This is a genomic window from Streptomyces rapamycinicus NRRL 5491 (genome assembly GCF_024298965.1).
Classification (GTDB): domain Bacteria; phylum Actinomycetota; class Actinomycetes; order Streptomycetales; family Streptomycetaceae; genus Streptomyces; species Streptomyces rapamycinicus.
Window position 1 is genome coordinate 10,118,258 of sequence record NZ_CP085193.1, and the last position, 112,830, is coordinate 10,231,087.

Below are 112,830 nucleotides of genomic sequence, written 5' to 3' on the forward strand. Positions count from 1 at the left end.
CAGTACGTGGAGTTCACCTCCACCACGCCCTCCAACTCGATCGTCGTCCGCAACTCGATCCCGGACGCGGCGGGCGGCGGCGGCAGGGAAGCGACCATCAGCCTCTACGCGGACGGCACGTTCGTCCGCAAACTCACCCTGTCCTCCAAGCACAGCTGGCTCTACGGCACGACCGACGACCCGGAGGGCCTGACCAACCGGCCCGGCGGCGACGCCCGGCGGCTGTTCGACGAGTCCCACGCGCTGCTCACCGACACCTACCCGGTGGGTACGAAGTTCCGGCTCCAGCGGGACTCCGGCGACGACGCGGCCTTCTACGTCATCGACCTGATCGATCTGGAGCAGGTCGCGGCACCGGCGTCCAAGCCCGCCGAATGCGTCTCCATCACCGACTACGGGGCCGTGCCGGGCGACGGCATCGACGACGCGGACGCCATCCAGCGCGCCGTCACCGCGGACCAGGAGGGCGCGATCCCCTGTGTGTGGATCCCCGCGGGCCAGTGGCGCCAGGAGAAGAAGATCCTGACCGACGACCCGCAGAACCAGGGCCAGTACAACCAGATGGGTATCCGGGACGTCACCATCCGCGGCGCCGGCATGTGGCACTCCCAGCTCTACTCGCTGATCCCGCCGCAGGAAGCGGGCGGCATCAACCATCCCCACGAGGGCAACTTCGGCTTCGACATCGACGACAACACCAAGATCTCCGACATCGCCATCTTCGGCTCCGGCACCATCCGCGGCGGCGACGGCGGCGCCGAGGGCGGTGTCGGGCTCAATGGCCGCTTCGGCAAGAACACCAAGATCACCAACGTATGGATCGAGCACGCCAACGTCGGCGCCTGGGTCGGCCGCGACTACTCCAACATCCCCGCGCTGTGGGGGCCCGGTGACGGACTCGAGTTCAGCGGCGTACGGATCCGCGACACCTACGCCGACGGCGTCAACTTCACCAACGGCACCCGCAACTCGACCGTGTACGACTCCTCCTTCCGCAACACCGGCGACGACTCACTCGCCGTGTGGGCCAATAAATACGTGAAGGACACCTCGGCGGACATCGGCCACGACAACCACTTCCGCAACAACACCGTCCAACTGCCCTGGCGGGCCAACGGCATCGCGGTCTACGGCGGCTACGGCAACACGATCGAGAACAACCTGATCTCCGACACCATGAACTATCCGGGGATCATGCTGGCCACGGACCACGACCCCCTGCCCTTCTCGGGCAAGACGCTCATCGCCAACAACGGCCTGTACCGCGCGGGCGGCGCGTTCTGGGGCGAGGCGCAGGAGTTCGGCGCGATCACCCTGTTCGCCCAGGGGCAGGACATCACCGGGGTCACGATCCGCGACACCGACATCCACGACTCCACCTACGACGGCATCCAGTTCAAGACGGGTGGCGGCGCGATGCCCGGCGTCCAGATCGGACACGTCACCATCGACAAGTCCAACAACGGGTCCGGGATCCTCGCCATGGGCGGGGCGCGCGGCGACGCCACGCTGACGAACGTGAGGATCACCAACTCGGCTCAGGGCGACGTGCTGAAGGAGCCCGGCTCGCAGTTCGTGATCAACGGCTCCGCGAACCGGTCCTCCGAACGGCGCGATTGAGCGCGGCGCCCGGGACGTCCGACCGCTGCCCCGGAAGGCGCGATGCCTTCCGGGGCGGCGGACGGCTCTACACCGCGCCGTCGATGAACGCGGCGCGGACGCCGTCGACGTCGGAGCCGAGCAGGCCCAGCGTCCGCGCCGTGCGGCCGCCGGCCACGAAGTCCTGTCCGCACAGGGCCGTGCCCAGGGCGACGAACGAGTCGGTCAGGGGCAGCGGGAGTCCGATCTGCGCGGCCAGCGAACTCCAGGTGACCAGTCCGAAGGGGATGTCCTCGGTGAAGTACCGGTGCTTGACCGAGTCGGGCTCGGGGAATCCCTGACGGCCGTAGCCCTGCACGATGCGCTCGACGAAGCTGCCCTCGGTCACCTCGTAGGCCGTGTCGAGGAACTCCCAGAAGCTGGCCGCCTTCACTCCGAGGGCGTCCGCCAGGGCGAGGCGTTCGCGGTCCAGGGCGTCGATGACCTCGGCGACGCGCGGTGTCACCAGGCTGTGCAGCGGGTGGCAGTCGGCGTCTTCGACCGTCTTGAAGTTCAGCACCGCCGGCGGAACGTGGTAGATGGGGTTGCAGTTGTTGAGCCCGACGGTCAGTGTGTCCTCGCCCGGCACGTACCGGTCGCCGAAGTACGTCCGCAGGATGTCGAGGGCCCGGGGGGTGTCCGCACTGGGTACGGCGGCCAGCGGGACGGCGTGCTTGATCGCCCCGATGTAGACGTGCGCGGGGCGGCGCAGCCGGCAGGTGTAGAGGCTGGTCGGCGTCTCCGCGATGAGGCAGGGCCGCCGGCCGGCGAGCGTGAACATGCGGGCGAGCTCGACGCCGCTGCCGAGCACGCCCGGCTGGAACAGGACGAGCTGGTCCGGCTCGAGGACGGACGCGAGTTCCTGGGACAGATAGGCGTGCGCGAAGGCGGGCGCCGCGACGATGACCACCTCGGCGCCGCCGACGGCCTGCCCGAGGTCGGTCGTCAGCACCGAGGGGGTGCCGCGCCCCTCCACGTCTCCGGTCATGTCGATGCCGTCGTTGGCCTTGATCGGTTCAAGATCGCGGCCCCACCGGTCGAAGATCCGTACGTCGTGTCCGTTGCAGGACATGTGGCCGGCGATGGCCTGGCCGACGTTGCCCGCGCCGATGATGGCGATGCTGCCCATGGTGAGTGACTCTTCCGTGTCGAAGTGGTGGGGGAGTGGGCCCGGCGGTGCCGAGCGGTGCGCGTGCTGAAGTGGCGGTGGCGTCATCTGACGGGCACCCCTGGACCGAGCGGAATTCCCAGCGCGTACCAGAGGGCGAAGAAGGACGACCACGAGACGAGTACGGCGAGGGCCACGGGAACCGTGAAGGACAGCATGGTCCCGATGCCCGCGCCCTTGCGGAACTGCTGGAGGAATCCCAGGGCCAGGACGAAGTAGGCGTTCATGGGCGTGGTGTTGGTGACCGAGTCCCCGATCATGAAGGAGACCATCGCCGCCTGGGGCGAGAGCCCGATGAACATCGCCAGGGGGACCACGACGGGGGCGAGGATGGACCACATCGCCGAACCGCTGCTGATGATGATGTTCAGCCCGCTGATGGCCAGGATGATCACGAGCAGGATGATGAGGTGGGGCGCGTCCAGGGACTTCAGGAGCCGGGCGCCCTCGACGGTGATCACATTGCTGATGCCGGTCCAGGTGAAGTACGCGAGGAACTGCGAGACCACGAAGAACAGCACGATCACGGGGACGAAGGACTTCACCCCGTCGGCCATGGCGGTGGGGACGGCCGACAGCGAGGGGATCGTGCCCACCTGCCTGCCGTAGACGATGCCGAGGACCGCGAACAGCAGCGAGATGAACACGGCGATGTTCACCACGACCACGGACTGGACGATGCTGCCGCCCGCGCCGCGGAACGGGGACCCCGGCAGCAGGAGCGCGGCCACCGCCAGGACGTAGAGCAGGAGCACCGCGCCGGACAGCCGCATGGCACGCTTCTCGACGGCGCTCAACGTGAACGAGGAGGGGGCCCCGTCGGCCGGCCCGCCGTGCCGGGGTGCCTCGCCTTGGGCGGTGGTGTTGAAGAGCCTGTCGGCGGCCGCGTCGTCCTCGGGCGTCGGTACGAACTCGGGCCGCAGGGCCAGGACGCGGTCGACGGTGAGGGCGATGACGGCGGCGAGGAACACCGCGCGTGTGTCACTGATGATTCCAATGATCAATACGCTGCACGAAGAGATCGAGCGCTTCCTCAACCTCCGGGGTGAACTCGGCCGGCCCCCTTACACAAGCGTCAACCACGGACGGTTGGTCGAGGCGATCCGGACGGGCTCGGAGGACGAGATCAGGCAGGTCGCCCTCGAAGGCATCGAACGCTCGCGCCAGTACATGCTGGACACCCTGCTGTCCGGAGGGAACGAGACCCCGGCGCGGTAGCGGCAGGGCCGTTCCGTACGAGTGCTCGTGGACCTGGCGGCCCCGAGTGTGCTGTCCATGTGCGCCGGACATGGATCGGACACCGGTACCGGAACCGCCGCTTTCCGTAATGACGCGGAAATGCCCGCCACCGCCGATGGAACCGGAATGGTGAACAGCGTTCTGTGGGGGGTTTATGTCAAAGACCACCTTTCCGGGTCCCGTTGACGTCATTCGACGGCAGCCTTGCCTCACTCTTCGGAGTCGGCCGAGCGCCGGAATCGTCAACTCAAGGAGAAACGGTGTCGTCTTTCCAGATCGTTGCTCTGATGGTGGTGGCCTACATCATCCTCATCGCAGGGGTGAGCGTCATAGCCCGTAAGGCGGGCGCGACTTCGGAAGGGTTCGTCCGCGGTGGCCGGGTCTTTCCCGCGGCCGTGATCGGTCTGTTCATGGCTTCCGAAGTCGTGGGCACCACGGCCAGTATCGGGACGGCCCAGGGGGCCTTCACTTACGGAATCTCCGCTGCCTGGAACCTCGGCGCCCTGGGAATCGGGTTCGTCGTCTTCGCCGTGTTGTTCGCGAAGCGATTCAAGCAACTCGACGAGGTGACCATCTCCGGCGCCCTGGAACGGGGATACGGAGCGGGCGTGCGGAGAGCGGCTTCCGTGATCATGATCGTATCGCTCCTCCTGGTGGCCACCGCGGCCTATGTGAGCGGCGGAGCGATGATCTCGGCTCTGCTCAGGATCGATGCCAACTGGGCCGTCGTGATCGTTGGCGTTCTGTCGAGTGTCTACGTGGTGATCGGAGGCATGCGCTCCGTCATCTACACCAACCTGATCAACGTCTTCGTCAAAGTGGTGGGGATCGTCGTCGTCGCGGTATCCGCGTACTCCGCCGCGGGAGGCTACGAACGCATCAGCGTCTCTTTACCGTCGAAGATGCTCGACTGGGACGGAGTCGGCTGGAATCAGATAGGCGCCTGGCTCATCGCGGGCGGAGGCGCCATGTTCGCGACGCAGTACGTAGTGCAGGCGATGACCGTGGTCGACAACGAGGCCAAAGCGCGGAACGCGGGCTTCTACACCAGCCTCGTCCTGATCCCTTACGGCATCCTCGCGGCACTCATCGGTGTCTGCGCGGCCGTGGTGCACCCCGACATCGACAGCATCCAAGCACTTCCGTCCATGGTCGTCCGGCTCAGCCCGCTTCTTCAGGGCATCGCGGTAACCGGACTGATCGCGTCAGTGTTCGGCCTCATATCCGCCCTGACCATCGGCGCTTCCACTCTGCTGCTGAAGGACTTCTACCAGCCGTATTTCAACCCGTCGGACAACGAGCAGAAGGCCGTGCGATTCGCCCGGCTCGCCACCCTCGGCTGCGGGCTGATCCCGGTGGCGGCGGCCCTGGGCGCATCGGATGTGCTCGGCATGACGTTCCTCGCCAAGGCGCTCCGGGCCTCCCTGGCCGTGTTCGTCGTCCTGATGTTCCGCCGGCCGTCGTACGGCTCCCGGCAGGGTGCCCTGGCCGCCCTCTGCCTGTCCCTGCCCGCGGTCATCGGCTGGTACGCGGCGGGTGACCCCTTCGGCATCGACAACGCGTACATCGCCATCCTCACCCCCCTGCTGGTCATGACGATCGCCCAGCTCAGCGGGCGAGGCGCCAAGGCGAGCGCACCCATCGCCCGCACCCCCTCGGCGGCGGCCGCCGCATCGGCCGCGGACCCGTCCCGGGAGACGGCGCACACGGACACATGAGGACCCTGACGAAGAACCGACAAGGCGTTCTCGCACTCGCGGAGAACCCGGCGGTCAAGGTCGTGATCAAGATCTTGGTGCGGCCCTAGGCGCGAGCCACCGCCAAGTCGCGAACTATCGCATGCGATCGAGAACGCGTACTATCGCGTTCTGGTCGGTCGTGGCCGCCCAACTCCCTCCGCATGCCCCCGACTTCCGAGGAGCAGTCCCATGCCCACCCTGCTGGACCCGGTCCTGGACCTGCTGATGCTCCGCGGCACCGTCACCGAGGCCGAACCGATCGCCGCCCGTATGCGGCGGCTGCGCGTCGAGGGCGACGCCCTCGCCGGGCTCGACGTCCGCCCCGGACAGCAGGTGCGCGTCCTGGTCGGCTCCGGGCTGACCCGTCGTACGTACTCCGTGTGGCGCTACGACCCCTCCGGCGCCGTCGAGCTGTGCGTGCTGGACCACGCCGGAGCGGGGCCGGGGGCGCGCTGGGGTGGGAGCGTCGAGGTCGGCGCGCGGGTGCGGCTGGGCAAACCAGAGGGGTCGTTCACGCTCCGGTCCGAGGCCGCCCACCACGTCTTCGTCGGGGAGGAGACGGCGTCCGTCGCCTTCGGCGCGATGCTGGCCGCACTGCCGCCCGGGGCGCGCGTCTCCGGCTGCGTGGAGACGGAGACGGCCGCGGACCGGCTGCCGCTGACCCACTCGGATCGCCTCAACTGGCTGACCTGGGGCGGCACTTCACTCCCGGACGCGGTGCGGCGCCTCGCCGCCGAGCCGGGCGGGATCGCCTACGTCGCCGGGGAGGCCCGGACCGTGCAGCGGGTGCGGCAGGTGCTCGTCCGGGAGGCGGGCTGGGACCGGCGCGCGGTGCTCACCAAGCCGTTCTGGGCGCCGGGGAAGCGGGGGCTGGAGTAGGAGCCGACTCTGGACGGTTCGCCGTGGCCGCGCCTGTCGTCTCCTAGCTTGCTAGGATGCTAGCATCGCACTCGTGGGTGACAGAGAAGTCAAGCAGTTCAACGTGTACCTGCCGATCGAGCTGATCAAGCAGGTCAAGTACCACTCCATCGAGTCGGGCATGTCGTTGTCGGCGCTGGTCGCCGAAGCGTTGCGCGCCTACCTCGACGACGCCCATGAGCACGAACGGCAATCGACCGAGAAGGAGAGCTGACATGGCGACCGAAGGAATCGAGGCCGTGTTCCTGACGACCCACAACTGGGGTAAGTCGGCGAGGTTCTTCCAGGCGCTGGGGTACGAGCTGGAGTTCGCCACCGACCACAACTCCGGCCGGCTCCGCAACGGTGACGGGCCGTACGTCTTCATCTCCGAGGTCCCCGAGGACCGAGAGCCCCAGACGCGGATCGTGCTGAAGGTGGCGGACGCGGACGCGTTCCGTCCCGACCCCGCCGTCGAGGTGGTCACGCCGTTCGAGGACACCCATTACGGGACCAGGGAGATGACCGTCCGCGACCCCGACGGGCGCCTGTGGAACCTCCAGGCCCCCGGCCGGAACTGACCACGACGAAAGGGGAACCCCGTGGACGAGCGGACCGGGGCGCCGGACAGTACCGCGGTACGGACCGCCCTCTGGCGGGCGATGCATGTCCGGGTCGACCCACCGCCACATGTGCTCGAGGACGAGATCGGCCTGCGGCTGGCGGCCCCCGACGCCGACTGGCGCCGCCGCCCCGACATGGACCCGGACGCCACCAGAGGGTTCCGGGCGGCGATGGTGGCCCGCGCCCGTTTCATCGAGGACCTGATCGCCGAGCGGGCCGGCCACGGCGTCACCCAGTACGTCATCCTGGGAGCCGGCCTGGACACCTTCGCCCAGCGCAGGCCCGAGACCGCCTCCCGCGTACGGGTCTTCGAGGTCGACCAGCCCGGTCCGCAGGCATGGAAACGCCATCGCCTGGAAGAACTCGGCTATGGCGTCCCCGACTGGCTGCGCCTGGTGCCGGTCGACTTCGAGGCGAGCGAAGACTGGCTGAAGCAGCTGGCCGCGGCCGGTTTCGAGACCGGCAGACCCGCGGTCATCGTCTCCACCGGCGTCACCATGTACCTCACCGAAGACGCCACCGCGGCCACCCTGCGCCAGATCGCCGGGCTCGCACCCGGCTCGACGCTCGCCATGACCTTCCTGCTGCCGGCCGAACTCCTCGACGCCGCCGACCGCCCCGGCCTGCGCGCGAGCAAGGAAGGCGCGCAGGCGGCCGGAACGCCGTTCATCAGCTTCTACAAACCGCCCGAGATGCTGGCACTGGCCCGCGAAGCCGGTTTCAAGGACGTCCGGCATGTGTCGGGAGCCTCGCTCGCCGAGCGCTACTTCGCCGATCGCACCGACGGTCTCCGCCCATCGAGCGGAGAAGATCTGCTGCTGGCCACCACCTGACCTGCACGACCGGATAGCGTCCCTCCATGGCGATGCAACTCGTGCCCTTTGACGCCGTCCTGGTGGACCGCATGGTCGAACTCGCGCACCTGCCCTGGAGCCTGCGGGCGTTCGAGGACGCCTTCGCGCGCAACGGCTGGCGCGACGGCGAGGACCCCGAGGCGCCCGGCGTGGGGTGGGAAGAGCCCTGGTGGCTCGGCGGGGACGAGCTGGTGGACGACCGGTGGCTGCTGCTCGGGGAGGCCCCCGGATGCCGCCGCCGGACGGACGACCCCACCGTGGTCTGCGACCATCCCGACTGCCGCACGGGCGCTTATGTCGAGTACCCGTTCGCGTACTTCACCGATCCCGACGACCCGGCGGAGTGGGACAACGAGTTCGGCCCCTTCCACAGCCGGCCGGACGTGGACCCCGAGGCCACGGCCGACGATCTCGCGGCCCGGTACGAGCGGGTGGCCGGGATGCTCCGCGCACGCCTCGGCGACCCGCTGCCGGAGGGCGCGTACCGGCACCCCGAGGACGAGCGAACGGTGTACCGGTGCCTGGCCTGGGAGCGGGGTCACTCCTGGGTGTTGCTGATCGTCGCCGACGACCCGATCACCTACGGCGCCTACGACCGGGCGGGCATCCAGGTGCGCCCGAGGGCCTGACCGTGCGGTGCCGCGACCGGTTCCGGAGCGATCCGGGCCTCAGGGGGCGCGCAGTGCCCGGCGCCAGTGGTCGGTGACGGTGTGGCGCAGCCGTGCGGTGTCGACGGTGCCGGGGTCGAGGAGGTGCTGCAGTCCGATCCCGCGCAGCTGTCCGAGGAGCGCGATGGCGACGTCGTCGGGGTCGACGTCCGGGCGCACGTCGCCGTCGGCGATCCCGGCGGCGACGTCGATGCGCAGGTCGGAGCGGAATGCCTCGTCGCGCTCGCGGAAGATCGGGGCCAGTTCGGACGCGGTGGCCGCTTCGGCCCACAGCAGCAGGAAGGCCCGGTTCATCGTTCCGGCGTCCCCGGAGGCGCCGATGTAGCCGTCGAGGAGGCGCAGGAGCCGGTCCAGCCCGGGTGGGAGGTCCGCGAGCCCGGGGACGAAGCCGCTCTGCGTCGTACGGGCCAGTCGCTCGATCAGGGTCTGCTTGGACCCGAAGTGGTGGGTGACGATCCCACGGCTGTACCCCGCTTGTTCGCCGACCCGCGCCAGCGTCAGCGACCGCACACCGTGCTCGACGACGAGTTCGGCGGCGGCGTCGAGCAGCGCGGCTTCGGCCTGGGCGCGGCGCTCCTGCTGGGTGCGGCGAGTGGTGACCATGTGGATGACCCTAACCAGTAACTTGCGTGTTGACCGGCAAGTATACGAGGCGGGCGTACCGGAGCGATGATTTCGGGCGGCGGATCGGGTCCGCCCTGACATGACTCGAATCATCGCTGACATCTCGGTCTCCCTCGACGGCTTCGTCACCGGGCCCGGCCCCGGCCCGGACAGCGGCCTGGGCGCCGGCGGCGAGGCCCTGCACACCTGGGCGTTCTCCGACGACCCCGACGACCGCCGGGTCCTGCGCGAGGCGACCGTCCGCTCGGGCGCCGTCGTCCTCGGCCGCCGGCTCTTCGACGTGGTCGACGGGCCGGGCGGCTGGGACGACACGATCGGCTACGGCGCCGGCGAGGTGGGCAAGCCCGCATTCGTCGTGGTGACGAGCTCGCCACCGGAGTCGGTGCGGCTCACCGACCTCGACTGGACGTTCGTCACCACCGGTCTGCCCGACGCCGTCGCCGCCGCGCGCGAGCGCGCCGAGGCGGCGTCGTCGGACAGCGGCAAGGATCTCGACGTCATCCTCATGGGCGGCGGCGCCACGGTCGGCTCGGCGATCGGGGCCGGGCTGGTCGACGTGGTGTCGCTGCACCTCGCGCCCGTCGTACTGGGCGCCGGAACGCCACTGTTCACCGGCGGAGCGCAGCGCACACTGGTCCAGCGGAGCGTGACCCCGACAACGACCGCGACACACCTGACCTACGACGTCCTCTGACGATGTCCGGCGTCGTGCATTGACATGTTCAGGCGCTGTCCTTATGGTCCAGGCCATCCTGTCCGTATGTGGGAACTGTGTTCTCATCCATGAACAGAAGGGGTCATCGGATGGCACGAACCAGAACCGCGTTACTCAGTGTCCTCGCCCTGCTGGCCGGTCTGCTGAGCCTTCAGCTCGGCGGACCGGCCGCACGGGCCACGGCCGCGCCGGCCGCCTTCACCCACCCCGGGGTGCTGGTGAGCCGGGCCCAACTCGACTACGCCCGCTCGAAGGTGCAGGCCGGCCAGCAGCCCTGGAAGGCCGCATACGACGACATGCTGGGCAGCTCCTACGCCTCGCTGTCACGCACCCCCCAACCGCGCGCCGTCGTGGAGTGCGGCTCGTCGTCCAACCCCAACCACGGGTGCACCGAGGAGCGCCAGGACGCCATCGCGGCGTACACCGACGCGCTCGCCTGGTACTTCACCCGGGACAGCAGATACGCCAAGAAGTCGATCGAGATCATGGACGCCTGGTCCTCCACGATCACTGATCACACCAACAGCAACGCCCCGCTCCAGTCCGGCTGGTCCGGCGCCACCTGGCCGCGCGCGGCCGAGATCATCAAGTACACCTACGACGGCGGCTGGCCGGGCGCCGGACGCTTCGCCACCATGCTGCGGGACGTGTACCTCCCCGAGGTGATCAACGGCGCCGCCACCAAGAACGGCAACTGGGAACTGGTGATGACCGAGGCGGCCATCGGCATCGCGGTCTTCCTCGATGACCGCTCCGCCTACGACAAGGCGGTCAGCACCTACCTCGACCGCGTCCCGGCGTACGTATATCTGACCAGCGACGGCGACCTGCCCAAGCCGCCCGCGGACAGCAGCATCGACACCGAGGCCGAGATCGTCAAGTACTGGCAGGACCAGAGCACCTTCGCCGACGGCCTCGCCCAGGAGACCTGCCGCGACTTCGGGCACACCGGCTGGGGCATCGCCTCCATCGCCGACATCGCGGAGACCAGCCGCATCCAGGGCCAGGACCTCTACCCGAAGATCCAGGACCGGCTGCGCTACGCACTGGGCTTCCACACCGCCTACGAGAACGGCACCGCCGTGCCCTCCTGGCTGTGCGGCGGCTCCGTCAAGAAGGGCCTGGACCAGGTCACCGAGGTCGGCTTCAACGCCCTCCACAACCGCCTCGGCATCAGCATGTCCAACACCCAGAAGTACACCGAGGCCCACCGCCCGTCCGGCACGGACAACTACTTCAACGCCTGGACGACCCTCACCCACGCGGACAACCCGTCCTGACCGGGCGATGCCCCGGCCCCCCGCCGTCACAGGGGGGCCGGGGCGCGGCAGGTCACGCGCTCTCGGATCCGATCAGTGAGCGGGCCACCGCGAGCGCCGCCTTGTGGCGCTCCGCCTGTCGGCCGCCCAGTTCGCGTCCGCGTGCCGCGGCCATGATCACGGCGGACAGGGCCAGCCGCCCGCGCATCGTGCCCTCGGGCCCTTCGCCGGTGGCCAGCGCGCGGATCAGGTCGTCGAGCCGCAGTTGGAGTGTGCGCGCGGCGGGCAGTCCCCGCAGGGCGTGCTCGTTGAGCTGGGCGCACACCAGTGAGGCGCCGTGTTCGCCGCGGACCAGGGCGCCGAACCGCTCGACGGCTCGCATGCGGGTCGCGGCGGAAGGCGGATCGGCGCGCGCGGACTCGATGACGACGTCGAGCGCCGGGAGCAGTTCTTCGTAGGAGCTGGTGAGCAGTTCCTCCTTGTTCGCGAAGTGGTGCAGGACCGCCTGCCTGGTGACGCCCGCCTGCCTGGCGACCTGGGTCAACGAGGTCAGCTCATAGCCCTGTTCGGTGAACAGCTCCAGCGCGATGGCCCGTACGCGTCGACGCGTGTCGGTGCGCCTTCGATCGGCTTGCTCTTCCATGAAAACTGCCTTACTGGTAAGTCAGGTATTCTGGCCGCATGAACGGCACAGAGAGCAACGTACCTGCCGGTGGGAGCGGTGTGCCCGCGGCGATTCCCGACGAAGGGCTCGCGGGGCGGCGCGCGCTGGTCACCGGCGGCAGCCGCGGGCTGGGCGCGGCCATCGTGCGGCGACTCGCCGCCGCGGGCGCGACCGTGTTCGCGACGGCCAGAACGGCACCGCCCGAGGGATCACTGCCGGCGCGGTTCTTCACCGCGGACCTCGCGGACCCCGACGGAGCACGACAACTGGCGGAGCGGGTGCGCGACGCCGCCGGCGGAGTGGACATCCTCATCGACAACGCCGGCGCCGGCAGCGCCCCGGAGGACACGCTGACCCGGCAGCAGGAAACCTGGCGGTCGGACCTCGAGGTCAACTTGCTGTCCGCGGTCCGGCTGGACCAGGAACTGGTCCCGGGCATGGTGGAGCGTGGCTCGGGGGTCGTGGTGCATGTCTCGTCCATCGCGAGCCATCTGCCACAGCCGGGCCAGGCCGCCTACGCGGCGGCCAAGGCCGCCATGAACAGCTACAGCCGTTCGCTGGCGGCCGAGGTCGGCCCGGCCGGGGTGCGGGTGGTGTGCGTCCTGCCGGGCTTCATCGCCACCCCGGGGGCGATCGCGCACCATCAGAAGATCGCCGACAGGCAAGGGGTTTCACTGGAGGAGGCGCAGCGCGATCTCGCGGCGCGGCTGAACGTGCCGATGAACCGCCCCGGAACCCCGGAGGACGCCGCCGAGTTGGTCGCGTTCCTGGTGTCGGAGCGGGCGCGCTGGCTCACCGGATCCCAGTTCCGCGTCGACGGAGGCATCCTCGCTCAGGTGTGAGGCCCGGCCCCGTCACGCGGGCGGACGCGTGGGGCCGTCCCCGGCCAGCGCGTGCACGACGTTCGAGTGTTGGTCTTGACGAGGCTCGAGCGGAGGGTGCGACAACGGGCCTGGCGACCTGCTCCGGTCGTATCCACACCACGGGAGGCTCTCATGGTTCGTGCAGGCCGTCTGGTCACCGCTGCCGTCGCCGCCGCGGCGGCGCTCCTGCCGCTGGGGGTGTTGGCGGCTCCCGCCCATGCCGACGACGAGGCGTGCGTCGAGTACCTCGCGGGGCAGGGGCAGGACGATGACGCCATTCAGGAAGCGTGTGAGGCCGGTGCCGCGGGGAACGGCCCGGAGTGCCTGAGCACTCTGGTCGCACAGGGCATCGCGCCCTCGCGCGCGGCCCAGGCCTGTGCGCTCGCGGGCCGACCGTCCGACGACGCCGCGCCACGGTCGCTCGACCGCCTTCAGGGCTGAACCGCTGAGGCGTGTTCATGAAGGACCGGCATGGGTCCGACCCCGCCACTGATGGGGGGCGGACCCATGCCGGTCCACTGAGACTTGGTTTCAACGCTCCGGAGAGAACTCCGGGAGCACGCCCTTGGTGAGCAGGAAGCATCCGTACGGCCTGTCCTCGCCCGTGATGACCACCGCGAACGCGGAGCGGGCGCGGGCATAGAACGCGTGGCGCTCGACCGCCTCCACCGCGACCGGGCGGCCCGACGCCTCCTCCGCGGCGGCGATGAAGTCCGTCTGCACGGGCGGCTCGGCGGTGGCGTCGCCGACGACCCCCATCCTCGCGACGGGCTCGGGGATGAACGTGTCGAGCGGCAGCAGCCCGAGCACCGCCCGGCCCGCCGAGACGACGTCGGTACCGTCCAGCCGGATCACACGGTCGTTCACGGAGTGCGCGGGGAAGTTCCGGTCGACGATGGCGACGGTGTCTCCGTGTCCCATCTGTGCGAGCGCGTACAGCAGGTCCGTGGTCAGGAGCGGGTCGAGTCCCTTGAGCACGATGGATCACCTTTCCGTGATCGAGGATGAGCGGGTGCCGGAGCCGGAACCGTCCGGGGACGCACCGGGGTTCGGAGTCTGGAGCGCGTGGCGCAGCAGTGGCGGCGCGAGCAGCCCGCACGGCTCGGGCTCGGCGCGGAGCCCGGTCCCGGAGTAGTAGCGGTTGGCCGCCGACGGCGCGACCCGGACGCGGAGTTCGTTCCCGCCGGGCCGCAGCGTGTCGGCGGGGATCGTGACGCGGTACGGCGCCCAGGCGCGCTCCGCCACCCGCAGGCCGTTCACGGACACGGCCACGGCTCCGGCGACGTCCGGGAGCGTCAGCTCCAGGGGGACCGGCGTGTCGAGATCGATCTGCCGCACATAGTCGGCGGTGCCCGCGAACGCCGGAAGGCCCTGGCGCTCCCAGCCGCATGTCACCGCGATGTCGCGGCGGGCGCCCGCCTCCTCGTACGAGTCCTCGGCGACCTCGAGCCGCCAGCCGGATTCGAGCGCCGCCGGTGCCGACCACTCCGGTGCCGACCACTCCGGTGTGCCATGACCGGCCGCGGCCCCGGAATCCTCCGTGGCGTCCGCCCGGCCGGAAGCGGGCCCCGCGTCTCTGCGCACGCGCAGCAGGCGCAGCGCGTTCTGCTCCAGCCGCAGCGCGACCGGGTTCCCGGCCGCTCCGAGGGTGCGCACGGTGCCGTCGGCGGCCTCCCATTCCTCGATGTGCCAGGGCCCGTCGGGGAGCAGGAGTTCCACCGTCCCTTCGGCCTCGGTGAAGCACGCGAAGCGGAAGCCACCGGCCGTGTCCGGGCCGCCGCGCCAGCGCACCGGCGAGCCCGCGGGCACGCGCAGTGTCGGCTCAGTCCGTCCACGCCGTGCGGCGAGCCCGCGCAGGACCGCCTCCTCGGGGACCGCATGGAACATCTCCACGGCGGGGGCGAGGTCCGCCCAGTCCTCGGCGGCGGTCTGTGGGCCCTCCTGGTAGACGGTGGGCGTCGCGCCGCCGGCGAGCACCCGTACGCCCGATTCGGTCAGGCGGCGGAGTCGGCGCAGCGATCCGGCCGAGCGCAGCGTCGTCACGGCGGGGAGCACGAGTGCCCGGTACCGGCGGTCCCCGAACCACACCGCGCCTTCCGCCACGGTGGCGGCGTCGAGATCGCGTTCGTCCACGAGGTGGAAGCCCACCCGGGATTCGGTGAGCGCGCGGGCCCAGTCGCCCACCGCCGACGCCTGCTCGCCGAGCTGACCCGCGGTCCACACCGTACGCAACGGGTACAGGACCGCCACGTCGCTCTGAGGTGAGACCGGTTCGAGGAATTCGCTCAGCCGCGCGCTCTCGAGCGCGAACCGCGGGTGGTGTTCGGCGAACCACGGCTCGAAGTTGATGCCCGGGGGGAAGTCGAAGCGCGGATTCCGCAGCGAGTCGTGATCGTCTCCATGGCCGTGGGTCTGGTAGAAGCCGTGGAAGATCATCTGCCGCATGCCCTGCAGATGGTGGTTGATCGCCGTTGTGCGCAACTCTTGCAAGGTGAGCCCCCAGTGGCCGGACCACGGGGTCCCGCCCTCGGGCGGGGTGACGAAGTACTGCTCGACCATCGTCCCGCCGCGGCCGTGGTGGCGGGCGACCGAGTCGCCGAACACGGGGCTGAGCTGCACCAGGGCGTCCTGCGCGTCCACCGCGGTGAGGTCGCGGTAGCCGTCCACGCCGAAGTGGTCGAGCCCGAAGTTCACGCGCAGGTCCCAGTTCGCGAACGCGGTGTCGAGCGCCCAGCCGCCGACGTGCCCGAGGACTTCATGGCCGGACTGACGCAGACCGTGGGCGTGGCTCCAGGCGCGCAGCTTGCCGAGGAACGTCTCCATCGCGTAGCCGCTGAAGTGCTCGTAGAACTGGGCGCGGAGGCTCAGCCGCTCCGGGTCGTCCCCGTCGAGCACGGCGGCGAGCACTTGGGGCGTCCGCCCGCCCCAGCGCTCCCGGATCGAGACGGCCAGGCTCTCGTGGAACGGCATCGCCGAACGCAGGTCTCCCGTGCGCTCCGCCCAGTCGTAGTACACGGCGTGCGGCTGGTCGAAGAACATGTAGGCGACGGTGGAGCCGAAGAAGTCGCCCAGGGCGTCGGCGAAGGGCTGGTAACCGGCCTCGATGAAGCGATCGACCGCGACCGGGTCGACGGGGTTCACGAGCCGGGAGGTCGCGCAGCGGGCGGAGACGAACACGATCGCCTCCGCGCCGTCGGGCACGGGCTCGGCGAGGCGGACCCGGCACCCTTCGGCGGCGCCGTCCACGCGGTCGACGAGTTCGGGCCGCTCGGCGGCGGTGCCCTGCCCTCCTTCCACGGCTTCCACGTCCACGGTTTGCGCGGCTCCCACGGCTTCCACGACGACCGCGTACTCGACCCGCCAGTCGGCCCAGGCGACGACGCCGCCCTCGTAGTGCCAGTCCATCGCGGCCGGGCCGAGGTTCTCCGTCGCCGAGCGGATCCCGCTGAGCGAGCCCTCGCCCGCGCCCGCGGGGATCCGCACCCAGAACAGATGCCGTTCGCGCAGCTCGTCGTGTCCGGTCACGGCCCGGCCCGCCGCGTGACCGGTCTGCCAGTTGTAGTCGTCGTAGATGCCGACGATCATGCCGAGCCCGGCGGCCGTTTCGACGGCCGTACGGCACGCGGCGAGGTAGTCGTCGTCCAGGTAACCCTCGATCGGGTACGACAGCCGCGCCTGCACCTGGAAGCTCCGGATCCCGGCGTCGTGCATCTGCCGCACCTGGTCGCGGATGGTGTCCCCGTCGGGCAGCCGGTGCCAGAACCAGTAGGCGGCGGGTGCGTGCCAGGGGTCCGGGTTCCGGAATCGGTGCAGCGCGGTCTCATGCGCGGACGAGGCGGACGAGGCGGACGAGGCGGGCGGAGCGGGCAAGGCGGACAAGGGGGTCAGCTCCTCGATCGGCGGCGGGACCCGCGCGGGTCCCGCCGCCACGGGTCGGTCAGCGTTCGGTGAAGTCGGCCGCGTTCCTGCCCGCCGCGCTCTTGTCGGCCGCGTCGGGGGCCGGAACCTCGACCCCGCCGTTCCCGCGAGCGGCGTCTCCCGCGGTCACGAGCGAGTAGTCGGGCTCCGGATCCAGCCGGAGCGCGAACGTGAGGGTCGCGTAGAGCGCGGCGCCGAGCGCCAGGGCGATGACGATGCCGAGCCCGCTCGACCCGAACACGCCGGTACGGCCCTGCTCGGTGAGGAGGAATCCCGTGATCTTCGCGAAGTTCGGGTCGGAGCTGGTCACGAGGCCGAGGCCGACGACGGTTCCGGAGACGAGGCTCAGAATCGCCGTCCAGCGCCCGTCGCGGCCGCCGTAGCCGCGCGGGTTCGCCATGTCGGTGTTCCAGCCCATGCGGCGCTGCCGGATGAAGTCGATGAGCTGGATGCCGCCCATGGTGCCCATCATCACGGCGATGAGCGACAGGAACGACTGGAACGTCGCGAGGAACGAGGTGGAGATGAACAGCAGGTAGAAGGCGCCCGCCGCGATGATGACCGCGTTGATCGCGGTCGTCACGGAGCGGCGCAGCGGCACGCCGACGGCCATGAGCGCGAGGCCGGAGCTGTACATGCCGGTGATGGCGGCCGAAACGAGCGAGATGACGATCACGACGGAGAAGGGAACGAAGAACCACATCGGCAGGAGCGCGGTGAGCGCTCCGATCGGGTCGGACGCCGTGGCCGCACCGAGCTTGGAATCCCCGCCGACGAGAAGCGCGCCGACGGCGAGGAGGATGACGACCGGCAGGCTGAGCCCGGTGACCGTCCAGCTGATCACGCCGCGCGCCGGGGTGTCGCGCGGGAGGTAACGCGCGAAGTCGCCGCCGTAGTTGAGGAAGCCGAGGCCGACGAGGGTCATCGCCATGATGATGCCGCCGATGAACACCAGCGGTCCGCCCGCGGGGGTGTCCCCGAGGTGCGCCCACTCGATCTCGGGCACCATGAATCCGAGGAACGCGACCGTCATGATGCCGGTCACCCACGAGATCCAGACCTCGACCTTCATGATGAGCTCGTGGCCGAGGACGGAGACCGTCATCGTCAGGGCGAGCACGAGCACGAACCACAGCACGATCGTGGACGTGGCGCTCGACCCGTCCGTGTCGGCGAACACCGTCGGCCACAGCTTCGCGAACAGGTTCGCACCGGTGGTCGAGGCAAGGGTGATGATCGTCACCTTCCAGCCCATATTGGACAGGTAGGCGAAGAACGCGGGGATCCTGTTGCCCTTCATGCCGAACGCGAAACGGGTCTGGGCGAGGGTCGGCAGTCCGGTGCGGGGCCCGCCGACCGCGAGGATGCCGACGAGGGTGGCCGAGATGAGGTAGCCGACGGTCCCGGCGACGATCGTCTGCCAGACGTTCAGACCGAGGCCGAAGACGAAGATGCCGTAACTGATGCCGAGGATCGAGATGTTCCAGGCGAACCACACGGCGAACAGGCCGCGCGGCTTCCCGCGCCGTTCGGCATCGGGAACGGGATTGACGCCGTTCGATTCGACGGTCGTGCCTCTACGGCCTTGCTGAGCCTCACTGCTCATGGCAGGGCGCCTTTCGACGTATGGCGATGTGGGGAGGGGCGGATGGTTGCGCTCGGGGAAATCGTGGGTTCGCGTTCGGCGAGGCGCGTCGACCGCGTCCGGGGACGGCGCGGCTCCGCGTGCGACATGAGACCTGCGGTGTGCGGTGTGGCGGTGTCCGCCGTCGCGCCCGCGGTGGAGGCGTGTACGGCGGTGAGGCGGAGGGCTAAGCGGCGGGGTGTGCCGCTAAACCGCCGGTGTGGCGGTCGTGGGGTACTCTCGCCGGGAAAACCATTTCCGAACCCAAGCATGTCGGCCCCTGCCGCGTCAATGGGTCGCCGAGACCGTCCTGATAGCATCGGCCGGCAGGAATCAGGGGAGATCAGGATGGGCGCGCGCATAGGCTTGAAGGACGTGGCGCTGCGCGCGGGGGTGTCAGTGCCGACGGCGAGCCGCGTGCTCTCCGGCGTTCAGCGCAATGTCGATCCCGAGCTGGCGCTGCGGGTGCGGAACGCATGCGAGGAACTGGGCTACCGGGTGAACGCGGCGGCGCGGGCGCTGCGGATTCAGTCGACGGATTCCCTGGCCCTTGTCGTTCCGGCGATCGCGAACGCGTACTTCGCGGAGCTGGTGTCGGCGTATTCGCGCCGCTTGGACCTCGAGGGCAAGCGGCTGGTGACCATCGACACGGGCGAGAGCCCGGAGACCGAGCAGCGCCAGCTCGGCGCCATGGATCGGGTACTGGTGGACGCGGTGCTCGTGGTGCCCGCGGCGTTCGAGCGGAGCGGCGAGGCGATCACGGAGCTCGCGCGGTCCAACCGCGTCGTGCAGGTCGACCGCCGGGCACGAGGCGTCGAAGCGCCGTCGGTACGGCTCGACAACGCGGCGGGGGTCCGCCTGCTCGTGGAACACCTGCGGGCGCGGGGCCGCCGCAGCATCCTGATGGTCGACGCCCAGGAGGACTCCTCGTCGAGCATCGAGCGCACGGCCGCGTTCCGCGCGCTCGCCGGACCGGACGACCGGGTGCTGGAAATGCCGAACTTCACGGTGGCGAGCGGCACCGACGCGGCGAGGCTCCTGCTCGCGAACCCCGGCGACACAGACGCGATCATCTGCACCGCCGACACCGTCGCGCTCGGCCTGCTGACGGCGCTTCAGCACGCCGGTAAACGGGTGCCTGCCGAATACGCGATCACGAGCTTCGACGGTACGTACATCTCCGACACCGCCGCGCCGGGGCTCACCACCCTGGGCTCGACCGCCGAGCGCATGGTCGAGGCCTCCCTCGCCCTCCTCGACGGCGGCAGCGATGACGTCGTCCTGACACCCGAGCTCGTGGTCCGCGGTTCCAGCGGCTGACCGCGTTCCCGGGCGGGAGCATGAGCGCCCTCCGGGCCCCATGCCCCCGACTCACGGAATGGCGGCCGACGATCAGACGCGGTCGGCGGCGATGAGCAGGTACTGGAAGGAACCGTCCTTGTAGGAGTTGATGAACGCCTTCTCAATGCCTGTGACCAGTGAGGACGTGGCCCGCAACTCCCAGTAGGGCAGGGTCGCGGGAGTGAGGTCGATGACGGCCTGCGGTACGAGGCGGTTGTCTGCCATGGCGCGCAGGTATTCCCGGCGGGAGTGGATATTGCACTCGAAGTGCGCGTTGATCTGGGAGACGTACTTCGAGGGCTGGCCGTAACGCGGGTTCCAGCAGCCGGTGATGGTCACATAGCGCCCGCCGATCGCGAGGATGCGGGAGTGCTCGGCGAAGAGGTCTTCCAGGTCCACGTACATGGTTGACTCGTTGTTCCACGAGGCCGCGGCCCGCCCGGTCTCGAAGGGCGTACCGAGCATGTCGCAGACACGGGCGCGGACGTGGTCCTCGATGCCGAGTTCGCGGGCGCGCTGATTGGCGAAGTCGGCCTGCTTGGCCGACAGTGTGACGCCCTCGACCCGGCATCCGAAGCGCTGGTGGGCCATGACCATCGAGCCGCCGCGGCCGCAGCCGGCGTCAACGAGTGTGTCGTCACGTTCAATGGGGCCGAGGTGGTCCAGGAGGAGTTCGGCCTGTGCCGACTCCAGGCGGTGGAGCTCGGCGATCAACTTCTTCTCGTATGTGCTGTCGCCGGCGTCGCCGAGGGCGGTGCGGTCGACGTCTCCGATGCCGTAGTGGTGGTGGTAAAGGCCGTCGACATCGCCGAGACGCAGGTTCACCGGCCTGGCCTCGCGGTCCCAGTAGCGGGCGATGTCCCCCTGGTAGGGACTCGCCGGGGCCGGGATGAACATGGAAGCGCCGGCGGAGGTGGCGACGTCGGCGCTGAGGTCGGTGCTGGTCACAGATGGTTCCATTCTTCTTACCAGAAATCGGGCAGGCTGTAGCGGAAGGTGTTGGTCTGGTGCCAGTAGTGGTTGCCGTCAACCCACGCGGCCACGCCCCGGAGAAAGCGCCGCAGGGCCGGGACGGGGAAGGCGACGGCCACGGCCGCGGCTTCGGCCTCGAAGTCGTGCATGAGGTCGTTGTGGACCTCGACCGCCTTCAGATAGGCGTCGCGTTCGGAGCGGCCCTCGCGTTCGGCGATCACCACGGGCAGGTTCAGATGCCGCCCCGGACTGGCGAGTTCCTTGGTGTACGAGTACAGGTCGTTCACGATGGTGGTGGCGTTTCCGGCGAGCGCGATGACCCGCTGCATGGCGGGCTGGGCGTGCAGGTCGGCCGGTAGTTCATAGCCGCCGACGGTGTCGGTGATGGTGGGGCACGGACGGAAGTTGTTGAACTGGCGCATCGCCAGGTACTCCCACACCTCGGGGACGTGGTCCGTCTGAGCCCAGGCGGCCTCGGCGAGGTACCCCATGTGCAGCCGGGCCATGTCGTGCCGGAACCGGTCGGCCTGGGAGGGAGTGGACGCCCGGACGAAGTACTCCATGGCGGACCGGTAGGCGCGCCGGGGCGCGTCCGAGTGGAGCGACTCCGCCCATCGCGGCTGGTACTCCTGCGTGGTGTGCAGGGCGTCAAGGGCGGTGTGCGCCAGCAGCAGGCGTCCGCCGAGGCCGATGGGCGAGCCTCCGTGGTCCTCGCAGTAGCAGTCGTCCACCGCGTTCTCCGCCACCATCAGGCGCGTGGCGAGCATCAGGTGGTCGACGGTGGGAGCGTCCGGATGGCAGGCGACCATGTAACGCCCCACGGAGAAGCCGTCGAACTGCTCCTCCCACTCCTCGGGGTACAGGTCGACCTCGTCCAGTGCCCAGGCCTTGATCCTGCGGCCGACCTCCTCCACCCGCACGGGGTCGGGCTCCGGCACCGGGTGGTGGTACAGGCCCGGGATCGGGTCGCCTTCCGCTGGAACCGCCGACGGCGCCGGTGGCGTCGGCGGCTCCTCGCGCCGGACCAGGCGCAGGCCCGCCGTGCCGAGGCCGCTCGGACCACGCAGGATCCGTTCGACGTCGGCACTCGCCGATTGCGGAGAGGAAGGCTCGGGGGCGGGCATGCATGGCTCCTCGGTGGGCTGGGCTGGGGTGGGGTGGCTGGTGTGCGTGTCACCGGGAAAGAGGAAGGGGCAAACATTCAGGAATCCGTCCAGATCCGCAGGAACACTAGCGGCTGGTGCACCCAGTTGGCCCTGAGAAGCCATTGACGTTAACTCGATAAGATGATCTAGTCCCGCGCGATGTTTGCCCGGGTGGCCGACGGTCCCCGGCGCGGTTCGCCGCCGCGGGCGCGCTCACCGACTCGGCTCGTCCTCGGTCGAGGATTTTCTGAATCTGTAAATCAGATCGCCTTCCACGGAAACATCTGTTGGACAGAACTACGGCCATGTCCAAGGATCCCTCGTGCGGTGGCCCGGTCAACGCGACACCGGGATGGACCACCGCCTGAGTGGAGGCTGAACGTTGAGTGAAGAGACCGAAGTAGTCGTCGTCGGGGCGGGCCAGGCGGGCGTGGCGATGAGCGAGCACCTGGGGGCCCACGGTGTGCCGCACATCGTGCTGGAGCGGCACCGTATCGCCGAGCGGTGGCGGTCGGAGCGGTGGGATTCCCTGGTGGCGAACGGGCCCGCGTGGCACGACCGGTTTCCGGGGCTGGAGTTCTCCGACGTCGACCCCGGCGTCCACCCCGGCGCCTTCGCCTCGAAGGACCAGATCGCGGACTACTTCGTCACGTACGCCGAGAAGATCGGTGCCCCGATCCGGTGTGGTGTCGAGGTGACCTCGGTGCGCAAGCCCCCCGGTCGGCCCGGCTTCCGGGTCGAGACCTCGGAGGGCCCCATCGACGCGCGCTTCGTCGTGGCCGCGACCGGGCCGTTCCAGCGGCCCGTGATCCCGCCCGTCGTCCCGGACGGCGCCGTTCCCGTGCAGCTCCACTCCAGCGCGTACCGCAATCCGGAGCAGCTTCCCGAGGGCGCGGTCCTCGTGGTCGGGGCCGGGTCCTCGGGGGTGCAGATCGCCGACGAGCTGCGCCGGTCCGGCCGCAGGGTCCTCCTCTCCGTCGGCCCGCACGACCGTCCCGCCCGCGAGTACCGCGGACGTGACTTCTGCTGGTGGCTCGGTGTGCTCGGGCGCTGGGACGCGGAGACGCCTCCCCAGGGCGCCGAACACGTCACCATCGCGGTCAGCGGCGCCCGCGGCGGCCACACCGTGGACTTCCGCGCCCTGGCCGCCGACGGCATCGAGCTCGTCGGCCTGACCGCGTCCTACGACGGCGGCGTGCTGCGCTTCGCGCCGGATCTCGCCACGAACATCGCGCTCGGCGACGCCAAGTACCTCGAACTCCTCCGGGCGGCCGACGAGTACGTCGAGCGCAATGGGCTCGACCTCCCCGAGGAGCCGGCCGCCCACGTCCTCGGGCCGGACCCGGCAGGTGTGGCCGACCCCCGGCTGGAGCTCGACCTGGCCGGGGCCGGGGTCACCTCGATCGTCTGGGCGACGGGCTTCGCCACCGACTACAGCTGGCTCGAGGTCGACGCGTTCGACGAGCACGGCAGGCCGGACCAGCGGCGCGGCGTGTCGTCCGAGCCCGGCGTCTACTTCCTGGGCCTGCCCTGGCTGTCCCGCCGCGGATCGAGCTTCATCTGGGGCGTCTGGCACGACGCCCGATACGTCGCCGACCACATCACGACCCAGCGGGGCTACCTCGCGTACGGCACCGGCGACCGGCCCGGCGCCACGCCGGCCGCCTGGAAGAACTGAGGAGCAGATGATGACATCCACGAGCGAGGGCCGCCGGGCGAAGGCCGCCAAGGCCCCGATCGTCGCCGGCGGGCACACCCGGATCCGCCCGTTCAACACCCGCGACACCTATCCCGAGCAGAACCTCGACAACGACCTCTGTCAGGCCGTCGTCGCCGGTAACACCGTGTACGTACGGGGCCAGATCGGCCAGAACCTCGATACCAGCGAGTCCGTGGGCATCGGTGACGCCGAGGCGCAGGCCGAACAGGCCATGGCGAACATCAGGACGCTGCTCGAAGAGGCGGGCAGCCGGATGGAGCACCTGGTCAAGCTGACCATCTATCTGATCGACCCGCGCTACCGCGAGGCGGTGTACCGCACCGTGGGCCGCTGGACCAAGGGCGTCCACCCGATCTCCACCGGCCTGGTGGTGTCGGCCCTGGCCCGTCCGGAGTGGCTGTGCGAGATCGACGCCGTCGCCGTGCTCCCCGAGGAGGAGCAGGCATGACGTTCTCCCTGGTGGTCCGCGACGGCGAGCGGTTCGGCATCGTGGCCAGCTCGTCCAGTCCGGCGGTCGCCGCCCGGGTCGCCCATCTGCGGCCCGGGGTCGGCGCGGCGGCTTCGCAGAACGTCACCGACCCCACGCTCGGCACAAGCCTGTTGGAGGAACTGGCGGACCACGGCGACGCGGAACGCGCGCTGGCCGCGGTCACCGGCGCGGCGCGCAACGCGAAGTCCATCGCCTACCGTCAGCTGACCGTGGTGGGCCGCTCCGGGCCCGGGTCCGCCTACAGCGGTTCGCACACCCTGGGCACGTACGCCTCGGCCACCGCCGAGGGCGCGGTGGCGGCCGGCAACATGCTGTGCGGCGAGCACATCCCCGGCGTGCTCCTCGACGCGTACTCCGCCGCTCCGGGGGAGCTGGAGGAGCGACTGGTCAGCGCCCTGAAGGCGGCCGTCGCGGCCGGTGGCGAGGAGGGGCCGGTGCACTCCGCGGGCCTCGCGGTCGTCGCGGACGTGGACTGGCGGGTGACCGATCTGCGCGTGGACTGGGCCGACGACCCGGTCGACCGGCTCGCCGAACTCCTCGCCGTCTGGCTGCCGCAGCGGGACGACTACGTGCGCCGTGGACTCGATCCCGCCTCCGCCCCCTCCTACGGCGTACCGGGCGATCGGTGATGGAGACGATGGGGACGCCGGGGCCGCTCAAGGAGGCCGTCCGGCACGAGGTCGACCGGCACGCCGAGGAGCTGATCCGGCTGTCCGAGCGGCTGCACGCCGACCCGGAGACCGCCTGGGAGGAGCACCGGGCGGCGGCCGCCGTACCCGAGCCGCTGGACCGCGCCGGATTCGACGTCACCTCCTCCTACCTGGGCCTGGACACCGCCTTCCGCGCCCGGTTCGGCAGCGGGCCGGTCCGGATCGCGCTGTGCGCCGAGTACGACGCGCTGCCCGGCCTCGGCCACGCGTGCGGGCACAATCTCATCGCGGCGAGCTCGGTCGGCGCCGCACTGGGGCTGGCCGCCGTCGCCGACGACGCGGGCCTCACCGTCGAGGTCTACGGCACCCCGGCGGAGGAGGGCGGCGGCGGCAAGATCGAGATGCTCGACCGGGGCGCCTTCGCCGGGGTGGACCTGGCGATGATGGCGCATCCGGCGCCGGTCGACGTCGCCGAGGCCCGTCCGTTCGCGGTCAGCCACTCCAGGGTCTCCTACACCGGCAGATCCGCGCACGCCGCGGCCTACCCCGAGGCCGGGATCAACGCGGCCGACGCCTTCACCGTGGCCCAGGTCGCCATCGGGCTGCTCCGCCAGCAACTGCCGTCCTCCGCCCGGGTGCACGGTGTGGTGACCCACGCCGGGGACGCCCCGAACGCCATCCCGGAGCGGACCACCGGCCGCTGGTACGTCAGGGCGGAGACCCTCGCCGAACTGGCCCGGCTCGAACCACGGGTCATGCGGGCCTTCGAGGCGGGCGCCCTCGCCACCGGGTGCGAGCTGGAGACCGAGCCGGAGAGCAAGCCGTACGCGGAGTTCCGTAACGACGAGACCGCCCTCGGCCACTACCGCGCGAACGCCCTCGCCCTGGGGCGGGAGTTCGCACCGCCCGGGCAGGCCGCCCGGATGAACCGCGCCTCCACCGACATGGGCAACGTCTCGCAGATGGTGCCCGCCATCCACCCCTACATCGGCATCGGCTCGCTGCCCGCCACCAACCACCAGCACGAGTTCGCCGCGTTCTGCGTGGGCGGGACGGCCCAGCGGGCGCTGCTCGACGGGGCGACGGCGCTGGCCTGGACCGGTGTGGACCGGAGCCCGGCCCGATACGCGAGCCACTGACCGAGGCGGCACCCGCTCAACTCCGTCTTCTTCCACCCCATCCCCAAGGAGGCGCGCAATGCCCACCACTCACACCGACGTCACCACGACCGAGGTCGAGGTGGCCACCGACGCCGTCGCACTGCGCAGAAGCGTTGCCGCGGGAGCCGTCGGCGTGTTCGTGCACTGGTTCGACTGGGCCGCCTACGCGTATCTCGCCGGTACCGTCGCGACCGTGTTCTTCCCGGACGAGAACAGCACCACCGGACTGCTCGCCGTGTTCGGCGTGTTCGCCGTGTCCTTCGGCGTCCGGCCCATCGGTGCCATGGTGTTCGGGCCGCTCGGCGACCGGATCGGCCGCAAGCGCACGCTGTCGCTGGTCATCTTCATGATGTCCGGCGCGACCCTGACCATCGGTCTGCTGCCCGGCTACGCCGCGATCGGGGTCGGTGCCCCGGTGCTCCTGGTGATCCTGCGCCTGATCCAGGGATTCGCGGCGGGCGGCGAGTTCGGCAGCGCGGCGAGCTTCCTCGCCGAGAGCGCCCCCCGGCGCCGTCGCGGATTCGGGGTGAGCTGGCTGGAGGTCGGCTCCCTGCTGGGCTTCCTCGCCGGTTCGTGCGTCTATCTGCTGCTGTCGACCGGGCTCGACGAGGCCCAGCTGACCTCCTGGGGCTGGCGCGTCCCCTTCCTCATCTCCGCGCCGCTCGGCGTCATCGGCTTCATCATCCGCAACAAGATCGAGGACACCCCCGAGTACCGGACACTCGAGGCCAACGACACCGTGCCGCGCACCCCCGTACGGGAGCTGCTCCGCCACCACAAGCGGCAGTTGCTCCAGGCGGCGGGCCTGATGGCGGCCATGCACGTGCCCTTCTACGCGGTGCTGACGTACCTGGTCACCTACGAGACCGACCACCTGGGGCACTCGGCCGGCAGCGCCGCCCTGCTGTCCACGGCGATCTCGCTGCTGGGGCTGGTGCTGGTCCCGGTGTTCGGGCTGCTGTCCGACCGCGTGGGACGCAAACCGGTCTTCGTCGGCGCCACCACGGCCCTCCTGGTCGCCGCCACCCCCGCGTTCCTCCTCATGCGGACCGGGCTCGCCGGGACCTGGGTCGCCGGGCTGCTGCTCGGCGTGATCCTCGCCGCGATCCTCGGCACCTACGCGGTGTGGTCGGCGGAGATCTTCCCCACCCGCACCCGCCAGAGCGGCCTGTCCATCGCCTACAACCTCACCGCCGCCCTGTTCGCGGGCACGGTGCCGTACCTGATGACCGTGCTCATCTCCGCGACCGGCTCCACCCTGCTGCCCGGCCCCTACCTGATGGTGTTCGCCGCCGGCGGTCTCATCGCCGCCCTGTCCCTGAAGGAGACCACCGGATCCGCCCTGCTGCGCCCCGAGGACGTCGCCGACGCGCCCCCTGAGCGCCCATAGGCACCGCCGCACAGGGCCGGCACCCGCCGCCGCATTAGGGTCGGCACCGGCAAAGACACCGATCACCAGGCGCGAGGGTCACGCATGACGTCACCGGTGGGTTTCACCCTCCTGCAACTCCGCTACTTCCTCGAGGCCGCCGAGCGCGGCTCGATGACGGAGGCGTCGGGGGCGCTGCACATCGCGCAGTCCGCCGTGTCCGCGGCCATCCACAACCTGGAGCGCGATCTGCGGGTGCAGCTGTTCATCCGCCGCAGGGGCCGGGGACTGACCCTGACGCCCGCGGGGGAGCGGCTTCAGAGCCACGCGCGGGAGCTGCTGGCCCGTGCGCGTGAGGTCGAGCGGGAGGCCCGGGGAGACGGCGAGACGATCTCCGGGCCGGTGGCCGTCGGCTGCTTCGTGACGCTGGCCCCGTACTATCTGCCGCCCCTGTTCAGCGAATGCACCCGCCGCTACCCGGGCATCGAGATCGACGTGATGGAGGCGGAGACCGATCAGCTCGTCCAGGCCCTGGGCGCGGGGCGCATCGACTTCGCCCTCACCTACGGCCTGGGTCTGTCGGCCGAGCCGGACCTGCGCGGCGAGACGATCGCGCGGGCCCCGGCCTACGTCATCGTCCCGGCCGATCATCCGCTGGCCCGGCAGGGCGCCGTGGAGCTGGCCGAACTGTCCGCGGAACCCCTCGTCCTGCTCGACCTGCCGCACAGCCGCGACTACTTCCGCTCGCTGGTGGCCGCCACCGGCACCGCGCCCGATGTCCGCTACCGCACCCGGAGCTACGAAACGGTGCGCTCCCTGGTGGCCCGGGGGCTCGGATACTCCGTACTGAACCAGCGGCCGGCGACCAGCCAGACCTACGGCGGCGGCGAGATCGCGGAACTGGAACTGCGGGACGGAAGCCCCCCGCTCGAAGTCAAGATCGCCTCGGTGCGGGGCATGACCCAGACCGCCCGCGCCCAGGCCGTGATGGGACTGCTGCGGGAGGTCGCCGCCCGCACGATTCCGTGACGGACGGTGGGCGTCAGGCCGACATCCCGCGGCGTTCCCCGTGGGAGGCCGCCGGGCCGCCGTCGTCGGCGCGTGTCCGGGCCATGAGGAGGGCGATGTCGTCCTCCGGGGGAGCGTCCGTGGTCATCCTCGCGATGACGCGGGCGCACAGGTCCTCGAGGTTCGCCGAGGGGCGTTGCAGCGCGGTGAGCAGCCGGTCAAGACCGGCGTCGATGTCGCCGTGCCGGGTTTCCACCAGTCCGTCGGTGAAGAAGGCGAGCAGGCTCCCCTCGGAGAGCTCCAGGTCGACGGATTCGTAAGCTCCGGTGCCGATTCCGAGCGGCGGGCCCACCGGTGTGTCGGCGATCCCGGCGTGGCCGTCGGGGGCCACCAGCATCGGTGGCGGATGCCCGGCGCGGGCCAGGGTGCAGAGGCGGGTGGCCGGGTCGTAGACGGCGTAGAGGCAGGTGCCGCCGGTGACCGACGAGTACTCCGGGGACCAGGTGCCCGTCTCGGCGAGCCGGGCGGTGACCTTGTCCAGGTGGTCGAGCAGTTCCGCGGGGTGCTGGTCGAGGGCGGCGAGGGTGTGGACCGCGGTGCGCATCCTGCCCATGGCGGCCGCCGCGTTGATGCCATGGCCGATGACATCGCCGATGACCAGGGCGATCCGGTCGCCCGGCAGCTCGATGGCGTCCATCCAGTCCCCGCCCACCCCTTCGTGCCGGTCCGACGGCAGATAGCGGCCGGCCAGGTCCACCGCGGCGCCGCCCGAAAGCTCCTGCGGCAGGAGACTGCGCTGCAGGGCGAGGGCGGCGCACCGCTCCCGTGTGTAACGGCGGGCGTTGTCCAGGCTCAGCGCCGCCTGGACGCAGAGTTCCTCGGCCAGCAGCAGATCGTCCTGGGAGAAGGGCACGGCGTTGTCGGTCCGCGTGAACACGGCGATGCCGAGGATGGTGCCGCGGGCCCTGAGCGGGATCATCATCACCGAGTGCATACCGGTGTCATGGATGAGCTGTCTGCGCCGGGGGTCACGGTCGAGCCAGGTCCCCGGGCCGGTCTTCATGGCCGGTTCGAAGTAGGACTGGTCCGCGTACAGCGCGGTGAGGAACGGCGATCCGGGCGGTACGTACACCACATCCCCCACCAGGAAGGCGGCCTCCGGCATACCGCCGTGGATGGAGGACTGCCCCGCGCGGCGGAAGACGGGGATACCGGAGGGGGCCTCGGACATCCGCTTCAGCGGCTCCCCGCCCAGCGGGACGGCATCGGCCAGATCCACCGTGACGTAGTCGGCGAGGGCGGGGACGGCGGTGTCCGCGAGTTCCTGCGCGGTCGTCATCACATCGAGCGTGGTGCCGATCTGGTTGGCCGCCCTGCCGAGCAGCGCGAGCCGCTCGCGCTCCCCGCTCTTGGTGATCAACGAGACGGTGCACACCCCCAGCGGGCCACCGCCCTTGGGGGCGAGGGGAAAGACGGAGGAGGAGAAGACGACCTCCCGGCCGTGCTCCGGCGACACCCAGCGCAGCACATGGTCGCCGACCGGCTTCCGCGAGGTCAGCACCCGCCGTATCACCGGCTCGATGGTGGTCCGGTCGAAACCGCGCACGGAGCGCCGCGTGGACCGGGTGGGCGGGTCCACCTCGGAGCGGCCCACGATCTCCCGGCAGGCCCGGTTCGACCACAGCAGCCGGGTGCGCGTGTCCCACACGGCCACGGCCAGCGGCGACCGGTCCAGAAGCGCCGCTTCGGCGTCGGCGGTCCGCACTCCGTCCGGCGCCCCCGTGACGGCGACGAACCAGCAGCTCTCACCGTCTCCGCCGGTCAGCGCGATGGTCTCCACCGTGAGACGGAAACGCTCGCCGTCCCGGTGTCTGACCTTCACGACGGCGTTGGCGGCCCGCCGACCGCCATGCTTCCCCATGTCCCCCGGGGCCGAGGACCACCGCACCGCTTCGACCGGGATCTCCAGCAGGTCCCGAACCGGCAGCCCCACGACGTCCTCCGCGTGGTGCCCGAGCAGCCGTCGGCAGCCCTCTCCCCACGCCACGATGGTGCCGTCGGAGCCCAGGAGAGCGAGGGCCGGAGCGGGTGCCTCGGGCACGTCCGCGAAGCCGGCCGGCATCCGCTTCGCCTCGGAATCGGCCCCGGCTCTACGCGCCATCCCGATACCCTCCGTAGCCACTGATATCGGTCGATGCTCTGCCAAAAGGGTAACGCGCCCGGACCGCGGTCGGGGCTTCGCCGATCGGAGTGCCCGGCCACCGATGAGTTCGACGACCGAGCGGGGTCTACACGTGCGTATCGCACGCCCCACACATGATCAGGAAGGGACCCTGGCATGACCACCAACGCACTGCCGTCCGTCGTGGACGCCGACACCTGGCGGCGTGAGCTCGAAGCGCTGCGTGTCCGGGAGAAGGCCGCGACCCGGGAACTCGACGCGATCGCCGCGCAGCGCCGCCGCCTGCCGATGGTCGAGATGCCCGACTACACCCTCGAGGGCGAGGACGGGCCGGTCCGGCTGGTGGACCTCTTCGACGGCAGGAAGCAGCTGATCGTCTACAACCACATGTGGTTCCCCGGCGAGCGGTGGCAGTGCCCGGGCTGCACGGGGTTCACCTCGCAGTTCACCAGGCTGGAGTTCCTGGGCAACTACGATGCCCGGTTCGTCATCGTCACCCAGGGCCCGATCGACGAGGCACTCGCCTACAAGCGGCGGGTCGGGAACACGATGGCCTGGTACTCCACGGCGAACAGCCCGTTCGGTACCGACGTCGGCGCCCCGCCCGGCGACGGATTCGCCGTCAACGTGTTCCTGCGCGACGGCGACACCGTCTACCGCACCTGGCACACCAACGGCCGTGGCACCGAGCAGCTCAGCCACTCCTTCGCGCTGATCGACCTGTTGCCGTACGGGCGGCAGGAGGAGTGGCAGGACTCGCCCGACGGGTGGCCACAGCAGCCCACCTACAGCCGGTGGTCCGGCTCCGAGGACATCGCCGCGCTCTACGGCCGGGACACGTGAGGGTGGCTGAAGATCTCAGGTACCCGTGAGGTGACTCGTCCCGTCGTGCGCCGTCCTGTTGTCGAGCCTGGCTCGCAGGTGTTCGCGCAGTTCGGCGCTCTCCTCACCGGGAACGTCCTCGTACAGGGCCAGGGCCTCCGCCCAGCAGGTGCGCGCCCGCGCGGACTCGCCCATCCCGTCCATGGCGTGCCCGAGCACGAGCAGGACGTCGGCCCTTCGCCGGTCGCCGCCCACTCTGTGGAGGACCGCCAGCGCCTGCTCGGCCTCGGCGGCGGCCTGAGCGGGGCGGTGAGCGGTGAGGAGGATCTGGGCCCGGTGGAAGTGGACCATGCCTTCTCCAAGGGCCTGCCCACCGTCCTGGAAGATCTCCAGGGCCTGGTCCAGCTGTGCCAGCGCCTCGTCGGTGCGTTCGGTGCGGAGGAGCGCGAGTCCAAGTGCGTAGCGGCACTCCGCGAGGGCCAGAGTGGCGGGCTCCTCGCCAAGACGGTCAATGGCTTCCTCGGCGAGGGCGACGGCGCTGCGCACATTGCCGAGGCTCGTCTCGAGATGGGACAGCTGGCACAGGGCGTTGGCCACGCCGAACGGGTTGTCGTCCGCGCGGAACCTGGAGAGGGCCTCCCTCAGGTACCGGTCCGCTTCCGTGTGCCGTCCCTGCTGCAGGGCGATGACGCCGCGATCGTACGGTGCCCAGGCCCCGGTGACCGGATCGTCGATGGCCACGGCCAGCGCCAGTGCGCGCCGTGCCTCCGCGTCGGCCTGCTCCAGGTTCCCGGCAGTGAGGTGCACCGCCGAGAGCGCGGCACACGCCCGGCCCTCGGCCTGTCCGTCCCGGGCCCCGTGCGCCGCCCGCTTCGCCGCCTCCGCGGTTTCCTGGTACTGGCGGGGATTGCTCGACCCCACGATGTCCTTGACACTCCACAGCAGGTCGATCGAGCGGCGCAGGTGGGTTCCGTGCGTGAGCTGGCGGGCGCAGGACAGGATGCACTGTGCCTCGGAGCCGAGCCAGCGCCGGGCGTCGTCCAGATAGGAGAACTCGACACCGGAATACCGGGTGGGCTCCAGGTGCGCCACACTCCGGTCTCCGGGATGCTCCGCGGCGTACGCCTGGGTCGCGGTCGCGAGATAGAAGTCGAGCAGTCGGGAGAGCGCTGCCTCCCGTTCGCCCGGCGCCCGTTCGTCGAGCTCGGCGCGGTCCCGTGCGTACAACCGCGCGAGGTCGTGGTAGCGGTACCGTCCCGGTCCCGCCGATTCCAGGAGACTGGTGTCGACCAGTGACTCCAGGACGTCCTCGGTCTCCTCCGACGGCTGGTCGAGCATGGCCGCGGCCGCGGCGAGCGAGATGTCCTGGCCGTCGGCGAGACCGAGGAGACAGAAGGCGCGGGCCTGTTGGGGGCTCAGCTGGCCGTAACCCAGCTCGAAGGTGGCCTTCACCGCGAGGTCGCCGGCCTGCAGCTCGTCAAGGCGACGGCGCTCGTCGGCGAGCTTGGCGGCAAGCACCGAGACCGTCCAGATGCGCCGGGACACCAGCCGGGACGCAGCGATACGGATGGCCAGCGGCAGGAATCCGCAGGCGGCCACCACATCCAGGGCCGCCTCACGCTCGGTCGACACCCGCTCCTGCCCGACGATCTTGGTGAAGAACTGGAGTGCCTCCTCCGGAGCCATGACATCGAGGTCGACGAGATGGGCCCCGGCGAGGTTCGTCATCCGAGCACGGCTGGTGATGAGCGCGGCACATCCGGGGGCGCTGGGGATCAGCGGCCGTACCTGCCCCGCGTCGCGGGCGTTGTCCAGCAGCACCAGGACGCGGCGATCGTCGAGAGCGGAGCGGTAGAGCGCGGCCCGCTCGTCCAGCGTGTCCGGGATGGCCGAGTCCGGCGTGCCCAGGGCCCGGAGAAACGCGCCGAGGACAGCCTCGGGCTCAGCCGCCCGGGGACCGGAGCTCTGCAGGTCGACGTACAACTGGCCGTCGGGGAAGTGCGGCCTGGCCTCGCTCGCCGCATGGACGGCGAGGGTGGTCTTGCCGACGCCGTCGATGCCCGCGATGGCCGAGACCCTCACGATGCGCCCCTCGGGGCCGGCGAGCTGGTCGACCAGTTCCCGTACGAAGGACGCGCGACCGGTGAAGTCCGGGACGGTGGCGGGGAGTTGGGCCGGGCGGGCGATCGTCGCGGTGGCCGGGGCGGACTCCTCGACTGTTCGGGCCAGCTCCGCGTCGGCCCGCAGAATGCGCTGCTGGAGGCGGGAGAGCTCCGGCCTGGGGTCGAGGCCGAGCTCATCGGCGAGCAGCCGGCGGGTGTCGGCGTAGACGGCGAGGGCCTCGGCCTGGCGGCCGCTGCGGTAGAGGGCGAGCATGAGCAGTTCGCGGAGTCGTTCGCGCAGCGGGTGGGCCGCTGTGAGCGCCGTCAGCTCGGAGACGGCTTCGGCGTGGTGGCCGAGTTCGAGGTCCAGGCCGAGGCGGGTTTCCAGGAGTTGGAGCCGCCACTCCTCGAGCCGGAGACGCTGGTTCTCGGCGAATGGACCGGGGATGCCGGCCAACGTCTCGCCCTCCCACAGTGCCAGGGCCCTGCCGAGGAGTTCACGTGCCTGCCGTGCTTCACCCGCCGCCTTTTCCCGCTCCGCCCGCAGGGCGAGGTCCTCGGCCACGGAGAGGTCGAACGACGCCGGTACGACGCGCAGCGCGTAGCCCCCGGATTCGCTGGCGAGTACATCAGCGTTGGGGCCGAAGGCCTTGCGCAGCCGGGAGGCGTATGTGCGCAGCGCGGCAATGGCGGCGTCCGGCGGCTCCTCGCCCCAGAGAGCCTCGACGAGCTCGGGCGCGGTGGCGGTGTGTCCGCCGTGCAGCAGCAGGGCGGCGAGCAGGGCGCGTTGCTGGGGTGAGCCGGTGGACAACGGCTCGCTGCCGCGCCAGGCACGGACCGGGCCGAGCACGCGGAAACGCAACGTCGCCGTGGACTCGGCCCAGTCGCCCGGCTCGCCGCGGGGCCGCTGCTCGGCCGTTGACCCGGCGGAGGGCATGCGACGAGGGGGAACACGCGGCTCCTGCGGCCGGGACGAGGGCGGCCGGGACGCCGGCGGCCGGGACGAGGGCGGCCGGGTCGAGCCCTGCCGGTGAGCGGCGGCGTGCTGGGCGGCGGCGAGCATGGACTCGGCCGCGGTGGCACGGCGCTCGTCCCCGGTGGCGCGGGCCGCTTCGGCCTCGGCGGTGGCGAGGCTCGACAGCGCGCTGATCGCCTGCGGATGGTGGGCTCCCATGGTGGCGGAGGCCCGCTGCGCGGCGACGGCCAGCACGTCCACGGCCCGCTCCATGCGCTCCGGGGAGCCCGCCGCGCTCGCCGACTCGAACTCGGCGGAGGCGAGCGTCACCAGCGCCGAGAGGGACTGGGGGTGCTCGCCGCCGAGCACCTTCACGAGGTGCCGGACGCTCCCTTCGAGCCCTTCGAGCAGCAGGTCCGCCTCGGCGTGGTGGTTCTTCCGCCGCGCTGCTGACGTCAGCACGGAGGCCACCAGCAGCCGGACCTCCGCCAGATCCTCCGCGGCTTCGCCGCGGGCGGCCAGAGCGGCCTCGGCCCGGCGGGCGGCCGTCACGGCGCCCTCGACATCGCCGAGTCGGAACTTGATGGCAGCCAGATTCGCGTACGTCCTCGCCATGGCCGGAACGTCGCCCTGCCGCGCCCCGAACTCGACCGTCCCGGCCAGCACGTTCGCGGCGGCCGACAGGTGGCCCCGGTCCGCGAGCACCACTGCCAGCTGGTTGCGGACGGAGACATCCAGGGCGAGCCCCTCGGGGTCCCATACGAGGCGGGACACCACATGCTCCAAGAGGGCCCGGGACGCCCCGTACAGCCCGAGGGCGTCGAACAACGTGGTGAGGCGGGCGAGATCCTTGCCGAGGGTGGCGTGGTCCAGCGGCCGTGGGTCCTTCCGGAGGACCTCGGCCGCGTCGGCCAGCCGCGCCCGCGCGGTGGCGTCACCGCGCAGTGCTCGCTCGGCCCGCGAGATCATCTCTCGCCAGAGGTCCGTCACGCGCCGCCTCCGCCGAGCTCGCTCTCGATGAGCGCTTTGACGGTCATGAACCTGAGCTCGGCGATCTGGGCCGGGTCCATGACATCGCGTTCGTCCCATTGGTCGAGTCGGCTCAGGACCGCCTCCGCGGTGGCGAACCTCCCTGTCGTCGCGGGGCGCCTGTCGTCGGTGGCGGGTACCCCGGACTGGCGGGGCGGCCGGACCACATCGATCAGATGGGCGACGTCGAAGTGGTCGAAGCGCCGCATCGCCTCACCGATGGTGGCGGCGAAGAGCACATTGGCCGCGCGGGTGCCGTCGGCCCTGTCCTGCGCCTGTTCGATGAGGACGCCCATGACGACGGGCTGTTGAGCCCTGCCGTCCAAAAAGCCCTCGACGGGCCCACCCGAGTAGCCCGAGTAGTCTCCGAGGAGTTGGTCCGCCGTCAGCTGCAGGGCCTCGATCGTCCCGCCCCCGACGCAGAGGTGATCGGACGATCCAGCACTGACGTGGCCACTGAGATGTACGTCATGGGAGGCCGGCCGGTAGGGGCCGCGCCAGCGGTCACCGTCATGGGCAACGTGCGCCGCGGGGATCGGAAGCGTCACCCGGTACTCGGCGGCGATCTCCACGAGGGCCAGGTCCGCTTCCTTGTCCTGCCGGCTCACCCGTCCGCCGATCCGCTCCCCGTCCGCCAGGACGATCGCCACGTGTTGGTCGACGGGAAGACCGCGCAGACAGTGCAGGGCGGTGAGGACGAAGCGGCGGGTGAGAAGGAAGCCGCCGCCCAGGCGCTCGTCGGCCCGATACAGCTCGACCCAGTAGCCCGCGCTCGTCATCACGCCCCCGGAGTCCGCGCTCGTCATCACGCCTCCGGGGTCCGCTCCACGGTGAGGGTGACTTCGAACGAAGCCTCCGCCGACGCCTTTGTCAGGATGACACCGGCTTCCGCCGCGAGGGTGAGCCCGAAGGTGACGTCCAGACTGGTGATCCGCCAACCGTCCTGCTGCGGGACCTGGGCGAGCGACTGCTGTGCGATGGCCGAGGCCTGGACAATCGCTTCCTCGATCTCGGGGGCACGCTCGCCGAGGGACGCTGTGGTCCTGGTCCTGCCGGCGATCTGCCGGTTCCCCGCGTCGTCGAGCGCAACCGTCTCGACCCTTATGTCAGCCATGACCGCACTCCCCGTTATCAAGGCGCCTTCAGTCGCGACATCCCATCAGAGTGAAACCCTAGCGGTCCTGGCCCAGCGGTTCCCCGTCACGCCGGGGTGACGTCGTGGCCGGATTGATGAGGGCCGGCCTCGCCGTTGAGCCGTCGCAGCAGGCTGAGCAGGGTTGCCCGGTCCGCGGACGGGAGGGGGGAGAAACACTCCTCCAGGACCTTTTCGCCGACCTGGTGACCGGCGGCCAGGGTCTGTTCGCCGGTGGGCGTGAGGCGGTGTTCGATGCGGCGTCCGCGGCCCGGCCTGCGCTCCACCAGCCCCTGGGCGGCCAGGCGGCCCACGAGCGCGCCGAACGCCTGCTCACTCTGGAACGTCACCGCGGCCAGCTCGCGTGCCGAGGCTCCGGGCCGGCCGCTGATGGCGCGCAGCGCGTCCCACTGCGCCAGCGTCGTACCGACCTCGCCCAGCGCACTGTCCAGCGCTCGGTGCTGCCGGTACTGCGCCTGCTTGACCGCGCGCCCCAAAACCTGCAGATCAGCATCCATGCCGTAAGTCTACCCGCAATGAAACTAGCTTAATTAAAGAAGCTTAGTTAGAGTCCGGTGCATGACGACGGACATCAACTCCCTCGCCCATGCGGCCGCGTGCGACGACCTGGCCCTCACCCTCTCCGAATCGGGTACCGGCCGCCCGGTGCTGGTCCTGCACGGAGGCGGCGGGCCCGCCACGGTCGCCGGTATCGCCGCACATCTCTCGCGCACCGCGCACACGCTCGCGCCCGTGCATCCCGGCTGGGACGGGACGCCCCGCCCCGACTGGCTGACCGGCGTGGACGATCTGGCCCTGACCTATCTGCACCTCCTGCACGACCGCGGCCTGCGCGGCGCCCTGGTCATCGGCTCCTCGCTCGGCGGCTGGATCGCGGCCGAGATGGCGGTGCGGGACACCGCGGGTGTCATCAGCGGCCTCGTCCTGATCGATGCGGTGGGCGTGCGCATCCCCGGCGAGCCGATCACGGACTTCTTCGGCCTGGACGCCCGCGGCGTGGCGGAGCATTCCTGGCACGACCCGGACCGCTACTACGTGGACCCCGCGGACATACCGGCCGACCAACGCGCCATCCGGCAGGCCGACATGGCCACCGTGCGCGTTCTCGCGGGCGAGCCGTACATGCACGACGCGAAACTGCTGCGCCGCCTGCGCCGGGTGGATACACCCGCACTCCTGCTGTGGGGGGAGAGCGACCGCGTGGTCACACCGGCCTACGGCGCCGCCTACGCCACGGCCTTCGGCAACGGCCACTTCGAAGTCATCCCCGGAGCCGGCCATCTGCCCCAGATCGAACAGCCCGAGGCCACGCTCGCTCTGATCGACGCCCACGCCCACCGCACGGCCGGCTCCATCGCCACCTGAAGTCCGGGCGGGCGAGCGCCGGTGGAGGAGTTCTAGTCGAGCGTGGCCAGCGCGGCGCGGAGTTCGCCGAGGGTGCGGCGGGTGAGTTCGGTGAGTGTCCGCTTGCTCGCCGGATCGGCCCACTGGTCGAAGGCGTCGTAGAAGGCGCGGATGCCGAGTTCGGCGGCGAGGCTCGCGGTCGGTTCCGGTACGCCGCGCTTGTGGAGCGCGTCCGTCACGGCCTCGGCCAGTTTGGCGCGCTTCAGCGCGGAGCGCTCCTGCAGTTCGGTGTGACCGGCGATGACCGGGCGGAGCCTGGCGCCGACGTCCCGGCGGTCGTCCGTGAAGGTGGCCGTGAGGGCGTCGAGGGCCGCGCGGACCGCTTCGAGCGGTGTGGCCGGGCCGGGCGCCGCGTCGATCGCGGCGGCGAGGAGCCGGGTGTGCGTGTCCTGACCGGCGAAGAGCACTTCCCGCTTGTCGCGGAAGTGCCGGAAGAAGGTGGTCTTGGTCAGACCGGCCCGATCGGCGATCTCGTTGACGGTGGTGGCGTCGTAGCCCTGCTCGGTGAACAGCTCCAGCGCGGCGCGCACCAGCCGTTCCTGCGCGTTCGGTTCCCATCGGGCCATGTGCACAGCATAAGTGATGTGACTTGGTACCGTCACTTCGGCTATGGTGACGTTACCAAGTCACATCACTTCGCTCCGCCCGGGCGGAGCATTCCTCCAGGAGCTACCCATGCGTGTTTTCGTCACCGGTGCCAGTGGCCACATCGCATCGGCCGTGGTGCCCGAACTGATCGAGGCCGGACACGAGGTCGTCGGTCTGGCGCGGTCCGACGCCTCGGCCGCCGCTGTCAAAGCCCTGGGCGCCGAGGTGCGCCGCGGCGACCTCGACGACCTGGACGGTCTGCGCGAGGCCGCGGCCGACGCGGACGCCGTCGTCCACCTCGCGTTCAATCACGACGCCATCCCCGCCGGGAAGTTCGCCGACGCGGTGGCGGTCGACGTGGCCGTGGTGCGGGCCTTCGGCGACGCGCTGACCGGCACCGGCAAGGCCCTCATCGGCGTCGGCTTGACGCACACCGGCGACGCGCGGCGCGACGCGGCGATAGACGCCAACCCCCGCTCCGCCGTCGGCCGCGCGATCCACGACTTCACCGAACGCGGTGTGCGGACCGTGCTCGTCGCGATCCCGCCGGTGACGCACAGCACGCGGGACAGGTCCGGCTTCATTCCGACACTGATCAAGATCGCCCGCGACACGGGCGTGTCCGGCTACGTCGGCGACGGCACCAACCGCTGGCCCGCCGGTCACACCCTGGACGTCGGCCGCCTCTACCGGCTGGCGCTGGAGAAGGCCCCGGCCGGCTCACAGCTGTACGCCGCGGCCGAAGAAGGCATCACGGTGCGCGAGATCGCCGAGACCATCGGCCGTCACCTGAACGTCCCGGCCGTGAGCATCCCGGCCGAACAGGCCGCGGACCACTTCACGGGCTTCCCGTTCATCACGATGGACATCACCATGCCCAACGCGGACACCAGGCGGTCGCTGGGCTGGGAGCCGGTCCACCCCGGCCTGATCGCCGACCTCGACGACGGCCACTACTTCACCAACGACTGACGCCGACGGACGTGGCCGACGGGCGTGACCGGGGCGGGAGCGGGGGCGGGGGCCGGGGGCGGCCGGGCGCGGCGCCGTGTGTCGGCCGCCCGCTCAGCGCCGGTCCGGCGCCACTCCCGCCCGGTAGGCGAGGACGACGGCCTGAACGCGGTCGCGCAGGTCCAGCTTGGTCAGGATGCGGGACACATACGTCTTGACGGTCTCCCCGCTGAGCACCAGTTCCGCCGCGATCTCCGCGTTCGAGAGGCCCGCGCTGATCAGCCTCAGCACCTCGTACTCGCGCGGGGCGAGGACCTTCAGACGTTCGCGCTCGCGCGCGGCGTCCGCGTCCGGGCCGGGGCCCGGGATGGGGGCCGGGTCGTCCGCCGCGCGCACCCGGCCCGCGAACTCGCCGATGAGCGTGCGTGTCACGGCGGGCGCGAGCAGTGACTCGCCGCGTGCGACGGTCCGTACGCCGTTGACCAGTTCCGCGGGCGGTGCGTCCTTCAGCAGGAAGCCGCTGGCACCGGCGCGCAGCGCCTCGTACACCAGCGCGTCCACGTTGAACGTGGTGACCACGAGGATCCGGGTGCTGGGCGTCGTGCCGGGACCGGCCAGTTGCCGGGTGGCCTCGATGCCGTCCAGCAGCGGCATCCGGATGTCCATCACGGCGACATCGGGCCGCAGCGCCTTCGCCGCCTCGACCGCGGCCTGTCCGTTGTCCGCCTCTCCCACCACCTCGATGTCCGGCTGGGCCGAGAAGATCGTGACGTAACCGGCCCGCACGAGGGCCTGGTCCTCGCAGATCAGCACACGGATCGGAGTGCTGGAGTCCGCCGGGGGGAACGGCGGGAGGGGGAGTGGCGGAGGGGGTCCCGCGGTCATGCGTCGCCTCCGGTGGGTATACGGGCGCGGACCGAGAAGCCCCCGTCGGCGCGCGGGCCCGCGGTGAAGTCGCCGCCGAGCATTCTGACACGCTCGCGGAGCCCGCCCAGACCCCGGCCGCCGGATACATGGTGCGGCCTGGGCGGCGCGAGACGGCCGTCGCCGTGAGCGTCGCCGATGCCCTGGCGGGCGTGGTCGTCGGGACCGTCGTTGGCCACTTCGACGTCGACGTGTTCATGGCCGTAGCCGACCGTGACGCGGGTGGCCCGCCCCGACGCGTACTTCACGGCGTTGGTGAGGGATTCCTGGACGAGCCGGTACACGGTCAGGTCCGCGCCGATCGGCAGCGGCAGCCGCTTGCCCTCCTCGACCAGGTCGACGGGCTGGCCGCCCCTACGGGTCTGCTCGACCAGGTCGCGCAGATCGCCGCGGGCAGGCGCGCGACTGTCGGGTGCCGACCTGCCCGGTGCCGACCCGCCCGGCGCCGCGTCCGGCATCGGCGCGGCCCCGTGCGCCGCCGCGGACTCGCCCGTGGCCTCCAGCACGCCCAGCAGGTACCGCAGTTCGGCCAGCGCGCGCCGCCCGGTGCCGCTGATCGCGGCCAGCGACTCGGTCACCCGCTCCGGAGACGCCATCAGGAACGGCGCGGCGTCGGACTGCACCACCATCGCGGTCACATGGTGGGTCACCACATCGTGCAACTCCCGTGCCAGACGGCTTCGTTCGGCCGCCGTGGCGGCCACCGCCACGAGCCGTCGCCGCTCGGCCTCGGCCGCCCGACGGCCCCGTACGACGGCGCCGCCACCCCAGGGGGCGGCCAGTACGAGCCCGATGACGACATAGTCCTGCGGCGGCTGCGGCGCTCCGCGCGCGTGCAGGACGACGGACAGGGCGGCGTACGCCATCACGGCGGGCACAACCAGCAGCCGCCGCCCGCGCTCCGCGTGCGCGCCCACCGAGTACAGCGCGAGGTAGAGCCCCATGCTGGCGAACGTCTGCGGCAGCCCCAGCGATTGGTGCACCCCGAAGGACAGGCCCACCAGCGTGAGACAGAGCGCGGGGTGGTTGGCGCGCACCGCCAGCGGCAGCGTCTGCCCCAGCGCCAGCAGCACCGCGAGCACGGGCGCGTGCCGGGGCGGCAGGTCACTGAACCGGGCACCGACACTGGCCAGCGGCTCGGCGAAGGACAGCACGGTGAGCACGAACGCCAACTCCCGGTCCCGCGCGGCGCGCGGACGCCCCTGCCACCATGCGGTCCAGGTTCGCCACCATCCGGCGCACACCGCCGCCATGCGCGCGGCACGGCGCGTCCCGGCGGTTTCGTCCGGTCCGGGCGACAGCGTGCTGTCGGTGCTCTCACTTCTCACGGATTTCACTGTGGTCCCAGGGATCGGCCGTGGCCCGGTACGGGCGGGCACGGGAGGGCGGGGCAGACCTGCGCCCGCCGAACGTATCCGCGAACGCCGCCGCCGGCATCCCCCGCGAGTGGACTCCCGGATGCCCCGCGCGGGGGACCCCGCCCCGGGGAGTGTCCACGTGGCGGTGACGATCCGCGCCGGTCCCAGCTCGTAGCTTCCTCGCTGTGCCGAGCCGGAGCACATCCGCACCGGTCCACGAGGAGCCGGTCCACGAGGAGGACGCCATGTCGCAGTCGAACGAGCGGCCGGAGCCGCCATCGCCGTCGGAGCCGCCATCGCCGCCGGAGCAGACGTCGCTACCGGAGCCGACGCCGCAACCGGAAATACCGGCGCCGTCGGGGCCCGCGCCCGAACCGCGCACCCTCCACAAGCCGCGCTCGGCGCGCTGGGAGTCCGCGTGGGTGCGGCTGCCGGTGCTGTTCGTACTGCTCCTGGCAGTGAACGGGCTGACCACGCTGATCAACGGCGTGGCCGACGCGACCCCGGTGACCGGCCTGCTGTCGGGCGTGGCGACGGCGGGCCTCGCGCTCGGCGCGTACGTATGGCTGGTGCGGCGCCTGGAGAACCGCCGGAACCCGGCCGAACTGCGGCCCGCGAACGCCCGATCGGAACTGCGCACGGGCGCGCTGCTAGGACTCGGGATGTTCTCGCTGGTGATCGCGGTGATCGCGATGGGCGGCGGCTACCACCTGAAGGGCTGGGGCACGTTCGGCGGGGCGCTCACGACGCTGGGTCTGATGACCTGCGTGGCGGTGACGGAGGAACTGGCCTTCCGCGGCGCGCTGTTCCGCGTCCTGGAGGAGAAGACCGGCACATGGGGAGCGCTGGCGGCGTCGGGCCTGCTGTTCGGGGCGCTGCACATGGTGAACCCGGACGCCACGGTGTGGGGCGGGCTGGCCATCGCGGTCGAGGCGGGCCTGCTGTTCGGCTCGGTCTACGCGGCGACCCGTTCCCTGTGGCTGCCGATCGGGCTGCACCTGGGGTGGAACATGGCAGAGGGAGGTGTTTTCGGCACCACCGTCTCCGGCTCCGACGCGAGCCATGGCAGCCTGTTCACCGCCTCGGTGAGCGGTCCCGAGGCGCTGACCGGCGGTGCGTTCGGGCCGGAGGCCAGCCTGGTGGCCATCGTGATCTGCCTGATCCCCACGGTCCTGTTCCTCCGCGAAGCCAAGCGCCGGGGCCGCATCTACGCCCGTGCCCGGGCCGGCCGGTAGACCGTCCGGTAGCCGGACGGCCCGGGCACGGGCAGGTCAGTTGAAGAGCACCATGTAGGACGAGGTGAGGCCCGAGGCCAGCCAGAACGATCCGCCGGCGATACCGACGATGATCAGTACTGCCAGCGCGCTGTCTATCTTTTCCACCAGTGGGGACGGAGGCCGGGGCTCCAGGTCATGTGAACTCATCGGTCCAACATATGCCAAGAAGTGGGTGTGTGCGGCGGCCTGTCGAGGTTTCCGTGACCACCGGTCGTCCCGAGAGCCGTCCCGCGCGTCCGTCGAACGGGATCATTGGGGCGGAAGCTCGCCAAAGACCATACGGTGCCCGCGCGCCGTGTCCATGTACTCACGGACCCGGTGGATCAGCCCGTCCCGGAGCTCGAAGACGAAGCAGTAGTCATTGGCGTAGTGGTTGCCGTTCGCGAGCGTCGCCGTCATGGTCTCCTCCACGACGACTCGGTCGCCATCGGCGTGGAAACCGTGGAAGGTGACGGCGACGTCGCGTACGAAGAAGCGGGGGAAGTCCTCGGCGAGGAAGCGCACGATGGCCTTCTTGCCGACCATGTGACTGGGGCCGTCCAGCGCGACCGCGGTCGCGTTTCCCGGGGGCGCCGGCCACTCGGCGTCCTCGGTGAGGACCGCGGAGATCTGCTCGGCGTCGTGGCCGGCGAACGCCTTCCAGGCGTCCTGGACGACCCTCTGGCTCCGTTGCGACTGCGACATGTTCGCGAAGGTAGAAGGACGCGAGCGAAGAGGCTGGCGGGTTTCCGACGTCACCGCCGCGGCCCGCGGCGGCCGGTCATATCTGGCCCTCACGACGCTCGTCGTGGACACCCTGCTCCGCGGCGTGGGCACCCCGCACCGCAACCGCCTCTGACGCCGCGCGTAGAAGTAGCCGACCGACGTCCCGCTTCGTTCACCGCTCCGTCGGCGCGGCCAGTGCCGGGTTCTGCCCGGACCTGCTCAGCGCCTCGGCGACGAACCCGGAGGCCGTCAAGTGGGCCACGGTCCCGCTCAGGAAGCGCACGGTCTCCGGACGTCGTGTCCTCGTCGTCCCGACGGCCTGCCGGATGGTCATGAACGCGGGCTCGACCAGGCGCAGTTCGGGGCGTTCGGCGAGGTGTGCGGTCAGTGGCTGCCGGATTCCGGCCGCGGCCTCCAGCTTCTCGGTGTGGAAGACGTCCACCCCCTCCGGGCCCCGGGCCACGGTGGCGTGGCGCAGGGTGCGGGTGAGGAACAAGTCGTAGGCCGAGCCCTGCTTCACCCCGATGCGGATGCCCGGACGGTCCACGTCTTCCGGTGTGCGCAGTGGGGACTCGGCCGGGACGGCGTACACCCCCTCGATGTGCACGTACGGAGGGGTGAACGCGATCTCCGCCTCGCGGGCCGGTTCGATGGCGAGGAAGCACAGGTCGGCGTGGCCGGTGGCCATGGCCTCGTAGGACTTGCGGGCCGCGTCGAAGCAGAGGAACTCCACGGGCAGGCCGAGGCGCCGGGCCACCTCACGGGCGAGATCGACGGTGACACCGCCGGGCGCGTCCGGGGTGCCCCGGGCGAGGACGGGGTTGCCGAGGTTGATGGAGGCGCGGAGCACTCCGGTGGGGGCGAGGTCGCGGGCGAGCGCGGTGTTGTCGGTGATCTCCATGGGCCGAGTCTAGGAACGGTCGGTTCCTCGGCTGACGGAACCGCTCACCGAAGCGACTGGCGCATGACCGGGCGGGATCTCACAGCCGGACGACGATCAGGGCGATGTCGTCGCGTCCGCCGTCCGCCACGCCGAGGCGGGTGAGCAGGGTGTCGGCCAGATGGTCGGGGCCGAGAGAGGTGTGGCGGGCGAGGGTGTCGGTGAGGCGGCGCAGCCCGACGTCGATGTCCTCGTCGCGGCGTTCGATGAGTCCGTCGGTGTAGAGCACGAGGGTGTCGCCCGGGGCGTAGGACACCGTGGCCTGCGGGCGGGGAAGGTGGTCGACGACCAGGCCCAGTGGAGGGTTGGTGGCCTGGTCGAGCAGGTCGACGGTGCCGTCCGGCCGGGCCAGGACGGGTGGCGGGTGACCGGCGCTGGTGTAGGTGATGCGCTGGTGGCGAGTGTCGACGACGGCCTTGGCCGCGGTCGTGGCCAGTGCGCCCTCGAAGGTGCGGGCGTAGAGGCTCAGGACGTCCATCGCTCTGCCGGGCTCGCTGATGGCGCGGACGGCGGCGGACAGGGCGCTGCGGAGCATGCCCATGACGGCGGCGGCCTCCAGGCCGTGGCCGACCACATCGCCGACCGCGACGGTGAAGGTGTCCGCGGACAGGTCCACCACGTCGTACCAGTCCCCGCACACATTGAGCGACCGGGCGGCGGGCATGTAGCGCACGGCGATCTCGCGGTGCCCGGCCAGGTCCGGGGAGTGCAGCATGGCCTCCTGGAGGGTGAGGGCGGTCCGGCGCTCCCGGTCGTGTGCCTCGCGGAGTTCCTCGTTGAGGCGCTGGAGTTCCCGTGCCCGCGTGTACAGCTCGGCCTCCATCGCCTCGCGGTCCCCGCCCGCCTCCTCGGGGCCCGGGCGCAGCGAGCGGGTCAGCACGAACTCCGTCATGTCCTCCACCTGGTGGATGATCCACCGCACCTCTCCGTCGGGCCCGAGGACGGGTGTGTTGATGGGCGACCACCACTTCGCCCGGAACACTCCCGGACGCCCGGAGATGGGGATGTCGTACTTCTGCACCGCCATCGTGTCCGTTCGCTTCGAACGCAGGACCCGCTGGAGCGAGGCGTCCAGATTGCGCACCCCGTCGGCGTCCGGGTCCGCCGGATTGTCGGGGTGGACCTGGAAGAGGTAGTGGCCGATCAGCTCCTCCCTGGTCCGGCCGGTGGCCCGCAGATAGGCCTCGTTGACCTCGACGATCATCAGGTCGGGGGTCAGCACCAGGTAAGGACTGGGCGTGACGGCGAACACCGCCTGGTAGTCGATCCGCGGTGTGCTCACAACCTTCTCCTGTCCGGCCCGGACCCTGCCTCACTTCCGATTGTCGACTATGCGGCCCGCCCCGGGCGACGGACTGTCGGCTCGCCGACGCCGAACGCGGGCGGCGGCGGGTCCGCCGTGCGCACGGGTGCGATCTGCGCGAACCGCTGTGCCGGTTGTGGAGCGATCTTGTGAGATTCGGACACGTTTTTGAACCCCGCCCATCGCATCTTCGTCCTCCAGTGGTGGAGCACCGGAATGTCTTCGCGACGGAGCGAAGGCCCCCGCGTGAGGAAGCGCAACCGCACCACGAGCGAATGGACAGGCACACACCATGGGGCGACACCGCCGAATATCCCGGCTTCCCCGGACCACGCTGGCGTCAAGAGCGGCGCTGGCCGCGGGGGCACTCGTGCCGACGATCGCCTCGGTGGGGTCGGCTCACGCGGCCACCCCGCAGGCGGCGATCTGCACCTCGGACCAGCCGGGGCTCGCCGACAAGCTCTCCGAGGACATCAACGCGGCGCTGGACGGCTCCACCGCCACGACGGCGATCAGCCTCCACGACCGCACCACGAACACCACCTGCACTCTCGACGCGGACCGGACGTTCGACTCCGCGAGCACGGTCAAGGTGACCGTGCTCGCCACGCTGCTGTGGGACGCGCAGAAGGACGACCGCGCCCTGACACAGGAGGAGAAGGACCGCGCCACCGCCATGATCACGCAGTCCGACAACGATGCCACCACCGCACTGTGGAAGCAGCTCGGCACGGACAGGATCAACGGATTCCTGCGGGCCGCCGGGATGACCAACACCGTCCTCGACAGCGAGGGGCACTGGGGGCTCACCCAGATCACCGCGAACGACGAGGAAAAGCTCCTCAACCTGGTGACCCACGCGAACCCGGTGCTCAGCGAGGACTCCCGCGGCTACATCCTGAAGCTGACGAGCGAGGTCATCCCCTCGCAGCGCTGGGGGACCCCGGCCGGCGCGCCGAGTGACGCACAGGTGCATGTGAAGAACGGCTGGCTGGAGCGGGCCACGAACGGCTGGCGGGTGCACAGCCTCGGCGCCTTCACCGGCGGCGACCACGACTACACGATCACGGTGCTCTCGCAGGACAACGCCACGATGGACGACGGCATCGCCAACATCGAGGGCGTCGCCCGCGCGGTCCACCGAGACCTCAACGCGCCCGCGCCCAGCGCTCGGCCCTAGCCCGGTCGCTCCGGTCGGTCCGGTCGGCGCGTCAGGGCAGCTCCTCCCACGCCGTACCGGAAGAGGTGGGCCGCCCCGGGCCGGCCCACCGGGGTCAGGGGGTCCGCCGGGTGTGGTGGTCGAGCAAGCGGGTGAGCAACCGCGCGAACTGGTCGCGTTCGGCCGGGCTCAGCGGCGCGAGCAGTTCGTCGTGGAGTTCGGCCAGGACCTTGTCGAGGCGGCGTAGCCGGCGGCGGCCCCGGGGGGAGATCGTGATGGTGTTACGGCGCCGGTCGTCGGGGTCCGGCGCCCGCTCGACGAGGCCACGCTCGGCCAGTTCGTTGAGCACACCGACCATGTCGCTGCGGTAGATGCCGGTGCGCCTGCTCAGCGTGGCCTGGCTGCCCGGGCCGTATTCCTCCAGCGAGGCGAGCGCGGCGTAGTGCCACTTGCGGGCGTCGGCCCGGGCCAGGCCCTCGTTGATCAGCCGGTCCGACCGCGTGGTCAGCTGCGACAGCAGTCGGCTCGCCAGTCGACGCAGCCGTTCGGGCGTCTGGGGCGCGCCGTCGTCGGGGACGTCCGCGGCTTCGGCTCTGGTCATGGCGCTCATCTTACCGATTGCGTTAGTCCGACTAACGATGTACGTTCGCTCGCGCCGACAACGTTAGTGCGACAAACGTTTGTTGAGCGAACTCCAAGGAAGGAAGACCTTGCCCATCACGACACTGCGGATCCCCACCCCGGACGGTCAGGCCGACGCCATCGCCGCCTTCCCCGACGGGGGCGGGCGGCACCCGGGGGTGCTGCTGTACCCGGACGCCTTCGGCATCCGGCCCGAGCTGGAGGAGCGGGCCCGTGAACTGGCCGGGCACGGGTACTACGTGCTCGTCCCCAACTTCCTCTACCGGCACGGCCCGGCACCGGTGATCGAACTTCCCGGGCACATCGGGGAGGAGATCCGGCCCGCGATCATCGGACAGCTGATGCCCCTGATCGTGGAGCACACCACCGAACGGATCCTGCGCGACGCCGATGCCTACCTCGGGTTCCTCACCGCCCGGCCCGAGGTCGGGCCCGGACCGGTCGGCGTGATCGGCTACTGCATAGGCGCCGCCCTGGCGATGCGCACCGCGACGGCCCACCCCGGCCAGGTGGCCGCCGTCGCCGGATTCCACCCCGGCTTCCTGGTGACCGACGCGCCCGACAGCCCGCACCGCCGCGTCCCCGACCTCACCGCCGACGTCCACATCGGCCTCGCCGAAGGCGACATGTCGCCCGAGGCCATCGGCGAACTCAACCGGGCACTGGACGCCGCGGGTGTCGGCCACACCACCGAGATCTACCCCGACACCGTCCACGGCTTCACCATGTCCGACACCGACGCCTTCAGCCCCTCGGCGCTGCGACGCCACTGGGACCGACTGCTCCCGCTCCTGGACCGCGCCCTGGCGGGCGGCTGAGGCGGCTCCGGCCCGGAGCGCGAACCTGACGGACGGATTTCCCGCGGTCCGACCCCTTCCCGCATTCGGTGCATGCACTGTATACACAGTATATGAGCCGAGAAGACAGAGGCCGCCGCGGTGATGCCCAAGGCGCCGACGCCCTCACCGACGAGCTGCGCCGGCTGATCGTCGAGGGCGTCTACCCGCCGGGCCACCGACTGGTCCAGGACGAACTCGCCGACCGTTTCGGGGTGAGCCGCATCCCGCTCCGGGAGGCCATGCGCACCCTCGCGAGCGAGGGCCTGCTGCGCTCGACGCCGGGCCGCGGCACGTTCGTCACGGTGCTGGACCTCGAGGAGATCGACGAGATCTACAACCTGCGGCGGCTCATCGAGCCGAGTTTCGCCGAGCATGTCACCGAGCGGGTGTCCCGGCGCGACATCAGCAGGTTCGAGGAGATGGCGACCGCGATGGAGCGGGCCGCGGGGTCCGGCGCCGATATCTGGTCGCGGACGAACCTCGCCTTCCACCTGGACATGTACCGGCTGTCCCGGCTGCCCATGCGCTACGAGATCATCTCGCAGATGTACCACCGGCTGGAGCCGTACTCCCGGTTCTACGTCCATGGCACCTCCGCGTACGGCCGCGTCCACCACGAGCACGCCGCGATGGTCCAGGCGCTGGCCGACGGGGACGCGGAGGAGCTGGCCCGGCAGATCACCGCGCATATCGACGGCGGCCAGGAAGGGCTGCACACGGCCTGGGAGAACAGCAGCGGCGCCCTCCAGGCGTACTGGGCGGAGTCGGCCCGGTGACCGCGCTCGCGCTCAACACCGATGTGGGCGAGGGGTTCGGGGTCTGGGGGCCGGCCGACGAGGGCGAGCTGCTCGACCAGGTCACCGCGGCCAACGTGGCCTGCGGTTTCCACGCCGGGGACCCCGACATCCTGCGCCGCACCTGCGAGGCGAGCACCGCCCGGGGCGTGGCGATCGGGGCCCAGGTCTCCTACCGCGACCTGGCCGGTTTCGGCCGCCGCTTCATTGACGTACCGCCGGCCACGCTGGTCAACGAACTCCTTTACCAGATGGGTGCGTTGGAGGTCTTCGCCCGGCTCGCGGGCGGTCGCGTCGGCTATGTGAAGGCCCATGGCGCGCTCTACAACGCGGCGGCCCGGCACACCGGGCACGCGGCCGCGATCGTCGAGGCCGTGGCCCTGTACGACCGCGCGCTGCCGCTGCTGTGCCAGCCGCGCACCGCGGTCTGGGAACGGGCGGTGGCGGCCGGGGTCCGCCCGCTGGCCGAGGGGTTCATCGACCGTGGCTACACCGACGAGGGGCTGCTGGTGCCGCGCTCCGCGCCCGGCGCCCTGATCACCGACCCGGCCGAGGCGGCCGAACGCGCCCTGCGGATGGCGGAGTCGGGGACGGTGGTCTCGGTGAGCGGCGGCGTCGTACGGATCGCCCCGGACGGCGGGGAGCTGGCCGCGCTGTGCGTGCACAGCGACACCCCGGGCGCGGCCGGGCTGGCCGCCGCCGTACGGGAGGCGCTGGCGTCGGGGGGTGTCGCGGTGGGCCCGCCCGGTGCCGCCGCGGACCGGGTCGGGGTGCGGCCGTGACCCCGGCGGAGGTGCCGCCCGCGGACGTGAGCCCGGCGGACGTGTCTCCGGCGGAGGTGCCGCCTCCGGGTGTGCCGACCGCGGACATGACGCCTGCGGACGTGACGTCTGTGACGGCAACGTCAGGCAAAACGATTCTGCGGAGGGCCGGCGACCGTGGCTGGCTGATCGAGTGCGCGGACCGGCACCCCGCCGAGGTCGCCACCTCGATCCGCGCCCAGCTCTGGGCGTCGGGGCTGCGGGAGGTCGTGCCCGCCGCCACGACCGTGCTGGTGGTGGCGGAGAACGCCGCCGGGATGGGCAAGCTCGCCGCCGGGCTGCGCACCGTGCTCGACGGGTCCGGCGCGCACCGCACCGGACCGCCGCCCGGCAGGCGGATCGTGATCCCGGTCCGCTACGACGGCCCGGACCTGCCCGAGGTCGCCGAACGCCTCGGCCTGGCCCCGGAGGAGGTCGCGCGGCGGCACGGCGCGGGGGAGTACCGGGTCGGCTTCTTCGGCTTCGCGCCCGGCTTCGCGTATCTGGACGGCGTACCGGAGAGCCTGCGGCTGCCCCGGCTGTCCAGCCCGCGGCCGAGAGTGGCCGCCGGGGTGGTGGCCATCGCCGGGAACCAGACGGTGGTCTACCCCGGCGGAACTCCCGGCGGCTGGCACCAGATCGGCGTCACCACCACCCGGCTGTGGGACGTGACGGCCGAACCGCCGAACCGGCTCGCGGTCGGCGACCGGATCGTCTTCGAGGCGGTGACGCCATGACGGTCACCTCCGCCGCCCCGGGCCGCCGGACCCGCCCCCGGCACCGGCCACCGGGCCCCGGCACCGGCCCGCGGCCCGCCGTACTGACGGTCGTCCAGGCGGGCCCGGCGGCCAGCGTGCAGGACCTGGGCCGTCCGGGGATGGCCCATCTGGGCGTGCCCGCCTCCGGTCCGGCCGACCGGCGCAGCTTCCGGCTCGCCAACAGGCTGGCCGGGAACCCGGAGGACACCCCGGCCCTGGAGGCCACCCTCGGCGGCCTCGCGATCACCCTCTCCACCAGCCGCCATGTGGCGGTCACCGGGGCCCCGGCGCCGCTGACGGTCGACGGGGTGCCGGTCGACGGCGCGCCGCGGCTCTGGCTCCGTGCCGGATCGGTGCTCGCCATCGGCCGCCCCTGGGCGGGCTGCCGCGCCTACCTCGCCGTCTCCGGCGGGATCGAGGCGGAGCGGGTGCTGGGGTCGGCCTCGCGCGACTCCCTCACCGGGCTCGGCCCCGACCAGGTGCGCGCCGGGGCGGAGTACGGACTGGGGCCGGTGCGCCCGGTCCCGGCGATCCCGCTGGAGCTGGCGTTCAGCGTCGTCCCGCACGGCGGCCCGGCCACCGTCCGGTTCCGCTGGGGCCCGCGGCACGAGCTGTTCGGCGCCGCGGACCGGCACCGGCTCACCACCACGCCCTGGCGGGTCTCCGCCCAGTGCGACCGGGTGGGCGCGCGGCTGACCGGACCGCCGCTGGCCATCGGCTCGGTCGACCTGCCCAGCGAGGGGACGGTACGCGGCGCCATCCAGGTGCCGCCGTCGGGCGAGCCCATCGTCTTCCTCGCCGACCACCCGGTCACCGGCGGCTACCCCGTCATCGGGGTGGTCACCGACGCCGACATCGATCTCGTCGGCCAGACCCTCCCCGGGGACGAGCTCCGGCTCGCCCCCGTCCACTGAACCCGCCCTGTGAACCCCTGAAACACCCTGCGAACGAAACACCCTGCGAAACTTCAAGGAGACACGCATATGACCGCTCAGCCCGACTCCCTCGTCCCCTTCCACCTGGCCATCCCGGTGGACGACATCGACGCCGCCCGGGAGTTCTACGGCAAGGTGCTCGGCTTCGCCGAGGGCCGCTCGGACACCAAGTGGATCGACTGGAACTTCGGTGGCCACCAGGTCGTCACCCACCAGGTCGGCGACGGCCCGTCCGGGACGCCGCGCGACGGCGTCGCCGGGACCAACCCGGTCGACGGCCACCAGGTGCCGGTGCCGCACTTCGGCCTGGTGCTGCCGGTGCCGGAGTTCCAGCAGCTGGCCGAGCGGCTCACCGCGGCGGGCACGGAGTTCGTGATCGAGCCGTACGTCCGCTTCCAGGGCGAGCCCGGTGAGCAGTGGACGATGTTCTTCCTCGACCCGGCGGGCAACGCGCTGGAGTTCAAGGCGTTCGCCGACCTCGGGCAGCTCTTCGCCGTCTGATCCGCCACCCGCCAGGCGGTCCTCATCCGCCCGGCGGTCTTCACCGACCCACTGACCCACCGGCGCAGCGGCGCCCGGCCCGGCAGGACGACGGTCATCAGCAGGAGGACTGGTCCCGCGGATGACCGTCGTACGGGCCCCCGGCGCCGTACCGGCGGCACTGACAGCACATCCCGGCCAAAGGACATGTCAGACCCGGAGGAACCCATGACGAGCGTATCAACGGCCTCAACGGCACCCGGAGACACCGGGGACGCGGCCGCCGTGGCCACCGCGGCGCGCGGCGGCCCGCGCCGGGCGGCGCTGGCGGCGGCCGCCGGCACCGCCATCGAGTACTACGAGTTCGGCGTCTACAGCTATCTGGCCGTGGTCATCGGCCCGCACTTCTTTCCCGGGGACGACCCCACCGCCGCGCTGCTGGCCACGCTCGCGGTGTTCGGCAGCGCGTTCCTGATGCGGCCGCTGGGCGGCATCGTGCTCGGGCGGCTCGGGGACCGCGTGGGGCGCAAGCCCGTACTGATCCTCACCGTGACCGGGATGGGCGGCGCCACCGCGGCCGTCGGGCTGCTGCCCACGGCCGAGGCCGTCGGCGTGGCCGCGCCCGTCGCCCTGCTGGTGGTGCGGCTCGCGCAGGGGTTCTTCGCGGGCGGTGAGGTGACCGGTTCGGCCACGTATCTCGCCGAGTCGGCCCCGGCCGGGCGGCGTGGCTTCTTCGGGGCCTTCACCCCGGTCGGGGTGGCCCTCGGCGGCGGGGCCGCGGCCCTGGTCGCGGGCGTCACCACGACCGCGCTGAGCGAGCGCCAGCTCGACGCCTGGGGATGGCGCATACCGTTCCTGCTCTCGCTGCCCCTGGTCGTCGTCGCCCTGATCGCCCGCAACCGGCTCGCGGACTCCGAGGGCTTCCTCGCGGCGAAGTCGGAGCGGGCCACCGCCAAGGCGCCGCTGACCGAGGTGTTCACCCGCCACCGCGGGCCGGTGCTGAAGGTGACCCTGCTGGCCATCGGCTCCAACTGCGGCTACTGGGTCGGCCTGATCTTCATGAACATCTACCTGACCACCGACCTCGGCTACCCCAAGGGCTCCACCTTCTGGATCATGGGCGGGATCAGCCTGTTCGTGGCCGTCCTGATGCCGGTGTGCGGGGCGCTGTCGGACCGGTGGGGACGCAAGCGGCTCATCACCATCGGCTTCGCCGGGTACGCGGTCCTGGTCGTCCCCGCGATGCTGGTCATGGGGTTGGGCAGCTTCCCGCTCGCCGTCGCGGCCATGGTGGTGCTGGCCCTGCCCATGCCGGTCGTCCAGTCCGTCACGTACCCGACGTACGCCGAGCTGTTCCCGACCCGGGTGCGGTACACCGGGCTCTCGTTCAGCTTCAACATCGGCACCATCGTCGGCGGCGGGCTCAGCCCCTATCTGTCCACCTGGCTGATCTCGGCCACCGGCAGTCTGCTCGCCCCGGGCTTCCTGCTGATGGCGACCGTGGTGGTCGCCCTGCTGACGCTGCGCACCGTCTCCGAGTCCAGCCACCGGGAACTGGCGTGACGGCCGCCGTGCGGCCCGGCCCCGGCGCCTCCCGAGATGGCCTTCCCGAGGACGTCCCCGCCACCCCGGCGGCGCTGCGGCGCCGGGGGGCGGACGGCCGGTGGACCGGGCCCACGGCCGGTCTGCTGGACGGGTACCAGCAGGCCAACCTCGTGATCGTGCCGCGCGACCTGGCCTTCGACTTCCTGCTGTACTGCACCCGCAACCCCGCGCCCTGCCCCGTCCTCGCCGTCACCGAGCCCGGCGATCCGGTGGTGCGGCTCGGCACGACCGTCGCCGACCTGCGGACGGACCTGCCGCGCTACCGGATCTGGCACGACGGCGAACTCGCCGCCGAACCACACGACATCACCGCCCACTGGCGCCCGGACGCGGTCGGCTTCCTCCTCGGTTGCAGCCACACCTTCGAGGGCCCGCTGCGCGCCGCGGGCGTCCCGGTCCGGTACGCCCCGGAGTCCGCGGCGCCGCCCGTCTACGTCACCGACGTGGCCACCCGCCCCGCCGGGCGGCTGTCCGGACCGCTGGTGGTCAGCATGCGCGCGATACCGGCCCGCCTGGTGGCGCGCGCCGTCGAGATCACCGCCCGCTATCCGGCCGGGCACGGGGCCCCGGTGCACATCGGCGACCCCGCCGCGCTCGGCATCGCCGACCTGACCCGGCCGGACTTCGGACCATCCCCGGTCGTCGAGGACGGCGACGTCCCGGTGTTCTGGGCCTGCGGGGTGACACCCCAACTGGCGCTCCCCGCCACCCGCGCCCCGTACACCATCACCCACTACCCGGGCCATATGTTCGTCTTCGACCACACCGTCGACGCGGGCCCGGCACCGGGGTGAACGGCCCGCCGCGGTCCGGCGGCGGGTGTTTCAGGGAGCGATGCCCACGCCGTCGATCCGGCTCCAGGCCCGCTCCTGGGCGGACGTCATGGCCGGCCAGGTCAGTCCGCCCGGCCGGGGCCGGACATGAGAGGCGTAGGGCTTGGGGCGGAAGCCGGAGTCGTAGAAGCACCCGGTGCCGTAGACGCGGTCGAACGTGGCGCAGGAGGACGCGATGGACCGCGGTGTGGGCTTGCTGCCCGTGCGCACCCAGGAGTCCAGGGCGGCGATGGAGTTGGCGTACTCCGCGTCGCTCAGCTCGCTGTGTTCGCTCTCCTCGGTGAAGGTCTGCACGAGGTGCTTCCCGCGGTGCGCGCCATCGACCGTCGCCCGGTACGCCGACTCGTGCTCGACGAATGCCGTGGGGTCGTCGATGGCGTGCATCGTCAGCACCGGGATGGACACGCGCCCGGTGAGGTCGCTGTCGTAGGAGAGGTCACGCCGGGCGTCGGGGGCGGCGGAGAAGCGCTCGACGCCCGCGTTCAGCGCCGTGTCGTCGTGTGAACCGGAGTACCACACGCCCCGGTTGCTGAACGGATTGCGGTCGCCGAGCCGGCTGTGCACGATGTCGCGGAAGGTGAACACCGAGAACCGCAGATGGGACTCCAGGGCCCGCTCCGGAAGGCGTGTCACGGCGAGGATGTCGTCGAGGTTGCGCTGCTGCGCCGCGGTGCGCTCCGCGGGGGCGGAGGCGTAGCCGGTGCACTCCTGAAGGCGGGCGCGCAGCCCGGCCGTCGTCAGGGTCGACCCGGGGCGCAGCCCCTGCCACAGCGGGTACTGGGGCTCGCTGGGGCGGGGCAGGTTGCGGCAGTAGTACTGGTAGACCACGCGCAGGTCGACGCGATAGTCGTAGCCCCGGGAGCCGCCGCCCAGGACACCGCTGGTGAGGAGGGCGCCGTCGTAGGGGCCGTTCTTCCCGACGTACGTCTCCACGACCTTGGCGGCGACGTTTCCGCCCCAGGACTGGCCGTGTACGTACGTCCGCTCGGGCTTGCCGAAGTCCGCCACGAACAGGCGGCGCAGATTCTCGGTGTCGGCGGCCGCCATGCGCGTTCCGTAGCCACCTCGCCGGTAGGAGGAGCCCGCCCAGGCATAGCCCTCGGACACCATCACCGACCAGCGGTCCAGGTCGCCGACGCTCCGCTCGGGATCGGACCCCTCGCCGAGGTCGGGACCGCCGTGGGAGTGGACGATCAGCGACCCGTTCCACTTCTTCGGAATGGCGATCGCGTAGTACGCCCCGTTGCTGTCCTTGCCGGTGTAACACGTGGCCTTGTCGCCCACGCTCGCCGGGCACGCGACCGGTGCGGGGCGCGGCTGGGCCGCCTGGACCGGACCGGCACCGCCCAGCGTCCCCGCCACGACGCCCGCGATGCCGACGGTCGACGCCACGGCACGCCGCATACGCGCCAGGCCTCGCGGAAGGGAGGAAGGTACGTTCCGACTCGAGCTGTGCACAGCAACGCTCCTGACCTCAGTGGCGCTCCCTCGCGCCAGGCGTTGTGATGTTAAGGACACCTGTTCTGCCGACACCATCGAGCAGGGAGTTCTGTTCTTAACGTGCACGGCCGGAGGAGGCCGTGGTGCTGCAATGGACCCATGTCCCTCGACGAGCTCCGCACCCTGCTGGCCCGGCATGCCCGGCCCGACTGGACCACCGCCATCGACGGCGTCCTCGTCTCGAAGGTCGACCGGCCGGATCCGCCGGCGCCCGCCATGTCCGGCATGGTGCTCGCGGTCATCGCCCAGGGCAGCAAACGCCTCGCGCTGGGCGACCGGGTGTACGCGTACGGACCCGGGCAGTATCTGGTGGCATCCGTCGACCTGCCCGTCACCGGGCAGTTCACCCAGGCCGACCCCGAGCAGCCGGCGCTCGGCTTCGGTCTCACGCTGGAGCCGTCCGCCGTCGCCGAACTGCTGTTGCGAGCCGGTCCCGGAGACACACCCCCCGTGGGCGGAGGCGTTCCGTCGGGGATCGCGGTCAGCGAGGCTTCGGCCGCGCTGCTCGACGCGGTGATCCGGCTGCTGCGCCTGCTCGACGAACCCCGCGACCGGGCCGTACTGGCGCCGCTGGTCAAGCGCGAGATCCTGTGGCGCGTGATCACCGGAGAGCAGGGGGCGACGGTTCGGCAGCTCGGCCTGGCCGACAGCGGGCTCAGCCATGTCTCCCGGGCCGTGCGCTGGATCCGGGAGCACTACGCGGAGCCGTTCCGGGTCGAGGACGTGGCGCGCAGGTCCGGCATGAGTGTCTCCGCCTTCTACCGCAACTTCCAGGCGGTGACCGCTATGAGCCCCATCCAGTTCCAGAAGCAGATCCGGCTCCAGGAGGCCCGGCTGCTGCTCGCCACCCATCCGAACGACGTCACCGGGGTCGGCCAGCGGGTCGGCTACGACAACCCGTCGCAGTTCAGCCGGGAGTACCGCCGCCAGTTCGGCGCGCCCCCGAGCCGGGACGCGGCACGTCTGCGGGACACCGTACGCACCCCCGCGGGCGTCCTGCCCTGAGCGGGGCTGGGCCACCGGGAGGATCGTGCATGGGGGAGCGAGGATAGTTCTATCGTTTCCGCAGGTCGGAGCGGTGCAATGGGAGTGCAAGTTCTCCCGCGGAGCAGGAAACGCCTGTTCCTCCGCGGATCCCACCACATCGCAGGGGTCACACCATGAACACCGTTCTGATCACTGGTACGTCGTCCGGGTACGGACGGGAGACCGCCCTCCACTTCCATGAGCGGGGGTGGCACGTCATCGCCACCATGCGGACGCCACGGCCGGGCGTCTTCCCCGAGTCGGACCGGTTCCGCGTCGTCGAACTCGACGTGACCAGGCCGGAAAGCATCGCCGCGGCACTCGAGGCGGCGGGGCCCATCGACGCCCTGGTCAACAACGCGGGCATCCCGTCGATGGGCGTGTTCGAGGGCGTCTCCATGGCCCACGTACGGGAGGTTTTCGAGACCAACACCTTCGGGGTGATGGCGACGACCCAGGCGGTGCTGGCGCAGTTCCGCGAGCGCGGTTCCGGCGTGGTGGTCAATGTGACCTCCAGCGTGGTGCTGGGGCACATGCCGCTCACGGCCGTGTACAAGGCGAGCAAGCTGGCCGTCGAGGGGTTCACCTCATCCCTCGCGCTCGAACTCGCGCCCTTCGGTGTCCGGGCGAAGACGGTCGAGCCGGGCGCCTGTCTGACGACGAACTTCGGAGCCAGGTTGCCGAATGACGTTCCGCTGGAGGAGCAGGTCCCGGCGCCTTACGCGGCGTTCGCGAAGAAGTCCATGGCCGACTTCGCGGGCCAGGACGTGTTCACCAAGGAGAGCGACGTCGCCGAGACGGTGTGGCAAGCCGTGCACGACACCACCGGCCGGCTGCGCTTCCCGGCCGGTCCCGACGCGGTCCGGCTCGACCAGGCGAAGTGACACCCACCGGCGGGCGAGGTGTTCACACTGGCGGACGGGGCGGAACCTGCCGGAGGTTCCGCCCCGTCCCCTGTGCGCCCGTCCCCTGTGCGTCAGGCTTCGGCCGTCAGAAGCGGTCCGGGGAGCGCTGCGGAAGCGGGGCCCCGGGACGGGCGTCCCGCTTCCGGTCCTCCTGGGCGCCGCCGTTCGAGTCGCCCGTCGCCTCGCAGGTCACGTCCTTCGCCGGCAGCTTGCCGGTGGTCAGGTAGTCCGCCACCGTGCCGTCCGTGCACGCGTTGCCGCTCGGGTAGACGCCGTGGCCCTCGCCGCCGAGGACGGTCAGCATCCTCGAACCCTTCAGATCGGCGTGCAGGGCCTGACCGCTCGGCAGCGGGGTCTGGGAGTCCCACTCGTTCTGCACGACCAGCGAGCCGACCTTGTTGTTCACGACGGTGGCCCGCTCGACCGACCTGTCCCAGAACGCGCAGGGCTTGATGCTGGACGCGAAGTCGCCGTAGAGCGGGTAGCGGCCCTTGTCCTCGATGGCGTCCCGCCGATAGCTCTCGGGGTCGCGGGACCAGGCGGCCGAGTTGTCGTTGCACACCACGGCCCAGAAGCTCGCGGTCATGTTGTCGCTCGGTACACCGGCGGAGCCGGCGGCCAGGCGTGGCGTTCCGGCCGGATCCGGGAGCTTCTTCGCGGAGGCCGGCTTGCCGGCCGCGGCCTTCTTCAGCTCCACGACCAGGTCGGTGCCCTCCCGCACGCTGAAGACCGCGCCGCGCATCATGCTCCGGACGTCATCGCCGGTGTACTTCTCCCCGTCCATCTCGATGGGCTTGTCGTTCGCCCGCTGGACCAGGTCCCAGAACGTCCGGTCGACCTTCTTCGGGGTGTCGCCGAGGCCGTACTTCCCGGAACGCGCGGCGGCCCACTCGGTCCACCGGTCGAACGCGGGCTCGGCACCCTCCGCCCACCACTGGATCATCTTCCGCCAGGCCCGCGCCGGATCGACCGCGCTGTCCACCACGACCCGGTCGGCCCGGCTCGGGAACAGCTGGGTGTAGACCGCGCCGAGGTACGTGCCGTACGAGTAGCCGAAGTACGAGAGCTTCTTCTCGCCGAGGATCGCCCGGAGCAGATCCATGTCGCGCGCCGTGTTGCGCGTGGTGATGTGCTTCAGCGTGGCGCCGGACTTCTCACGGCACTTGCGCGCGACATCCCGCGCCCAGGCGACGTCCTTGTCGAACGTCGCCTCCTTGTACGGCCGCAGCCAGTTCTCCTCCTCCGGCTCCAGACCGCAGGTGACGGGCGTGGACCGGCCCACCCCGCGCGGGTCGAAGCCGATGAGGTCGTACTTCTGCCGCGCGGACTCGGGCAGCATGTCCTTCATCTGCAGCGGCATGTCGAGCCCCGGTCCGCCGGGGCCGCCGGGGTTGGCGAGCAGGACGCCGTGCCGCTTGTCCGGTGTGGTGGCCTTGATCCGGGATATGGCCATGTCGATCCGCTTGCCGCCGGGAGCCCGGTAGTCCAGCGGCACCTTGATCGTCGCGCACTGGTACTCCGCCGGTTTGTCGGCCTCGCACCGCTGCCACTTCGGCTTCTGCTTGACGTACGGGTCCAGGGCGCTCGCGGTGGCGGACACCGGGGCGGCGGCCTGGGCGGTGCCGGTCTGGGCGGCGCCGGCCGTGGAGGTGGCGAGCGCGGGAGCCAGCGTCGCGGTGACACCGACGGCCAACAGCGGCGCGAGACCTCGTCTACGCACGAAATCGTTCCTTCCGGTCGCGTATCGGGACAGGAACGATCATTCAGGTGATGTGCGCCCGGGAACATCGCCCGTGCGTCCCCAACTCCCCTCCCTCTTGGGAGGGATGTGACGGCCGGGTGTGGTCCCTTGGTTGTACGGCCCGCCCGCACCGCCTTCAGGGTTGGGGCACCTCCTGGCCGTTGACGAACACCCGCCGGAAGGTCAGGTCGTCGGTGTGGGCGACGCTGTCGGGGTCGCGGACGCCGGTGAAGGTGGAGCGGGAGAGGTGCACCCCGCTCAGATGGTCGGTCTCCAGGCCGACCAGCCGCAACACGGTCTGGGCGCCGTCGATCTCCATCCGGTCCAGGTGGATGTTCCGCACGGACACCGGCAGTGTCCCGTCCTCGCCACCGTTGTAGTCCATGGTCACGAAGGCGATGTCACGCTCCACGCCCTGCCCGGTGAAGTTCCGGATGTGCACACCGTCGATGGAACCACCGCGCTTCTTGTTCGCCTTGACGTACAGCGCGTACTTGACGGGGTAACGGCCGGGGAAGTCCGGGGGGTTGATCTCACAGTCCTCGGCGAAGACGTCACGCACCCCGCCGGACATCTCGCTGCCGACCGTCATCCCGCCCCAGCGGCCGGAGAACCGGCAGTCGCGCACGACGATGTTCCTGCTCGGCACACCGACCCGGTGGCCGTCCTCGTCCCGGCCGGACTTGACGGCCACGCAGTCGTCGTTGGTGTTGAACCGGCAGCCGGTGATGAGCACATCGGAGCAGCACTCGGGGTCGCACCCGTCGGTGTTGTAGAGCGTGCTGTCCACGGTGACGTCGCGCACGGTGACGTTGCTCGACAGCACCGGATGTACGGTCCACATCGGCGGATCGACGATGGTCAGGCCGCTGACCAGGACGTTGCGGCAGCGGTAGAACTGCACCATCTTCGGCCGCAGATGGTGGCCGTCGCCGAAGACGCGCCGCGCCACCGGCACCCCCGTGGAGCCCATCTCGCGCAGCAGCTTCTGGTCGGCTCCCTGCGGTCCGCTGTCGCGGTACCAGCTCTCCCACGGCCCGAGCCGGGCCTGCCCGTCGAGCGTGCCGCGGCCGGTGACCGCCACGTCCCGCTCGCCGTACGCGTAGACGAAGGGCGAGTAGTTGTAGCATTCGGTGCCCTCCCAGCGGGTGAGCACCACCGGCAGGAAGTCGCGCGGATCGGGGCTGAAGGCGATGGTGGCGCCCGCGGTGACATGCAGGTCCACCCGGCTGCGCAGATGGATCGCACCGGTGAGGAAGCGGCCCTCGGGGACGACGACATGGCCGCCGCCCGCGCGGTGGCAGGCGGCGATGGCGGCCCGGAACGCCGCGGTGTTCATCGTCCGCCCGTCGCCGACCGCGCCGTAGTCGGTGACCCTGAACGTGCGCCGGGGGAAGGCGGGCGGCCTGATCCGGGCCAGGATCCCCGGCACCGCGCGCCACGCCCCGGTGTAGGCGGCGGCCGCGCCGGTGCGCGGAGCTTCCGTGCCCGTGTGCGGAGTGGCCGCTCCGGTGTGCGAAGTGGCCGCGTACGCCTGCTCCGCCGACAGGGGAGGGAACAGCGTGCCCGCCGCCAGCAGACCGCCGGTGCGCAGCGCCGCGCGGCGGGAAGGTCTCGGGTGCATGGCCTGCCTCCTTGGCAACGCTCTAGCTGACGGAGATCCGGTCCAGGTCGGGCGCGGACTCGGTGTCGTTGGAGATCCTGATGGTGTTGGCGCCGGGCTTCAGGGTGACGGGGAGGGAGGTGGTACGTGGTGTGGTGTTCCCGGTGTCGGTCACCGTCACCTTGGCCGCCGGGCCGCCGTTGACGCTCACCTGGAACGAGCGGGTGCCGTTGACCGTGTAGTCCAGGTGCAGCGTGTGCTCCCCGCCGTCGGGGACGACCACATCGGGGAACACCATGGCCGCCTGCTCGCCGCCACCGATGTTGCGCACCTTCTCGGCCCCGGAGCAGGGTCCGCAGCCGGTGATGCCCGTGCTGCCGAACTGGTTGGCCGAGTCCTCCGCCTCCCGCGCCCATATCCGGCCTTCGGGCAGTGGCCGTACCCGGACCTGGTCCGAGACGGACTTCTGCCGGCCGAGCAGCGCGTAGTCCGCTGTGACGGGGATGTCGGCCGACCCGGCGTCCTGGCCCGGCGGGGAGGTGACGGTCCAGGTGCCCCGCACCGTCTCGCCGAGCCGCAGCGACCGCGCCGTGACCGGCCCGCCGTCCGCGGTCCAGCCGGCGGGCAGCCGGGGCGCGAGGCTGACGTTGTCGAGCTGTTCGTCGTCGTCCAGCCGGAGCGTCGCCGTGACGGTGAGGGACCGCTGCCCGGGCCCGGCCCACTGCAGACCGTGGGGCCGTACGGTGAGCGTGGTCTTGGGGGTGTACGAGGCCGGGGGCAGCGGGGCCACCGCGATCCGGTCCAGACCGGGGCCACGGCGGGCGGTGCTGAACACCTTCACCGTATTGGCACCGGCCTTGAGCGGTACGGACACCGCCGTGCTCTCCGGCACCTCGGGGCTGTCCGCGGCCACGGGCACCTCGACCGGTGCCGCGCCGTTGACACTCACCGACAGGGAGGAGTCGGCCGCGGCGGTGTGGTCCAACTGGAGCCGGTAGTCACCCTGTTCGGGTACGCGCACATCGCGGTACGTCACGGAGTCGCGCGGTCCGCGGCCGAGGCCGTCCACGCGCCGGCCGCCCGAGCAGGCGCCGCACGCCACGGAGTGGGCCCCGCCCGTCGGCCGGTTCTGCCGAGCCTCGGCCTCCAGCGGCAGTGCGGTACGGGTGGTCTTCGAGCGGCCGTACGCCACCTGGATCTCGTCGATGCGCAGCTGCTTGTGGAACTCGGGTGCCTGCGGACCGCCCCACAGGCTGCGCACCTCCAGCTTCAGATAGCGGGCGGTGCGGTCGCCGATGTCGATGGTGCGCACCCCGCGCGCACTGGGCAGGGTGCCCGAGCGCACCCGCGACCAGCGCTTGCCGTCGCCGCTGGCGTAGACGCGGTAGTCCTTGATGCGCGCGGAGTCCTCGGGGCGGCCGAAGGACGACCGGGCGTGCGTCGGGGACCACTCGCGCTGGTTCACCGCCAGCGCCGTGGCGTGCTTGCGCGCGCCGAGGTCGAGGGTGGCGGAGACGGGCAGTTCGCCGTCGCTGTCCCAGTAGGTCTCGTAGTCGCCGTCGGCGAGGTCGGCCGCCGGGTGGCCGGTGCGCGCGGACGTGGCGGTGGCGCCGACGCCCGACTGCGGGTAGAGGGGCCGTCGGCCGTCGGTCTCGACCTTGAAGACGGTGTCGTACGGATCCCAGTCCTCGATGCCGAGGATCGACAGCCGGCCGCCGGACTGGCTGAAGCGCATCGCCTCGCCGGTGCGCAGATCGGTGACCCGGCGCACGGTGTAGCCGTTGTCGCCCAGCCGCACCATGTCGGTGCGGGGCCGGGTGACCACGTGCACATACTGGGTGCGGTCGCCGTTCTCGCCCCGGCCCACGGTGACCACGCCGTGGGCGCCGTCGTTCCAGAAGCCGGGCTGCATACCGCCGTACATGTAGCCGCCGCCCTCGACGCCGTACACCGACTCCCGGATGGGCTCGACCCACTTGCCCATGAAGTCGTTGAACTCCTCCTGCTGGGCGGGGAGTTGACCGTTCACCATGAGTGTCTCGGCCATGAGCGACTTGATGGAGGAGCCCGCGTTGGTGATGTAACGGCCGGTGCTGAGCCGGGCGTCGACCTCGTGGTCACCGCCGTCGTACCACCATTCGCCGGTGGTCGGCAGCTTGTAGTCGGCCTCGGTCAGCCGGGGCATGGGGACGGTCACGGCGGCGGGGTAGTCGTACGCCGGGGTCATGCCGGTCTTCTGCTCATTGCTGACCGTGTCCATGATCGGCGTGTCTTCGTTGTTGTTGCTCAGCAGCCAGTCCGGCCGGCGTTCGCGGATCTTCTCGTAGAGCCCGTTCTCCTCCCAGTACTCGTTGTCGTTGTCGATCCAGAACCCCGACAGATCCGGGTACTTGTCCATGACCTCGAGGAACAGGTCGTAGCTGTACATGCCGAAGCCACGGCGTGTGGTCAGGTCCACCTGCTTGCCCTTGTACTTCGAGTAGGCGGCCGAATCCAGCGTCTCGGTGCCCGACTCGTTGTGCCACTGCGGGTCGTCGGTCATGTAGAGGATGATGTGCACGCCCTTGGCCTTGGCCGCGGCCACGAGCTCGCCGAGCAGATCGCGCTCGGTGGCACAGCTGCCGGGGACCTTCGAGGGCCAGGGGCGGGCGTAGCCCAGCCTGCTGTGGAAGGTCGCGAGCACGATGTACGAGGCGCCGAGTTTGCGCGCCTCGTCCACCCAGTAGTCGGCGTTCCAGCCGCCCTCGGTGACATCGCGCTCCCAGGTGGCGCAGTCGCGGTGCTGGGGGGTGGTGAACATGCCCCAGTGCAGGAAGAGCCCGGCGGTGGACTGGCGCAGCCACTCCTGCCGGGGGTGCTGGACCTCGGCCTGGGCGGGCGTGGCCAGGAGGCCGATGGCCAGGGCGAGTACGACCGCCGCGCACAGCGCGCGCCACCGGGAGCGGGGGGCGCGGGCGGCGCGTGCGGTGCGGGCAGCACCGGCGGCGCGGGCCGCGGGGATGTGGATGGGGCGGAGCGGGATCCTCGGCGTGGGCATGTCCTGTCCTCCGTGAACGTTCCCGTGAGCGTTCACGGAGCACTGTCCGGCCCACCCGGCCGCCGTGTCAATATGTGTGCGAGGTTGGGGTGTTCGCTGTGGGGTTCCGTTGACGCCCGTCGTCGCCGCGGTGATTATCGGGGAGGAGCGCTTCGGGGATCACCCCCGTGAGCGGTCCCGAGTGTCACGTCGTACCGCGTCGTGCCACGTCGTACCACGTCCGAGGGTGGGAGAGGGGTGGGGCCCGTGCCCATGAGCGCCAGGCCGCGCCGCATCACCATCGAGGATGTGGCGCGCTCGGCCGGGGTGTCCCGGCAGACGGTCTCCCGCGCGGTCAACGACAAACCGGAGATCGACCCCGCCACGCGGCAGCGGGTGCTGCGGGTGGCCCAGTCGATGGGGTACCGGCCGAGCCGGTTCGCCCGTGGCATGGTCGGCCCGCGGCTCACCACACTGGGCCTGGTCATCGCGGATGTGCTCAACCCCTTCTTCCCCGAGGTGGTTTCCGGTGTGCTGGCGGCGGCCGACGAGCGCGGCTGGCAGGTCGCCATCTACAGCACCGGGTCCGCCCTGGAACGCGAGACCGCGGTGGCGCGGACCGTGGTGGACCACGTGGACGCGTGTGTCGCCTTCCTGCTCGACCCCGGCGCCATCGAGCGCATCCACCGCTCCGGTATGCCCTTCGTCCTGCTCGACAACGAGCACCGGCCGCCGAGCGTGAGCGGGGGGCGGATCGACTTCGCCACCGGTATGCGGCATGCGGTCGGCCACCTCGTGGAGCGCGGCCACCGGCGGATCGCGATGCTCGACGACCGCGGCCGCCCGGACGCCGGCGGCCACGGCACCCGTCACTCGCTGTTCCTCGGCGCCGCCGCCGAACACGGACTGCCCGCCGACGAGTCCTGGGTGTTCCCCGCGGCCAACGCCCTCGACGGCGGGGCGGCGGCCATGGATGACGTGCTGGCAAGCGGCTTCGGGGCGACGGCGGTGCTCGCGTACAACGACCTGATCGCCATCGGCGCCATGCGCCGCGCCCGCGACCGGGGCGTGCGGGTGCCGGAGGACTGCGCGTTCGTCGGGTGCGACGGGCTGACGCTGAGCCGCCTCGTGGACCCGCCGCTGACCACCCTGACCGTCGACAAGGAACTCCTCGGCCGGGCCGCGGTGCGGCAGGTCGCCGCGCAGATGACCGGCGCCGGGACGGGGGAGACGGTGATCGTGCCACGCCTGGTGGTACGCGCGTCTTCCTGATGCCGCCCTCCCTCCCCGGCCCGGCACCGGGATGCCGGGCCATTTAGTTGTGTGCATATAATGATTATGGCAACACAATTAAACGGAGGCCCTTCATGCCGGATCTCGCTCCTCGGCGACGATGGCTCGTGCTGGCCATCTGCTGCATGAGCTTGCTGATCGTCAGTCTCGACAACACGATCCTGAACGTCGCCCTGCCCTCCATCCATCGCGACCTGCACACATCGGTGTCCGGGCTGCAATGGACGGTCGACGCGTACACGCTGGTGCTGGCGAGCCTGTTGATGCTCTCCGGCTCGACCGCCGACCGGGTGGGCCGTCGCCGCACGTTTCAGGCCGGGCTGGTGATCTTCACCGCGGCCTCGCTGCTGTGCAGTCTGGCTCCCGGGCTCGGCTGGCTGGTCGTCGCGCGGATGCTCCAGGCGGTCGGGGGATCGATGCTGAACCCCGTCGCCATGTCGATCATCAGCAATACCTTCACCGACCCCCGCGAACGCGCCCGCGCCATCGGTGTGTGGAGCGGTGTCGTGGGCATCAGCATGGCCGCCGGGCCGATCATCGGGGGTGCGCTGGTGGAGTCGGCCGGCTGGCGGGCGATCTTCTGGCTCAACGTGCCCATCGGCCTTGCCGCGCTCTTCCTGACCCGCAGGTATGTGCCGGAGTCCCGGGCGCCGCGGGCTCGCCGGGTGGACCCGGTCGGGCAGGCGCTCGTCGTGGTGCTGCTCGTCGCGCTGACGTACGCGATCATCGAATCGCCGAACCTGGGCTGGACCTCTCCCGTGGTCGCCGGGTGCGCCGCCGCGGCGCTGTGCGCGCTGCTGGGGCTGCTGTGGTACGAACCGAGGCGCGCCGACCCGCTCATCGACCTGCGGTTCTTCCGTTCCGCGCCGTTCTCGGGCGCCACCGTGATCGCGGTCGCCGCGTTCGCCGGTCTGGGTGGCTTCCTGTTCGTCAGCTCTCTGTACCTCCAGGATGTGCGGCAACTCGATCCGCTGCACGCCGGGTTGTTCATGCTGCCCATGGCGGTCATGGCGCTGCTGACCGCGCCCGTATCGGGCCGCATGGTGGCCTCGCGGGGGCCGCGTACTCCGCTGCTGCTCGCCGGGGCGGCGTTCTGCGCGAGCGCCGTGCTCCAGGCGCTCACCTACTCCGAGCACCTTTCGGTACCCCTGCTGGTCGTCGCGTATCTGCTCTTCGGCACCGGCTTCGGGCTGGTCAACGCGCCCATCACCAACACCGCCGTCTCCGGGATGCCCCGTTCGCAGGCCGGTGTCGCGGCCGCGGTGGCCTCCACCAGCCGGCAGACCGGCCAGTCCCTCGGGGTGGCCGTCATCGGTGCCCTCATGGCCGGGGGAGTGCACACGGACGCGGCGGCCTTCACGGACGCGGCACGCACGGCATGGTGGATCATCGCGGGCTGCGGTGCCGCGGTGCTGGTCATGGGTACGCTCACTTCCGGCCGCTGGGCCCGGGCAACGGCCCAGCGCACGGCGAAGCGGCTCGCCGCCGAGGAGACCAGGGAGACAGTGAACGCCTGATGGAGCGCCCACATGACAACGAGCCGCACGAGCCGCACGAGGGAGACGAGCGGGACGAGCGGGACGTCGAGACCGTCAGGACCGCGGCCCGCGCCTGGCTGGGGCTGAACACGCTCCTGATGGAGCGTTACAACCGCCGCAAGGCGGTCGCGGAGAGCCTCGGCATGAGCTTCAGCCGCGTCAGGGCGCTGCGCCGGGTCGCGGCCGGTCCGATCACCCTTCGCGAACTGGCCGAGCGGCTGGGCGCCGACCCGCCCTACACCTCCGTCATCGTCGACGACCTCGTACGGCGCGGCCTCGCCGAACGCATCACCAACCCGGCCGACCGCCGGTCCAAGCTGGTCCATCTCACCGAGGACGGCAAGGCGCTGGCCGCCCGTGCCGTCGCGATCCTCACCACCCCACCCGACGCCCTGCTCGCCCTGCCGATCGAGGACATCCAGGCGCTCGACCGGGTGGTGGCCAAGCTCCTCGACTGAACGAAACCGGCCGGAACGGCGCGTGAGCGTCAGGAGTTCATGGCGGCTCGCAGAATTCGTTGCCTTCGGGATCAGCGAGGATTGCCCAGCCCGACCCATCGGGATTTCGGTGATCGGCGACAAAGGTGGCGCCGAGGCCCAGCAGCCGGTCCACCTCCTGATCGCGCGAGGTCTCAGGGCGCAGGCACAGATGGATCCGGTTCTTGATCGTCTTGGCCTCGGGCACCTGGTTGAAGTGCAGCACTGGTCCCTCCGCCAGCAGCACCTGAGTCTCCCGGTCACCCGGTCCGTCCTCCGGATGCAGCGGACGGCCGGTCACCCCGCTCCAGAACCGGGCCAGCTCATAGGCGTCCGCACAGTCAATCGCCACGTTCTGCAATACCGAGACCATGCATGCGAGCCTTCCTGATCTCCACGCCGAACGCCACCGAACGGAGCCGGTCGCCGCCGTCAGAGGCACGGGGAGGCTGCTGGAGTGGGAAAGGGCGTCGTGGGCCTCTCCGAGTGTGTGGAGGGCTGTCACGGCTCTGTACTCCTGACGAAGCACGGCAGCAATGCGGCGTACGGTGGCAGCGTGGCAAACGAACACCTGGGGCGGACACTGCGCCGGCTGCGCCGTCTGGCCGCCCTGACGCAAGAAGAACTGGCCGAGCGTTCCGTCGTGTCCGTCGATGTGATCCGTCAGCTCGAACAGGGGCGGAAGCACTCGGCACGCCTCCCCACGCTGCACGCGCTGGCGAACGGTCTCGGTGTGGAGCTGACCACCCTCCTGGGTGACCCTCCTGCGGTCTCCTCGACAGGCGAGAACGATGGGCCGCGCTTCGTGGCCGTGCGCCGCGCCATCATGCCCGCGCTCTGGGGACCGGAGCCGGAGCCGCCCGGGCCCGACTTCTCGTTGGACCGTCTGCGCGAGCAGATCGCGGACGGTTGGACCCAGTATCACGCCGCAGAGTTCGAGACGGTGATGAAGTCATTGCCGGAATTGATCTCGGATGCGCACACTGCCACGGCCTCGGGCGACGACGCCGACCGCAGGGCGGGTTTCGCGGCTCTGGGCAAGGTGCTTCAGCTCGCAGGGCATGTCGCCGTGCGGATGGGCAAGACGGACCTTGCCCTGACGAGCCTGGAGCGCGCGGTAGACGCTGCGGGACAGTCCTCCGATCCGCTGCTTCTGCCGATGATCGTCAACTCCATGGCATGGACCTACCAGCGGCAGGGACGACTGGAGGACGCGTTGGGCATCGCGCTCCGTGCCGCCGACGACATGACGAACGCTGTCCACACCGGGACGGCTGACGGCCTGAAGGTGTGGGGAGCGTTGACCATGAGCGCGGCCACGTCGGCCGCGAGAAGTGGCGACTACGAGCGCGCGGCGGCGATGATGGAGACGGCAGAGAAGGAAGCCGTTCGGGTCTCGAAGCTGTCCGAAAGCGGTGACAACCGCATGGTCAGCGTCTTCAGCCCATCGTCGGTCCGGATCGAACGTGTCCGTCTTGCTGTCCAGTATGGGCACCCCGAAGAGGCCTTGAAGCTGGCCAAGGGTATGCGCTTGTCGAAGGATACCCCGCCGTCCTGGCGGACGTGGCTGCTGCTGGACGTGGCCCGAGCCCACACGGACGTAGGGGACGCGGGGGGAGCCGTGAATACCCTGGAGTCCCTGCGCCGGGTGGCGCCGACGTGGATGCAGCACCACACGTTGGCCGTGGCCATCGTGCGCGACCTGTGGGCGTTGCCCAACCACCCGCCAGGGCTGCGCCCACTGGCTGAGTTCCTGGGGGTTGGCGAATAGCGTTCTGAAACTAGGATGTTGCGCCCCTGTCACCCTTCTTGGCACGTCGCTTACATGAGTGGTCACTGCCCCGCAGCCTTGTGAACAGCCGGGGCTGCGGTCGACCCGAAAGAGCAATTGACGTGCCAAAATTCACGGACGCGCGGTCACGAAAGCAGCCTCGACAATGTCTGCCGCTCACCATAGCCCGCCCTACTGGGCACCCTGGCTACAGCGAGACCCTGCCGCGTGAACCAGAGAGCGCGGTCACAGCCCGGCGCCTGGTACGCGTCGCCTTCGCAACATGGCGCCTGGAAGAACTGGCCGAGGTCGCGGCTTTAATCGCCTCCGAGCTGGTGACCAACGCCGTGAAGCACGCCCAGAGTAATTACATCCGGGTCACGGTCACCCGGCTCGAGGCAACTCGGGTGCGCATCGGGGTGGTGGACAAATCGAAGAGACGCCCGGTGCCTCGGGAGTCGGGCGCGGAGGACGAGAGTGGGCGCGGCCTCGCGCTCGTGGCCGCGCTGGCTGAGGAGTGGGGCACCGATCCGCTGCCGTGGGGCAAGCGGGTGTGGGCGGAGCTGCACGGGAAGGAAAACTGACCTGGGCTTTGCGGTGGTCCCGCGCCCAGTTTGGTAACGCTGCCGTTCGGCGGATGCGACGCGAGGATCTCGGCGATGGCTCTTCGAGCGGTACAGCCTGGATCCGGTCAGTCCAGGCCGTGGTCGCGGGCGTAGCGGGTGGCCGCGACGCGGTCGCGGGAGCCGGTCTTGGTGAAGACCCGGTTGATGTGGGTCTTCACGGTGTTGCCGCTCAGGAAGAGGGCGGTGGCGATCTCCGCGTTGGTCATACCGCGTGCCATCAGCGTGAGGATCTCCGCCTCACGACGGGTGAGCCCGTCCGGAAGCGGCCGGTCGGCGGCGTCGGGCCCCCGGGGAGGGGTGTCGGGCCCCGGACGAGCGGCGTCGGGCCCCGGGGGAGGGGCGCTGGGAGCGCTCGCCGCGGCGAGCAGGGTGGCCTGGACCCTGGGGTCGAGGACGGAGAGCCCCGCGACGGCGCTGTGCAGCGTACGGGCGATGTGCAGGCGGTCCGCGTCCTTGGTGAGGTAGGCGCGGGCCCCGGCTCGGAGCGTCTCCAGGACGGAGGTGTCGTCGGCGTAGGTGGTCAGGACGACGACGGCGACCTCGGGGTGCTCGGCGGTGAGCCGGCGGGTGGCCTCGGTGCCGTCGAGCACCGGCATGTGCAGGTCGAGCAGGATCGCGTCCGGGTGGTGCTCGGCGACCTGGTCGAGCGCCTGTTGTCCGTTGGCCGCCGAGCCGACGACGTCGATGTCCGGCAGCAGGTCGAGCATGAGGACCAGCCCCTCCCGGACGCTGGCCTGGTCGTCGGCGACCACGATCCGCAGCGGCCGGGTGTCCTGGGCGCTCATCGCGGCACCTCGGCCCGGACGCGCCACTGCCCGTCCCGTACGCCCGCGTCGAGTGTGCCGCCCAGCAGCAGGAGGCGCTCGCGCATCCCGGTGAGACCGTAGCCGCCGTCGACGGTGGCGAACGCGGGTGGCCGCCGAGGGGATGGGGGTGCGCCGAGCGGGTTGTCGACGGTGAGCGTCACGTGTTCGTCCTCATACGTCAGGGCGACCTCCACCGGCTGGGCGGGGGCGTGTTTGGCGGCGTTGGTCAGGGCTTCCTGCGCGGTACGGAAGAGGGGGAGTGCCTGGTCCGCCGGGAGCGGGGAGGGCTCGCCCTCGACCCTGAGCCGTACCGGAACGCCGTGCCGCTGCCGGTGGGTGTCCGCCATCGTGCCCAGTTCCTCGTCGAGCGGCGCGAGGTCGGAGCGCAGGGCGTGCACCGCGCGGCGGGTCTCGGCGAGCCCGTCGGCGGTCAGCCGCCGCGCTCCGTCGAGCACGGTGACGGCCCGGTCGATGTCCCGGTGATCCGTCAGCAGGGCACTGGCGGCCTGGATCTGGATGCTCAGGGCGCCCAGCGAATGGGCCAGTACGTCATGGATCTCACGGGCGATCCGGGTGCGTTCGTCCAGTACGGCCACCCGGCGCTGCTCCGCGCGGAGCAGTTCGCTCTGGGCGAGCATGGCGGCCGATTGCTCGGCGCGTATCCGGTAGGCGCGCCGGTTGTGGCCTGCGACCAGGACCAGCGCCACCAGCATCGGATAGCCCAGTGCGAACCCGCGGCTCGCCCCGGCGACCAGGACCCCGGTCTCCAGGGCCACCACCGTGCAGCCCGCCACGGCCCAGCCCACCGGGAGGCTCAGCTCGGTGCCCAGGTGCATGACGGCCATCAGCGACAGGCCGATGAGTGCTCCGGAGTGCGGGAAGGCGCTGGCGTAGCCGGAGAGGGCGGCGGCGCCGCCGAGCAGGACCCGCATCCGCGGCGCGCGCCTCGCGGCCTCGTCGCCGAGGGTGTGGGTGAGCTCCCACAGCAGCAGCGCCAACCCGCCCAGCGCGTACGTGACGACGGCCAGGGTCACCGCCCCGGGCCCGGCCGGAGGGACCGTGAAGGTGTGCAGACCGATGAACGCGTACGCGCCGGCCCTCATCAGCCATGACACCGTACGCAGCACGGATGCAGGATAGCGGCCCCAGGACCGCTCGGCCGCGGCGCCGGGGTGTTCCTCGTCATGGGCCGGGGGTCCTGCTGTTCCGTCGTCTCGTGTGGGGGCCGCGGGCGCGCCTGCCGGGTGCCGTCCGGTCATCGCCGTCCCCGGCGGTCCCGGTCGCGTAGGCCGTCACACGCCGACCGGTCATACGATCCCGTGGGCCGGGGCTGCCGCCCGGGCCGCTCCGCGCCGGGCGCCGACGGTTCGCCCGACCCGCCCAGCAGTCCCGCCAGCGCACCCCGCACATCGAAGGGGCGGCCGTCCTTCTCCGGCGCGAACGGCACACCGGAGGCGAGGGCGCGCGGTGTGACGACGGCGGCCTGGCCGAGCCGGTTGAGGCCGAGCAGCATCAGGATGGGTGCCGAGGAGCCCGCCACGGGAGCGTGCAGCGCCATGGCGACGACCGTCAGCACGACCCGCGAGACCACCAGCGCGAGCCACAGCCACAGTCCGTACACCGGCATCCGCGCCCACAGCACCCCGTCGCGCGGCTCCAACCGCAGCAGCGCTCCCTGGGCGGTGCCGATTCCGGCCGCGATCACCGCGCTGATGACGAGGCATGCCAGATCGGTCGTGGTGAGGTGGCGGCCGCCCTTGCCGAGGCTGGTGAAACCGATGACGGCGAGGATCGCGGGAAGCAGGATCAGCCGCTTGCCGCGCAGCGGTTCGCCGCGTAGCTGACGTGCGATGACGAAGATCACGATGGCGATCGCGGCCAGCGCTTGCAGCACGTTCACTGGAGGACTCCCGTCGGCCACGCTTCGGTCGCGTACGCCTGTTGACTCGCCCCGAGGCTAGGAAGGCCCGCGGGGCACCGCGTCACCCCGAGCGGTGACCTCCGGGGTGATCCGCGGGGTGATCCGCGGGTGACACCGGCGCCGGGAACCGGTACCACCGGGCGGCCGAAGCGATCACCCCGGAGGTCACCCCGTGCTACGGCGCGTGCGAAGGCGTACCGGCACCAATCTGAGCGAGCCGAATCCGCGGCAAACCGTCCACCGAGAGGCTCGCCATCCCATGTCCACCATCGGTCAAGCCATGATCATCAACGCTGCGGTCCTGATCGCCGTCCTGGAGGCGGACCTCGGGCCCCACCGCAAGATCGGGAAGCTGCGCATCCTGCGGCCGCCGCTGATGACCGCCGCGATCGTCCCCCTCTTCATCAAGAGTCCGGCCACCCAGGGCTCCGGCCTGGCGCTCGAACTCGCCGCCGTCGTCGCGGGGTTGATCGTCGGCCTGCTGGCGATGACCTTCACCACGGTCTACACCAGCCCCACGACCGGCAAGCCGGTCAGCCGTGCGGGCTTCGCCTACGCGGCGCTGTGGATCGTCGTGATCGGCGCACGGGCCGCGTTCTCGTACGGATCGGAGCACTGGTTCGCCCGGCAGCTGGGCCGGTGGATGGTCGACCACCAGGTGACCGCCGACGCCCTCACCGACGCGCTGCTGCTGATGGCCGTGGCGATGACGCTCACCCGCACCATCGGACTCGCCACGCGAGCGGCCACCGCCGGCCGCCGGGTGCCGGCCGCCGGGCCCGCGGCCGAGTAGCGGTGGCGTGCGGTAAACGAGACCACAATGAGGTTCGCCTTGTCCCGTCTCGTCGGATCGGAGAGACATGCAGCCCGGACAGGATGAAGAAGTGACCGACGCCGCGGAGCTCGCGGCGCGGCTGCGCCACGTCTTCTGGATCGGTGGCGGGAGTGGCGCGGGCAAGTCGACCATCGCCCGCCGGCTCGCCGACCGCTACGGGTGGCGGCTCTACGCGACCGACGATGTGATGCGGGACCACGCCGGGCGGGCCACCCCCGAGGAGGCGCCGTACCTGCATCAGTTCATCGCCATGGACATGGACGAGCGATGGGTGAACCGGTCTCCGGAGGTCATGCTCGAGACGTTCCACTGGTTCCGGGGTGAGGGCTTCGGCCTGATCGTCGAAGACCTCCTCCGCCTGCCGCCGGAGCCCTGCGTCGTCGTCGAGGGGTTCCGGCTGCTCCCGCACCTCGTGAGGCCGCTGCTCGACGCTCCCCAGCACGCGGTCTGGCTCATTCCGACTCCCGATTTCCGGCAGGCCGCCATCCGGAGCCGGTCCGTACCGGGGGAAGGGTTCGTCTGGAGGACCAGCGATCCGGTGCGGGCCGGCCGCAACCTCGCCGAACGGGACCGCATGTTCACCGCGCGCGTCGAGGAGGAGGCCGAGCGGCTCCGGCTGCGCACCATCGAAGTCGACACCGTGACGACGGAGGACGATCTCGCCGAGCGCGTGACCAGGGCGTTCCGGCTCTGACGTGATGACTCCCGCGGCCGCCTCGCCCCGGGCTCACTTGGTGAAGACCGCCCGCGCGATCTCATCGGGCGCGGCGCTCGTCCCGGCGAGCGGTTCCCCGGCCGCGGACCAGATGCCCGAACGGCCGGACGTGCGGTCGAAGCCGCCCCCGGTCGGACCCGCGAAGGCCGCCGTGGCGACCCACACACCGTGGTCGGCGGCGACCCGGCGGGCGCGCTCGCCGTGGAGCCCGGCCTCGTGTTCGGCGTGGACGACGCCGGCCACGTAGCCGTCGATCCCCATCGCCGCCGTCTTCGCGGCGTGCTCGGGGAAACCGGTGTCGCGGCAGACGGCGAGCCCCAGCCGCCACTCGTCCACGTCGATCACGGCGGGCTCCCCGGGCACGAAGTGGATGGCCTCGCTGCGGTGCAGGTGGACCTTGCCGTAGACCACCCGTGCGCCGTCTCCGTCCAACGCCAGGATGCCGATGCGCGGCCCCGCCACCGGCGCGCCGACCAGGGCGAGCGTCCCGGTCTCGGCGCACGCGGCGACGATCGGGGCAAGCCGTTCATCGTCCGGGGCGACCGGCGTCGCGTCCAGCTCGTATCCGGTCAGCGACATCTCGGGGAAGACCACCACCCGCGCGCCCGCCGCCCGGACGGCCTCCGCGTGGGCCACCGCGTTGGCCGCCACGTCATGAGCGGCGCACCTCGGCTGCGCCACCGCGACGCTCAACGGCCGTGCCACCCCGAACTCCCCTCGTCGAGTCGCACGATCAGCGTATCCGAGCCGGTGCCGCGGACACCGCCGAAATCCGGCGGAGGCACTGCGCCGGCAGCCCGACCTCATGGTCGGCCTGCCGGCGCGGGGCCCGCCTACCGAACCTCAGGCGGACGTGGCGGGCGAGGAGGTGGTCGAGGCGGTGTCGGTGCGGGGCTTCTGGCCGCCGTCCGCCGGGCTCGGGGCCGACGGTTCGCCGTCGCGTTCCTCGGGGAGCTTGAGCGTCAGTGTCAGGACGAGCGCGACCAGGTAGAGCGCGAGGAAGATCAGTGTGACTCCGCCGGCGCCGACGAGGGGGAGGAAGAGGCTGGCGACGGCCGGGCCGACGAAGGCCGCGCCGCCCGCGCCCAGGTTGAGCAGGGCCATCGAGCCGCCCTTGTTCTCGGGCGCCATCGACGGGATGAGGGCCGAGATGGGGACGAATCCCGCGAGGGTCGCGCCGTAGAACATGCCCGCGAGCACCGCGACCCAGTAGTAGTCCGGGCCGAGCCAGGTCGGTACGAAGTACAGCGTCGTGACGCTGATCGCACAGCCCAGCGCGCCGAAGCCCGCGATGGTCGTGCGCCAGCCGATGCGGTCGGAGAGGACGCCGAAGATGAGGTTGAAGAAGATGTTCGTGCCGTAGATGATCGCCAGCAGCTGGAGCCACTTGTCCTCGCCGAAGCCGACGTCGTCGGAGAAGATCCGCGGCAGGTACACCAGCATGCCGAACTCCGGGGCCGTGTTGATGATCCGGACCAGGCAGCCCACCAGCACCCGGGGATGGGTCCAGACGATGGAGACGGAGTTGAGCAGGCTCTCGCCGGTGGTGACCTCCGGGGTGCCATCCGGTCGCCGCCGGGCCTCCGCCGGGCGCCGACCAGGGCGATGGCGCCGCCGATGAGGATGAGGACGAGCGCCGACCACAGCGTGCCGAGGCGGCCGAACGAGGGGATCGTCAGGCTCGACCACAGCGAACCGAGGGTGGGCAGGCCGCCCGTGAAGGCGAAGTAGAACCAGCCCACCGCGGTGCCCAGCCGGGCCTTCGGCGCCGTGTTGGTGATCCATACGAGGAAGCCGAACGCGAAGAGCGGATAGCCGAAGCCCCGGATGCCGTAGAAGATCAGCATCATCGGGTAGTTCTCGGTGCCCAGCGCGAAGAGCAGGTACGCGGCGTCGAAGACGGCCCAGATCGCCAGGCCCGTCCACATCACCCGGCGGGGCCCCCACACCTGGCAGAGCGCGCCGGAGAACCACGACGCCAGCATGACGGCGATGCCGTAGACGGTGATGACGTACCCGGCCCGTACGTCCGTGGCGGCACCGTGATCGGCCATGTACGGAGCGATGAAGCCGGATTCGACGCCGTCGCCGATCATGAACAGGAGTACGCCCAGATAGCCCAGGATCAAGGGTTTCGGCATCGGTTCCTCCACTCTGCGGGGATGACGGAGTACGACCGCAGATACTCAAGCGCGCCGAGAGAAATATCAAGAGGTCTGGTAAGAATAACGAGAATCGATGGTAACTACTCGGTCTCGACGACTCTCACATCCGTCAGCTCCCGCATCTCCCGGAGCAGCTCCCCGTCCACCGGGCCGGTCAGCAGAACATGGTCGAAGGAGTCCACGCTCTCCAGCCGGTGCAGTGCGCGACGGCCCACCTTGCTGTGGTCCATGAGCAGCACGCTCGTCGCGCCCGCCTGCCGGGTCGCCCGCTTGATGCTGACGATCTCCTGCTCCTGGTGGAAGGTCATGCCCGCGGTGATCCCGGAGGTGGAGAGCACGCTCAGATCGACGGAGACGCCGCTGATCATGTCCATCGCCGGCAGGCCGATCCAGGAGTCATGGGTGCGCGAGTACTCGCCGCCCACGCAGATCAGCCGGATGCCCTCGGCGCTCCTCAGCTCCTCGGTGATCAGGCGGTAATTGGTCACCACGGTCAGCGGTCCCACCTCGGGCAACAGCCGTGCCAGGGCCAGCGCCGAGGTCGAGTCGTCCAGCATCACCGACATCCCCGGGGTCACGAACCGCAGGGCGGCGCGGGCCAGCGCCCGCTTCTCGTCGGTGTGCGCGTGCAGCCGGAAGTCCGAACTGGACTCGAAGACCATCGAGGGCTGTGCGGAGACGCCACCGTGGTACTTGCGCAGGATGCCGCGGTCCGCCAGGTCGGCGATGTCCCGGTGGACCGTCATCAGGCTGACGCCGGTCAGCTCGACCAGTTCGGACACGGTGGCGTCCCCCTGGGCCAGAACGTGGTCGACGATCAGTTGCTGCCGCTGTTGCCGCGCACCGCGCGACGACGGGGGAGTAGTCATGCCCTACATCCTGCCGTGTTTATTTCTCACATAAAACCCGTGACAACTCACGCTGTGACTGTTAATTTCGCTGTGACGGACACCGCCGGGTGCCACCACCTGGCGGACACCGCCGGGCGCACGGGCAACCCCGTGCCCCGCCAGCCAGACATCATCAGCCGGGAGATCAGGGGTACGCATGGCCGACGCAGTGGTCTTCGACATGGACGGCGTGCTCGTCGAGAGCGAGCATCTGTGGGAGGAGCTGTGGGCCGCCTACGCCGCCGCACGCGGCCGTAACTGGGGCCCGGAGCAGACGCGCGACGTCCAGGGGATGAGCGCCCCCGAGTGGGCCGCCTACCTCACCCGGTTCTGCGGGGCGGGTGACGCCGCCACCGACACCGAGCAGGCCGTCGTCGACGGCATGGTCCAGGCCCTGGCCGACGGCCGCATCGGCCTGCTGCCCGGGGCCCGTGAAATGATCACCGGCACCGCCGAGCTCGCCCCCGTGGCGCTCGCCTCCTCAGCGCCGCGCCGGGTCATCGACGCCGTCCTCGTCCACCACGGCGTCGACCACCACTTCAAGGCGACCGTCTCCAGCGCCGAGGTGGAGCGCGGAAAGCCGAGCCCGGACGTCTATCTGGCCGCCGCGCGCGCCCTCGGCGTGGCCCCGGAGCGCTGTCTGGCGGTGGAGGACTCCAGCAACGGGCTGCGCGCCGCCGCGGCCGCCGGGATGACCGTCGTGGCCATTCCCAATCCGCAGTACCCACCCGCCGAGGACGCCCTGGCCGCCGCCGCCTACCGTTCTTCGGACCACCATGCCGTACGTGACTTCCTGCTCAGCAGGCTCGAGACCCGAGGGGAGTGACCGACATGACCACGGTCCTGGTAGCCGGCGACGACTTCATCGCGCCCGGCCTCTTCTCCGCCGCCCTGAGCGAGAGCCTGCCCTCCGCCGGGCTGAGCTTCCGCACGCTGCGCACCCGCTGGCCGAACGAGCCCTTCGGGCCGGTCGGGGCGGACGGGCAGGGGAACGGCGGGGTCAAGGAGGCCAGCGGCACCGAGGAGCAGGTGCTCGAGGCGCTCGGTGACGCGAGTGTCGCCCTCACCCAGATGGCGCCCTTCACGGCCCGGGTCATCGGCGAATCACCCGGGCTGAGGTTCATCGGCGTGGCCCGCGGCGGCCCGGTCAACGTGGACCTGGCCGCCGCCACCGCCGCCGGGATCCCCGTCACCTTCACACCGGGCCGCAACGCCGCCGCGGCCGCCGAATTCGCCGTCGGCCTGATCCTCGCCGCCATGCGCCGCATCACCCACGCCGACGCGGCCCTCAAGGAGGGCACCTGGCGTGGCGACTACTACGCCTACGAGAACGCGGGTCTAGAGCTCGACGGCGCCACCGTCGGCCTCGTCGGGTACGGGGCCATCGGCTCGATCGTGGCCCGCGTGCTGCGCGCCTTCGGCGCCCACGTCGTCGTCTCCGACCCGTACGCCGACCAGGCGCGGGCACACGCCGACGGCGTCGAGCTCACCGCCCTGGAGGACCTGCTGCGGCGCAGCTCGGTGGTGAGCCTGCACGCCCGGGTCACCCCCGAGACCCGGCATCTGCTGAACGCCGACAACCTCGCGCTGCTGCCCGAGGGCGCCGTCCTCGTCAACTCGGCCCGCGGTGAGCTACTCGACTACGCGCCGCTGCCCGGACTGCTGGAGTCCGGCCGGCTCGGCGCGCTCGCCCTCGACGTCTACGACATCGAGCCGCCCCCGGCCGACTGGCCACTGCACAAGGCCCCCAACGTCATCACCACACCCCACCTGGCGGGCGCCACCCGGCAGACCGCCGACCGGGCCGCCCTGAGCACCGCCGGTGAGGCCGCCCGCTTCCTGCGCGGCGAACCGCTGCGGCACGTGGCCAATCCGGAGGTGCTGACCGGGAGCCGGCCATGATCGTCGGAGTCGACATCGGCACCTCGGTCACCAAGGCCCAGCTGATCTCCCGCGACGGCCGGACCACCCCCGCGCACGAGGCCCGCAGCACCGTCTACACCCTGCCCGGACACCGCGTCGAGCAGGACCTGGACGAGGTCGTGGGCACCGTGGAGACCGTCGTACGGGCGGCGCTCGCCGACGCCGCGCAGCTGGGCGAAGAACCGGTCGAGGCCCTCGCCCTCACCGGGCAGGGCGACGGCCTGTGGCTGCGCGACGCCTCGGGCGCCCCGGTCGGCCGCGCGCTGTCCTGGATGGACGGCCGGGCCTCGGACCGGCTCGACCGGTGGACCGCCGACGGCACCCTGCGCGCCCTGCACCGGCGCACCGGCGTCGGCCTCTTCCCCGGCTCCGCGGCACCCCTGCTGGCGCATCTGGCCGAGCACGAGCCGGAGCGGCTGGCGGCGGCCGAGGTCGCCGGGTACTGCGTGGACGCCGTCGTACAGCGGCTGACCGGCGCCGTGACCGTCGACGTCTCCGACGCCTCGCAGCCGTTCCTCGACGTGGCCACCCGTACGTACGACGAGACCGCGCTCGAACTGTGCGGGCTGTCCGCGTACCGACGGCTGCTGCCGGATCCGGCGCCGTCCGGCACCCTGCACCGGCTGCTGCCCGACGCCGCGAGACGCCTGGGCCTGCCCGCGGGGCTGCCGGTCTCCGCCGGCCCGTTCGACATCCCGGCCTGCGCCTTCGGCTCCGGGGTCGCCGAACCGGGCGAGGGCAACCTGATCATTGGCACCACCCTCGCCGCCCAGGTCCTGGACACCGAGCCGCGCCCGGCCCTCGCCGAGGACCCGGCCGGGATGGTGCTGGCCACCCCGTACGAGGGCCGGTTCCTGCGGGTCATGCCCGCCATGATCGGCACCGCGGGGCTGGACTGGCTGCTGAAGCTGCTCGATGTGAAGATCGAGGCGCTGGACGCGCTGCTCGTCCAGTCCCCGCCCGGCGCAGCGGGCGTCACCGCGCTGCCGTTCCTGTCCACCAGCGGCGAGCGCGCGCCCTTCGTCGACCCGCGGGCCCGCGGCCGGTTCGACGGCCTCTCCCCGCTGGCCGGCCGCGCCGACCTGGTACGGGCGCTGTGCGAGGCGGTCGCCTACTCGGCCCGGCACTGCATGGAAACCCTCGGCGTCACCAGCACCGTCACCGCCTGCGGCGGTGGCGCGCGCTCCGGCGAGTGGGCACGGATCTTCGCCGGTGTCCTGGGCGGCGACCTGGAGGTCTGTGACGACGCCGTGGGCATCCGCGGCGCGGCCCATGTCGCCTGGCGCTCCCTGGGCACGCCGGTCGACCCCGGCGCCTGGCGCGCCCGCCTCCGTACCGTCACCGCCGAGCGCGGGCTGATCGACCACTACGCCGAGGGCTACGCCGCCTACCGCCAGGCCCTCGACACCGCACGCGAAGGCTGGAGCACACGATGACCAGGCTCTTCAACGACCCCGCCCGGTTCACCGACGACATGATCACGGGCTTCGCCGCCGCCCACCCCGGGCACGTACGGGCCGTGCCCGGCGGTGTGGTGCGCGCCCGCCCCGCCCGCGCGGGCAAGGTGGCCGTGCTCACCGGCGGCGGCTCCGGCCACTACCCCGCCTTCTGCGGTGTCGTCGGCCCCGGATTCGCCGACGGCTCGGTCATCGGCGATGTCTTCACCTCCCCGTCGGCCGCCCGCGCCCGCTCGGTCGCCGAGGCGGCGGAGGCGGGCGGCGGTGTCCTCTTCCTCTTCGGCAACTACGCGGGGGACGTGATGAACTTCCGGCTGGCGGCACGGCAGTTGGAGGGCGACGGAATCGCCGCCCGCTGCTTCGCCGTCACCGACGACATCGCCTCCGCCCCCGCCGACCAGACGGCGCGGCGGCGTGGCATCGCGGGTGGCTTCGTCGTCTTCAAGACCGCGTCGGCGGCGGCCGAGGAAGGTGGATCGCTGGACGAGGTCGTCCGCGTCGCCGAGCACACCAACGCCCGTACCCGCACGCTCGGAGTGGCCTTCGACGGCTGCACCCTGCCGGGCGCCGACGCACCCCTCTTCACCGTTCCCGAGGGCCGCTTGGGCCTCGGCCTCGGCATCCACGGCGAACCGGGGGTCAGCGAGGACGCCCTGGGCACCGCGGAGGACCTGGCCCGCGCCCTGGTGACGGGGCTGCTCGCGGACCGGCCCGCCGACACGGGTGGTGACGGGCGGGTCGCGGTCGTCCTCAACGGTCTCGGGGCCACGAAGTACGAGGAGTTGTACGTGCTGTGGGGCGCCGTGGCCCGCCAACTGGACGAGGCGGGGCTCACGCCCGTACGCCCCGAGGTCGGCGAACTCGTCACCAGTCTCGACATGGCCGGCTGCTCGCTGACCCTGAGCTGGCTGGACGAGGAACTGGAACGGCTGTGGCTCGCCCCGGCCGACACCCCGGCCTTCTGCCGTACGGCACCGCCGGAACCCCGCTGGACGACGCCGCCGTACGGCCCGCCGCGGCCCCGCGCCGCCCGGAGCGGTCCGCCGCCACGGCGTCCGGCGCGGCGGTCGAGGTCGCCGAGCTGGCCGTCCACGCACTGCGCGCCGCCCGCGACGTACTGCACCGGGACGCGGAGGAGCTGGGCCGGCTGGACGCGGTGGCGGGCGACGGCGATCACGGCCGTGGCATGTGCAAGGGCGTCGACGCGGCACTCGCGGCCGCCGAGAAGGCGCACACCGACCGGCTCGCCCCGGCGGCGGTGCTGGCCGCCGCCGGTGATGCCTGGGCGGCGGAGGCCGGGGGCACCTCGGGGGCGCTGTGGGGGGTGGGGCTGCGCGCCATCGGCGCCGCGCTGCCCGCCGACCGGGCGCCGGAGCGCGCGGAGTTGGCGTCCGCCGCCGCGGAAGCGCTCACCGCCGTCACCTCGCTCGGCGGGGCCGAAGTGGGCGACAAGACCCTGGTCGACGCCCTCGCACCGTTCGCCACCGCCTTCGCGACGGGGCTGCGGACCGGAGCCCCGGTGTCCGAGGCGTACGCGTCCGCCGTGGCCGAAGCCCGTACGGCCGCCGAGAACACCGCCGGGCTGCGGCCCCGCCTGGGCCGCGCCCGCCCCCTCGCCGACCGCAGCGTGGGCACCCCCGACCCCGGAGCGACCTCACTCGCCGCGGTGCTGACCGCGGTGGCCACTCTCCGCGCGACGACAGAAAGCGATCCCGTATGACCACCGCGCATGCCTTCCGGATCGTCGTCGGCTGCGACGACGCCGGTTACGACTACAAGGAAGCCCTCAAGCAGGATCTGCTGGACGACCCCCGGGTCGCCGAGGTCATCGACGTCGGCGTGGGCAGCGACGAGCACACCGCCTATCCGCATGTCGCGGTGGAAGCGGCCCGCCGGGTGGCCGAAGGCACCGCCGACCGCGCCCTGTTGGTGTGCGGCACCGGCCTCGGCGTGGCCATCAGCGCCAACAAGGTGCCCGGCATCCGCGCGGTCACCGCCCACGACACCTACTCCGTGCGCCGCTCGGTCCTCAGCAACAACGCCCAGGTGCTCTGCTTCGGCCAGCGCGTCATCGGCCTGGAACTCGCCCGCGCGCTCACCGACGACTGGCTCGCGCAGAGCTTCGACGAGACCTCCCCGTCGGCGGAGAAGGTCGCCGCCATCCGGAGCTACGAGGGCTGACCGCCGCTGGGCCGGGCGACCGGCGCGAGACGGCCCGTGACCGGGATTCGGTCTCCCGCACACTGGGACCATGTCAATGGACGTGGCGGCGGCGGCCGACGAACTCCTGGGGTCCCTCGCGGCGAGGGCCGACGCGGACTTCGCGGTCACGATGCAGCGCTACTTTCCGCGGAGGATCCGCGCGCTCGGGGTGAGCAACGCCTCCGCCGTGGAAATCGCGAACGACTACTTCCGCGAGCGGCCGGACGTCGCCGCGGCGACGAGACTGGCCCTCGCGGAAGAAGTCCTGTCGCGCGCCTCCCACCACGAGGAGGTCCTGCTGGGATTCGCGGTCCTGCACAAGGTCGCGCGGGCCGGGCTGGGCCCCGGACTGCTCGACCGCTGTGAGCACTGGCTCGGATCGTATGTGTCGAACTGGGCGCAGTGCGACGACCTGTGCCTGAAGTTGCTGTACCCGTTCTTCCGCGGACACCTCGATCAGATCCCGCGGACACGGGCCTGGGCCGAATCCCGGTCCGGCTGGGCGAGGCGCGCCGCGAACGTGGCCGTCGTGAAGTTCGTCCGGCGCAAGGTGGGGCGGTCGGTGTTCGAACTGCCGCTGTCCCACGTCTTCGACAACTGCACCCGGCTGATGCACGACGACGACCCGTATGTGCAGAAGGGCTGTGGGTGGCTGCTCAAGGTCACCGCCGAGGTTCATCCGGACGAGGTGGCCGAGTTCCTGCGCACCTGGCATACCGAGATGAGCCGCGGCACATTCCGGTATGCCGTCGAGAAGATGGACAAGGAGATGCGGGCTTCCCTGATGGCGCTGCGGCGGCCGGGCTACGATGTGCCGGATGGAGGGGAGAAGTGATCACGTGTCACTCATCGACGCGCGGCCGTTCGTCGGTAAGCATTGCGAATCGACCACGCTCGTCAACCTTCTGCGGCAGCGCGGTATCGACCTGTCGGAGCCGCTTGTCTTCGGTCTCGGCAGTGGCCTGTCATTCGGCTACTGGCACACAAAGAAGATGCCGACGCCATTCATCGGGGGCCGGATCAGACCCGACCGGTTGACTGCCAATATCGCCAATTCGCTGGGTCTGCGGTTGACCGTCCGGGAGACGTCTTCGCTGAAGCGGGCCCGCGAGCAGCTGGTCGCCGAGCTGGACTCGGGGACTGTCGTCGGCCTCAAGCTGGACCGCTTCCACCTCGACTACTCCACCGACCGCTACCGGTTCGCGGCCCACTACGTCGCCTGTATCGGGCATGAGGACGACAGGTTCGCCCTGGTCGAGACCAGGCCACTGGGGCTCCAGTGGGCCTCGGGCGATGCCCTGGCACGCGCGCGCGGCGCGCGCGGCCCGATGAGCTCACGGAACCTCTCGTTCACCATCGATCGTCCCGAGGGCTCGCTCCCCGATCTGGGTGACATCGCCCGGCAATCGATCCGGGCGACGGCCGAAGACTTCCTGAACCCCCCGATCTCCAACTTCGGATTCCGGGGCATGCGCAAGGCCGCCGATCTCATGCCGGGTTGGACGGACAACCTCGAATCCCCCGAAGAAGCTCTCATCGAGATTTCGACGATCATGGAAGACGGGGGAACCGGCGGGGGCCTCTTCCGCATGATGTGGGCCGACTTCCTCGCCGAGGCCGCCGAGCTCACGGGCGTCCCCGAGTTCCGTGAACTTTCGGACGCGTACCGCGTGGTGTCGAGGAAATGGACCGATGTGGCGGAACTCCTGCGCGAAGCGGGCACCGCCTCGTCTCGTGGCCCCGTCGACCATGCGGCAAAGCTGGTGCGCGAACTCGCGGAGGAGGAGCGCCAGCTGATGCGTCGGCTCATGGAGCACTCTCGCTAACGCCGGCCGGTCCGCTGTCCGATCCGGAGGACGGTCAGATAGCGGCGTGACGCCCGGTCATCCATCCGGGTACGGATCCGCTCGGCGATGGCGTCGAGCAGGGGCTCGCGGACATCGCGGCCGAGTCTCCGGTAGAGCGACGTCGAGCGAAGGTGATCGGCGAAGCCTGCCCCGTCGAACCACTGAACGGTCGGGTACCAGCGAACGATCGTCGGGCCGAACAGGCCGCCGGGGCCGTCGACCAGCCCCCAGCCCTCGTCGGTGCCGCGTACGTCGTCCTCGAGCGGCGGATGGCCCCAGCCAGGGTTGCCGGGGGAGAACCGCTCGTGGAGATCGGCGGTCTCGGCGTACACCTCCGGCTCTCCCGGCCTGCGGACAACGACGTTGCCGAGCAGCGCCAGCCGGCCTCCGGGGCGGAGCACATCGTGCGCTCGCCGCCAGCCGATCGACGGGTCGACCCAGTGCCAGGAGGACGCGGCCACGAGGACGTCGAAGCGTGCACCGCGGTCGTCCCACTCCTCAAACGCCGATGTCTCGACTTCGACGTCGGGGAAGGCGGCGAGCCGCCGGCGCGCGAGTGCGGCCATGTCCCGGCCCGGCTCGATGGCGGTCACCGAGCATCCGAGCGCTGCCAGCGAGCGCGTCGCCTGCCCGGTACCGCACCCCACCTCCAGCACCGACGACCTCTCGTCCATGCCGGTGATGGCGACGAGGTCCGCGAACAGCTCGTCGGGGTACCCCGGCCGGACCCGGTCGTAGACCTCCGCCACCTCGTTGAACACCCGACCGAGGTCACGTCGGTTCGCGTGCTTCTCCGGATCACCAGTCACGACCGCGCAAGCTATGCGGCTCGTCCATGGGAACGCCACTGGTTAAGCCGGCGGTGCCCGCCGGCGGGGTGGCCGACGGGCACCGGGTGTGGCGGGCGCCGGGCGGGTGGGGTGGGACGGGTCAGCGGATCACCAGCCGACGGCCACCTCGAGCCACTGCGGGTCGTTGTGGGAGACGAAGGAGGACTGGCCCGCGAAGTCGTCGTACGGGAAGCCGTAGGCGAGCTTGTCGATGGCGTGGTCGTGCCAGAACTTGGCGTAGTAGTTCGCCGGTGCGTCCTTGTAGTACTGGGCCGGATCCGACCACTGGTCCTCGGGCAGTTGCGCCACGTGCCGGTTCAGCGCCGAGCACTTCCCCGCCTCGTTGGCCAGCACGCCGGCGCAGCCGAAGACGTCGGACGTGGGCGCGTCGATGCCGACCGTCTTGGCGTAACCGCTCATGTAGTCCGCGTACTTGCCGCCCTCCCGGAAGTCGGGCACGCTGCCCGGCGCGAGGATCCGGTACGGCTTCTCGACCTCGGTCAGCGATGCGAACTCGGCCGGCATGGCGTCGGCGAACTTCTTCCAGGTGGCGTCCCGGTCCTCCTGGAACGTCTCGTAGTCCTCGCCGACCTGTGCGTCGAAGCCGTCGTGGGCGTGCAGCCGCATCGCCAGCTTCAGCGCGAACGCGTCGACGCGGGTGGTGTTGCCGTTGAAGACGTCGTCCCCGACGGTGAACTCGATGAAGTCGGAGTACTTGCTGTCGGGCGAACCGAGGTGGAAGTACATCCGGCCCGCGGAGTTCGCCGGCATGTCGAGCGTGGGCTGTTCGGCGATCGAGTGTGTTTCGTTGTTGAACGTCCAGAAGACCTGGTCGTCCGGGTACTTTCCGTTCGTCCGGTTGAGGATCTTGACGGTGAGGACGTTCTTCGCGGGCGGGATGGTGCTCGTGTCGCCCCAGAAGTCGTCCGGCGGCTGGCCTTCGGCGCGGGCGCCGTAGTGGCCGTTGCCGGCGTCGGTGTCGGCGGCGGCCGACGGCATGGCGCCGAGGGAGCAGAACGTGGCGAGTGCCAGCGTGGCCGCGGCGGCGAGGCGGGCGGGGCCTCGGCGCCGGAGCGGCGGCAGTGCGGTGGGGGGCATGGTTCTCTCCTGATGTGGGGGCCATAGGTGAGAGCGCTCTCACGAAGAGTTGTCGGGTTTCATGTCCTTGTCAAGGAGTTGGTCTTCAAGAAGTGAAGTGGCCCTTGATCGCGCACGCGGTGGTGAGTGGTCAGCCGGTCAGATACGTGCCGAAGAAGGCGGTGAGTTCGGCCACGGCGAGGGTGACGTATTCATCCCTGTCGTACAGGTCGATGTGGCTGGCGCCCTCGATGATGACCAGTTGCTTGGGCTCGGCCGCCTTCTCGATCGCTTCCCTGCTGAAGTACGCGGTCTCCGCCTCCGAACCGGCGATCATCAGCAGGGGGCGGGGCGAGATGAGCCGGATCATCGCGTACGAGTCGTACTGGGCGATCAGGTCGATGCTGCGCAGCACCCATCCCTGGTTCGCGCGGGGGTGGTAGCCGCGCGGGGTGCGGTAGAACTCGTACGTCTCCCGGAACTGCCGGGTGGCGGTCTCCAGCAGTTCCTCGGCGTTCTCTGGAATCCACGCCTCCATCCGCGGGGCCGCGCCGCGCGCTTCCGCGGTGCGCAGCGCGCCGGCCTGGTCGAGCATGGCCTGGAGGACCGCCGGGTCCTGGGTGCGGCCCAGCCCCTCCCGGAACACCGACCCGAGGTCCCCGGCGCTGACCGTGGCGACGCCCTTGATGCGGTGGTCGGTCTGCGCGGCGTAGGGAACGTAACCGCCGGACGCGCAGATGCCCAGGGCCCCGATGCGGTCCGGGTCGATGTCGTCGCGGGTGGTCAGATAGGTCACGGCGGACTTGATGTCCTCGGCTCGCTGGAAGGGGTTCTCCAGACCTCGCGGCTCGCCCTCGCTCTCGCCCTGGTGGGCGGCGTCGAAGACGAGCGCGGCGAACCCGGCGGCGGCCAGCCGCTCGGCGTAGATGCTCGGACTCTGCTCCTTCACACCGCCGCCCGGATGGGAGATGACAACGGCCGGCAACCGGCCGCCGGTGTGGTCGTCGGGGGTGCGGAGAATCCCGGCGATGGCGAGATGGCCGCTGGGGAAGGTGACGTTGGTCTGCACGGTTCTGCGGCTCCTGGATGCGGGTGAGTGAGTGGGTGAGTGGATGAGTGGGGCGGCCCGTCCGCCGGTCACGGCACCGACACTCGCATCCGGTGCGGAGGCCGGTAAGGGGCGATTTGTGTCCCCGGACAGCGCTGTCCTGGGACAGGCCAGGCCCCCTGTCACGGGCCTCGTTGTTTGTCAGACTTGTGGCCATGAGCGGCAGCGACGCGCACCACGGCGAACTCGGCGCCTTCCTCAAGGCGCGGCGCAGGGAGCTGAGCCCGGCCCAGGTCGGGCTGCCCGATTCGGCGGGCAGGCGCAGGGTCAAGGGGCTGCGCCGGGAGGAAGTGGCCTTGCTGGCGTCGATCAGCCCCGACTACTACACGCGCCTGGAGCAGGGCCGCCGCCAGGCTTCCGAACCGGTGCTGGACACCCTCGCGCGCGTTCTCCGGCTCGACGACGGCGAGCGTGCCTACATGTTCGAACTGTCCGGCCGGGACGCCGCCCGGCCCCGTCGGCGCACCACACAGAAGGTCCACCCGCAGCTGCGGCGGCTGCTGGACGACCTCGCCACCACACCGGCCGTCGTCCTGGGCCGGCGCACGGACATCCTCGCCTGGAACCCCATGGCCGCCGCCCTGTTCACCGACTTCGCGCGGATCCCGGTGGAGAAGCGCAACTTCGTACGGCTGGTCTTCCGCGAACCGGCCATCAGGGCGCTGTACCCGGACTGGGACTGGGTGGCGCAGACCAGCCTGGCGCAGCTGCGCATGGAGGCCGCCCGGGACCCGAACGACCCGCGGCTGGCCAAACTGGTCGGCGAGCTGTCACTTCAGGACCCCGACTTCCGGCGGTGGTGGGGCGCCCATCGCGTCGCCGTCCAGGGCACGGGCACGAAAGTCCTGCACCATCCGGTCGTCGGTGAGCTCACCCTCGACTGGTCCTTCCTCACCTGCGCCGACGACCCCGACCAGCAGCTGATCACGCTGACCGCCGAGCCCGGCACACCCAGCCACGACCGGCTGCGCATCCTCGCTTCATGGGCCGCGCGATCGGCCGGCGACCCCGTGGCGGACCACTGACACCCGGTTCTCAGCGGCCGCCGCGCAGCCCGTCGTAGAGGATCGTGGTGATGCGTACCGCGTCGTCCTCCCACCCCTTGGCGCGCATTCCGCAGATGCCGCCGAGGGCGCGCAGCAGGACGCGTCCGCTGACGCCGTCGCGGATGGCACCGGCGGCGACCCCCGCGGTGAGCAGCTCATCGAGGGCATGAGCCATCTCGGCGCGCGCGTCGTCGAAGATCGGGGAGTCCGTCGCCATGATGCTCTCCAGCGCCTCGGCCATGCCCTTGCCCACGGCCGAGTGCTCCACGAGCAGCAGCAGGAAGTGGCGCAGGGCCTCGTCCGGGGCGTGGTGCGCGAGCAGCCGGGCGGGGGCCGCGCAGAGTTCGGAGACCTCCTGGCGGTACACCTCCTCGACGAGCGCTTCGCGCGTCTCGAAGTGGCGGTAGAGCGTACCGACCGCCACCCCGGCTCGCCGGGCGATCTCCTCCACATGGGCGTCGGCGTCGCCGGTGAGGAATGCCTCCCGCGCGGCGGTCAGGAGCGCTTCGCGGTTACGGCGGGCATCGGCGCGCAACGGGCGTGATGACGGCAACGGTCCTCCGTGAGGTGAGCCCATAAGGTGAGTCCGGCTCCGTTTGTGTGTACAGTCTCCGGAGTCGGTTTCCGGAGTCCGGTTCATCTTACTGAAGACCTTTCCGAAGGAGCACACGCATGACGATCGTGGATGAGGGGCTCAGCGGCCTGCGGGTGCTGGTCACCGGTGGCAGCCGTGGACTGGGAGAGGCGACGGCCCGTCGCTTCGCCGCGGCCGGCGCGACCGTGCTGACGGCCTCGCGCACCGCGCCCCCGGAGGACATGCCGGCCACCTTCCTCCCCGTGGACCTGCGGTCCGAGGAGGAGGTGGCGGACCTCGGCCGGCGGGTGCTGGACAGCGTCGGAGGCATCGACGTCCTGGTCAACAACGCGGGGGCCGCGACCGCCCCGACGCCGACCCTGGAGCGTTCCGACGCGTCCTGGCTCGCCGACCTGGAGATGAACCTGCTCAGCGCCGTGCGGACCGACCGGGCCCTGGTTCCCGGGATGGTCGAGCGCGGCTCCGGCGTCGTGGTGCACGTCTCCTCGATCGCGAGCCGGCTCCCACAGCCCGCCGAGGCGTCGTACGCCGCGGCGAAGGCGGCACTCAACGCGTACAGCCGCGAGCTGGCGACGGAGGTGGGACCGCATGGCGTCCGCGTGGTGTGCGTGCTGCCCGGCTTCGTCGCCACGGAGGGAGCGGTCGGCCATCTCCAGCGGATGGCCGACGGTCAAGGGATCTCCTTCGACGAGGTGAAGCAGCGGATCGTGGACCACCTGAAGGTGCCGATGGGTCGTCCCGGCGAACCCGAGGACGTGGCGGAGATGATCGCGTTCCTCGCCTCCGACCGCGGCAAGTGGCTCACCGGGGCCGAGTTCCGGGTCGACGGCGGCATCATCCCGGTGGTCTGAGCGGCGACTGCACCCATACGGAACGCGGAGAAACAGCCGCCGGCCCGGCGAACCGCCGGTGGGCGCGGTCAGATCACGCGGAAGAGGTCGGCGGCCGCCTGGACGTCGGTGAGGTCCTCGATGGAGCGGAGGTTGTCGCACAGGGCCTCCAGGACCGAGCCGGTCTCGGCGGCGCGCGGGGCTCCGATGGCCACGCCGAAGACCCGGAAGCCCAACCGGTGTTTGGCGTCGTTCCAGCCGCGCATCCACTCCTCGGTGACACCGCATTCGTCGTCGGTGATCATCACGATGTCGCCGCGTGTGCGGGCGGCGTCGTCGAACTCCTCCGCCAGCAGTCCGGCGGCCGCCGTCAGCGGTGCCTGGTAGCTGGTGCCGCCGCCGAGGAAGGTCTCCGCGAAGTCGAGGACCGGGTCGATACCGGCGGGGCGCGGCCCGTCGGCGGGGAAGCGGAAGACCTGGATCTTGTCGGCGGCTGAGAACAGGATGCCGACGAAGTCACGCCGCGCGTGGCGGGCCTGGTCCAGCAGGGCCAGGGCGCACGCCTTGGACCACGCCTCCCGGGTGACGCCGCCGGGCCCCGCCGCGTACATGGAGTGCGAGGTGTCCACGCACGCGATGATGGCGCCCTGGCCGGTGGTCCGCTCTCCCCGGGCGTCGTAGAGCATCAGCTCTCCGGCCGCGTAGCGCGCGGCGAACACGGCGCGCAGCTCGGGCAGGCCGAGGCCCGCCAGCTCGGAGGGGATCACACGGGAGAGGTCGTTCCCGAGCGTGACGCCGACCAGCTCCCCGGTGGTGTTCTCCATCTTGCGGGCGCGCTCACCATCGGCCATCTGCCGGAAGCGGCCGATCAGTTCGGCCCACTGGGCGAGGCGGCCGGTGCGCAGCCGCTCGGCGAGCCGGGCGCGCGCGTCGAACGGCATCCGCTCCAGCTCGCCTGGGGCCACGCCCCATGCCCGCATCAGCGCGGCCTCCTCCCGTACGGCCTCCCCGGCCTTGCCCGCCGCGTTCCGCGCGGCGGCGCGGACGCCGGGGGCCGCCGCCGCGAGGGCCCGCGTGGTGTGCTGGGCGGCTCGCCGCGCCGCGGCCTCCGCGGCCTCGGCGGCGTCGATCGCCCGGCGTACGGCGTCGGCGGCCGGAGCCGGCACGGTGCCGTCCTCGTCGGCCTCTTCGGTGGCCCGCTCGAGCGCCTCGTCCACGGCGGCCGCCGCGCCGTCGGCGTCCTGCTGGGCCCGGCTCGCCCGCCCGGCCCGCTCCTGGGTCTCCCGGGAGCGCTCCAGCATCCCGCGCACCGCGGCGGCCTGGGCGAGCACGGCCATGGCGGCGGCGTACGGGTCGCCGGCCGTCTCCCGGCGCAGCTCGGCGAACTCCGGTGATTCCACCAGCGCGGTGATGACCTGGTGGTTGACCAGCCGGGAGGGGTCCATCCCGGCGCGCTCGCGCAACCGCGGCCTGACCTTGTAGGCGGCCAGGAACACGTCGGTCAGGAGGTCGGTGGCGTGGTCGTGGCGCTCGTTGAGCTCCTCGGCCACCTCGCGCAGTCCGGCCGACTGCTCGTACGTGTCGCGCCAGGTGATCCGGTCGAACCGGTCCGCGACCACGGCCGCGGTGTGCCGTACGGGAGGGGCGGCGGACCGGCCCAGCCACGCTCCGGCCCGGCTCGCCAGTTCGTCCAGCGCGGGCTCGGCGCGCTTGCTCACAGCTGGGCCTGCACCATGCTCGCGTCCACGCCGAGCGCCTCGGTGAGCACCCGGGCGCGGACGGCGCGCTGACGGCCGGTGACCCGGTCGATGGCGGCGGTGGAGCGACCGGCGCGTGCCGCGTCCTCGCGCAGCTTCTCCAGCCGTTTCCCCGCCATGGCGAGCTTGTTGTGGGCCTGCCTGATGACCCACTCGCTCAGCGCCTCGCGGGACTGCCCGGCCATGGCGTCGAGCTGGGCCTCCAGCTCATCGAGGGCGTCGGCCAGATCGAGCGCCTCCTTGGCGTCGGGGTTGACCAGGTGCAGCACCTCGCGCTCGACGGCCGGGCGTTCGGCGGGGGAGTCCCACAGCACATGCGTCAGCACCGACAGGTCGGTCTCGGCGACCGCCGGGCGGCCGTCGAGGTACGCGGACGCCTGGAGCAGGCCCACCGCCTGCCGCCAGCGGCGGTCGGAGGCGATGAGTTCCTTGCGGCGCAGGGCGGCCCGCAGCGTGCACACCGCGTCCACGATCCCGTCGGGGACGTCCACGGCCGGGACGGCCTCGGCCACGGCGTGCCGCAACGCGGCCAGCCCGACCGTGGCCCGTGGCGGTGCCGCCGGGCGGCTGACGGCCGAGCGGACCAGCGCGGCGAAGTTCGAGGGGTCTTCCAGGTAGCCGACCTCGATCCGCACCAGCAGCCGGTCGTAGATCGCGGCCGTGTCCTCTCCGACGGGCAGTTCATTGCTCGCCGTGATGGCCCCGATCAGCGGGCAGCGGATCGGCTCGCCGCCGTTCTCGGGGTGGTAGATCCGCTCGTTGAGGTAGCCCAGCGTCTCGTTGAGCGCGGCCGTGGAGCACTTGAAGATCTCGTCGATGAAGGCGATGTGCGCGGTCGTGGCGCGGCCGTCGTAGACCTGGCGGTACTCGCCCCGGGCCAGCGCGGCCACGTCGATGGGGCCGAACATCCGCGTGGGCGCGGTGAACTTCGACAGCAGGATCTCCCAGTACGCCGCGCCGTCGACCCTGCCCGTGAGCTCCCGGGCCATCTCGGACTTCGCCGTCCCGGGCGGGCCGAGCACTAAGGAGTGCTGCCCGGCCAGCAGGGCCACCACCAGCGTTCGCACCACGTCGGCGCGCTCGTAGAAGCGGTCCGACAGCTCGTCGGTGATCGCCCGCAGCCTCTTGGCGGTGTCCTGCGCGTCAGGGGTGTCGAGTGCGTCCGGGGTGTCCTGTGCGTCCATGTCCGACATTCAACTCCCAGCCCGTGACGCGCTGTTCAGCCCGCCCGCCAGCGCGTCGAAGGCGAACGCCAGACGACGTCGATGCGCGGCCCCGACCTCGCCGATGTCCTCTCCGGCGAGGCGCCGCTTCACCGTGTCGACGGCGACCGTGCGGTACGCGGCGACGAGCAGGGCCGCGGTCAGCGCGCTGTCGCCGGAGAAGCCGGGGTCGGCGTCGAGCTCCGCCGCGAGTGTCTCCTCCATCTCGGACGCGAAGAGGCGTAGTCGTGCGATCAGCGCGGGAGACGCCATCACGGTGCGCAGGAACGGCTCGACTCCCTCGCCGAGCCCGGACAGCACATGGCGTTCCGCGGCCAGTGCGAGGGCGGCTCGGCGCATGGCTTCGACGGGGTCCAGGTCATCCGCGCGCTCGCGGAGCACGGTCCGCACGCTGTCGAGGGCCGCCGGAAAGCGGTCGAACAGGAGGTCTTCTTTGCGGTCGAAGTGTGCGAAGACGGTCACCTTCGACACTCCGGCGGCCGCGGCGACCTCGTTGATGGTCACGTCGTCGAACCCGCGCTCCAGGAACAGCTGGGTTGCGGCGGAGGCGATGCGAGCCCGGGTCTGCGCTCCGCCACGGTCCCCTCGATTCGGCATGTGACAACGCTAGCCCTTCCCGTTACCTTTACCAAGTAAGCTTACTGAGTAAGGATAATAAGGGGCGTGTCATGCGGCGCAGCGATGTGATCGTCGTCGGAGCCGGGCCCACGGGCCTCTTCCTCGCCGGTGAACTGGCACTCCAGGGCGTACGGGTGCTGGTCCTGGAGCGGCTCCGGGAGTCCGATCCGACGATCAAGGCCGGGTCGATCAACGTCGCCAGCGCGGAAATCCTCGACCGGCGGGGGCTGTTGCCGGTCGCGGAGGGCGTGCAGCGGCGGCTGCTGGCGTCCGTCGGTGCCTTCGCCGGCCACGGCCCGAGGAACGCCCTCGTGAACCAGCTGGACCCGGATGCGCGGGGCGCGCGCCGCTTCCCGGTCGCCGGGCATTTCGCGGGCATGCTGTTCCGCGATGAGCTGGTCGATCAGGGCGACCCGGTGCTGGCCGCGCACACCGCGGCGTCGGGCGGCGTCCTCGTGCCGCAGTACGATCTCGAGTTGCTGCTCGGGGAGCACTGCGCCCGGCTCGGCGTGGAGGTGCGCAGAGGCGTCGAGGTGCGCGGTGTGCGTGGTGCGGGTGTGCGTGGTGAGGGTGGTACGCGACACGCGGAAGCGGACCTCACCGATGACGCCGATGTCGTGGTGGAGACCAGCGCGGGCGAGATGACGGCCGGGTGGGTCGTCGCGGCCGACGGCGGCCGCGGCGCGATCCGCGGGCAACTGGGCATCGGCTTCACCGGCACCGATCCGCAGCTGGTGGGGTACCAGGCGGTCGCCGACTTCGACGACCCCGGCGAGCTGAGCCGCGGCTGGACGTGGACACCCCGCGGCATCTACGCCTACGGCCCCATCCCCGGGCGCATTCTCGTCGCTCGCTTCGGCCCGCGGCCGCGGGATCGCGACGCCCCCGTCACGCTCGACGAACTCCAGACGGTCATACGCGATGTCACCGGCGTCGATGTGACGCTCAAGGGCCTGCGCGGCCGTGCGACCCGCTGGTCCGACAACGCCCGGCAGGCCCAGTCCTACCGGCACGGCCGGGTGCTGCTCGCGGGTGATGCCGCGCATGTGCACGCGCCGTTCAGCGGCCAGGGGCTCAACCTCGGCCTCGGCGACGCGGTCAACCTCGGCTGGAAGCTCGCCGCGACCGTGCGGGGGCACGCCCCGGCCGGGCTGCTCGACACCTACGAGAGCGAACGCCACCCGATCGCGGCGTGGGTGCTCGACTGGACGCGGGCGCAGGTCGCCCTGATACGCGGCGACGAACACACCGCGCGGCTGCGCGAGGTCGTCGGCGGGGAACTGTTCACCGTGCCGGGCGTGATGAACCGTGTGGTCGCGCTGACGTCCGGCATCACACAGCGCTATGACGTGGCTGACGGGGCGACGGCGCCGGTCGGCTCGATCGCCGGGGACGTCGCGCTGTCCTCCGGCGGCCGGCTCGCCGACCACGCCCACGACGGCCGTTTCGTTCTCGTCGACCGTTCACCCGACGGGCGCTTCGCCGAGGCCGTGCGCCCGATGGAGCACCGGATCGGGTACGTGGCGGACCCCGCCTCCGCCACGTCGCCACCCAGCCTGCTCGTACGTCCCGACGGTGTCATCGTCTGGGCCGACTCGCGCGACACCGCCACGTCCGACACCGCCACACCTGACACCGCCACGTCCGACGGCGGCGTCCTCAAGGAGCTCGACGCCGCGATTCAGCGGTGGGTCGGCACACGCTGAGCGTGCCGCCGCCGCTCACCGCCCCAGAATCCGGTCGACCTCGGCCAGCTGCCCGGCCGTGAGCGGCCCCTTCGCGATCGCGCCCGCGTTCTCCTCGGCCTGGGCGACCGTACGGAAACCGGGGATCGGGATCGTCCGCGGGCTGCGGGCCCAGATCCAGGCGAGGGCGCCCTGCGCGAGGGTACGGCCGCCGCTGGTGAGGATGGACCGCAGGGCGTCGACCCGCCGGAGCCAGGCCGGGTCCGCGCCCGCGTTCGCGATGAACCCCGGCAGCCAGGCGGGCGGTGCGTTGCGGATGTCCCCGTCGTCCAGGGCCCGCCCGGCGGTGTGCCTGCCGGCGAGCAGCCCCATGGCGAGGGGGCTGCGGTTGACGCTGGCGAGGTCCGACTCCGCGCAGAGTGCCAGGAGTTCGGGGGCGTCCTGGAGGATGTTCAGACGGTGCTGGACGGCCGCGCAGTGCGGGCCCTCGGCGAAGACGGCGGCCCGGTCGGGGTCATCGGTGCTCCACGCGTACGCGCGGATCAGTCCCTCACGTACCAACTCCTCGCAGGCGTCGCGGAGTCGGGCGGCGCGTTCGGGGTCCGCGTCGGAGATGTGGAGCTGGTACAGGTCGACGTGGTCCGTGTCGAGGCGTCGCAGCGAGGCGGTCAGGGCGCGGCGTACATGCTCCGGCGAGTCGTCCTGTCCCTCGCGGATCCGGGTCCGCTCGTCGAAGACATTGCCCCATTTCGTGGCGACGACGACATCGCCGCGGTGCTTGCCGAGGGCGCGGCCGAGCACGCGTTCGCTGTGGCCGGTGCCGTACGCGTCGGCGGTGTCGAAGAAGGTGACGCCGAGGTCGAGTGCGCGCCGGATCGCGCGCACCGATTCGTCATCGTCGACCTTGCCCCAGCCCAGGGGCTGCCCGTCGGTGGACTGCCACTCACCGCCGATGGCCCAGCAGCCGAAGCCGAGGGGGCTCACTTCGATGCCGCTGCGGCCCAGCGTTCTGTTGTGCGCCATGGTCTCCATGCCGGTGAACGGTAGGAGTTGAAGCGCACACGAAGGCAAGCCCCGGTCATGGACGCCACCGGCGCCCATGACCGGGGCGATGGCTCAACGGCCGTAGTAGCTGTCGAAGTTCTGCGAGAACTCGCCGCCGTTGAAGCCGTCCCAGTTGATCGACCAGGCCATCAGCCCGCGGAGGGCGGGCCAGCTGCCGTGCGGCTCGTAGCCGCCGCAGTCGCTCTTCTTCGTCAGGCAGTTGAGGGCCTTGGTCACATCACCGGGGGTGGTGTGGCCGTTGCCCGCGTTGGGACTCGCGGGCAGGCCGATCGCCACCTGGGACGGGTCCAGCGGGGGGAAGACGTTGTCGGTCTTGCCCGCGACGGGGAAGCCGGTGAGCAGCATGTCGGTCATCGCGATGTGGAAGTCGGCGCTGCCCATGTTGTGGAACTGGTTGTCGAGCCCCATGATCGGTCCGGAGTTGTAGTCCTGGACGTGCAGCAGGGTGAGATCGTCCCGCAGTGCGTGGATGACCGGCAGATACGCTCCGGAGCGTGGGTCCTGGCCGCCGGAGGCGCCCGAGCCGTAGAACTGGTAGCCGAGCTGTACGAAGAAGGTTTCCGGAGCCATGGTGAGGACGAAGTCGGATCCGTACTTCGCCTTGAGCGACTTCACGGCCGCGATGAGATTGACGATCGCGGGGGTCTTCGGGTTCTTGAAGTCGGTGTCGCCGTCGTCCAGCGACAGCGAGTGGCCCTCGAAGTCGATGTCGAGGCCGTCCAGTCCGTACTTGTCGATGATCGCCCCGACCGATTCGACGAACTTGTCGCGGGCGGCGGTGGTGGTGAGCTGCACCTGGCCGTTCTGCCCGCCGATGGATATCAGCACCTTCTTGCCCGCGGCCTGCTTGGCCTTGATGGCGGCCTTGAACTCGTCCTCCGACTCGACGTTCGGGCATTCGCTCTGGGGGCAGAGGCTGAAGCGGATGTCGCCGGAGGTGGTGGAGGTGGGTTCGCCGAAGGCCAGGTCGATGACGTCCCAGCTGTCGGGGACATCGGCCATCCGGGTGTATCCGGAGCCGTTGGCGAAGCTCGAGTGCAGATAGCCCACGAGCGCGTGGTCGGGGAGTGCCGCCTTCGTGGTGGCGGAAGCGGAAGTGGTACCCGCGTCGGAGGCGGTGCCCGCGTCGGCGGTCGTCGTCGAGACCGTGGCGAGCAGCCCGGCCGCGGCGACGGAGGCGCACACGCCGGTCAGGACCCTCTTGCTCAAGGGGAAACGGAGGCTCATGGGGGCCGCTCCTTGGTGTGGGGGGAAGGCGGAGCTGAAGTGGGGTGGGGGGATGGACGGGAGGCATGGGGGAGGTTGCGCGCCCATGAGACAACAGGACTAGACCAGTAGTGTCAATGGTCCGGACCAAATCGGGCAGCGGATCTTCACGTTCAGTGTCGCGTGGCCGCGGCGTTCGCTCCACGGCTGGTCGGCCGTATGCGTTATGGGCGGACGGTGCCCTCGCCGCCCGCCTGATGGACCGCCGCGCCGACTCTCGAGGGTGGCCCTCGACCACGAAATGCGGTCGGGGCCACCCCCGTTGCCATTCCTCAGGCGGGGGTTTCGGCGGTGGCGGTCAGGACGGCGCGGCCGAGGACGTGGCCGCTCATGGTGAAGCCGAGGACGGCCGGGGTGGCGTCGGCCGGGACGCCGATGGACTCGACGTCGAGGGCGTGCACCACGACGAAGTAGCGGTGCGGGCCGTGCCCGGCCGGCGGGGCGGCTCCGATGTAGCGGGCCGCGCGGGCGTCGTTGGGGAGTTGGAAGGCGCCCGCGGGCAGGCCCGAGCCGGTGTCGTCGCCGGCGCCCTCGGGCAGTTCGGTCACGGTGGCGGGGATGTCGGCCACCGCCCAGTGCCAGAACCCGGACCCGGTGGGGGCGTCGGGGTCGTAGACGGTGACGGCGTAGCTCCTGGTGCCTTCCGGGGCGCCGCTCCAGGTCAGCCGCGGGGAGACGTCCTTCCCGCCGGGGACGCCGGATATGCCGGAGAGCTGCTCGGGCGGCCAGGCGGCGCCATCGGTGACGGCGGTGCTGGTGACGGTGAAGGAGGCCGCCTCGGGGAGGCGGGCGAAGGGGTCGTTGGTGCTCATGGCGTCGTTCCTTTCGGGCCGTGCCGGGGGTGGCGAAGAGAGGGGTGACCGGCGGCGGGCGCGCGGCATCGCACCGCGGCACCGCCGTCGCCCCCTTCGGAGCCGATGGATCGACCATAGCATCGATAATCGATTATCACTGGGATCGTCTATGCTGAAGGGCATGACTCAGACGGCCCCCACCTCGACCTCGTCGGGGAAGCAGATGCTCTCCGAGCAGGTCTACGCGCACTTGCGGCACGCGATCATGCGCGGGGACTACGCCCCCGGTGACGCCCTCAAACCGCAGGACCTCGCCAAGGAGCAGGGCGTGAGCCTGGCCGTCGTGCGCGAGGCGCTCGTACGGGTGGTCGGCGAGGGCCTCGCCGACCGGCTGCCCAACCGCGGCTTCGCCGTCCCGGCCTTCTCCGACCGCCGCTGGCAGGAGATCGCGGAGGCCCGCCGGACCATCGAACCGGTCGTGCTGCGCATGTCCATCGAGCGCGGCGACGTGGACTGGGAGGCCCGGGTGCGGGCCGCCCACCACCGTCTGGCGCGCACCCCGCCGTATCTGCCGGAGGAGGGCGACTACTACAGCGACGCCTGGTCCGAGGCCCATCGGAGCTTCCACCGCACCCTGCTGGAGGGCTGCGGCAACCCCGTCCTCCTGGAGACCTTCGACCGGATGTGGACCGCGAGCGAACTGGCCCGCCGCTGGTCGGCACACCGCAACCCGGACCGGGACGGCATCGACGAACACCGCCGCCTGGAGGAGGCGGCGGTGGCGCGTGACGCCGACACCGCGGCCGGGGTACTGGCCCAGCACCTCACCCAGACCGCGGCCGCCCTGACCGGCTCCACGCCCGGCGACCCCGCGAGGGAAGGCTGATACGCCACGCCACGCCGCCCCGGCCGGACGGGCGCCGCGCGGTGCGGGCGTCAGACCGTGGACAGGTCGATGGCCCGGTCGACGTCGTCGGGGCGCAGCACCCGCAGGATGCCTTCGAGCAGGTAGTAGTCGGCGTACGGGAGCGAGATCTCGACGCCGTCCTCGCTCGGGCGGTTCCGGGTGCAGCGCGCCACGACCGCCTCGGCGCGGGTCGACTTCGTGGTCAGGCAGGTCTGCGACAGCGCGGTGAGCAGCCGCAGCGCCGCCTCGCGGTAGCCCGGTTCGCCGGTGGCCCTGGACAGGTCGAGCAGACCGCAGGCCATGACCGCGCCCGCGGAGGCGTCCTTGATGTCGTGGGGTGCCTGCGGGGCGAGGTAGTCCCACACGGGGACGTTGTCCGGGGTGAGCGCGCCCAGGGCGAAGTCGGCGAGTTTCCGCGCGGTGGTGAGGAACTCCCGGTGGCCAGTGCGGCGGTGGATGGTGGTGAATCCGTAGATCCCCCATGCCTGCCCGCGTGACCAGCAGGAGGCCGGGCTGTAGCCCTGCACGGTGGCCGGGCCGAGGGGAGCGCCGGAGGACGGGTCGAAGTCGTAGACGTGCGGAGTGGATCCGTCCGGGCGGGGGAAGTGCCGCTGGGTGGTTCTCGCGTGCTCCACGGCGATGTCGAGGTACTCGCTGTCCCCGCTCTGGCTGCTCGCGAACGCCAGCAGATCGAGGTTCATCATCGTGTCCATGATGACCCGGCCCGCGTTCGCCTGCTCGTCCAGCGCTCCCCAGGCCCGGATGAAACGGCCGCGCGGGTTGTACCGGCGGATCAGGGAGGAGGCCGCCCGCAGTGCGCCCGCCCGCCAGGAGTCCTGACCGGTGAGCCGCCACGCGGTGACCCACGACGGATAGAAGAGGAATCCGAGGTCGTGGGTGCCGGTGTCGTTCTGGCGGGGCGCGAGCTTCTCCGCGGAGGCGAGGGCCAGGGTGCGGAACCGGTCCTCGCCGCTGTACAGCCACGCCATCCACAGCGTCCCCGGCCAGAACCCGCCGACCCAGTCGCCGTTCTGGGAGTACGTCCACTTCTCGAACTTCGTACCGACCGGAAAGCCACTCACCCCCGGGGCGACCGCGCGCAGCTTCGCCACCGCGTAGTCCGCCGTCTCGCGGAAGGTGGCGAGCGTGGCGGCGTGGCCGGGGGCCTCCTCCGCCGCCTGGGCCGGGGTAGCGTTCGAAGTGGCCGCCACCGCGGTACCGGCCGCGGTGGTCAGCAGGGCTCGCCGGGAAACGCTCATCAGTGTCCGCCCTTCACGAGTGGTGCATCCGACAACGACATGACGACATGCGGTCCGTGCGCCCAGTCGTCTTTGGGGCGCGGGCGACATGCCCGCGCCCCAAAGACGAACTGGTGAAGCCGGTGGAACTGGTGGAGCGTGTTACGGGATCAGGGGTACTCGGTCACGTTCGCCACGTTGCTGTTGGCGTCCGAGGGACCTCCCGTGCCATTGATGACATGGTTGATGGTGCCGGTGCCGCCGAGCGAGACGGTGACCATGTCGTGGAACCTCACATCCGGGCTCTGGGGAACCTCGAAGGCGTGCTCGGCGGTGACGGACTTGTTGGTGTTGAAGAAGCAGTAGCTGCCCAGGCCCCACGCTTCATGGCGCTTGACCGAGTCGGCCACCTTGTAGGCGGCGTATCCCTTGGTGGAGCCGTTCATCCAGGCGCCCTGGCCGGGCGGGTCGTAGGGCATCTCGTTCTGGTAGAAGTACGTCCGGCCGCCCTCGCCGTTCCAGGTCGTCTGGTGCTTCTGGTAGTGCTCGACGAACAGGCCGTACATGGTCACGTCGTCGCCGTTGACGACGAGCCCGTTGTCGGCCGTGTTGGAGTCCCAGCCGACGCCGTCGCCGTGGTCGGCGCGCCAGATCCAGGTGTGGTCGCCGATCACGTTCGAGCTGTTGACCACCAGGCTGGTGGACGCCTTGCCCACGCCCGCGCCGCCGACGCGGAAGAACACATCGTGCAGCGAGGTGGGGTTGTCGGCGTGGTTCGCGGACGAGTCCTCGGGGCCGACCTCCATCAGCGTGTCGGAGTTCTCGGTACCCGCGTCGATGAGCAGGCCCGCGAGCTTGACGCCGTCCACGTCGGCCACGTTCATCGCCGAGACCCCGTTGTCCGGAACCAGCGTGGCCAGCCCCAGGCCCAGTACGACGGTGTCGGGACGGGTCACCTTCAGCGGTGCGTCGAGGTGGTAGACGCCCGGGGTGATGAGCAGGTGCTTGCCCGCGTCGAGCGCCGCGTTCATCTCCTCGGCCGTGGCATCCGGCTTGGCGATGAAGAAGTCGCTCAGCGGGAGCGATTCGCCCTTCGGCGTCCCCGAGGACCAGGACGTGCCCGTCGAGTCCTTGCGCACCTCCGGCACGAACACCTTGTACGCGCCGTCGTCGTCGACGTACAGGAACGGCTTCTCACGGGTGATGGGGGACTTGTCGACCCGGGTGTACGGCGGGTTGGGGAAGTCCCCGGCCGGGGCGTTCCGCGCGCCCACGAACACCATGTTCCAGTTGGAGCCGGTCCAGCTGCCCTATTCGGTGTTGCGGGACAGCCACTGCTGCTGAGATCCGGACTTCACCTGCCCGTCGACCTTGGTGTCGGCCAGCAGACCGCCGCTTGACCAGCCGCCGTCGTCCAGCTGCAGATCGCCCTTCAGATGCATACGGCGGTACGGGGCGGCCTGTGAGACGGCCCAGCGGTCCGCGCCACCGTCCGGGTTGACGGCGAGGTTCTCGGCGTCGCGCCAGAAGTTCTGCGTCGCGTTGCCGTCGAACCAGTCGGCCTCGGCGTGCACCTGGCCGTTGATGGTGGTGTCGTCGGGCGACAGGCCGAGGCCCGCCACCTGGGTGTAGAAACCGACGTTGGCCTTGACGTCGTACGAGCCGGGCTTGAACAGCAGGGCGTGCCGGTCCTCGCCGAACTGGTTCTTCTCCTGCTCGCCGAAGACCGAGTCGAGCTTGCCCTGGATCTCCTGCGCGGACATCGACGGGTCGAAGATCTGCACATTGGGACCCAGGTCGGGCTCGGCGTCCGCGCCGTGCGCCGCCGGTACGGTCAGCGCGGCGGCGACGGCGCCGGCCACTACGGCGAACGCGGCGGTGGCGCGGGCGACGCGGCGGCGCCGGCGGTGCCCGGGCTGCGTGGTATCGCTCGTCCCGGTGGTATCGCTCGTCCCGGTGGTGCCGGTCGTCCCGGTGGTGCCGGTCGTCCCGGTGGTGTCGTTCGTCATGGTGATGTGCCCCCCCTCAGCCCTGGTACCGGGCGAATATCCCGGTGAACTGCCAGGGCTCCTGGGCGACTCCGGAGCAGGTGTCGTCGTTCGGGTAGTCGCCGGGGCAGGGGCGGTCGCGGTTGACGGACCAGAAGGAGAGCCGCGACAGGTGGTGCTCGGAGGCGTAGCCCAGGATCGACTCGAAGTCGTCCGTGGTGACGGTCTCCTTGACGTCGGTGATGCCGTTCATCGAGGACAGGCCGCTGTGCCGGTAGGCGTCCTCGTCGCTGTAGCCGTAGGCGCCCTTGACGGCGTTCTTCAGGCCGTCGGTGGCCTGCTTGGTCAGCTCGGCCATGTTCTGGCCCTCGCCGCCGAAGTCGAACGGCATGATGGTCCAGCTGTCGGCCTCGAAGCCGGATTCGGCGGCCCGGCGGATCATGCCGTCGTCGGGGCCGTTCTGATCGCTGGGGAAGGTGACGTAGGTGAGCAGCCCCGGGTTGTCGGTCTTCACCTGCTTCAGGGCGTCGATCGTCTTCTGCTGGACGGCCGGGTCGTCGTAGGCGTCGCCCTCGATGTCGATGTCGATGGCCTTGAGACCGTAGGCGTCGATGACCTTCTGGTAGGCCCCGGCGAGGGCCTTCGCGTCGGCACAGGACTGCTCCAGCTTGTTGCCGCTCGCACCACCGAAGGACGGCACCACGTCGCCGTCCTTGGCCCGTATGGCCTTCACGGTCTGCTCGTCGGCCCCGCCGGCCAGCGGGCGGCTGCCGTCCCACTGGGGGTCGCAGTTGCCCGAGTCGAGGACGAAGGCGAGGGTGAACCAGCCGACGCCGGTGGCGTCCATCACCTCGCCCGGGTCCGGGGGGTTGCCCCAACCGTTGTAGAGGTAGGGGGCCACGGCGGCGGGTGCGGCGGATGCCGGGGCGCGGTCGGCGCGGTCCTGGCCGGTGTTGTCGGCCCAGGCGGCCGCGGTCGTGCTCGCGGCGGTGGCCGCGAGGGCCGCGGCCACGGCCAGGACGGTCCGCCGGCGGCGGCGCCGCACGCGGTCCCGGGCGGAGAGGTCTTCGCTGTGATTCATGTGGGGGGATGCCTTCCTGACACGCGGACGGGCCCCGGCAGTGGGCATGTCCGTCGGACAGGCGCCGCCGCAGCCCGCGACATGCGGTGTCCGGCCGGAAGGTCACGGCCGGACTCTCGGGCCCATATGTTTCGGGAGTTGAACGTGTCTCGTCAATAGGTCCGCACCAATGAATGACATGCCTTCAAAGGGCGAACTCGCTGGCCGTGTCGCCGGCGTCCACGGCGGCGAACAGCCCTCCGCGCGGTGACTTGTTGGCATATCTGGTCCATACCAAACCCTTGACAGGCTTTTCCTTCACTTCTTACCTCGCTCGCGCTCGCCGCCGTGGACACCGCGCTGTGGGACGCGCGCTGCAAGCGCGCCGGCGAGCCGCTGTGGCGGCTGGCCGGCGGCCACCGCCAGCAGGTTCCGGTCTACGACACCGAGGGCGGCTGGCTCCATCTGACCACCGACGACCTGGTGAAGGGGGCGCTGCGGGCCCAGAAGGCCGGGTGGGCCGGTATCAAGATCAAGGTGGGCAAGCCGCATCCCGCCGAGGACGCCGAGCGGCTGCGCGCGGTACGCGAGGCCGTCGGCCCCGCGCTGCACATCATGACGGACGCCAACCAGTCGCAGACGATGTCCTCCGCCCTCCGGCTGGCGGCCGCGCTGGAGCCGTACGACCCGTACTGGATCGAGGAGCCCCTCCCGGCGGACGACATCAGCGGCCACGCCCGGCTGGCGCGTGCGACACGGATTCCCGTCGCCGTCGGTGAATCCCTGTACGCGCTCCCTCAGTTCCGCACCTACCTCGAGACGGGCGCGGCGTCCGTGGTGCAGGCCGACGCCGCCCGGATCGGCGGGATCACACCCTGGCTCAAGGCCGCCCACACCGCGGAGAGCCACAACGTCATGGTGTGCCCGCACTTCCTGATGGAACTGCACGTCAGCCTCGTGGCCGCGGTGCCCAACGGCCGGTACGTCGAGCACATCCCGCAGCTGCGGGCCGTGACCCGCGGTGAGCTGGCGATGCGCGACGGCATGGCCGTGGCGCCCGACGCGCCGGGAATCGGCATCGACTGGGACATGGACGCCATCGACGACCGGAGGGTGGCATGACGACGCCCGTCATCCCGCCGGACAGTGACACCCGCTCCGTCCGGGCCACACCATCGCGCCCCGCGCACCGGCTGCCGTTCTGGGTCAACCAGCGGCTCGGCCTGCTGGTGCTCGTCGTCGGCCTCAGCGCCGTGTTCGGTGTGGCGCGGCCGACCTTCCTCGACGAGCGGCTCGTGCTGTTCCCGCTGGTGCGGGACGTCTCGATGCTGACCGTGGTGGCGCTCGCCCAGATGGTCGCCCTGTCGGTGGGGCATATGAACCTGGCCGTCGGACGGATGGCCGCCTTCGGAGCGCTCTTCGCGGGGCTCGGATACGACCGGCTGGGCCTGCCACTGCCGCTCGGCCTGCTGCTGTGTCTGTGCGCCGGAGCCGCCATCGGCGCGCTGACCGGCTGGATCATCACCCGTACCGGGGTGAGCTCCTTCGTCGTGACCCTCGCGATGGACTTCGCGCTGCTGGGGCTCGTCTCCCTGCTCTACTCGGCCCTGACCGAGAACGCCGCGTTCACCACCAAGCCGTCGGGGCTCGCGGAACTGCGCTCGTACTCGCTCGCCGACATCTGCGTCGGGCCCGTGTGCGGATCCCCGGTGATACCGCAGCTCGCACAGTTCACCGTCCTGGCCCTGCTCGGCCTCGGTTTCCTGTACGGCGCCACCCGCATCGGCCGGGAACTGCTGCTCACCGGCGCCAACCCGGCGGCGGCTGAGCTGTCCGGCATTCCCACCGGCCGCCGTGTCATCCTGGCGCACACGCTCTCCGGGCTGCTCGCCGCGCTCGCCGGATTCATGGCCGCCGTCGGCACCGGAACGTTCCGCGCCTCGATCGGGGACGCCGTGCTCTGCCCCACAGATTTGATCGCTAAGTCGCAGAACCGCTAGTTTGTGAACATGACCGAGGTGTGCGTGAAGCGGGCGTATCGATACCGTTTCTATCCGACCGATGCGCAGGCAGCCGAGCTGTCCCGCACGTTCGGCTGCGTCCGCAAGGTCTACAACCTGGCCCTCGCGGCCCGTACACAGGCATGGGCGAGGCAGGAGCGCGTCAACTACAACGCCACCTCGGCGATGCTGACGGCCTGGAAGAAGACCGAGGAACTGGCGTACCTCAACGACGTGTCGTCGGTGCCCTTGCAGCAGTGTCTGCGGCACCTCCAGACGGCGTTCACCAACTTCTTCGGCAAGCGGGCGAAGTATCCGCGCTTCAAGTCCCGGAAGAAGTCCCGGAAGTCCGCCGAGTACACCACCAGCGGTTTCCGCTTCCGCGACGGGAAGCTGCTCCTGGCGAAGATGACCGAGCCGCTGGACATCGTGTGGTCCCGGCCTCTTCCCGAGGAGGCGAAGCCGTCCACGGTAACCGTGTCCCAGGACCCGGCTGGACGCTGGTTCGTCTCGATACTGTGCGACGACCCGGGCATCGGGCCGCTTGTGCTCACGGACGCGGCCGTGGGCATCGACGTGGGCCTGGACCATCTGCTGACCCTGTCGACCGGTGAGAAGATCGCCAACCCCAGGCACGAACGCAGGGACCGCTCCCGGCTCGCCTGGACCCAGCGCCGCCTGGCGAAGAAAGCGAAGGGTGACGGAGCCAACCGTCGCAAGGCACGGCGGAAGGTCGCCAGGATCCACGCCCGGATCGCAGATCGCCGCCGTGACCACCTGCACAAGCTGACCACTCGACTCGTGCGCGAAAACCAAACGCTCGTGATCGAGGACCTGACCGTACGGAACATGGTCAAGAACCGGAGTCTGGCCCGCGCCATCAGCGATGCCGCGTGGTCGGACTTCCGGGACATGCTGGAGTACAAAGCTCGGTGGTACGGGCGGGACGTCGTCGCGGTCGACCGCTTCTTCCCCTCCTCCAGGCTGTGCTCCGCCTGCGGCACTCTGCGGGAGAAGATGCCGCTGCATGTCCGCACCTGGACATGCGACTGCGGCACGGCCCATGACCGGGACGTGAATGCCGCACGCAACCTTCTGGCCGCCGGACTGGCGGTGACAGTCTGTGGAGCCGGTGTAAGACCTCAACGGAGCACTCCGGGCGGGCAGTCGGCGGCGAAGCAGAAAACCTCACAGCGCGAGCCGTGAGAACCCCCTCCTTCAGGAGGGGGGAAGTCAAGCTGCCCTCGTTCCTCGGCTCGACGGTGTCGGACTGCGCCTCACCGCCGGGTCCGTCCACGCGCTGCTCGGCGAGAACGGCGCGGGAAAGTCCACCCTCATCAAGGTCCTGACCGGGGTGCACACTCCCGACAGTGGCCGTCTCCTGTGGCGCGGCGGCGAAGTCCAGCTGCGCTCGCCCCTGGAGGCCACCCGCACCGGCATCGGCGTGGTGCACCAGGAGCGCAATCTGATTCCCGGCTTCTCGGTGGCCGAGAACATCACGCTGCAGAGCCCTCCCGCACACCGGGGTCTCATCGACCGCGCGGCCATGACCGACCCCGCCCTACGGTGCCTCGGAGAGCTGGGCCTGGACCTCGACCTGGACCGGCCGGTCCGTGAACTGTCCGTGGCACAGCAGCAGTTGGTGGAGATCGCCAAGGCCCTGTACACCGAGAGCCGGGTGCTGCTCCTCGACGAGCCGACCGCCTCCCTCTCCCCGCGCGAGGCGGAGCGCCTCTTCGAGGTCGTGCGGCGGCTGAAGGCCAGGGGGACGTGTGTCGTCTTCGTCAGCCACAAGCTGGAGGAGGTGTTCGCCGTCTGCGACACCGTCACCGTGCTGCGCGACGGCGCCTCCGTGCTCGAATCCGCGCCGCTCGCCGAGCACACACAGGACGACGTGGTCGGTCTCATGGTGGGCCGCGCCCACGCGGCGACCGAGATGCGCCCACGGGAGGTGGACACCTCCGCCCCGCCGGTGCTCTCGTTCGACGGAGTGTCCACCGCCGCCGGCCACCGGGACATCGGCCTGGACGTCCGGCCCGGCGAGATCGTCGGGCTGTACGGGCTGGTCGGCGCGGGCCGCAGCGAACTGGTCAAGGCGATGCTCGGCCTCGACCGCGTCACCGGCGGCGAGATCCGGGTGTACGGCGAGCCGGTGCGCATCACCTCCCCCCGGCAGGCGCTGCACCGCTTCGGCATCGGCTATCTCACCGAGAACCGCAAGGAGGAAGGGGTCTTCCTGGAGCAGCCCATCGCCCGGAACATCACGGTGACGGTGTGGAAGAGGCTCGCGAAGGCGCTCGGTTTCGTCTCCGCGCGCGAGGAGCGGGACGTGGCGCACGACCTCGTCGAACGTCTCGGCATCCGCACCGCCGGGCTCGGCCGGCACGCCGGTGAGCTCTCCGGCGGCAACCAGCAGAAGGTGAGCCTGGCGAAGTGGCTGGCGGCCGACACCCGGCTGCTCATCGTGGATGAGCCGACCGTCGGCGTCGACGTGCGCACCAAGCACGCCTTCCATGAACTCATCTGGGAGCTGGCCCGCGATGGGCTGCCCATTCTGCTGATCAGCAGCGACCTCGCGGAGATGATCACGCTGGCGGACCGGGTGGTGGTGATGGCCGACCACCGGATCCGCGGCGAGGTGGTCAACGACCGCGACTACGAGCGGATGAGCGGCCGGATCATCCGCATCATCCACGACCGCGCCACCTCGGCGGTGCGCCCGCGGGTCAGGACTCCTCGTCCCGGCTGAGCTGGCGCCCGAGGCTGCGGGCGAGGTGCTCCGCCATCGCCTCGGCCGCGCGGTCGGCATCGCGGCGCAATATCGCGTGCACCACGCGCTGGTGCTCCGCGAGGGTCGGGTCGTCGGCGCCGAGCTGGCTGCTCAGCCGGAAGATGTGCAGATGGGAGTGGAGCCGTTCCACCGCGTCCGCGAGCAGCGGCCGCCCGGACGCCTGGGCGATCGCGTCGTGGAGGCGCTGGTCGAGGGCGGCGAAGCCGCGGTAGGCCGCGTAGCGCCCGGCGGCGGTCCCCGGGTGGGTGTGCATCTCCTCCGCGATCCGCTCGATGGCGTCGAGCTGGTCCTCACTGGCGTTGGCCGCGGCGAGAGCGGCCGCCCTCGGCTCCAGCAGCTGCCGCATCTCGAAGAGCTCCTCGAGCCCCTGCCGGGTCAGCAGCTCGGTGGTGCGGTACCCCGACAGCGGTCTCTTCACCACCAGGCCGTCCGCCTCCAGCCTGGCCAGCGCCTCCCGGATGGGGGTCGGGGAGACGCTGAGGGCGCGGGACAGGGCCTCGATGCTGACGCGTGCGCCGGGGTGATCTCATGGTCCATGACCATGGCCTTGATGTTCTCGTAGACGCTGTCCGAGAGCGCCTGACGGGCGGGCGGCGCATCCTGCCCGCGCCCTTCCCGCGGTGCCCCGGTCGCGGAGGTGTCCTGCGGAGGCATCCGGCCTCCTGCTGCTGATCGGGGCGTATCGGGGCAGCAACAGTTTACCCAGGTGAGGGACGCCGTTCAGGGGCGAGCCGGGCGGGTCCCGGCCGCCGCGGGCCCCGATCGGCGAGTGAAGCCCCCTGGGGCAGCGCCTGGGGGTCGGCACAGTGGTGCGGGGCAGCACGAAGTGGTCGCCGGCGAGGACGGTGGTGGGCACGGTGGCACTCCGGAGGAAGGGGTCAGTCGGTGGCCGTGGCCGGGGCGTTGAGCCGCAGAAGCGACGCCCGGCCGTCCCGCAGGCGCAGTTCGGTCAGGGCGCCGTTCTCCAGCCGGGGAAACACCTGGCGGTAGCGGGCGAGCGGAATGCCGAGCAGCCGGCACAGGACCAGGCGGACGAGGGTGGAGTGGGCGACGACCAGCACGCGCCCCTCGGGCACCTCGTGCGCGATGTCCGTCAGACAGGCGATCGCGCGGCCGGCGGCCGCCGCCGGGTCCTCGCCACCGGGCAGGTGATGGGCGACCGGATCGGCCAGGAACGCGGCCAGCTCCACCGGGAACCGCTCCCGCATCTCCGTCCGGGTCAGCCCCTCGCCGCGCCCGAAGTCCACCTCGTACAGCCGCTCGTCGACGCGCGGGGTGAGGCCGAGCGCGGCGGCGGCGGGCTCGGCGGTGAGCCGGGCGCGGGACAGCGGTGAGCTGAGCACCGCGTCGAGTCGTTGTCCCGCGGCCCAGACGCCGAGCTCGGCGGCCTGCTTGTGCCCGTGTTCGGTCAGTGGCACATCGGTGCGGCCCGCGTAGCGGTTCTCCGCGTGCCACACGGTCTCCCCGTGCCGTACGAGGACGAAGTCGGTCACTGGTCGGCCTTTCCGCGGGCGTGGGCGGCCACCTCCGGCTCCAGCCAGCCCCGTCGGACCAGTTCGTCGACGAAGCCGAGGTAGACGGGGAGCAGCCGTGCGGTGCGGGCGGGATCGGGGCGCAGTTCGACTCCGTCGCGCACCATGGCGGCGGCGGCCCGCTCCAGCGTGACGCCCGAGGCGGTGGCGGCGAGCACCGCCATGCCGACGGCGCTCTCCGCCTGCTCGGGCAGGGTCACGCTCCGGCCGAGGAGGTCGGCGCGCAGCTGCGACCAGTAGCGGTTGCGGGCGCCGCCGCCGGTCAGGCTCAGCGGGCCGGCCACGGGGGCGCCGATGTGATCCAGGTGGTCGAGGCAGAGCCGCTCCACACAGGCCACGCCGAGCAGACAGGCGTGGAACTCCTCGGCCGCGCCGGAGGGTTCGCCCAGGACGAAGGGGCGCGCGTCGTGCGCCCGGAAGGGGAAGCGCTCGCCCCGCTCCCCGGCGAGCGGGTAGACGACCGCGGTGGAACCGGTCGCGGCGGCCGCTTCGGTGCGGGCGTCGAGGTCGGCGCCGGGGAAGCGGCGGGTCAGTACGCCCGCGCCGCTGCTGGAGGCACCGCCGGGCAGCCAGCTGCCGCCGGGCCCGCGGTGGCAGTAGACCACCCCGGCGGGGTCGTGCACCGGACGGGGGCTGGCGCCCTTGAGGACCAGGGTGGTGCCCAGTACCGAATTCCAGGCCCCCGGGCCGAGCGCGCCCGCCGCGATCTGGGCGGCGCAGCCGTCGGTCATCCCCGCGACCATGGGGGTGCCGACGGGGATCCCGGTGACGGCGGCGGCCCGCGCGCAGACCGTGCCGATCACCGTGCCGGGCCGTACGACCTCCGGCAGCAGGCCGTCGGGGACGCCGAGGGCGGCCAGCTCCTCGGCGGGCCAGCCGTCGGCGAGCAGGTCGTAGCCGGTCTTCAGGGCGTGGCTGGCGTCGCCGGGGGTCTGTTGTCCGGCCAGCCGCCAGGTGATCAGGTCGGCCTGGTGCAGCAGCCGGGTCCCCGGCGGGACATCGGTGTGCCGGAGCAGCCACAGGAGTTTGGGCAGGGCCCAGGACGGCTGCATGGTGCGGTAGCCGAGCCTCTCCCACACCTCCGCGCCGACGGTGTTGACGCGGTCGGCGTGGCCCGCGGCGCGCCCGTCGTCGTACATCAGGGCCGGGGTGAGGGGCGTTCCGGACGGGTCGGCGAGGAGGATGGTCCCGGAGGTGGCGTCCACCGCCACCCCCCGCACCCGCCCGCCGTCGATGCCGCTCAGGGCCTCGCGGCAGGCGGCACCGGTGGCGGACCACCACTGCTCGGGGTCCTGTTCGTGGCGTACGCCGGCACGGTGGCCGGTCAGGGGGCGGGAGGCCGCGGCGAGCAGCTTCCCGGTGCCGTCCACGGCGACCGCGCGCACGCTCTGCGTACCGAGGTCCAGGCCGAGATGGACGGCGTCGGGGGAGAGGGCGTCAGACATGCGAGGTTTCCGGACGGGGGTCGTGGGGGCGCTGCCCGGGGGTGCCGGCGGGTGGCCGGGCCGGCGGCGCGTCCGGTCCCCGGGCCGGCGGCGCGTCCGGTCCCCGGGATGGCTGCGCGTCCGGTCCCCGGGATGGCTGCGCGTCCGGTCCCCGGGATGGCGACCAGCCCAGGGACCGGGCCGCGTCCCGCCACGCCAGGTGTGCCGCGGACAGCTCGTCGTAGAGCGCGGCCCGGCCCGGGTCCGGTGCCCAACTGGAGCCCATACGGACGTACTTGGCGGCGGCCTCCTCCATGCTGCGCTCGGCGCCGGTGAGCACCAGACCGGTGAGGAAGGCGCCCTTCGCGCCCAGCTCGGTGTCGGTGCCACGCGCCGTCGGGACGCCGGTGGCATCGGCGATGAGCTGACACCAGCGGTCGCTGCCCGCGCCTCCGCCGCACAGCCGCAGCTCGTGCACCTCGGTTCCGGAGGCTCGCAGACAGTCCCGTACGACGAGGGACAGCCCCTCGAAGACCGCACGGGCCAGGTCGGCGCGGGTGTGGTCCAGCGAAAGGCCCCAGAACGTGCCGCGGGCCCGTCCGTCGAGGAACGGGGCGCGTTCCCCGGCGGGGGAGAGGTAGGGGAGGAAGCCCAGCCCGGCGGCGCCGGGTGCGGACGCGGCGGCGAGGTCACCGAGCGCGGCGGGGCTCTCGACGGCCAGTGTCCGGCACGCCCAGTCCAGTACCTCGGTGCCCGACAGGGTGGGAAGGGCGCGCAGCAGACGGTCGTGGCGGCCGAAGGCGATGGTGATGCCGCACGGCTCGCCCGAGGTGTCCACGCTCCGGCGCACCAC

99 protein-coding genes and 8 pseudogenes (2 of these 107 only partly in view) are annotated in these 112,830 nt (G+C 71.2%); 57 read left to right on the plus strand and 50 right to left on the minus strand.

The genetic code is table 11. The features are described from left to right. Positions 1 to 1,620, plus strand: the end of a protein-coding gene (locus tag LIV37_RS41835; RefSeq protein WP_121823869.1) for a CARDB domain-containing protein. 1,794 nt of this gene lie to the left of the window's left edge; only the last 1,620 of its 3,414 coding nucleotides appear in the window; its start codon lies off the left edge, out of view; it ends in the stop codon at positions 1,618 to 1,620. Positions 1,621 to 1,687: 67 nt separating this feature from the next. On the opposite strand, the gene LIV37_RS41840 is transcribed toward LIV37_RS41835, so the two are convergent. After that, the gene (locus tag LIV37_RS41840; RefSeq protein ID WP_020873115.1) at positions 1,688 to 2,767 is read right to left on the minus strand and encodes an NAD/NADP octopine/nopaline dehydrogenase family protein; all 1,080 of its coding nucleotides are present in this window, start codon (positions 2,765 to 2,767) and stop codon (positions 1,688 to 1,690) included. An 83-nt stretch (positions 2,768 to 2,850) separates the two neighbouring features. After that, positions 2,851 to 3,777, minus strand: coding sequence for an AbgT family transporter (locus LIV37_RS41845; protein WP_020873116.1), 927 nt, complete (start codon positions 3,775 to 3,777; stop codon positions 2,851 to 2,853). Positions 3,778 to 3,802: 25 nt separating this feature from the next. On the opposite strand from LIV37_RS41845, the gene LIV37_RS41850 reads away from it, so the two are divergent. The 7 genes from LIV37_RS41850 (at position 3,803) to LIV37_RS41880 (ending at position 8,788) form a co-directional block, all read left to right on the plus strand. Next, on the plus strand, positions 3,803 to 4,024 hold the full coding sequence (locus tag LIV37_RS41850) for a hypothetical protein (protein WP_020873117.1): 222 nt from the start codon (positions 3,803 to 3,805) through the stop codon (positions 4,022 to 4,024). A gap of 281 nt (positions 4,025 to 4,305) precedes the next feature. After that, entirely contained in the window at positions 4,306 to 5,763 is a 1,458-nt protein-coding gene (locus LIV37_RS41855) for a sodium:solute symporter family protein (protein WP_121823867.1), read from the plus strand. 210 nt (positions 5,764 to 5,973) lie between these two features. Continuing rightward, the gene (locus tag LIV37_RS41860; RefSeq protein ID WP_020873120.1) at positions 5,974 to 6,663 is read left to right on the plus strand and encodes a siderophore-interacting protein; all 690 of its coding nucleotides are present in this window, start codon (positions 5,974 to 5,976) and stop codon (positions 6,661 to 6,663) included. A 73-nt stretch (positions 6,664 to 6,736) separates the two neighbouring features. Continuing rightward, positions 6,737 to 6,916 (plus strand): ribbon-helix-helix domain-containing protein, encoded by a 180-nt coding sequence (locus LIV37_RS41865; RefSeq protein WP_020873121.1) that lies wholly within the window; start codon positions 6,737 to 6,739, stop codon positions 6,914 to 6,916. Position 6,917: 1 nt separating this feature from the next. Continuing rightward, positions 6,918 to 7,262 (plus strand): VOC family protein, encoded by a 345-nt coding sequence (locus LIV37_RS41870; protein ID WP_020873122.1) that lies wholly within the window; start codon positions 6,918 to 6,920, stop codon positions 7,260 to 7,262. 21 nt (positions 7,263 to 7,283) lie between these two features. Beyond that, positions 7,284 to 8,138, plus strand: a complete 855-nt coding sequence (locus LIV37_RS41875) for a class I SAM-dependent methyltransferase (protein ID WP_020873123.1) — start codon at positions 7,284 to 7,286, stop codon at positions 8,136 to 8,138. Between the two features lie 26 nt (positions 8,139 to 8,164). After that, on the plus strand, positions 8,165 to 8,788 hold the full coding sequence (locus LIV37_RS41880; RefSeq protein WP_020873124.1) for a hypothetical protein: 624 nt from the start codon (positions 8,165 to 8,167) through the stop codon (positions 8,786 to 8,788). Positions 8,789 to 8,827: 39 nt separating this feature from the next. Here the strand turns inward: LIV37_RS41880 and LIV37_RS41885 are convergent, their stop codons facing one another. Continuing rightward, entirely contained in the window at positions 8,828 to 9,430 is a 603-nt protein-coding gene (locus LIV37_RS41885; protein WP_020873125.1) for a TetR family transcriptional regulator C-terminal domain-containing protein, read from the minus strand. A 100-nt stretch (positions 9,431 to 9,530) separates the two neighbouring features. On the opposite strand from LIV37_RS41885, the gene LIV37_RS41890 reads away from it, so the two are divergent. Both LIV37_RS41890 and LIV37_RS41895 read left to right on the plus strand, forming a co-directional pair. Beyond that, positions 9,531 to 10,145, plus strand: a complete 615-nt coding sequence (locus LIV37_RS41890) for a dihydrofolate reductase family protein (RefSeq protein ID WP_020873126.1) — start codon at positions 9,531 to 9,533, stop codon at positions 10,143 to 10,145. Between the two features lie 110 nt (positions 10,146 to 10,255). Next, positions 10,256 to 11,446, plus strand: coding sequence for an alginate lyase family protein (locus tag LIV37_RS41895; protein ID WP_020873127.1), 1,191 nt, complete (start codon positions 10,256 to 10,258; stop codon positions 11,444 to 11,446). 52 nt (positions 11,447 to 11,498) lie between these two features. On the opposite strand, the gene LIV37_RS51895 is transcribed toward LIV37_RS41895, so the two are convergent. After that, on the minus strand, positions 11,499 to 12,068 hold the full coding sequence (locus LIV37_RS51895; RefSeq protein WP_020873128.1) for a TetR/AcrR family transcriptional regulator: 570 nt from the start codon (positions 12,066 to 12,068) through the stop codon (positions 11,499 to 11,501). A 38-nt stretch (positions 12,069 to 12,106) separates the two neighbouring features. On the opposite strand from LIV37_RS51895, the gene LIV37_RS41905 reads away from it, so the two are divergent. Beyond that, positions 12,107 to 12,931, plus strand: a complete 825-nt coding sequence (locus LIV37_RS41905; RefSeq protein ID WP_202979575.1) for an oxidoreductase — start codon at positions 12,107 to 12,109, stop codon at positions 12,929 to 12,931. Positions 12,932 to 13,084: 153 nt separating this feature from the next. After that, positions 13,085 to 13,393 (plus strand): hypothetical protein, encoded by a 309-nt coding sequence (locus tag LIV37_RS41910; RefSeq protein ID WP_020873130.1) that lies wholly within the window; start codon positions 13,085 to 13,087, stop codon positions 13,391 to 13,393. A 90-nt stretch (positions 13,394 to 13,483) separates the two neighbouring features. Here the strand turns inward: LIV37_RS41910 and LIV37_RS41915 are convergent, their stop codons facing one another. The 3 genes from LIV37_RS41915 to LIV37_RS41925 are packed head-to-tail and all read right to left on the minus strand — an operon-like array spanning position 13,484 to position 18,476. Continuing rightward, positions 13,484 to 13,930 (minus strand): RbsD/FucU family protein, encoded by a 447-nt coding sequence (locus LIV37_RS41915; protein WP_020873131.1) that lies wholly within the window; start codon positions 13,928 to 13,930, stop codon positions 13,484 to 13,486. Between the two features lie 6 nt (positions 13,931 to 13,936). Further along, complete coding sequence (locus LIV37_RS41920; RefSeq protein ID WP_243146059.1) at positions 13,937 to 16,831, minus strand: hypothetical protein; 2,895 nt, start codon at positions 16,829 to 16,831, stop codon at positions 13,937 to 13,939. Between the two features lie 58 nt (positions 16,832 to 16,889). Then, entirely contained in the window at positions 16,890 to 18,476 is a 1,587-nt protein-coding gene (locus tag LIV37_RS41925) for a purine-cytosine permease family protein (RefSeq protein ID WP_121823866.1), read from the minus strand. Positions 18,477 to 18,842: 366 nt separating this feature from the next. Between LIV37_RS41925 and LIV37_RS41930 the strand changes: the two genes are divergently transcribed. After that, on the plus strand, positions 18,843 to 19,814 hold the full coding sequence (locus LIV37_RS41930; RefSeq protein WP_121823865.1) for a LacI family DNA-binding transcriptional regulator: 972 nt from the start codon (positions 18,843 to 18,845) through the stop codon (positions 19,812 to 19,814). A gap of 72 nt (positions 19,815 to 19,886) precedes the next feature. On the opposite strand, the gene LIV37_RS41935 is transcribed toward LIV37_RS41930, so the two are convergent. Beyond that, positions 19,887 to 20,783, minus strand: coding sequence for a geranyl diphosphate 2-C-methyltransferase (locus tag LIV37_RS41935; RefSeq protein WP_020873135.1), 897 nt, complete (start codon positions 20,781 to 20,783; stop codon positions 19,887 to 19,889). A gap of 17 nt (positions 20,784 to 20,800) precedes the next feature. After that, a complete protein-coding gene (locus LIV37_RS41940) occupies positions 20,801 to 22,075 on the minus strand; it encodes a family 2 encapsulin nanocompartment cargo protein terpene cyclase (protein ID WP_243146058.1) in 1,275 nt (424 codons plus the stop codon). A gap of 259 nt (positions 22,076 to 22,334) precedes the next feature. Between LIV37_RS41940 and LIV37_RS41945 the strand changes: the two genes are divergently transcribed. The 6 genes from LIV37_RS41945 (at position 22,335) to LIV37_RS41970 (ending at position 28,370) form a co-directional block, all read left to right on the plus strand. Then, positions 22,335 to 23,630 (plus strand): flavin-containing monooxygenase, encoded by a 1,296-nt coding sequence (locus LIV37_RS41945; protein WP_020873137.1) that lies wholly within the window; start codon positions 22,335 to 22,337, stop codon positions 23,628 to 23,630. Positions 23,631 to 23,640: 10 nt separating this feature from the next. Continuing rightward, on the plus strand, positions 23,641 to 24,120 hold the full coding sequence (locus LIV37_RS41950) for a RidA family protein (protein ID WP_202979574.1): 480 nt from the start codon (positions 23,641 to 23,643) through the stop codon (positions 24,118 to 24,120). After that, positions 24,117 to 24,791, plus strand: coding sequence for a DUF1028 domain-containing protein (locus tag LIV37_RS41955; RefSeq protein ID WP_020873139.1), 675 nt, complete (start codon positions 24,117 to 24,119; stop codon positions 24,789 to 24,791). The genes LIV37_RS41950 and LIV37_RS41955 overlap by 4 nt, the downstream gene beginning before the upstream one ends. Next, positions 24,791 to 25,951: a M20 family metallopeptidase gene (locus LIV37_RS41960; protein WP_020873140.1), complete on the plus strand. Its 1,161-nt coding sequence runs from the start codon at positions 24,791 to 24,793 to the stop codon at positions 25,949 to 25,951. The genes LIV37_RS41955 and LIV37_RS41960 overlap by 1 nt, the downstream gene beginning before the upstream one ends. Positions 25,952 to 26,009: 58 nt before the next feature. Continuing rightward, the gene (locus tag LIV37_RS41965) at positions 26,010 to 27,362 is read left to right on the plus strand and encodes an MFS transporter (RefSeq protein WP_020873141.1); all 1,353 of its coding nucleotides are present in this window, start codon (positions 26,010 to 26,012) and stop codon (positions 27,360 to 27,362) included. Between the two features lie 84 nt (positions 27,363 to 27,446). Next, on the plus strand, positions 27,447 to 28,370 hold the full coding sequence (locus tag LIV37_RS41970; protein ID WP_121823862.1) for a LysR family transcriptional regulator: 924 nt from the start codon (positions 27,447 to 27,449) through the stop codon (positions 28,368 to 28,370). Between the two features lie 13 nt (positions 28,371 to 28,383). Here LIV37_RS41970 and LIV37_RS41975 read toward each other — a convergent pair whose 3' ends face one another. Further along, entirely contained in the window at positions 28,384 to 30,510 is a 2,127-nt protein-coding gene (locus LIV37_RS41975) for a SpoIIE family protein phosphatase (RefSeq protein ID WP_020873143.1), read from the minus strand. Positions 30,511 to 30,687: 177 nt separating this feature from the next. Here LIV37_RS41975 and LIV37_RS41980 point away from each other — a divergent pair, with 177 nt between their 5' ends. Next, positions 30,688 to 31,374: a DUF899 domain-containing protein gene (locus LIV37_RS41980; protein WP_020873144.1), complete on the plus strand. Its 687-nt coding sequence runs from the start codon at positions 30,688 to 30,690 to the stop codon at positions 31,372 to 31,374. Positions 31,375 to 31,389: 15 nt separating this feature from the next. Here the strand turns inward: LIV37_RS41980 and afsR are convergent, their stop codons facing one another. The 4 genes from afsR to LIV37_RS42000 all read right to left on the minus strand — a co-directional run bounded on the left by afsR (position 31,390) and on the right by LIV37_RS42000 (position 37,089). After that, a complete protein-coding gene (afsR, locus tag LIV37_RS41985; RefSeq protein ID WP_121824968.1) occupies positions 31,390 to 34,392 on the minus strand; it encodes an SARP-family global regulator AfsR in 3,003 nt (1,000 codons plus the stop codon). Positions 34,393 to 35,396: 1,004 nt separating this feature from the next. Beyond that, complete coding sequence (locus LIV37_RS41990) at positions 35,397 to 36,245, minus strand: trypsin-like serine protease (RefSeq protein ID WP_020873146.1); 849 nt, start codon at positions 36,243 to 36,245, stop codon at positions 35,397 to 35,399. Further along, positions 36,245 to 36,553, minus strand: a complete 309-nt coding sequence (locus LIV37_RS41995; RefSeq protein ID WP_020873147.1) for a CU044_2847 family protein — start codon at positions 36,551 to 36,553, stop codon at positions 36,245 to 36,247. The genes LIV37_RS41990 and LIV37_RS41995 overlap by 1 nt, the downstream gene beginning before the upstream one ends. Positions 36,554 to 36,639: 86 nt before the next feature. Further along, positions 36,640 to 37,089 carry a MarR family winged helix-turn-helix transcriptional regulator gene (locus LIV37_RS42000; protein WP_121823861.1) on the minus strand — a complete coding sequence of 150 codons (450 nt, stop codon included), beginning with the start codon at positions 37,087 to 37,089 and terminating at the stop codon, positions 36,640 to 36,642. A gap of 61 nt (positions 37,090 to 37,150) precedes the next feature. Between LIV37_RS42000 and LIV37_RS42005 the strand changes: the two genes are divergently transcribed. After that, positions 37,151 to 37,957 carry an alpha/beta fold hydrolase gene (locus tag LIV37_RS42005; RefSeq protein WP_254807149.1) on the plus strand — a complete coding sequence of 269 codons (807 nt, stop codon included), beginning with the start codon at positions 37,151 to 37,153 and terminating at the stop codon, positions 37,955 to 37,957. A gap of 32 nt (positions 37,958 to 37,989) precedes the next feature. Here the strand turns inward: LIV37_RS42005 and LIV37_RS42010 are convergent, their stop codons facing one another. Then, positions 37,990 to 38,562, minus strand: coding sequence for a TetR/AcrR family transcriptional regulator (locus LIV37_RS42010; RefSeq protein ID WP_020873150.1), 573 nt, complete (start codon positions 38,560 to 38,562; stop codon positions 37,990 to 37,992). Positions 38,563 to 38,671: 109 nt separating this feature from the next. Here LIV37_RS42010 and LIV37_RS42015 point away from each other — a divergent pair, with 109 nt between their 5' ends. Continuing rightward, the gene (locus LIV37_RS42015; protein WP_020873151.1) at positions 38,672 to 39,556 is read left to right on the plus strand and encodes an SDR family oxidoreductase; all 885 of its coding nucleotides are present in this window, start codon (positions 38,672 to 38,674) and stop codon (positions 39,554 to 39,556) included. A gap of 93 nt (positions 39,557 to 39,649) precedes the next feature. On the opposite strand, the gene LIV37_RS42020 is transcribed toward LIV37_RS42015, so the two are convergent. Next, complete coding sequence (locus LIV37_RS42020) at positions 39,650 to 40,420, minus strand: response regulator transcription factor (protein ID WP_020873152.1); 771 nt, start codon at positions 40,418 to 40,420, stop codon at positions 39,650 to 39,652. Beyond that, positions 40,417 to 41,787: a sensor histidine kinase gene (locus LIV37_RS42025; RefSeq protein WP_243146057.1), complete on the minus strand. Its 1,371-nt coding sequence runs from the start codon at positions 41,785 to 41,787 to the stop codon at positions 40,417 to 40,419. Before LIV37_RS42025 ends, LIV37_RS42020 begins: the two co-directional genes overlap by 4 nt. Before the next feature lie 275 nt (positions 41,788 to 42,062). On the opposite strand from LIV37_RS42025, the gene LIV37_RS42030 reads away from it, so the two are divergent. Then, positions 42,063 to 43,052 (plus strand): CPBP family intramembrane glutamic endopeptidase, encoded by a 990-nt coding sequence (locus LIV37_RS42030; RefSeq protein WP_121823860.1) that lies wholly within the window; start codon positions 42,063 to 42,065, stop codon positions 43,050 to 43,052. 36 nt (positions 43,053 to 43,088) lie between these two features. Here LIV37_RS42030 and LIV37_RS42035 read toward each other — a convergent pair whose 3' ends face one another. Together LIV37_RS42035 and LIV37_RS42040 are read right to left on the minus strand one after the other, a co-directional pair. Further along, complete coding sequence (locus tag LIV37_RS42035; RefSeq protein WP_167525773.1) at positions 43,089 to 43,241, minus strand: hypothetical protein; 153 nt, start codon at positions 43,239 to 43,241, stop codon at positions 43,089 to 43,091. 102 nt (positions 43,242 to 43,343) lie between these two features. Then, complete coding sequence (locus tag LIV37_RS42040) at positions 43,344 to 43,778, minus strand: nuclear transport factor 2 family protein (RefSeq protein WP_020873156.1); 435 nt, start codon at positions 43,776 to 43,778, stop codon at positions 43,344 to 43,346. Here LIV37_RS42040 and LIV37_RS42045 point away from each other — a divergent pair. After that, positions 43,777 to 43,932 (plus strand): hypothetical protein, encoded by a 156-nt coding sequence (locus LIV37_RS42045; RefSeq protein WP_020873157.1) that lies wholly within the window; start codon positions 43,777 to 43,779, stop codon positions 43,930 to 43,932. The two genes, LIV37_RS42040 and LIV37_RS42045, sit on opposite strands and share 2 nt — an antisense overlap. Positions 43,933 to 43,971: 39 nt before the next feature. Here LIV37_RS42045 and LIV37_RS42050 read toward each other — a convergent pair whose 3' ends face one another. Together LIV37_RS42050 and LIV37_RS42055 are read right to left on the minus strand one after the other, a co-directional pair. Then, positions 43,972 to 44,700 (minus strand): transporter substrate-binding domain-containing protein, encoded by a 729-nt coding sequence (locus tag LIV37_RS42050; protein ID WP_020873158.1) that lies wholly within the window; start codon positions 44,698 to 44,700, stop codon positions 43,972 to 43,974. Between the two features lie 79 nt (positions 44,701 to 44,779). Then, on the minus strand, positions 44,780 to 46,021 hold the full coding sequence (locus LIV37_RS42055) for a PP2C family protein-serine/threonine phosphatase (protein ID WP_020873159.1): 1,242 nt from the start codon (positions 46,019 to 46,021) through the stop codon (positions 44,780 to 44,782). Between the two features lie 313 nt (positions 46,022 to 46,334). Between LIV37_RS42055 and LIV37_RS42060 the strand changes: the two genes are divergently transcribed. Further along, a complete protein-coding gene (locus LIV37_RS42060; protein WP_121823859.1) occupies positions 46,335 to 47,222 on the plus strand; it encodes a serine hydrolase in 888 nt (295 codons plus the stop codon). 94 nt (positions 47,223 to 47,316) lie between these two features. On the opposite strand, the gene LIV37_RS42065 is transcribed toward LIV37_RS42060, so the two are convergent. Beyond that, positions 47,317 to 47,802 (minus strand): MarR family winged helix-turn-helix transcriptional regulator, encoded by a 486-nt coding sequence (locus tag LIV37_RS42065; RefSeq protein WP_020873161.1) that lies wholly within the window; start codon positions 47,800 to 47,802, stop codon positions 47,317 to 47,319. A 109-nt stretch (positions 47,803 to 47,911) separates the two neighbouring features. On the opposite strand from LIV37_RS42065, the gene LIV37_RS42070 reads away from it, so the two are divergent. The 8 genes from LIV37_RS42070 to LIV37_RS42105 all read left to right on the plus strand — a co-directional run bounded on the left by LIV37_RS42070 (position 47,912) and on the right by LIV37_RS42105 (position 54,848). Then, entirely contained in the window at positions 47,912 to 48,661 is a 750-nt protein-coding gene (locus tag LIV37_RS42070; protein ID WP_020873162.1) for a dienelactone hydrolase family protein, read from the plus strand. Between the two features lie 92 nt (positions 48,662 to 48,753). Next, positions 48,754 to 49,458: a GntR family transcriptional regulator gene (locus tag LIV37_RS42075; protein ID WP_020873163.1), complete on the plus strand. Its 705-nt coding sequence runs from the start codon at positions 48,754 to 48,756 to the stop codon at positions 49,456 to 49,458. After that, positions 49,455 to 50,258 (plus strand): LamB/YcsF family protein, encoded by an 804-nt coding sequence (locus LIV37_RS42080; protein ID WP_020873164.1) that lies wholly within the window; start codon positions 49,455 to 49,457, stop codon positions 50,256 to 50,258. The genes LIV37_RS42075 and LIV37_RS42080 overlap by 4 nt, the downstream gene beginning before the upstream one ends. A gap of 110 nt (positions 50,259 to 50,368) precedes the next feature. Further along, positions 50,369 to 51,013 (plus strand): 5-oxoprolinase subunit B family protein, encoded by a 645-nt coding sequence (locus LIV37_RS42085; protein ID WP_243146056.1) that lies wholly within the window; start codon positions 50,369 to 50,371, stop codon positions 51,011 to 51,013. Beyond that, positions 51,010 to 51,948 carry a 5-oxoprolinase subunit C family protein gene (locus LIV37_RS42090; RefSeq protein ID WP_020873166.1) on the plus strand — a complete coding sequence of 313 codons (939 nt, stop codon included), beginning with the start codon at positions 51,010 to 51,012 and terminating at the stop codon, positions 51,946 to 51,948. Before LIV37_RS42085 ends, LIV37_RS42090 begins: the two co-directional genes overlap by 4 nt. 69 nt (positions 51,949 to 52,017) lie before the next feature. Continuing rightward, complete coding sequence (locus LIV37_RS42095; protein WP_020873167.1) at positions 52,018 to 52,470, plus strand: VOC family protein; 453 nt, start codon at positions 52,018 to 52,020, stop codon at positions 52,468 to 52,470. Positions 52,471 to 52,677: 207 nt separating this feature from the next. Further along, positions 52,678 to 54,012 carry an MFS transporter gene (locus tag LIV37_RS42100; protein WP_121823858.1) on the plus strand — a complete coding sequence of 445 codons (1,335 nt, stop codon included), beginning with the start codon at positions 52,678 to 52,680 and terminating at the stop codon, positions 54,010 to 54,012. Further along, complete coding sequence (locus LIV37_RS42105) at positions 54,009 to 54,848, plus strand: putative hydro-lyase (protein ID WP_254807150.1); 840 nt, start codon at positions 54,009 to 54,011, stop codon at positions 54,846 to 54,848. Before LIV37_RS42100 ends, LIV37_RS42105 begins: the two co-directional genes overlap by 4 nt. A gap of 30 nt (positions 54,849 to 54,878) precedes the next feature. Here the strand turns inward: LIV37_RS42105 and LIV37_RS42110 are convergent, their stop codons facing one another. Beyond that, positions 54,879 to 56,291, minus strand: coding sequence for a hypothetical protein (locus tag LIV37_RS42110; RefSeq protein WP_020873170.1), 1,413 nt, complete (start codon positions 56,289 to 56,291; stop codon positions 54,879 to 54,881). Between the two features lie 195 nt (positions 56,292 to 56,486). Here LIV37_RS42110 and LIV37_RS42115 point away from each other — a divergent pair, with 195 nt between their 5' ends. Next, positions 56,487 to 57,392: an AraC family transcriptional regulator gene (locus LIV37_RS42115; RefSeq protein WP_020873171.1), complete on the plus strand. Its 906-nt coding sequence runs from the start codon at positions 56,487 to 56,489 to the stop codon at positions 57,390 to 57,392. Positions 57,393 to 57,547: 155 nt separating this feature from the next. Beyond that, entirely contained in the window at positions 57,548 to 58,297 is a 750-nt protein-coding gene (locus tag LIV37_RS42120; protein WP_020873172.1) for an SDR family oxidoreductase, read from the plus strand. Positions 58,298 to 58,403: 106 nt separating this feature from the next. Here LIV37_RS42120 and LIV37_RS42125 read toward each other — a convergent pair whose 3' ends face one another. The 3 genes from LIV37_RS42125 to LIV37_RS42135 all read right to left on the minus strand — a co-directional run bounded on the left by LIV37_RS42125 (position 58,404) and on the right by LIV37_RS42135 (position 64,699). Further along, on the minus strand, positions 58,404 to 60,038 hold the full coding sequence (locus LIV37_RS42125; protein ID WP_121823857.1) for an alpha/beta hydrolase: 1,635 nt from the start codon (positions 60,036 to 60,038) through the stop codon (positions 58,404 to 58,406). 157 nt (positions 60,039 to 60,195) lie between these two features. Beyond that, positions 60,196 to 61,683: a glycoside hydrolase family 28 protein gene (locus LIV37_RS42130; RefSeq protein ID WP_020873174.1), complete on the minus strand. Its 1,488-nt coding sequence runs from the start codon at positions 61,681 to 61,683 to the stop codon at positions 60,196 to 60,198. Between the two features lie 22 nt (positions 61,684 to 61,705). Continuing rightward, complete coding sequence (locus LIV37_RS42135) at positions 61,706 to 64,699, minus strand: alpha-L-fucosidase (RefSeq protein WP_020873175.1); 2,994 nt, start codon at positions 64,697 to 64,699, stop codon at positions 61,706 to 61,708. Between the two features lie 252 nt (positions 64,700 to 64,951). On the opposite strand from LIV37_RS42135, the gene LIV37_RS42140 reads away from it, so the two are divergent. From LIV37_RS42140 to LIV37_RS42150, 3 genes are all read left to right on the plus strand, one after another. Beyond that, on the plus strand, positions 64,952 to 65,950 hold the full coding sequence (locus LIV37_RS42140; protein WP_020873176.1) for a LacI family DNA-binding transcriptional regulator: 999 nt from the start codon (positions 64,952 to 64,954) through the stop codon (positions 65,948 to 65,950). A gap of 95 nt (positions 65,951 to 66,045) precedes the next feature. Further along, complete coding sequence (locus tag LIV37_RS42145; protein ID WP_121823856.1) at positions 66,046 to 67,488, plus strand: MFS transporter; 1,443 nt, start codon at positions 66,046 to 66,048, stop codon at positions 67,486 to 67,488. Next, the gene (locus tag LIV37_RS42150) at positions 67,488 to 67,967 is read left to right on the plus strand and encodes a MarR family winged helix-turn-helix transcriptional regulator (protein ID WP_020873178.1); all 480 of its coding nucleotides are present in this window, start codon (positions 67,488 to 67,490) and stop codon (positions 67,965 to 67,967) included. The genes LIV37_RS42145 and LIV37_RS42150 overlap by 1 nt, the downstream gene beginning before the upstream one ends. Positions 67,968 to 68,004: 37 nt before the next feature. Here LIV37_RS42150 and LIV37_RS42155 read toward each other — a convergent pair whose 3' ends face one another. Then, the gene (locus tag LIV37_RS42155) at positions 68,005 to 68,358 is read right to left on the minus strand and encodes a VOC family protein (protein WP_020873179.1); all 354 of its coding nucleotides are present in this window, start codon (positions 68,356 to 68,358) and stop codon (positions 68,005 to 68,007) included. Positions 68,359 to 68,541: 183 nt separating this feature from the next. On the opposite strand from LIV37_RS42155, the gene LIV37_RS42160 reads away from it, so the two are divergent. Both LIV37_RS42160 and LIV37_RS42165 read left to right on the plus strand, forming a co-directional pair. Further along, complete coding sequence (locus LIV37_RS42160) at positions 68,542 to 69,756, plus strand: helix-turn-helix domain-containing protein (protein WP_121824963.1); 1,215 nt, start codon at positions 68,542 to 68,544, stop codon at positions 69,754 to 69,756. A gap of 122 nt (positions 69,757 to 69,878) precedes the next feature. After that, on the plus strand, positions 69,879 to 70,340 hold the full coding sequence (locus LIV37_RS42165; protein ID WP_338060245.1) for an ATP-binding protein: 462 nt from the start codon (positions 69,879 to 69,881) through the stop codon (positions 70,338 to 70,340). A 107-nt stretch (positions 70,341 to 70,447) separates the two neighbouring features. Here the strand turns inward: LIV37_RS42165 and LIV37_RS42170 are convergent, their stop codons facing one another. The 3 genes from LIV37_RS42170 to LIV37_RS42180 form a co-directional block, all read right to left on the minus strand. Continuing rightward, positions 70,448 to 71,167 (minus strand): response regulator transcription factor, encoded by a 720-nt coding sequence (locus LIV37_RS42170; RefSeq protein ID WP_020873182.1) that lies wholly within the window; start codon positions 71,165 to 71,167, stop codon positions 70,448 to 70,450. After that, on the minus strand, positions 71,164 to 72,315 hold the full coding sequence (locus tag LIV37_RS42175) for a sensor histidine kinase (protein WP_158634843.1): 1,152 nt from the start codon (positions 72,313 to 72,315) through the stop codon (positions 71,164 to 71,166). Before LIV37_RS42175 ends, LIV37_RS42170 begins: the two co-directional genes overlap by 4 nt. A gap of 128 nt (positions 72,316 to 72,443) precedes the next feature. Then, a complete protein-coding gene (locus LIV37_RS42180; RefSeq protein ID WP_020873184.1) occupies positions 72,444 to 73,088 on the minus strand; it encodes a hypothetical protein in 645 nt (214 codons plus the stop codon). A 301-nt stretch (positions 73,089 to 73,389) separates the two neighbouring features. On the opposite strand from LIV37_RS42180, the gene LIV37_RS42185 reads away from it, so the two are divergent. Both LIV37_RS42185 and LIV37_RS42190 read left to right on the plus strand, forming a co-directional pair. Next, positions 73,390 to 73,902: a hypothetical protein gene (locus LIV37_RS42185; RefSeq protein ID WP_148717745.1), complete on the plus strand. Its 513-nt coding sequence runs from the start codon at positions 73,390 to 73,392 to the stop codon at positions 73,900 to 73,902. 91 nt (positions 73,903 to 73,993) lie between these two features. Further along, positions 73,994 to 74,638: a shikimate kinase gene (locus LIV37_RS42190; protein ID WP_020873186.1), complete on the plus strand. Its 645-nt coding sequence runs from the start codon at positions 73,994 to 73,996 to the stop codon at positions 74,636 to 74,638. 33 nt (positions 74,639 to 74,671) lie between these two features. Here the strand turns inward: LIV37_RS42190 and LIV37_RS42195 are convergent, their stop codons facing one another. From LIV37_RS42195 to LIV37_RS42205, 3 genes and pseudogenes are all read right to left on the minus strand, one after another. Next, complete coding sequence (locus tag LIV37_RS42195) at positions 74,672 to 75,364, minus strand: carbon-nitrogen hydrolase family protein (protein ID WP_121823853.1); 693 nt, start codon at positions 75,362 to 75,364, stop codon at positions 74,672 to 74,674. A 138-nt stretch (positions 75,365 to 75,502) separates the two neighbouring features. Further along, positions 75,503 to 76,800: pseudogene (locus tag LIV37_RS42200) on the minus strand (MFS transporter). Between the two features lie 104 nt (positions 76,801 to 76,904). Then, entirely contained in the window at positions 76,905 to 77,693 is a 789-nt protein-coding gene (locus tag LIV37_RS42205) for a DeoR/GlpR family DNA-binding transcription regulator (protein WP_020873189.1), read from the minus strand. A gap of 178 nt (positions 77,694 to 77,871) precedes the next feature. Here LIV37_RS42205 and LIV37_RS42210 point away from each other — a divergent pair, with 178 nt between their 5' ends. The 7 genes and pseudogenes from LIV37_RS42210 to LIV37_RS42240 all read left to right on the plus strand — a co-directional run bounded on the left by LIV37_RS42210 (position 77,872) and on the right by LIV37_RS42240 (position 85,122). Next, entirely contained in the window at positions 77,872 to 78,540 is a 669-nt protein-coding gene (locus LIV37_RS42210; RefSeq protein ID WP_020873190.1) for an HAD family hydrolase, read from the plus strand. Between the two features lie 5 nt (positions 78,541 to 78,545). Then, positions 78,546 to 79,616 (plus strand): 2-hydroxyacid dehydrogenase, encoded by a 1,071-nt coding sequence (locus tag LIV37_RS42215; RefSeq protein ID WP_020873191.1) that lies wholly within the window; start codon positions 78,546 to 78,548, stop codon positions 79,614 to 79,616. Further along, a complete protein-coding gene (locus LIV37_RS42220; protein WP_020873192.1) occupies positions 79,613 to 81,073 on the plus strand; it encodes an FGGY-family carbohydrate kinase in 1,461 nt (486 codons plus the stop codon). The genes LIV37_RS42215 and LIV37_RS42220 overlap by 4 nt, the downstream gene beginning before the upstream one ends. Continuing rightward, positions 81,070 to 82,814: pseudogene (locus tag LIV37_RS42225) on the plus strand (dihydroxyacetone kinase family protein). The gene LIV37_RS42220 and the pseudogene LIV37_RS42225 overlap by 4 nt, the downstream one beginning before the upstream one ends. Beyond that, a complete protein-coding gene (locus LIV37_RS42230) occupies positions 82,811 to 83,275 on the plus strand; it encodes a ribose-5-phosphate isomerase (RefSeq protein WP_020873194.1) in 465 nt (154 codons plus the stop codon). The pseudogene LIV37_RS42225 and the gene LIV37_RS42230 overlap by 4 nt, the downstream one beginning before the upstream one ends. Before the next feature lie 70 nt (positions 83,276 to 83,345). After that, entirely contained in the window at positions 83,346 to 84,131 is a 786-nt protein-coding gene (locus LIV37_RS42235) for a DNA alkylation repair protein (RefSeq protein ID WP_243146055.1), read from the plus strand. Positions 84,132 to 84,135: 4 nt separating this feature from the next. Next, the gene (locus LIV37_RS42240) at positions 84,136 to 85,122 is read left to right on the plus strand and encodes a BtrH N-terminal domain-containing protein (protein WP_020873196.1); all 987 of its coding nucleotides are present in this window, start codon (positions 84,136 to 84,138) and stop codon (positions 85,120 to 85,122) included. Here the strand turns inward: LIV37_RS42240 and LIV37_RS42245 are convergent. From LIV37_RS42245 to LIV37_RS42255, 3 genes are all read right to left on the minus strand, one after another. Beyond that, entirely contained in the window at positions 85,119 to 85,952 is an 834-nt protein-coding gene (locus LIV37_RS42245) for a class I SAM-dependent methyltransferase (RefSeq protein ID WP_167525772.1), read from the minus strand. The genes LIV37_RS42240 and LIV37_RS42245 overlap by 4 nt on opposite strands. Positions 85,953 to 86,081: 129 nt before the next feature. After that, a complete protein-coding gene (locus tag LIV37_RS42250; RefSeq protein WP_020873198.1) occupies positions 86,082 to 87,071 on the minus strand; it encodes a glycoside hydrolase family 64 protein in 990 nt (329 codons plus the stop codon). 130 nt (positions 87,072 to 87,201) lie between these two features. Beyond that, positions 87,202 to 88,119 carry an alpha/beta hydrolase gene (locus LIV37_RS42255; protein WP_020873199.1) on the minus strand — a complete coding sequence of 306 codons (918 nt, stop codon included), beginning with the start codon at positions 88,117 to 88,119 and terminating at the stop codon, positions 87,202 to 87,204. 194 nt (positions 88,120 to 88,313) lie between these two features. Between LIV37_RS42255 and LIV37_RS42260 the strand changes: the two genes are divergently transcribed. Continuing rightward, entirely contained in the window at positions 88,314 to 89,183 is an 870-nt protein-coding gene (locus LIV37_RS42260; RefSeq protein ID WP_020873200.1) for a helix-turn-helix domain-containing protein, read from the plus strand. Positions 89,184 to 89,193: 10 nt separating this feature from the next. Here the strand turns inward: LIV37_RS42260 and LIV37_RS42265 are convergent, their stop codons facing one another. Next, a complete protein-coding gene (locus LIV37_RS42265) occupies positions 89,194 to 89,757 on the minus strand; it encodes a TetR/AcrR family transcriptional regulator (RefSeq protein ID WP_121823851.1) in 564 nt (187 codons plus the stop codon). Positions 89,758 to 89,876: 119 nt separating this feature from the next. Here LIV37_RS42265 and LIV37_RS42270 point away from each other — a divergent pair, with 119 nt between their 5' ends. After that, the gene (locus tag LIV37_RS42270) at positions 89,877 to 90,650 is read left to right on the plus strand and encodes an oxidoreductase (protein ID WP_020873202.1); all 774 of its coding nucleotides are present in this window, start codon (positions 89,877 to 89,879) and stop codon (positions 90,648 to 90,650) included. 68 nt (positions 90,651 to 90,718) lie between these two features. Here LIV37_RS42270 and LIV37_RS42275 read toward each other — a convergent pair whose 3' ends face one another. Genes LIV37_RS42275 through LIV37_RS42285 form a run of 3 tightly spaced genes read right to left on the minus strand, consistent with a single transcriptional unit; the run spans position 90,719 to position 94,206 of the window. Beyond that, complete coding sequence (locus LIV37_RS42275) at positions 90,719 to 92,347, minus strand: vWA domain-containing protein (RefSeq protein ID WP_020873203.1); 1,629 nt, start codon at positions 92,345 to 92,347, stop codon at positions 90,719 to 90,721. Then, positions 92,344 to 93,570 carry an AAA family ATPase gene (locus tag LIV37_RS42280; RefSeq protein WP_121824959.1) on the minus strand — a complete coding sequence of 409 codons (1,227 nt, stop codon included), beginning with the start codon at positions 93,568 to 93,570 and terminating at the stop codon, positions 92,344 to 92,346. Before LIV37_RS42280 ends, LIV37_RS42275 begins: the two co-directional genes overlap by 4 nt. A 9-nt stretch (positions 93,571 to 93,579) precedes the next feature. Then, positions 93,580 to 94,206 (minus strand): TetR/AcrR family transcriptional regulator, encoded by a 627-nt coding sequence (locus tag LIV37_RS42285; RefSeq protein WP_020873205.1) that lies wholly within the window; start codon positions 94,204 to 94,206, stop codon positions 93,580 to 93,582. Positions 94,207 to 94,277: 71 nt separating this feature from the next. Here LIV37_RS42285 and LIV37_RS42290 point away from each other — a divergent pair, with 71 nt between their 5' ends. Beyond that, positions 94,278 to 95,933: an FAD-dependent monooxygenase gene (locus LIV37_RS42290; protein ID WP_020873206.1), complete on the plus strand. Its 1,656-nt coding sequence runs from the start codon at positions 94,278 to 94,280 to the stop codon at positions 95,931 to 95,933. 15 nt (positions 95,934 to 95,948) lie between these two features. Here the strand turns inward: LIV37_RS42290 and LIV37_RS42295 are convergent, their stop codons facing one another. From LIV37_RS42295 to LIV37_RS42305, 3 genes and pseudogenes are all read right to left on the minus strand, one after another. Beyond that, the gene (locus LIV37_RS42295) at positions 95,949 to 96,944 is read right to left on the minus strand and encodes an aldo/keto reductase (RefSeq protein WP_121823850.1); all 996 of its coding nucleotides are present in this window, start codon (positions 96,942 to 96,944) and stop codon (positions 95,949 to 95,951) included. Positions 96,945 to 97,028: 84 nt separating this feature from the next. After that, positions 97,029 to 98,045, minus strand: a pseudogene (locus tag LIV37_RS42300) (chitinase); the annotation flags it as partial. A gap of 470 nt (positions 98,046 to 98,515) precedes the next feature. After that, positions 98,516 to 99,055: a YbhB/YbcL family Raf kinase inhibitor-like protein gene (locus LIV37_RS42305; RefSeq protein WP_020873209.1), complete on the minus strand. Its 540-nt coding sequence runs from the start codon at positions 99,053 to 99,055 to the stop codon at positions 98,516 to 98,518. 163 nt (positions 99,056 to 99,218) lie between these two features. Between LIV37_RS42305 and LIV37_RS42310 the strand changes: the two genes are divergently transcribed. After that, complete coding sequence (locus LIV37_RS42310; RefSeq protein ID WP_121824958.1) at positions 99,219 to 99,923, plus strand: GntR family transcriptional regulator; 705 nt, start codon at positions 99,219 to 99,221, stop codon at positions 99,921 to 99,923. A 50-nt stretch (positions 99,924 to 99,973) separates the two neighbouring features. On the opposite strand, the gene LIV37_RS42315 is transcribed toward LIV37_RS42310, so the two are convergent. The 3 genes and pseudogenes from LIV37_RS42315 to LIV37_RS42325 all read right to left on the minus strand — a co-directional run bounded on the left by LIV37_RS42315 (position 99,974) and on the right by LIV37_RS42325 (position 104,251). Continuing rightward, entirely contained in the window at positions 99,974 to 101,203 is a 1,230-nt protein-coding gene (locus tag LIV37_RS42315) for a glycoside hydrolase family 88 protein (RefSeq protein ID WP_020873211.1), read from the minus strand. A 149-nt stretch (positions 101,204 to 101,352) separates the two neighbouring features. Then, positions 101,353 to 103,191, minus strand: a pseudogene (locus tag LIV37_RS42320) (coagulation factor 5/8 type domain-containing protein). Positions 103,192 to 103,207: 16 nt separating this feature from the next. Continuing rightward, positions 103,208 to 104,251 (minus strand): chitinase, encoded by a 1,044-nt coding sequence (locus tag LIV37_RS42325; protein ID WP_020873214.1) that lies wholly within the window; start codon positions 104,249 to 104,251, stop codon positions 103,208 to 103,210. 303 nt (positions 104,252 to 104,554) lie between these two features. On the opposite strand from LIV37_RS42325, the pseudogene LIV37_RS42330 reads away from it, so the two are divergent. The 4 genes and pseudogenes from LIV37_RS42330 to LIV37_RS42345 form a co-directional block, all read left to right on the plus strand. Further along, a pseudogene (locus LIV37_RS42330) lies at positions 104,555 to 105,352 on the plus strand (mandelate racemase/muconate lactonizing enzyme family protein); the annotation flags it as partial. Then, positions 105,349 to 106,206 (plus strand): annotated as a pseudogene (locus tag LIV37_RS42335) (ABC transporter permease); the annotation flags it as partial. The pseudogenes LIV37_RS42330 and LIV37_RS42335, both read left to right, overlap by 4 nt. Positions 106,207 to 106,239: 33 nt before the next feature. Next, positions 106,240 to 107,436, plus strand: coding sequence for an RNA-guided endonuclease InsQ/TnpB family protein (locus LIV37_RS42340; RefSeq protein WP_020873218.1), 1,197 nt, complete (start codon positions 106,240 to 106,242; stop codon positions 107,434 to 107,436). Positions 107,437 to 107,476: 40 nt separating this feature from the next. After that, positions 107,477 to 108,979 (plus strand): annotated as a pseudogene (locus LIV37_RS42345) (sugar ABC transporter ATP-binding protein); the annotation flags it as partial. Here LIV37_RS42345 and LIV37_RS42350 read toward each other — a convergent pair. The 4 genes and pseudogenes from LIV37_RS42350 to LIV37_RS42365 form a co-directional block, all read right to left on the minus strand. Next, a pseudogene (locus LIV37_RS42350) lies at positions 108,957 to 109,675 on the minus strand (GntR family transcriptional regulator). The pseudogenes LIV37_RS42345 and LIV37_RS42350 sit on opposite strands and share 23 nt — an antisense overlap. 224 nt (positions 109,676 to 109,899) lie before the next feature. Then, the gene (locus tag LIV37_RS42355) at positions 109,900 to 110,514 is read right to left on the minus strand and encodes a histidine phosphatase family protein (protein WP_020873221.1); all 615 of its coding nucleotides are present in this window, start codon (positions 110,512 to 110,514) and stop codon (positions 109,900 to 109,902) included. Beyond that, positions 110,511 to 111,998, minus strand: a complete 1,488-nt coding sequence (locus tag LIV37_RS42360; protein WP_020873222.1) for an FGGY-family carbohydrate kinase — start codon at positions 111,996 to 111,998, stop codon at positions 110,511 to 110,513. The genes LIV37_RS42355 and LIV37_RS42360 overlap by 4 nt, the downstream gene beginning before the upstream one ends. Beyond that, a protein-coding gene (locus LIV37_RS42365) for an FGGY-family carbohydrate kinase (protein WP_020873223.1) crosses the window boundary here: on the minus strand, positions 111,991 to 112,830 show its 3' portion. The gene runs 801 nt beyond the window's last position; 840 of the gene's 1,641 nt are visible here — the last part of the coding sequence; its start codon lies off the right edge, out of view; the stop codon is at positions 111,991 to 111,993. The genes LIV37_RS42360 and LIV37_RS42365 overlap by 8 nt, the downstream gene beginning before the upstream one ends.

Bases quoted from the DNA above. Each gene is read 5' to 3' on its own strand.
- LIV37_RS42040 (WP_020873156.1), bottom strand. From the start codon at position 43,778: ATGTCGCAGTCGCAACGGAGCCAGAGGGTCGTCCAGGACGCCTGGAAG.
- LIV37_RS42270 (WP_020873202.1), top strand. From the start codon at position 89,877: ATGACGATCGTGGATGAGGGGCTCAGCGGCCTGCGGGTGCTGGTCACC.
- LIV37_RS42295 (WP_121823850.1), bottom strand. From the start codon at position 96,944: ATGGAGACCATGGCGCACAACAGAACGCTGGGCCGCAGCGGCATCGAA.
- LIV37_RS42235 (WP_243146055.1), top strand. From the start codon at position 83,346: ATGTCAATGGACGTGGCGGCGGCGGCCGACGAACTCCTGGGGTCCCTC.
- LIV37_RS42210 (WP_020873190.1), top strand. From the start codon at position 77,872: ATGGCCGACGCAGTGGTCTTCGACATGGACGGCGTGCTCGTCGAGAGC.
- LIV37_RS42150 (WP_020873178.1), top strand. From the start codon at position 67,488: ATGGAGCGCCCACATGACAACGAGCCGCACGAGCCGCACGAGGGAGAC.
- LIV37_RS42005 (WP_254807149.1), top strand. From the start codon at position 37,151: ATGACGACGGACATCAACTCCCTCGCCCATGCGGCCGCGTGCGACGAC.
- LIV37_RS42140 (WP_020873176.1), top strand. From the start codon at position 64,952: ATGAGCGCCAGGCCGCGCCGCATCACCATCGAGGATGTGGCGCGCTCG.
- LIV37_RS42120 (WP_020873172.1), top strand. From the start codon at position 57,548: ATGAACACCGTTCTGATCACTGGTACGTCGTCCGGGTACGGACGGGAG.
- LIV37_RS42305 (WP_020873209.1), bottom strand. From the start codon at position 99,055: ATGAGCACCAACGACCCCTTCGCCCGCCTCCCCGAGGCGGCCTCCTTC.
- LIV37_RS42185 (WP_148717745.1), top strand. From the start codon at position 73,390: ATGATCATCAACGCTGCGGTCCTGATCGCCGTCCTGGAGGCGGACCTC.
- LIV37_RS41955 (WP_020873139.1), top strand. From the start codon at position 24,117: ATGACGTTCTCCCTGGTGGTCCGCGACGGCGAGCGGTTCGGCATCGTG.
- LIV37_RS42000 (WP_121823861.1), bottom strand. From the start codon at position 37,089: ATGGATGCTGATCTGCAGGTTTTGGGGCGCGCGGTCAAGCAGGCGCAG.
- LIV37_RS42075 (WP_020873163.1), top strand. From the start codon at position 48,754: ATGAGCCGAGAAGACAGAGGCCGCCGCGGTGATGCCCAAGGCGCCGAC.
- LIV37_RS41895 (WP_020873127.1), top strand. From the start codon at position 10,256: ATGGCACGAACCAGAACCGCGTTACTCAGTGTCCTCGCCCTGCTGGCC.
- LIV37_RS42045 (WP_020873157.1), top strand. From the start codon at position 43,777: ATGTTCGCGAAGGTAGAAGGACGCGAGCGAAGAGGCTGGCGGGTTTCC.
- LIV37_RS41905 (WP_202979575.1), top strand. From the start codon at position 12,107: ATGAACGGCACAGAGAGCAACGTACCTGCCGGTGGGAGCGGTGTGCCC.
- LIV37_RS41980 (WP_020873144.1), top strand. From the start codon at position 30,688: ATGACCACCAACGCACTGCCGTCCGTCGTGGACGCCGACACCTGGCGG.
- LIV37_RS42230 (WP_020873194.1), top strand. From the start codon at position 82,811: ATGACCACCGCGCATGCCTTCCGGATCGTCGTCGGCTGCGACGACGCC.
- LIV37_RS41970 (WP_121823862.1), top strand. From the start codon at position 27,447: ATGACGTCACCGGTGGGTTTCACCCTCCTGCAACTCCGCTACTTCCTC.
- LIV37_RS42325 (WP_020873214.1), bottom strand. From the start codon at position 104,251: ATGAATCACAGCGAAGACCTCTCCGCCCGGGACCGCGTGCGGCGCCGC.
- LIV37_RS42015 (WP_020873151.1), top strand. From the start codon at position 38,672: ATGCGTGTTTTCGTCACCGGTGCCAGTGGCCACATCGCATCGGCCGTG.
- LIV37_RS41995 (WP_020873147.1), bottom strand. From the start codon at position 36,553: ATGGCTGACATAAGGGTCGAGACGGTTGCGCTCGACGACGCGGGGAAC.
- LIV37_RS42135 (WP_020873175.1), bottom strand. From the start codon at position 64,699: ATGCCCACGCCGAGGATCCCGCTCCGCCCCATCCACATCCCCGCGGCC.
- LIV37_RS42170 (WP_020873182.1), bottom strand. From the start codon at position 71,167: ATGAGCGCCCAGGACACCCGGCCGCTGCGGATCGTGGTCGCCGACGAC.
- LIV37_RS42115 (WP_020873171.1), top strand. From the start codon at position 56,487: ATGTCCCTCGACGAGCTCCGCACCCTGCTGGCCCGGCATGCCCGGCCC.
- LIV37_RS41940 (WP_243146058.1), bottom strand. From the start codon at position 22,075: ATGGCTTCTCAGGGCCAACTGGGTGCACCAGCCGCTAGTGTTCCTGCG.
- LIV37_RS42100 (WP_121823858.1), top strand. From the start codon at position 52,678: ATGACGAGCGTATCAACGGCCTCAACGGCACCCGGAGACACCGGGGAC.
- LIV37_RS42250 (WP_020873198.1), bottom strand. From the start codon at position 87,071: ATGCCCCCCACCGCACTGCCGCCGCTCCGGCGCCGAGGCCCCGCCCGC.
- LIV37_RS42340 (WP_020873218.1), top strand. From the start codon at position 106,240: ATGACCGAGGTGTGCGTGAAGCGGGCGTATCGATACCGTTTCTATCCG.
- LIV37_RS41890 (WP_020873126.1), top strand. From the start codon at position 9,531: ATGACTCGAATCATCGCTGACATCTCGGTCTCCCTCGACGGCTTCGTC.
- LIV37_RS41880 (WP_020873124.1), top strand. From the start codon at position 8,165: ATGGCGATGCAACTCGTGCCCTTTGACGCCGTCCTGGTGGACCGCATG.
- LIV37_RS42310 (WP_121824958.1), top strand. From the start codon at position 99,219: ATGACTCAGACGGCCCCCACCTCGACCTCGTCGGGGAAGCAGATGCTC.
- LIV37_RS42010 (WP_020873150.1), bottom strand. From the start codon at position 38,562: ATGGCCCGATGGGAACCGAACGCGCAGGAACGGCTGGTGCGCGCCGCG.
- LIV37_RS42110 (WP_020873170.1), bottom strand. From the start codon at position 56,291: ATGCGGCGTGCCGTGGCGTCGACCGTCGGCATCGCGGGCGTCGTGGCG.
- LIV37_RS41960 (WP_020873140.1), top strand. From the start codon at position 24,791: ATGGAGACGATGGGGACGCCGGGGCCGCTCAAGGAGGCCGTCCGGCAC.
- LIV37_RS41990 (WP_020873146.1), bottom strand. From the start codon at position 36,245: ATGACGAGCGCGGACTCCGGGGGCGTGATGACGAGCGCGGGCTACTGG.
- LIV37_RS42030 (WP_121823860.1), top strand. From the start codon at position 42,063: ATGTCGCAGTCGAACGAGCGGCCGGAGCCGCCATCGCCGTCGGAGCCG.
- LIV37_RS41930 (WP_121823865.1), top strand. From the start codon at position 18,843: ATGGGCGCGCGCATAGGCTTGAAGGACGTGGCGCTGCGCGCGGGGGTG.
- LIV37_RS41925 (WP_121823866.1), bottom strand. From the start codon at position 18,476: ATGAGCAGTGAGGCTCAGCAAGGCCGTAGAGGCACGACCGTCGAATCG.
- LIV37_RS42090 (WP_020873166.1), top strand. From the start codon at position 51,010: ATGACGGTCACCTCCGCCGCCCCGGGCCGCCGGACCCGCCCCCGGCAC.
- LIV37_RS51895 (WP_020873128.1), bottom strand. From the start codon at position 12,068: ATGGAAGAGCAAGCCGATCGAAGGCGCACCGACACGCGTCGACGCGTA.
- LIV37_RS41885 (WP_020873125.1), bottom strand. From the start codon at position 9,430: ATGGTCACCACTCGCCGCACCCAGCAGGAGCGCCGCGCCCAGGCCGAA.
- LIV37_RS42060 (WP_121823859.1), top strand. From the start codon at position 46,335: ATGGGGCGACACCGCCGAATATCCCGGCTTCCCCGGACCACGCTGGCG.
- LIV37_RS42050 (WP_020873158.1), bottom strand. From the start codon at position 44,700: ATGGAGATCACCGACAACACCGCGCTCGCCCGCGACCTCGCCCCCACC.
- LIV37_RS42205 (WP_020873189.1), bottom strand. From the start codon at position 77,693: ATGACTACTCCCCCGTCGTCGCGCGGTGCGCGGCAACAGCGGCAGCAA.
- LIV37_RS42020 (WP_020873152.1), bottom strand. From the start codon at position 40,420: ATGACCGCGGGACCCCCTCCGCCACTCCCCCTCCCGCCGTTCCCCCCG.
- LIV37_RS41910 (WP_020873130.1), top strand. From the start codon at position 13,085: ATGGTTCGTGCAGGCCGTCTGGTCACCGCTGCCGTCGCCGCCGCGGCG.
- LIV37_RS42145 (WP_121823856.1), top strand. From the start codon at position 66,046: ATGCCGGATCTCGCTCCTCGGCGACGATGGCTCGTGCTGGCCATCTGC.
- LIV37_RS42290 (WP_020873206.1), top strand. From the start codon at position 94,278: ATGCGGCGCAGCGATGTGATCGTCGTCGGAGCCGGGCCCACGGGCCTC.
- LIV37_RS42095 (WP_020873167.1), top strand. From the start codon at position 52,018: ATGACCGCTCAGCCCGACTCCCTCGTCCCCTTCCACCTGGCCATCCCG.
- LIV37_RS42220 (WP_020873192.1), top strand. From the start codon at position 79,613: ATGATCGTCGGAGTCGACATCGGCACCTCGGTCACCAAGGCCCAGCTG.
- LIV37_RS42130 (WP_020873174.1), bottom strand. From the start codon at position 61,683: ATGCACCCGAGACCTTCCCGCCGCGCGGCGCTGCGCACCGGCGGTCTG.
- LIV37_RS42285 (WP_020873205.1), bottom strand. From the start codon at position 94,206: ATGCCGAATCGAGGGGACCGTGGCGGAGCGCAGACCCGGGCTCGCATC.
- LIV37_RS42065 (WP_020873161.1), bottom strand. From the start codon at position 47,802: ATGACCAGAGCCGAAGCCGCGGACGTCCCCGACGACGGCGCGCCCCAG.
- LIV37_RS42155 (WP_020873179.1), bottom strand. From the start codon at position 68,358: ATGGTCTCGGTATTGCAGAACGTGGCGATTGACTGTGCGGACGCCTAT.
- LIV37_RS42360 (WP_020873222.1), bottom strand. From the start codon at position 111,998: ATGTCTGACGCCCTCTCCCCCGACGCCGTCCATCTCGGCCTGGACCTC.
- LIV37_RS41870 (WP_020873122.1), top strand. From the start codon at position 6,918: ATGGCGACCGAAGGAATCGAGGCCGTGTTCCTGACGACCCACAACTGG.
- LIV37_RS41975 (WP_020873143.1), bottom strand. From the start codon at position 30,510: ATGGCGCGTAGAGCCGGGGCCGATTCCGAGGCGAAGCGGATGCCGGCC.
- LIV37_RS41860 (WP_020873120.1), top strand. From the start codon at position 5,974: ATGCCCACCCTGCTGGACCCGGTCCTGGACCTGCTGATGCTCCGCGGC.
- LIV37_RS42035 (WP_167525773.1), bottom strand. From the start codon at position 43,241: ATGAGTTCACATGACCTGGAGCCCCGGCCTCCGTCCCCACTGGTGGAA.
- LIV37_RS41850 (WP_020873117.1), top strand. From the start codon at position 3,803: ATGATCAATACGCTGCACGAAGAGATCGAGCGCTTCCTCAACCTCCGG.
- LIV37_RS41840 (WP_020873115.1), bottom strand. From the start codon at position 2,767: ATGGGCAGCATCGCCATCATCGGCGCGGGCAACGTCGGCCAGGCCATC.
- LIV37_RS41950 (WP_202979574.1), top strand. From the start codon at position 23,641: ATGACATCCACGAGCGAGGGCCGCCGGGCGAAGGCCGCCAAGGCCCCG.
- LIV37_RS42260 (WP_020873200.1), top strand. From the start codon at position 88,314: ATGAGCGGCAGCGACGCGCACCACGGCGAACTCGGCGCCTTCCTCAAG.
- LIV37_RS41965 (WP_020873141.1), top strand. From the start codon at position 26,010: ATGCCCACCACTCACACCGACGTCACCACGACCGAGGTCGAGGTGGCC.
- afsR (WP_121824968.1), bottom strand. From the start codon at position 34,392: ATGCCCTCCGCCGGGTCAACGGCCGAGCAGCGGCCCCGCGGCGAGCCG.
- LIV37_RS42280 (WP_121824959.1), bottom strand. From the start codon at position 93,570: ATGGACGCACAGGACACCCCGGACGCACTCGACACCCCTGACGCGCAG.
- LIV37_RS42315 (WP_020873211.1), bottom strand. From the start codon at position 101,203: ATGAGCGTTTCCCGGCGAGCCCTGCTGACCACCGCGGCCGGTACCGCG.
- LIV37_RS42215 (WP_020873191.1), top strand. From the start codon at position 78,546: ATGACCACGGTCCTGGTAGCCGGCGACGACTTCATCGCGCCCGGCCTC.